Origin of the sequence: Streptomyces xanthophaeus, from assembly GCF_000725805.1 — a bacterium.
Taxonomy (GTDB): domain Bacteria; phylum Actinomycetota; class Actinomycetes; order Streptomycetales; family Streptomycetaceae; genus Streptomyces; species Streptomyces xanthophaeus.
This window is the reverse complement of record NZ_JOFT01000031.1, coordinates 1-86,644: the sequence shown is the minus strand read 5'-3', so window position 1 is coordinate 86,644 and position 86,644 is coordinate 1. Positions and strand designations below refer to the sequence as shown.

The window sequence follows — 86,644 nt, the reverse complement described above, 5'->3', positions numbered from 1 at the left end:
CAAGGCCGAGCCCGTCGGTCTGTTCGTCGAGACCTTCGGCACGCACAAGGTGGACGTGCAGAAGATCGAGGACGCCATCGGCGAGGTCTTCGACCTGCGTCCGGCCGCGATCATCCGCGACCTCGACCTGCTGCGCCCGATCTACGCCCAGACCGCCGCCTACGGCCACTTCGGCCGCGAGCTGCCCGACTTCACCTGGGAGCGCACCGACCGCGTCGACGCCCTGCGCGCCGCCGCCGGTCTGTAAGCAGCACCGCTTCGCCGAACGGCCCCGGACCAGCTGGTCCGGGGCCGTTCGCACGCCCGGGGCCGTCCCCGCGGCACGGGGGAAGGGCCCGCTGTCAGCGGGGTTTGGTAAGAATGCTGGTGTGAGCAGCGCGAACGAGTCCCCGCCGGAGCAGCTCGCGCTGATCCGGGAGATGGTCGCCGAGGCGAAGGCCAAGGCACCCAAGGCGAAGCCGCGTACCTGGCGGGGCGCCGCGCTCGCCGCCGAGCTGCCGATCGCCAAGGTCCTGGTCAACAAGGGCGTCCTGCACCTCGACCAGACCTGGGACTACGCCGTCCCCGAGAGCCTCTCCGAGGAAGCCCAGCCCGGTGTCCGCGTCCGGGTCCGCTTCGGCGCGGGCGAGGGACGGGTCCGGGACGGGCGCCGCGAGGGCGGCGGCCTGATCGACGGCTACCTCATCGAGCGGGTGGCCGAGACGGACTACGAGGGCCCGCTGGCGGCCCTGGCCCAGGTGGTGTCCCCGGAGCGGGTGCTCAGCCCCCGGATCGAGCAGCTCGCCCGGGCCGTCGCCCGCCGCTACGGCGGAAGCCTGGCCGACGTCCTGCAACTGGCGATCCCGCCCCGGCACGGACAGGCCGAGAGCCGGCCCTCGCCCGACCCGCTGGCGCCGCCGGCCGCGCCCGAGCCCGGCGGCTGGGAGCGCTACCCGGCCGGGCCCGGCTTCCTGCGCGAACTGGCCTCCGGAGCGAACCCGCGTGCCGTGTGGACCGCGCTGCCCGGACCGGGCTGGCCCGAGGAGCTCGCCCGGGCCATGGCGGCCACCCTCGCCTCCGGCCGGGGCGCGCTGGCCGTGCTCCCCGACGGCCGCGCCGCCGCGCGGCTGGACGAGGCGCTGACCGCCCTCGTCGGCAAGGGACTGCACGCCCTTCTCACGGCCGAGTCCGGCCCCCAGAAGCGCTACTCCCAGTGGCTCTCGGTGCACCGCGGGTCGGTACGCGCCGTCATCGGGACCAGAGCGGCGATGTTCGCGCCCGTGCACGACCTCGGCCTGGTGGCGATCTGGGACGACGGCGACGCCAGCCACAGCGACACCAACGTGCCCCACCCGCACGTGCGGGAAGTGCTCCAGCTGCGCTCGCTCACCGAAGGCTGCGGCTTCCTGCTCGGCAGCACCAGCTGCACCGTGGAGGCCGCCCAGCTCGTGGAGTCCGGCTGGGCCCGGCCGCTGGTCGCCGACCGCGAGACGGTCCGCGCCACCGCGCCCCGGATCCGGACCGTCGGCGACGAGCTCCTGGCCCGGGACGGCGCCGCCCGTGCGGCCCGGCTGCCGAGCCTGGCGTGGGAGACCGTACGGGAGGGCCTGAAGACCGGCCCCGTGCTCGTCCAGGTGCCGCGGCGCGGATACGTGCCCCGGCTGGCCTGCGAGCGCTGCCGGACCCCGGCGCGCTGCCGGACCTGCGCCGGACCGCTGGAAGCGCCCGACGAGCGGGAACTGCACTGTGGGTGGTGCGGGCTCCAGGAGACCTCCTGGCACTGCGAGGAGTGCGGCTCGTTCAGGCTGCGGGCCCAGGTCGTCGGTGCCCGGCGGACCGCCGAGGAGCTCGGCCGGGCCTTCCCCGCGGTGCCGGTGCGCACCTCGGGGCGCGACCACGTCCTGGAACGCGTGCCCGACGCCCCGGCGCTCGTCGTGTCGACCCCGGGGGCCGAGCCGGTGGCCGAGGGCGCCGGATACGCGGCGGCCCTGCTGCTGGACGGCTGGGCCATGCTCGGCTTCCCCGACCTGCGGGCCGGGGAGGAGGCGCTGCGGCGCTGGATCGCGGCGGCCTGCCTGGTCAGGGGCGAGGGCCAGGTGGTCGTCGTGGCCGAGCCGACGCTGCGGCCCGTCCAGGCTCTGGTGCGCTGGGACCCGGTCGGCCACGCACTGCGCGAGCTGGCGGAACGGGCCGAACTGCGGTTCCCGCCCGTGTCCCGGATGGCGTCCGTCATCGGCCGCGGCGCCGCCGCCGTGGAGGACTTCCTGGCCGCCGCCGAACTCCCGCCGGACGCCGAGGTCCTGGGCCCGGTACCGCTGCCCGGGCGGCGCGGAGAGGCGTCCGCGGGCGAGCGTGCGCTGGTACGGGTGCCCCCGGGCAGCGGGGCCGCGCTCGCCGCGGCCCTGAAGTCGGCGCAGGCGGCCCGTCTGGCACGGGGCGTCCCGGCGGCGGAGGCGGTGCGGGTCCGGATCGACCCGCTGGACATCGGCTGATGGGGCAGGGAACGCGGGGCGCCCCCGGCGCGGCGACCACGAGGATCGTTTTACCGGGGGCGCGCGTGCGGTGCGGGCCGTGGAGCTGGGCCGTGGTGCGGGGGCTGGGCGCCCGGCCGTCGAGGGTCGGCGTCCCGGCGGTGGGCGGGGCGGTGGACCCGTCAGCCGTTGCGGGGGCCGGGGAAGGCCGAGGCGGACTGGCGGGGGGCGCCCGCCGCGGCCTGGGTCTCCTCGCGCACCGGCTGCGGCGGCACCGAGCGGGCCGCCGGGACCGTGGGCAGCGGTCCCAGGGTCCGGGTGGTCGTGCCCTCGGCCAGGGGCTCGGCGGACTCGGCGGTGCTCTGCGCCCGCCGGGCACCGTAGCGCCGGTGCACGGCCTGCTTGGTGACGCCGAGCGCCGAGCCGACCGCGTCCCACGAGAAGCCGAGCGAACGGTCGAAGTCGACCGCGGCGGTGACCAGCGTCTCTACGCTGTCCCGCAGCTCCTGGGCGAGGCGGACGGTGGGCGCGGGCGCCCGCCCGTAGACGACGAAGCCCGTGGAGGGACCTGAGCGGCGCGGGCGGTACACATTGCCGAGCTGGGCGGTCAGCGTACGCAGGGCATCCACCTGCCGCCTGACCCGCTCGATGTCCCGCACCAGCAGGTGCAGGCTGGCCCGGGCTTGGGCGTCGTGGGTGGCGTGGTCGGCCATGAAGAAGCCTCTCGAACCGGTGCTGAAGGGCGGAGCGGGCCGCGTACACCGTTCAAACGCGGCCCGTTTTGGTCAATCTCTCTTGACCAACGCGCCACCTGGCGGGCAGGTCACGCTCTGGGGGCGTGTCGGCATATGCGAGAGGCGCGTGTGTGTGCGTACGCCCCCTGGTGGCGGCGCCCCGGACCCAGGCGGTGCCGGGGGTCCAGGCCCCATAGACTGGTGTGCTGCTGACAGCCGAGATAGCGAGGTAGGACCCCAGTGAAGCTCGTCTTCGCAGGCACCCCCGAGGTCGCCGTGCCCGCCCTGGACGCCCTGATCGCCTCCGGGCGGCACGAGGTGGCGGCCGTCATCACCCGGCCCGACGCCCCGGCCGGCCGCGGCCGCAGGCTCGTCGCCAGCCCGGTCGCCGAGCGGGCCGAGGAGGCGGGGATCGAGGTCCTCAAGCCCGTCCGGCCCCGCGACCCGGACTTCCAGGCCCGGCTGCGCGAGATCGGCCCGGACTGCTGCCCGGTCGTCGCCTACGGCGCGCTGATCCCCAAGAGCGCGCTCGACATCCCCCGGCACGGATGGGTCAACCTGCACTTCTCCCTGCTGCCCGCATGGCGCGGGGCGGCGCCCGTCCAGCACTCGATCATGGCGGGGGACGAGTTCACCGGCGCCTCCACCTTCCAGATCGAGGAAGGCCTGGACTCCGGCCCGGTCTACGGCATCCTCACCGAGGCGATCCGGCCCACCGACACCAGCGGCGACCTGCTGACCCGGCTGGCCTTCGCGGGCTCCGGGCTGCTGGCCGCCACCATGGACGGCATCGAGGACGGCACCCTGCGCGCCGTCGCACAGCCCGTGGACGGCATCTCCCCGGCCCCCAAGATCACCGTCGAGGACGCCCGCATCGACTGGGCCGCCCCGGCGATGCGCGCCGACCGCGTGGTCCGCGGCTGCACCCCCGCGCCCGGCGCGTGGACCGTCTTCCGCGGCGAGCGGCTCAAGCTGATCTCGGTCGGCCTGGTGCCCGACCGCACGGACCTGGCTCCCGGCGTGCTGGCCCCCGCCAAGAACAACGTCCACGTCGGCACCGGTTCGCACGCCGTCGAGCTGCTCTGGGTCCAGCCCCAGGGCAAGAAGCCGATGCGCGCCGCCGACTGGGCGCGCGGGGTGCGGATCGCACCCGGCGAGCGGCTCGGCGGCACGGACGTAGGCTGATCCCAGCCCCGTCGGCGGCCCCGCAGTCCTTCCCGTCACACACCAGAGTTACGTAAACCCCGGAGCACCTTTCACGTGAGCGATCAGTCCCGTCCCCGTCGCAGTCCCGCAGGCGCGGGCGGCAAGCAGGCGGCCAAGCCGTACCGCCGTCCCCAGAAGGACCCCGTACGGATGCTGGCCTTCGAGGTGCTGCGGGCGGTGGACGAGCGCGACGCCTACGCGAACCTCGTCCTGCCGCCGCTGCTGCGCAAGGCCCGCCAGGACGAGAGCTTCCAGGCGCGGGACGCGGCCCTGGCCACCGAGCTGGTCTACGGGACGCTGCGCCGCCAGGGCACCTACGACGCGGTGATCAAGGCGTGCATCGACCGGCCGCTGCGCGAGGTGGACCCGCCGGTGCTGGACGTGCTCTCGCTCGGCGCGCACCAGCTGCTGGGCACCCGGATCCCCACCCACGCGGCCGTCTCGGCGAGCGTGGAGCTGGCCCGGGTGGTGCTCGGGGACGGGCGCGCGAAGTTCGTGAACGCCGTGCTCCGCAAGATCGCCGCGCACGACCTCGACGGCTGGCTGGAGCGGGTCGCCCCGCCCTACGAGGACGACGCCGAGGAACACCTCGCCGTCTACCACTCCCACCCGCGGTGGGTCGTCAGCGCCCTGTGGGACGCGCTGGGCGGCGGCCGGGCCGGGATCGAGGACCTGCTGGAGGCCGACAACGAGCGGCCCGAGGTCACGCTGGTCGCGCGGCCGGGCCGGTCCACGCCCGAGGAGCTGCTGGAGGCCGTCGGCGAGGACTCGGCGCTGCCCGGGCGCTGGTCCCCGTACGCCGTGCGGATGTCCGAGGGCGGCGAGCCGGGCGCGCTGGAGGCCGTGCGCGACGGACGCGCCGGAGTCCAGGACGAGGGCAGCCAGCTGGTGGCGATGGCCCTGGCGGCAGTCCCCGTCGAGGGCCGCGACGAGCGCTGGCTGGACGGCTGCGCGGGCCCCGGCGGCAAGGCCGCCCTGCTCGCGGCGCTGGCGGCGCAGCGCGGGGCGTTCCTGCTGGCCTCGGAGAAGCAGCCGCACCGGGCGCGCCTGGTGGAGCACGCGCTGGCGGGCAACCCCGGGCCCTACCAGGTCATCGCGGCGGACGGCACCAGGCCGCCGTGGCTGCCGGGCTCCTTCGACCGCGTCCTGATGGACGTGCCCTGCTCGGGCCTGGGCGCACTGCGCCGGCGGCCCGAGGCCCGCTGGCGCCGGCGCCCCGAGGACCTGGAGGGCTTCGCGCCGCTCCAGCGGGGACTGCTGCGGCAGGCGCTGGCGGCGGTCCGGGTGGGCGGTGTCGTGGGCTACGCGACCTGCTCGCCGCACCTGGCGGAAACCCGGGTGGTCGTGGAGGACGTCCTCAAGGGCCGCGGCGCCGGGAACGCCCCGGTGTCGGCCGAACTGGTCGACGCCCGGCCGTACATGGGCGGCGTACCGGCTCTGGGCGACGGCCCGGACGTGCAGCTCTGGCCGCACCTGCACGGGACGGACGCGATGTACCTGGCGCTGCTGCGGCGCACCGCGTAACCGCGGACCGGGCGGGGCGGGCGCCCCGTACGGGGGCGGGGGAGCGCTCCAGTGGTCGCCCCCCGTCACCGAGTTCCGGGGTCGTGGCCGGAAGTGGCCGGGGGCATGGCAGGCTTGGGGCATGGCCGCCCAGATCTTTCCCAGCATCCTGTCCGCAGACTTCGCCCGGCTCGCCGAGGAGGCGAAGGCCGTCGAGGGAGCCGACTGGCTGCACGTCGACGTGATGGACAACCATTTCGTCCCCAACCTGACCCTCGGAATGCCGGTCGTGGAGTCGCTCAGCCGGGCCACGGACATCCCGCTGGACCTGCACCTGATGATCGAGGACCCGGACCGCTGGGCCCCGCAGTACGTGGAGGCGGGTGCGGGTTCGGTCACCTTCCACGCGGAGGCGGCCGCGGCGCCCGTGCGCCTCGCGCGGGAGATCCGGGCCAAGGGGGCGCGCGCCTCCATGGCGCTGAAGCCGGCGACGCCGATCGAGCCGTACGAGGACATCCTCCCCGAGCTCGACATGCTGCTGATCATGACGGTCGAGCCCGGCTTCGGCGGCCAGCCGTTCCTGGACATCATGCTGCCCAAGATCCGCCGTACCCGTGAGCTGATCTCGAAGCACGGCCTGGAGCTGTGGCTCCAGATCGACGGCGGGGTCTCGGCCTCGACGATCGAGCGCTGCGCCGAGGCCGGGGCCGACGTGTTCGTGGCCGGCAGCGCGGTCTACGGGGCGGTCGATCCGGCGGCCGCCGTGCGCACGCTGCGTGAGCAGGCGGACGCGGCGATCGCCGTGGCGCCGTGGGCTTGCGACCACTGAGCCAAGCGTTGGTGAACAGCTCGGTGAACGGGAGCTGTCCGGGCTGATCAACTGCCGTCGTATCTGACAGGATGAACAGCGAGTCGAGAGTGTGAACACGAGAGTGTGAGCAGTGAGGAGAACGCGGTGTCTGCAATGTCGGCGGGACGGTCAGCCCTGCGGATGGGACCCGCGGAGCTGGTGCAGGCGGCGGCCATGGCGCGCCGCTTCTACCTGGAGGGCAAGTCCAAGATCCAGATCGCCGAGGAGTTCGGCGTGAGCCGCTTCAAGGTGGCCCGGGTCCTGGAGACCGCCCTCGAACGGGACCTCGTACGGATCGAGATCCGGGTGCCCGCCGAGCTGGACGCGGAGCGCTCGGACGCGCTGCGGGCCCGCTACGGGCTCCGGCACGCCGTCGTGGTGGAGTCGCCGGCCGACGCCACCGAGGACGCTCCCGACCCGGAGAACCTCGGGGCGGTCGCCGCCGACCTGCTGGGCGAGCTGGTCAACGAGGGCGACGTGCTGGGCCTGGCCTGGGGCCGTTCGACCATCCACATGGCCGCCTCACTGCACCGGCTGCCGCCGTGCACCGTGGTGCAGCTGACCGGCGTGTACGACGCGGGCACCGCCGAGCGCGGATCCGTGGAGGCCGTACGGCGGGCCGCGCAGGTCTCCGGCGGGGACGCGCACCCCATCTACGCCCCGATGCTGCTGCCCGATCCGGCGACCGCGGCCGCGCTGCGGAGCCAGACCGGGATCGCGCGCGCGTTCGAGTACTTCGACAAGGTGACCGTGGCGGCCGTCTCCATCGGCTCGTGGGAGCCGGGCATCTCGACCGTGCACGACATGCTGACGGACGAGGAGCGGGCCCACTACGCCTCGCTGGGCGTCGCGGCCGAGATGTCCGCGCACCTCTTCGACTCCGAGGGGCGCAGGGTCGGCCGGGACCTCGGCGAGCGGTGCATCACCGTCGAGGCGGACCGGCTGCGGCGGATCCCCGAGGTCGTGGCGATCGCGGGCGGGCTGCGCAAGGCCTCCGCGATCGGGGCGGTGCTCCGCTCGGGCCTGGTGACCAGCCTGGTCACGGACACCGCGGTGGCCGATTACCTGCTGACCGAGTCCGCCCCGGGGCTGCGCCCGGCGCTGGAGCGGGCCGACCCCGACAGCGACGCCGCGTAGGGCCCCTCAGGGCCGCTGTAATCACCCGGACGGGCCCGTGGCGGGCCTCCGGGGTATGGCACGGGTGACACGCCCGCACGGGGGCTGACGCGCGCCCGGGGGCGGCCCCGCGCGGTGCGCGGCGGTCCCCGCGGGGACCAATGGGGTCTGACGAGGACCGACCGGACGGATCGGGCCTCCGGGCGGCCGGACGGGCCGCCCGGAGTGCGGATGGTGCCGGAATTGAGATCCGAACGGCGGACCGCGCGGCGCCCGGTGGGGCGCATACTGGTTCCAATGACAAAGTCAGCAGTACCTCGCCGCCATTTGCCGTCCAGCCCGTTCAAGGCCCCCGTGGAACCGCCGCTCCGGCAGTTCAGCGTCGGCGACCGGGTCACTCACGATGAGCACGGTCTCGGCCGTGTCGTCGGAATCGAGGAGGGGATCGCTGTTCTCGTCGACTTCGGGTCGGTCCAGAAACGAATCCTGAGTCCCTACACCAAGATGGCCGCCCTCTGAGGCCACCGGGCGATTCGCGAGCGAATCGGATATTTGGCACGATCGGTGCATGATCTTCCGGAACGTGCCCCGATCGTTGCTGCGTTTGCTGGGGGCCCTGTTCCTCTGTGCCGCGTTGGTCGGTGCGGTGGGCTGCGGCGGGAAGACACCCGCGCCCGCCGCCAGCGCCAGTGCCGGCCTCACCGCGAGTGCGGGCGCCGCTGATCCCGAGGGCACGGGCGGGCCGACCGCGCCCGGGTGGGCGAAGGGGATGGCCGCCGTACGGGCGGGGGAGCTGCCCCGGCAGGCCCAGGACGTGATCGCGCTGATCGACAAGGGCGGCCCGTATCCGTACCGGCAGGACGGGACCGTCTTCGGGAACTTCGAGAAGGTCCTGCCGAAGCAGAAGCGTGGCTACTACCACGAGTTCACGGTGCGCACGCCGGGGGAGCGGGACCGCGGGGCCCGGCGGATCGTGACGGGTCAGGGTGGGGAGTTCTTCTACACGGACGACCACTACGAGACGTTCAAGGCGGTTCTCCGATGACCCTGGACCCGCAGCCCCTCGCCCCCGCGCTCGCAGCCGCCGAGGAGGCGGGCTGGGCGACCGTACGGCTGGACCTGGACGGGGTGCGCACCAAGGCGGAGCTGATGCGCCGGTGCGCGGACGCCCTGCGGCTGCCGGAGTGGTTCGGCGGGAACTGGGACGCCCTGGCGGACGCGCTGCGGGACCTGTCGTGGCTGCCGGAGGCGGACGGGCGGCTGGTCGCCGTGACCTCGTGGCGTGGGTACGCCGCCGCGCGGCCCGGTGACTGGGAGAACCTGCGGGAGGTCCTGGAGGAGGCGGTGGACTTCTGGCGGGAGGCCGGGGACGCGCCGCCGCTGGAGGTGCTGGTGGCCGGGCCGGAGCCCGGGCCGGCTGCCGCGGCTCCGCCCCGGACCCCGCGCGTCAGGCGCCGGCGGGACTGAAGGACACGGCCCCCCGCGACCGGTGGTCGCGGGGGGCCGTGGTTCTCCTCGGTGCCGGTCAGCCGGTGGCGTCCTTCGGGATCCACGGCGGGGTCTGGCCCCAGGACCAGACCGGGATCTTGGCCGCGTCGACCGGCGGCGGGTTGGGGCCCGAGTAGATCAGGGCCATCCGGGTGCCCCACTCGATGTAGTACGCGAAGACCCCCCGGAACTCGGGGTCCGACGGCAGGCCGACCTCGTCGGCCGTGTCCATGAGCAGGTCCACCCAGCGGCGGCGCTGCTTCTCGGTGATCGCGCGGCCCAGGTGCTTGGTGGCCATGTGCTGGTGGCCGCCGTGGTGGGCGGAGTAGTCGGACGGGCCACCGAAGACCTCGGAGAGCCAGACGGCCACGTGCTGCGGGTGCTCGGAGTCCATGCCCGCGAAGACCGGGGCCAGGACCTCGTCCTGGAGGGCGTGGGAGTAGAAGGCGTCGGTGAGGCGGTTCATCGCCTCCTCACCGCCCATCCACTCGTAGATGGTGGGTGTCGTGCTCATCGTCAGCCGGCAGCCTTTCCGGTGCCCACGACCTCGGTCACCGTGTAGTGCTGCATCTCCTCGATGGCCGTCACGTACGGGCGGATCGCGCTGAAGAACGCCGGGAAGTGCTCTCCCTTGCGGAATCCGTTGAGGTGCGCGTCCACCGAGGTCCAGCGGATCCGGAGGATGTAGCGCTCCTTCTCCTCCTCGCAGCGGGCCAGTTCGTAGTCGATGCACTCGGGTGAAGCGGCCAGGGCCTCGGCCGCCCGGATGTACGCGTCCTCGAAGGCGGGCTGTTCGTCCAATGCGATCCGGTAGCGGATGTATTCGACGGTCGTGGTCATGGTGCGTGCCTCTCCCTGGGTGGTGGTCCCGGCCAGCCTTACGCGATCATGCGCGGCCGTGGGGCGGATTCCTCATTCGGACGCTGACTTCCTGGAGTCGGTCCCCCCGGACACGTCCGGACCCTGCGCCCGGACCTGCTGCACCTTGTCCAGGGAGTCGCGCAGGTCGGTCAGCCAGGTGTCGGTGTTGCGCCCGACCAGGCGCACGCACCAGGCCAGGGCGTCGGCCCGGCTGCGGGCGACGCCGCCCGCGACCAGGGTGTCGAGCACCTGGCGCTCGGACTGGCGCAGCCGGGTCATCACGGGGACAGCGAGGTGGGTGAAGAGCGTCGTCTCCTCACCCGAGCGCACCCCCCAGGCGACCTTGCGGCGGTAGAGCGCCTCGGCCTCGCGGGCCACCTCGATGCGCTGTTCACGGGTGCGTTCGCGGAACTCCTTGACCGACTCGGCCGCCGGGAGGGTGCCGACGACCGTGATCTCCTCGCGGTCGGCGGTGACCGAGACGAGGGACTCGTAGACGTCCACCGGCAGGCGCTCGGCGAACCACGCGCGGAGTTGTTCGCTCTGTTCGGCTGTAATCATGTAATCAACGTTGCATCCGTCGCCGCCTTGATCGCAAGGGAGCCGCGCCGGTTACGCTCTCAGCCCATCGAGCGGTACCGGTGGATCAGCGAGACCGCCATCGCACCCTCGCCGACGCCCGAGGCGACCCGCTTCACCGAGTGCGCCCGCACGTCGCCCGCCGCGAACACGCCGGGGACGCTCGTCTCCAGCGGGTACGGGGCCCGCTCCAGACTCCACTCGGCCGGGAGCTCGCCCCCGTTCGCGATCAGGTCCGAGCCGGTGAGGACGAAGTCGTGGTCGTCGCGTTCCACCACGCCCGCGAGCCAGTCGGTGTGCGGGCGGGCACCGATGAAGGTGAACATGAAACGGGCCGCGATCTCCCGGTCCTCGCCCGTGTCCGCGTCGTGCAGGGTGATGCGCTCCAGGTGCTCGTCACCGGCCAGGGAGACGACCGTGGTGCGGACCTTCACCTCGATGTTCGGGGTGCGGTCGATCTCGTCGATCAGGTAGCGGGACATGCTCGCGTCCAGGGACTGCGCGCGCACCAGGATCGTCACCCGGGCCGCGTACTTGGCGAAGTGCACGGCCGCCTGGCCCGCCGAGTTGGCCCCGCCGACGATGAACACGTGCTGCGAGATGCAGGCCGAGCTCTCCGTGGTCGCGGCGCCGTAGTACAGGCCGGCCCCCTCGAACCGGTCGGCGCCGGGGGCGTCCAGGCGGTTGTACGAGACCCCGGTCGCCAGCAGCACCGTCTCCGCGCTGATCTCCGTACCGTCCGCCAGCGTCAGGATCTTCGCCGGGTCGTCCCGGGTCAGCGAGACCACCTCCACCGGATGCAGGATCTCGGCCCCGAACCGGGAGGCCTGGATCGTGGCCCGGCGGGTCAGGTCGCCGCCCGAGAGGCCCGAGGGGAAGCCGAGGTAGTTCTCGATCAGGCTGGAGGTGCCGGCCTGGCCACCGGGGGCGCGCGAGTCCAGCATCAGCGTGGACAGGCCTTCGGAGGCGGCGTACACCCCGGCCGCCAGGCCCGCCGGGCCCGCGCCGACGATGACGCACTCGTAGTGCGGGCGGGACGCGGTGGTGGCCAGGCCGAGGCGCTGGGCGAGCTCGGTGTCGGTCGGGGCGGAGAGGACCGCCCCGTCGGGGAAGCGGACCAGGGGGAGCGCCGCCTCCGGCTGGGCGGCGGCGATCACGGTCAGCGCCTCGGGGTCCCGCTCCACGTTCAGGAAGCGGAACGGCTGGCCGTTGCGGGTGAAGAAGTCCCGGACGGCGTGGGTGCCGGGGGAGACCAGGTGGCCGGCGACGATGATCCCGTCGTAGGCCGGACGGTAGGTGGCCAGCCAGTCCGACAGCAGGTCGTCCAGGACCGGGAAGAGCCGCTCGTGCGGCGGGTCCCAGGGCTTGAGCAGGTAGTAGTCCAGCCGGACCCGGTTGATCGCGGTGATGGCCGCGTCCGTCTCCGCGTAGGCCGTCAGCAGTACGCGGCGGGCGTCCGGGAAACGGCTGACCGCCTCCAGCAGGAACTCCACTCCGGTCACGTCCGGCATCCGCTGGTCCACCAGGAACAGGGCCGGGTCGTGGCCGCGTTCGTCGAGGGAGTCCAGGATCTTCAGGGCGTCGGCCGCCGAGGAGGCCCCGAGCACCCGGTAGCGGTCGCCGTAGGCGCTGCGCAGGTCGCGGCGCACGGCCCGGAGCACCTGCGGGTCGTCGTCCACGGCCAGGATCACGGGCTTGCGGTTCTCCGCGCGCTCGGCCTCGGCCCGGGCCGAGGGGCCGGTGGCGGGGGCGGCGGCGCGGTCCGCGGGCGCGCTCACGCGGGGTCCAGCATCAGCTGGTCGGCGTAGCACCAGGCCCAGTCCTCACCGGGCTCGTAGGAGGCCGCGATGGGGTGCTCGGTGCTGCGGTAGTGCCGGGTGGCGTGACGGTTCTTCGAGGAGTCGCAGCAGCCGACGTGCCCGCAGCTGAGGCACATCCGCAGATGCACCCAGCCGTCCCCGGCGGCCAGGCACTCCTCACAGCCCTCGGTGCCGGGTTTCACCGGACGTATCTGATCGATGTGTGTGCACAACAGGTCCATCGTCATCGTCCCCGTCCCTCTCCTCGTGCTCGTTCCCTGCGCCTGCCGCCCCGCGATTCCTGACCCGTCAGACCATAGGTCGGAGCTCCTGTAATGGTTCAGTGATTCGGCCGAAGTCAGGTAGTCCTGGGGCTACTTCATGACGTCCGCGGACGACTACCTGAGGTGATGCCATGACCTTGGCCGCTACCTCACCAAGTCGCACACCGGCGCTTTGACGCAGGCACCGGGCACGGCCAGTGTGGGGGACGCCAACGACAACAGGCGGCGCCTGGAGGAATTCGTGAGCAGAAAGATTCTGGTCATTGTCTCCGAACACGGTTACTGGGCCGAAGAACTGATAGGGCCCGTATCCAAGTTCGATGAGCGGGGCTACGAGGTCATATTCGCCACGCCGACCGGAAAGCGGGCGCACGCTCTCCCGCCGAGCCTCGACGCGACCTACATCGACCCTCCGCTGGGACGCTCGGTCACCACGGAGGAGAACGCCCGGCTGGGCCGGGAGTTCGAGCAGTCGAGCCGGCTGGACTCGCCGCTCGACATCGAGGCCTGGGTGCCCGAGCGCCCGTACACGAGCGACGAGGGCTACCTCCGCAAACTGGAGCAGTACCACCGCGACCTGGACAAGCTCGACGCCGACATCGACGGCTACGACGCGATCCTGATCGTCGGCGGAAGCGGACCGATCGCCGACCTCGCCAACAACGAGCGGGTGCACGCCCTGATCCTGGCCTTCGAGAAGGCCGGCAAGGTCGTCGCCGCGGAGTGCTACGGGGTCGCCTGCCTGGCGTTCGCCCGGGACTGGAGCGACCGCAAGAGCATCATCTGGGGCAAGCACGTGACCGGCCACTGCAAGGAGTACGACTACAAGGACGGCACCGGATTCCTCGGTACCGACTTCAACATGGGGCCGCCACCGTACCCGCTGGAATACATCCTGCGCGATGCCACGGGCCCGCGCGGCGCGTACCACGGGAATTTCGGCAAGCCGGTCTCGGTCATCGTCGACTTCCCCTTCGTCACCGGACGTTCCACCCCCGATTCCTATCTCACGGGGCAGAAGATCGTGGAAGTCCTGGAGGACGGTCTCACCCGATACGGCTGGTAATTCCGGCGGGTGCAGGGTCGACGGAGAGACTGAGGGGGAGTTCGATGAATACCGGAGCCACTCCCGGACGGGAAAGGCTGATCGAGCAGTTCAAGGCCGACGGCCTGAATGTGATGTTCGGAAATCCGGGGACGGTGGAACAGGGATTCCTCGACGCCGTGGACGCGGCGGAGGACTTCCAGTACGTCCTCGCCCTCCAGGAGACCGTGGCCGCCGGCATCGCCGACGGCTACGCCCGGGCCACCGGCGGCGCGGCCCTGCTCCAACTGCACTCCGGGGTGGGGCTGGGCAACGGCATAGGGATGCTCTACCAGTCGCTGCGCGGCCACACCCCGCTCGTCGTGGTCGCCGGTGACGCCGGGGTGCGCTACGACGCCATGGACGCGCAGATGGCGTCCGACCTGGTGGCCATGGCCAAGCCGGTGACCAAGTACGCGACCCGGGTCACCGACCGGCACTCGGTGCTGCGCACCATCCGGCGGGCCGTGAAGATCGCGCTCACCCCGCCCCGCGGACCGGTGTTCGTGGCGCTTCCGATGGACGTGCTGGACGAGCTCAACTCCGAGCCCGTCCTGCCCACCACGGTGCCGCTCACGGACGTGGCGCCCTCCCCGGCCTCGGTGGGGCGGGCGGCCGAGCTGCTCGCCCCCGCCCGGAAGCCGGTCCTCCTCATCGGGGACGGGGTCTCGCTCTCCGGGGCACAGGCCGAACTCGCCGCCGTCGCCGAGCTGCTGGGCGCCGACGTGTACGAGGTCGACTCCTCCGAGGTGAACATCGCGGCGTCGCACCCGCTGCGGCGCGGCCAGAGCGGCCACATGTTCGGCCCGCACAGCAAGGAGCTGATCGGGGAGGCCGACGGGGTGCTGATCGTCGGCACCTACGTCTTCCCGGAGGTGTTCCCCGAGTTGGAGAGCCCCTTCCGGCCGGGCGCGAAGGTCGTCCACATCGACCTCAACGCCTACGAGATCGCCAAGAACCACCCCGTGGACCTCGGCCTCGCCGCGGATCCCCGGCAGGCGCTGCGCGCGCTGGCCGGCGTACTGGAGCAGCGGCTCACCCCGCAGCAGCGGGCCGCCGCGGCCGCCCGGCTCGACGTACGGACCCGGGAGCGGGCCCGCGAGGAACGGGCGGCCGCGGACGACGGCACGCCGATGGCCGTCTTCCTGCGGACCCTGGCGGAGCGCACGGGCAAGGACCTCATCGTCTTCGACGAGGCGCTGACCACCTCCCCGCTGGTCACCAGGTACCTGCCGCCGGAGCGGCCGGGCGACTACCACCTCACCCGCGGCGGCTCGCTGGGCGTGGGCTTCCCGGGCGCGGTCGGGGCGAAGCTCGCCCGGCCGGACCGGCTGGTCGTCGGCTTCGCCGGGGACGGCGGGTCGATGTACACGTACCAGGCGCTGTGGACCGCTGCCCGGCACGGCATCGACGCCAAGTTCGTGGTCTGCAACAACCGCAAGTACCGGCTGCTGGACGACAACATCGCCCAGTACTGGCGGGAGCGGGACATCCCCGAGCACGGCTTCCCGGGCTCCTTCGACCTCTCGCACCCGGAGATCGACTTCGCCGGGCTGGCCCGCTCGCTGGGCGCCGGCGGGATGCGGGTGGAGAAGCCGGACGAGGCGGTCGCCGCCGTGGGCCGGATGCTGGCGCACCCCGGGCCGTTCCTCGTCGACGTCCAGATCTGAACCGGAGCACGCACGCAGCACGCAACACACGGAAGCAGGAGGAGAGCGCATGCCCGCCGAGCGGCAGTTGACCGAGGACGCGATCCGCAGTTTCGCCGAGGACTGGTACGTCGCACTGGACCGGCACGTGGGGCTGGACGAGGTGCTCGCCCTGATCACCGAGGACCTGGAGTTCAAGGTCCCCGAGGACACCTTCCTCGGACACGAGGGCTTCGGCCGCTGGTACGAGGCCGTCACCAACCGGTTCTTCGACGAGGTGCACACGGTCACCAAGGTCGAGCCCGTCATCGAGGGCGACCGCGCGGTCGTGCGGGTCCTCGTCAACTGGCAGGCCAAGATCTGGGACCCGCCGGGCGCGCGCAGTCAGTGGCTCGGCTTCGACGCCGACCAGACCTGGACCGTCGTCGCGGGCCCGGACGGGCCGCTGATCAAGCAGTACACCGTCAACGACCTGGCGCCGATGCCCGGTTCCGGTTCGCTCTGAGCGCCGGCGAAGGAGAAGCGACGATGACCGAAGTGACAGCGGACCGGGTCCGGGCGGCCTACGCCGCCCTCGGTTCCGGTGACCGCGCGCGCATCCTGGAGTACTACTCCGAGGACCTGCGCTGGCTGGTGCCCGGCAACCACCCGCTCGCCGGCTGGTACGAGAGCCTGGACGCCTTCCTGGAGCTGATGGGGCAGACCCACAAGCTCACGGGCGGCACCTTCCGGATGGACCTGGAAGCCGTCCTCGTCGGCGAGGACTGCAGCGCCGACGTGTGCCGCAACGTCGCCGTGCGGGACGGCGCGGAGCCGGGGAGCGGGTCCCCGTACGAGCGGATGGACTACCCGGTCTTCCACTACATGCGGTGGCAGGACGGCCGGATCGTCGAGGGCCGCGACGGCCTCTTCGGCGACACCGCCTCCGCCTTCAGCCAGTTCTGGGCGCCGTTCGCGCCCGACGGAACCCGCAGGGACCGATAGGGGGATGAGCGCGATGGACGCCGAGCAGATCCTTGAGAAGTACTACGAGTACGCCAACGCCGGGGACTGGGACCGCTGGTGCGACCTGTTCGCCGACGACCAGGTCATGGACGAGCAGCTGGCCGGCCACATCGAGGGCCTGGAGGTGCTGCGTTCGATGATGAAGGGCATGGGCACCATGTACCGGGTGTTCCGGAACGAGCCCGTGCACTTCCTCGTCGACGGGGAGAAGGCCGCGGCCGTCTCCCACCTGAGCGCCGTGAGCGCCTCCGGCGAGGCCATCGAGGCCGAGGTCATGAACTTCTTCCGGATCGTGGACGGAAAGATCGCCTACATGGCGAACTACCACGACACCGTCCCCTTCCAGGTGCTGAGCCAGGGCTGAGGGGGCGGCATCGTGGGCGTCTCAGAAACCGAAGAGTACGACTACATCGTCGTGGGATCCGGCACCGCGGGCAGTGTCCTGGCCCGACGCCTCTCCGAGGACCCGGACGTCTCCGTCCTGGTCCTGGAGGCGGGCGGCTCCCGCATCCCGCCCGAGGTGGACGACCCGTCCTCCTGGTACAAGCTGCTCGGCGGGCCCGTGGACTGGGGCTACACCAGCGTCCCGCAGCCCGGCCTGGACGGCCGCCGCACCTACGAACCGCGCGGCAAGGCCCCCGGCGGCAGCAGCAACCTCTACATCATGATGCACATCCGGGGCCACGCCTCGGACTTCGACAACTGGGCCTACCAGGGCGCCGCCGGCTGGGCCCACGAGGACGTGCTCCCGTACTTCGCCCTGCTGGAGGGCCAGGAGGACGCCACCGGACCCGCCACCGGGACCCGAGGGCCGCAGCGGATCACCAACGCCGGTCAGCACGGTCCCAACCCGGTCTCCCGCGCCTTCATCGACGCCTCCGTCGAACTGGGCCACCAGGAGATCGCCGACTTCAACACCGACGGACCCCGGCGCGGCCTCTTCGGCACCGGCTGGCACCACATCGACGTGGCCGACGGCCGCCGCCAGGGCGTTCTCGCCGCCTATCTGGAGCCGGCGCTGGAACGGCCCAACCTGACCCTGCGCACCAATGCGCAGAGCAGCCGCCTGCTCTTCGACGGGGACACCTGCACGGGCGTCGAGTACGTCCAGCTCCAGCCCCCCGCCGACTTCCCGGGCCGCACCGTCCGGGACGGCCACAGCAGCGCGGCGGCGCCCGGGCAGCACACCGTACGGGCCCGCCGGGAGGTGATCGTGGCGGCGGGGGCGATCGAGTCCCCGAAGCTGCTGCTGCTCTCCGGCATCGGCCACCCCGAGCAGCTGCGCGAGCACGGCATCGCGGTCACCGCCGCCCTGCCCGGCGTCGGCGAGAACTTCCACAACCACGTCCTGACCGGGCTGATGGCCGAGGTCACCCAGGAGCTCCCGCCGCCGGCGCAGAACCTGTCCGAGAGCGCTCTGTTCCTGTCCTCGCAGCCCGGTCTGCCCGCGCCGGACCTGCAGATCGCCTTCGTCCACGTGCCCTTCGACGTGATCGTCGGCCAGGACCACCCGAACACGGTGTCCATCCTGCCCGGAGTCGTACGGCCGGTCTCGCGCGGCTGGATCAGGCTGGCGAGCGCCGACCCGCTGGCCCACCCGCTGATCAACCCGAACTACCTGGGCGACCGCTGGGACCTGGAGCGGATGGTGCAGGGCGTGAAGATCGCCCGGGACATCTTCGCGACCTCGGCCTTCTCGCCCTGGTACAAGCAGGAGCTCCAGCCGGGACCCGGTTACGTCTCCGACGAGGACCTGCGGACCTTCGTGAAGCAGAAGTCCGAGAGCTACCACCACCAGGCCGGGTCCTGCCGCATGGGCATCGACGACCTCTCGGTCGTCGACCCCGAGCTGCGGGTGCACGGCGTACGGAACCTGCGCGTCGTCGACGCCAGCGTGATGCCCGCCGTCCCGTCGGGCAACTGCCACACCGCCATCGCGATGATCGCCGAGCGCGCGGCGGACTTCCTGAAGGGGGTGTCCCGTGCCTGATGCGGTCCTGCGCGAGGGCGCGCTGTCCGGGACCCGGATCGCGGTCCTGATCGAGAGCGACTTCTACGAGCCCGAGGTCTTCTACTACCAGCACCGGTTCGCGGAGGAGGGCGCCGAGGTCGACTTCCTGACCCGGCTGTGGGGCAACGAGTCCATCACCTTCGCCGGCCACGAGTACCGGGCGCCCTTCACCGCCAGCCTGTCCCTGGAGGGGCTGAGCGACGAGGACCTGCGCCGGTACGCGGCGATCATCGTGCCCTCGGGCATGGTGGCCGACCGGCTGCGCTACACCGAGGACGTGGACCGGCTGGCCCCGGCGACGGAGCTGCTGCGCCGGGCCTTCGAGGAGCGATCAGTCCTCAAGGGGATCATCTGCCACGGCATGTGGCTGGCCTCCTCCATCCCGGACAAGATCCGGGGCCGCAAGGTGGTGTGCCACAACAACCTCATCGGTGACGTGCGGAACATGGGCGCGCAGTACGTGGACGAGGACGTGGTCGTCGACGGGGACCTGGTCACCGGCCGCACCGGCGCCCACCACCACCTCTTCGCCCGCCGGATCATCGAGCTGGTCTCCGCCGGACGGGGCCGGGGGGCCGTCCCCCGGCCACCGCTGGGAGGTGCCCCCTGATGCCGGGCTCCATGGTCTGGTCGCACGTGGGCCTGAACTGCACCGACCAGAAGACGACCGAGGAGTTCTACACCCGCCACTTCGGCTTCGCCCGGGCCAGGGTGGTCGATCTCGGGGAGTCGCAGATCGTGTTCCTGCGCAAGGGGGACGCCTACCTGGAGCTCTTCGCGGCCGACACCGAACCGGCCCGCGAGGCGCACGAGGACGGGCCGCAGGCCCCGGGCCGGATGCGCCACCTGGCCTTCCAGACCGACGACGTGGACGCGTTCCTGGCGACGCTGGGGGACGCGGCCGAAGTGACCCTGGGTCCGCTGGACTTCGACGACTTCATCTGCGGGTGGCGGACCGTGTGGGTCCGCGATCCCGACGGGGTGATCGTCGAGGTCAGCCAGGGGTTCGAGGACGACCGCTCTCACAAGGGCTCTCACGACAAGGACGGTGCATGACATGGCGGACGCCGTGAGCTTCTCCTTCTCCGACACGATCGCCGGGTACGTCGACCACTTCGACTCCGGGACCCGCCTGCTGCGGCTGAAGACCTCCGACGGCCGGACCTTCGAGGTCTCGCTGGCCGGCGGCCCGAGCGCGGAGCTCGTCCGCAACCTGGAGGAGCCGTACATCGACGCCTCCGGGCACATCGACGAGATGCTCTCCCCGGGCCGGTTCCTCTACGTCTACGGCGTCCACTACCCGGAGCGGGGCGGAGGCTTCGACGCCAAGCGCCTGGTGTTCCTGGGCCGCGGCGCCGAGGACTACCGCTTCGAGGAGCCGAGCTGGTGGATCAAGCAGATCGAGTCGCTGGCCGACTTCTACAAGCGGGCCCAGTTCGGCGACGGGCCGGTGGACTTCACCGAGTACCGCACCGAGATCCGGCTCGGCGGTGACAAGACCGCCAGCCACGTCCAGGAGACCGACACGATCTCCCGCCTGGTCTACGGCATGGCCTCGGCCTACCTGCTGACGGGCAAGGACGAGTACCTGGAGGTCGCCGAGCGCGGCACCGAGTACCTGCGCAAGCACATGCGGGTGGTGGACAGCGAGGAGGACGTGGTCTTCTGGTACCACGGCATCAGCGTGGACGGGGACTCCGAGCGCAAGCTGTTCACCTCGGAGTTCTCCGACGACTACGACGCGATCCCGATGTACGAGCAGATCTACGCCCTGGCCGGTCCGATCCAGACCTACCGGGTCACCGGCGACGTCCGGATCAAGAACGACGCGGACGCCACCATCCGGCTGTTCGACAAGTTCTTCTTCGACCCGGAGCAGGGCGGCTACTACTCGCACATCGACCCGATCCTCTTCAGCGCGGACCACGAGTCCCTCGGCGAGAACGCCGAGCGCAAGAACTGGAACTCGGTCGGCGACCACGCCCCCGCGTACCTGATCAACCTGTACCTGGCGACCGGCGAGCAGAAGTACGCCGACTTCCTCGAGTACACCTTCGACACCATCGCGGACAAGTTCCCGGACTACAAGAACAGCCCCTTCGTCCAGGAGCGCTTCTTCCGCGACTGGTCCCACGACACCGCGCACAGCTGGCAGCAGAACCGCGCGGTGGTCGGTCACAACCTGAAGATCGCCTGGAACCTGATGCGGATGAACTCGCTGAAGGCCAAGCCCGCCTACGAGCAGCTCGCCAAGAAGATCGGCGAGATCATGCCCGCGGTCGGCAGCGACGTGCAGCGCGGCGGCTGGTACGACGTCGTCGAGCGCATCAAGTCCGGCGACGAGGAGACGTATCGTTTCGCCTGGCACGACCGCAAGGCCTGGTGGCAGCAGGAGCAGGCGATCCTCGCCTACCTCATCCTGAACGGCACCGTCGGCGGCGACGCGAACCTGCGCGAGGCCCGGCAGGCGGAAGCCTTCTACAACACCTTCTTCCTCGACCACGACGAGGGCGCCGTCTACTTCAACGTCCTCGCGAGCGGTACCCCGTACCTGCTCGGCACCGAGCGGCTCAAGGGCAGCCACTCGATGTCCATGTACCACTCGGCGGAGCTCTGCTACCTGGCCGCCGTCTACAACAACCTGCTCATCAACGGCCGGGAGATGGACTTCCACTTCCAGCCCGACCCGGCCGACCTGCCCGACCGCGTCCTGCGCGTCTCGCCCGACCTGCTTCCCGCCGGCTCGGTGCAGATCGCATCCGTGGAGATCGACGAGAAGCCGTACGAGGAGTTCGACGCGGACCAGCTCACCGTCCACCTGCCCGACGTCCAGGGACGGGTCAAGGTCAAGGTGCGGCTGCGTCCAGTGGCCAAGTAGCGCTCAACGGGGGGCGCCCCAACCAGAGGGGAAAGCTATGACTCTCAACGTCAAGGAACGCCGGAACAAGACGGGCACCGTGCTCGTCGCCACCGGCGAGATCAACAGCGAGACATCCGGCTCACTGCTCCAGGCACTCCTGCCGCTGGTCCGCGAGGGCAAGCCGCTGAAGATCGACCTCACGGCGGTCACCTACGTCTCCAGCGCGGGACTGCGGACCCTGCTCGTCGTCTACCGCGAGGCCCAGCACGAGGGCGTCGCCGTCACCCTCTACGGGGTGAGCGAGGAAGTCCGGTTCGTCATGTCGGCCACCGGGTTCCTCGACTTCTTCGAGACCGGCGAGGCCGCGGCCGCGGCCGCCAAGGCCAGGGCGAAGGCCGCGCGATGAGCGAGGGCCGGTCCGAGCAGGTCCTGCGCGTCGACGCGTACCCGACCCACGAGGTGGGCGGGTACCGCGTCCGCGCCGGCAAGCCCTTCCCCTTCGGGGCCAACGTGGTCCCCGGCGGGGTCAGTTTCTCCGTCTACTCCGACCAGGCCACCTCCATGACCCTGGTCATCTACAAGCGCGGAGAGCCCGAGCCGACGGCCGAGCTGGAATTCCCCGAGGAGTTCCGCACCGGCAGCGTCTTCGCCATGACGGTCTTCGGCCTCGACCACGAGAACATGGAGTACGGGTACCGGGCCGACGGCCCCTACGACCCGGTCTCCGGCCACCGCTTCGACGCCCGGCAGGTGCTCTCCGACCCGTACGCACGGCTGATCGCCGGCCGTGACGTGTGGGGCGTGGAACCCGACTACAGCCGCGGCTACCAGTACCGCTCCCGCGTCTGCCTCCAGGACTTCGACTGGGCCGACGACACACCGCTGGGCATCCCGGCCGAGGACCTCGTCGTGTACGAGGCCCACGTCCGCGGCTTCACCCGGCACCCCTCCTCGCAGGTCACCGCCCCCGGCACCTTCGCGGGGCTGCGGGAGAAGATCCCGTACCTGAAGGAACTCGGGGTGAACTGCATCGAACTGCTCCCCGTGTTCGAGTTCGACGAGAGCGACAACCCGCGCTCCAACCCGGAGACCGGCGAGAAGCTCTACGACTACTGGGGCTACAACACCGTCTCCTTCTTCGCGCCCAAGGCCGGCTACGCGGCCACCGGGCGGTACGGGATGCAGGGCGACGAGTTCCGCACCCTGATCAAGGACCTGCACGCGGCCGGCATCGAGGTCATCCTCGACGTCGTCTTCAACCACACCGCCGAGGGCAACGAGCAGGGGCCGACGATCTCCTTCAAGGGGCTCGACAACGCCACCTACTACATGCTCACGCCGGAGGGGTACTACTTCAACTTCAGCGGCACGGGCAACACGGTCAACTGCAACCACCCCGTCGTGCGCAACTTCGTGCTCGACTGCCTGCGCCACTGGGTCGCCGACTACCACATCGACGGCTTCCGGTTCGACCTCGCGGCCATCCTCGGACGGTCCCCGGACGGCACACCGCTGCCCAACCCGCCGCTGCTGGAGCTGCTCGCCTACGACCCCGTCCTGCGCCACACCAAGCTCATCGCCGAGGCCTGGGACGCGGGCGGACTGTACGAGGTCGGCAACTTCCCGGCGTACGGCCGCTGGGCGGAGTGGAACGGGAAGTACCGCGACACCGTGCGCAGCTTCCTCAAGGGCGACCCCGGCATCACCGGCGAACTCGCCACCCGCATCGCCGGCTCGCCCGACCTGTACTCGACCCGGGGCACCGCCGCCTCCGTCAACTTCCTCACCGCGCACGACGGCTTCACGCTGGCCGACCTCGTCTCGTACAACGACAAGCACAACGAGGCGAACGGCGAGGGCAACAACGACGGCGGCAACGACAACGCCAGCTGGAACTGCGGAGCCGAGGGGCCGACCGACGACCCCGAGGTCAACGCACTGCGCCTGCGCCAGATGAAGAACGCCCTGGCCATCCTCTTCACCAGCCAGGGCATCCCGATGCTGCTGTCCGGGGACGAGGTCGCGCGCACCCAGCAGGGCAACAACAACACGTACTGCCAGGACAACGAACTGTCGTGGTTCGACTGGGACCAGGTCGACGACAACGCCGAACTGCTGCGGTTCACGCGGGAGATGATCGCCTTCCGCAAGCGCCACCGCGAGCTGCGCTCCACCGCCCACCCCACCGGTCAGGTCCGCGAGAACCTCGGCCTGCCGGACATCAGCTGGCACGGGGAGCGGGCCTGGCAGCCCGACTGGTCGGCGGAGAGCCGGCTGCTGGCGGTGGCCCGCTGCGGCACCGGCGACGACGACGTGGTGTACGTGGCCATGAACGCGCACTGGGAGTCGCACGACCTGGAGCTGCCCGCCCTCCCCGGCGGGCGCAGCTGGCACCTGTTCGCCGACACCGGGGCCGAAGGGCCGTACGACATCCGCACCCCCGGCACCGAGCAGGAGCTGGACAACGCCGGGAAGTACCTGATCGGCCCGCGTTCGGTCGTGATCCTGGTGGGCCGCACGAACGAAGAGACCGACACGCCCTGACCGAAGGAGACCTGACATGCCGCTTTCCGTGTCCCTGAGCATCGAGGGCGACACCACCGTGATCGAACTGACGGGCGAGCTGGACGCCAAGACCGCCCCGGAGTTCCACCAGACCATCGAGAAGGCCGCCGGACACGGCACCACCACCGTCGAGATCCGGATGGCCGGAGTCGGCTACATGGCCAGCGCCGGACTGCGCTCCCTGGTCTTCGCCCGGCAGAAGGTGGCGAACGACGTCGCCATCAAGGTGGTCGGTGCGATCGAGCCCGTCTCCCGGACCATCCGGACCGCGGGCCTCGACCGCAGCATCGTCCTCTCCGATGAGTGAAGACCGTGAGTGACATGGTGGAACTGGCGAGGACGCCCGTCGTCCTGGAGGTGCCCGCGACCGTCGGGGCACTGGGCGACATCGCCTCGTTCGTCCTGCGGCTGGCCGGACGGGCGGGCCTGACCAAGGGCGCCGCCTACCGGCTCCGGCTGGCCGTGGACGAACTCGCCACGAACATCGTGATGCACGGGTACCGGGGCGGCGACGGACGGATCACCGTCCGCGGCCGCTCCGGCCCCGGCGGGGTGCAGATCGCCATCGAGGACTCAGCACCCCCCTTCGACCCCGTCGCAGGCTGCCTGCCCCCCGCTCCCGGGGTCCCCCCCGAGGAGCGGCGGATCGGCGGCCTCGGCATCCACCTGGCGCTGACCAGCGTGGACGAGTTCAGCTACGCACACAGGGACGGCAGCAACATCAGCACGCTGACTGTGAAGGCTGAGGGGACGGACCCATGCCCTCCACGACCGTGATCATCCTCGACGCGTACCCGCCACCACCGCCGGAGCTGCTCCACGCGCTGCGGACGATGGACGCGGAACTCGTCACCCGCAGCCTGACGGAGCTGCGCGAAGGCCCGCTGGAACTGCTGCCCGTCGCGGACGTGCTGCTCGTCCCGGCCGAGTCCGACGGGGAGTCCGTACGCATGGCCGTACGGAGGCTGCGCCGCTGGGCCGGGGCGCCCATCGTCGTCGTCTGGGCCGTGACGGAGTTCGCCGCACTGGAGGAACACGTCCGGATCGGTCACGACTACCTGGTACCGCCCTTCCTGCCCGCCCTCGTCGGGGCCCGGCTGCACAGCTGCTCGGAGCGCGCCGGACTCGGCCGCACCCTGCGCGAGGCCGACGCCCGCGCCGAACTCATGGGCTACGAGAAGGAACTGGAGATCGGCCGCGAGATCCAGGCGGGCTTCCTGCCCGAATCGCTGCCGGTGCCCGCGGGCTGGGAGATCGACGTACGGTTCCGGCCCGCCCGGCAGGTCGCCGGGGACTTCTACGACGTCTTCGAGATCTCCCGCGGCCGGAGGCTCGCCTTCGTCGTCGCCGACGTCTGCGACAAGGGGGTCGGCGCCGCCCTGTTCATGGCGCTCATCCGCTCCCTGCTCCGCCACACCGCGGAGAACAGCGGCCTCCAGCACCTGGTCGCCGCCGGACGCACCGGCGGCAGCCGCCGCATCCCGGTGGTCGGAGCGACCCCGCTGCTCAACGCGGTCACCGCCACCAACGGCTACCTCACCCGCAACCACCTGCGGCAGGGGTACTTCGCCACCCTGTTCTTCGGGGTGCTGGACCCCCTGACCGGCAGCCTGGTCTACATCAACGGCGGCCACAACCCGCCCCTGCTGATGCCCGGCGACGGCCGGCCGCCGGTGGCGCTGGACATCACCGGCCCGGCCGTCGGTGTCCTGCCCGACTGCGTCTACACCCTCGGCTACGCCCAGCTGGACCCCGGGGACACCCTCTTCGTCTTCACCGACGGGGTGCCCGAGGCCCGCTGTCCGAGCGGCAGCTTCTTCGGCGACGAACGGATGCTGGAGCTGCTCGCCGCATCCCTGGTGAGCGGCAAGGAGATGGTCGACCGGATGGACGTCGCGGTGCGCGAGCACACGGGCACGGCCGAACAGCACGACGACGTCACCATGCTGGCCCTGCACCGGCCACGCGCGGCGCGGGGGCCGCACGCGGCCGGTGCCGGCCAGAGGGTGGTGGCCTAGGTGACCCGCACCGTCGTGGTGCACTCGCACCGCGGTGGCACCGGGAAGTCCTCGGTCCTGGCCAACCTCGCGCTGCTGATCGCAGCCGGGGGACGCCGGGTGGGCGTGGTGGACACCGACATCCAGTCGCCCACCCTGGACCTGCTGTTCCGGCTCGGACCGGGCCCCTCCCTGGCCGACTACCTGCTGGGCCGCTGCGAGATCGAGGCCGCGGCCCAGCAGGCGGGCGCGCCCGGGCTGTACGTGGTCCCCGCCCGGACCGGGACGGCCGCCCTGCGCGAGATCATGACGAGCGGCTACGACGTGGGGCTGCTGCCGGAGGGCTTCGACCGGCTGGCCGGGCACTTCGCGCTCGACGTCCTGCTGCTCGACACCCACGCCGGGCTCAACAACGAGTCGGTGACGGCCATGGCCAGTGCCGACGTACTGATGATCATGGCCCGGGCGGACCGGATCGACCTGTCCGGGGTCGAGGAGACCATCGCCCTGGCCGGGCGCCTGCCCTGCCGGCGGACCCTGGTCCTGAGCATGGCCCCCGAAGGGCTCGACCGGGCGGCGGCCCGGCGGCGGTCCGAGGAGGTGTACGGCGCACCCCTGGCCGGAATCCTTCCGTACTCGCCGGAAATGGCCGCTCTCTACGGAGAACGGATATTCGCCGAAGCGCATCCCGACCATCCCCTGGTCGGTGAATTCCGCACCATCATCGCGGCGTTGGACGCACGTGACGAAGTATCACGGGCCTGACGTCGTCCCCTTACGCCCCCTGCGAGGGGCGTGTTGAATCGGCAGCGAATCCAGAACAAGGAGAGAATCATGAAGATTCTCGTCGTCATGACGGCCAAGGCCACGCTCCACCTGCTGGACGGAGAACAGCACCCTTCGGGATTCTGGGCCGAGGAATTCGTCGTGCCCTATACGCTGTTCAAGGCCGCCGGCCACACGGTGGACGTGGCGACGATCGGCGGACAGGCACCCACCGTCGACCAGACCAGCATCGACCCGCAGTTCCTCCAGTGGGTCCGCCCCGAGGGCTCGCCGGACGAGGACGCGGCCAACGCCGCCGAGTACGTCCGCGTCATCGGGGAGACGCCCCAGCTGAAGAACCCGATCGCCCTGGAGTCCCTGACCGAGAAGGACGTCGCCGACTACGACGGCGTCTACGTCAGCGGCGGCCACGGCGCCATCGGCGACCTCCCCAAGTCCGACGAACTGGCCCAGGTCCTGCGCTGGACCCTCGCCCAGGACAAGCCGCTCGCCACCGTCTGCCACGGCCACACCTCGCTGCTCGCCCTGCGCGACGGCGAAGGCCGCTGGCCGTTCGAGGGCTACCGGATGACGGCCTTCTCGCACAGCGAGGAGCTGGTCACCAACATGGCCGGCCGCCTCCCGCTGATCCTGGAGGTCGAGCTCACCCGGCTCGGCGCCCGCTACGAGAAGGCCGAGGCGATCTGGGACTCGCACGTGGTCGTGGACCGCAGGCTGACCACCGGCCAGAACCCGTACTCCTCCAAGGCCCTCGCCGAGACGTTCTTACGTCAGCTCGCGAGGGGCTAGCTCCTCCGCCCCGCACTCGACACCGGAAGGCAGCAGCCATGACCAGGCGCGAGCTCAGCGACCAGCCCTTGGCCAACCCCGGAAAACTGTTCATCGGCGGCAAATGGGTCCCGGCCCAGGACGGCCGTACCGAGCCGGACATCAGCCCCGTGGACGGCCAGGAGATCGTGCCGGTGGCCCAGGCCACCGCAGCCGACGCGGACGCGGCGGTCGCCGCCGCACGCAAGGCGTACGAAGAAGGTCCGTGGAGCAGACTCTCCGCCCAGGAACGCGCGCTGCGGCTGAACCGGGTCGGTGAGCTCATCGAGCGCGACCTGGAGGAGATCGCCCTGCTGGAGACCGTGGACATGGGCAAGCCGTTCGCCTTCTCCAGCACGGTCGACGCGCCCATGGCCGCCCAGCTCATGCACTACTACGCCGGGGCCGTGACCCGTGTCGACGGATCCTCGCGGGCCCCGGCCGGCGGACAGCTGGCCTACACCCTGCGCGAACCGCTGGGCGTGGTCTGCGCCATCACCCCGTTCAACTTCCCGCTGCTGCTGTCGATGACGAAGATCGCACCGGCACTGGCGGCGGGGAACACGGTGGTCCACAAGCCCTCCCCGGCGACCCCGCTCACCGCCCTGAAGATCGCCGAGCTCTTCCAGGAGGCGGAGATCCCGGACGGGGTGCTGAACGTCATCACCGGTCCCGGCGTGGAACTGGGGGAGACCCTCACCGACCACCCGGACATCGACAAGATCGCCTTCACCGGCTCCACCTCCGTCGGCCAGTCCATCATCCGCAAGGCGGCCGGCACCCTGAAGAAGGTGACGATGGAACTGGGCGGCAAGTCCGCCAACATCGTCTTCGCCGACGCGGACCTCGACGCCGCCGAGGAACTGGCCTTCTTCGGCATCTACTACAACAAGGGCGAGATCTGCACCGCCGGCTCCCGGCTGCTGCTGCACCGGCCCATCCACGACGAGATGGTCGAACGGCTGGTGCGCCGGGCCGCCGCCCTCAAGCCCGGCGACCCGCGCGACCCGGCCACCCTGTTCGGGCCGCTCGCCCACCAGGGCCAGTTCGACAAGGTCAGCTCCTACATCGAGGTCGGCGAGAAGGAAGGCGCGACCCTGCGCACCGGCGGCACCGGCTGGACCCCCGAGGGCGCCTCCAGCCAGGGCCTCTACTTCCTGCCGACCGTCTTCACCGGCGTCGACAACGGCATGCGGATCGCCCAGGAGGAGATCTTCGGGCCGGTCCTGTCGATCATCCCCTTCGACACCGAGGAGGACGCCGTGCGCATCGCGAACGACAGCGCGTACGGCCTCGCCGCGGGCGTCCACACCAAGGACCTGCGGCGGGCCCACCGGGTCGCCTCGCAGATCAAGGCCGGCACCGTCTGGGTCAACTGCTACAACCAGTACGACCCGGCCGTGCCCTACGGCGGCTACAAGGCCTCCGGCTACGGCCGCGAGTGCGGCCCCGAGTCCCTGGAGAGCTACACCCAGACCAAGTCGGTCTGGATCGGCATGGACTGACGGCCGCAGGGGCCCCGCCCCCGGCCGCACCGGACCACTCGTTCAGGAGAGCCAATGCAGACAGGCATCATCGGCACCGGGCGGATCGGCACGGTCCTCGCCCGCATCCTCGTGGCGGCGGGACACCAGGTCGTCCTCGCCAACGCCCGCGGCCCGCAGACCCTCGGCCCGCTCGTGGCCGAACTGGGACCGGCGGCCTCGGCGGCGCACCCCGCCGAGGCCGCCGGCCGGGCCGAACTCCTGGTGCTGATGCTGCCCTTCGACAGCGTCCGCGGCCTCCTGCCGCAGGAGGCCGTCCGCGACACCCTGCTCGTGGACGCCACCAACGCCTTCAGCGGCCCCGGCGCACCCCGGGACCTCGGCACCCGCGGATCCAGCGAACTCGTCGCCGACTGGTATCCCGGCGCACGGCTGGTCAAATCCCTGAACACCATGCATTTCGAGACCCTCGCCGTGGCCGGCACCGCGCCGGAACGCAAAGGGTCGGAGCGCCTCGCCCATTTCGTGGCGGGCGACGACGCAAAAGCGAAGGAAATCGTCGCGGGAATCATCACGGATCTCGGATTCGCGCCCGTCGACACCGGCCCGCTGCACTCCGGAGGAATTCTCCAGCAGCCCGGCGGGCCCCTTTTCAACCGGCCGCTCACGGAAGCGCAGGCGCTGGCATGGATATCGAACTGAAGGTGAACGGAAGACCCGAGCAGTTCTCGGCGGAGCCGAACGAACTGCTCGTGGAACGGCTGCGCGACGGCCTCGGCCTGACCGGCACCAAGGTCGGCTGCGACACCGGCCAGTGCGGCACCTGCGTCGTCCGGCTCGACGGCCGCTCCGTCAAGAGCTGCCTGGTCCTCACCGCCTCGGCGGCCGGCTCCGAGGTGGCCACCATCGAAGGGGTCACCACCCCCGGCGGTGAACTGTCCGGCCTCCAGGAGGCACTGCGCCAGGAACACGGCACCCAGTGCGGCTTCTGCACCCCGGGCATGGTCATGTCCCTCGGCGAACTCGTCGACTCCACCGCGGACGGCGAGGCGCCCACCGAACCCGAGATCCGCGAATGGCTGACCGGCAACCTGTGCCGCTGCACCGGCTACCACAGCGTGGTCCGCGGAGTGCAGCGCGCCTGCGCCGCCGACCGCGCCGAGGTGCCCGCGGCCGCCGCGGCCACCGCAGCCGGAACGGAGGTGTGAGGGAGATGACCGCAGTGACGGGGGAGCAGACGGCTCAGCCGCAGGAGACCGCATCCATCGGGAACGGCCTGCTCGGACAGCCGCTGGACAGCCGCGAGGACCCGCAGCTGCTGCGCGGCGAGGCGAAGTACGTGGCGGACATCGATCTGCCCGGCACCGCCCACATGGCGATCCTGGGTAGCACCGTGGCCCACGCCAGGATCCTCTCCATCGAGACCAAGGCGGCCGAACAGCTGCCCGGCGTGCTGAAGGTGGCCACCGCCGCCGACTTCACCGACGTGATGCCGCTGCCCTGCATCTGGATACCCGGCGGGGTCGAGAGCCACTTCCCGCCCCACCCCTACGGACTTCCCGGCGCCCGCCCCGTGCTCACCGCGGACGCCGTGCGCCACGTGGGCGACCCCATCGCCGTGGTCGTCGCCGAGACCCCGCGCCAGGCCGCCGCCGCACTGGCCGCGATCGCCGTCGAGTACGAGCCCCTGCCCGTGGTCACCCGGGCCGACGAGGCCCTCGCCGAAGGCGCGCCCCAGCTGCACGAGGCCGTCCCCGGCAACCTGAACGCGTACTGGACCTGCGGCGACAAGGACCGCACCGACGCGGCCATCGCCTCGGCCGAGGTCACCGTGGAACTCGACCTCGTCAACCAGCGCACCATCAACAGCCCCATCGAACCGCGCGGCGCGGTGGGCGACTACGACCCCGTCACCGGCGAGTACACCCTGTACGCCACCACCCAGGGGCCGCACAACCACCGCTTCCTGCTCTCCGCGCTGGTCCTCGGCATCCCCTTCAACAAGCTCCGGGTGATCGCCCCGACCGTCGGCGGCAGCTTCGGCACCAAGGGGTACCTGTACCCCGACATGCCGCTGGTCCTGCTCCTGTCCAAGGCGCTCGGACGGCCCGTGAAATGGGTGGACACCCGCACCGGGCTGATGAGCTCCACCGTCCAGGGCCGCGACCACCGCCAGCACGTCACCCTCGCAGGCACCCGCGACGGCCGCATCACCGCCGTGCGCTGCACCAGCTACGCCAACCTCGGCGCCTACCCCTCGACGATCGGCCCCGGTGTCGCCACCGCCCTGATGGGACGCTCCATCAGCGGGATGTACGACATCGACGCGGCCTTCTGCGAGGTCTACGCCGCCTTCACCAACACCGTTTCGCTCGGCGCCCAGCGCGGCAGCGGGCGCGCCGAGGCCGCGTTCCTGATGGAGCGCCTCGTCGACCGCTACGCCGCCGAGATCGGCATGGACCCGGCGGCCGTCCGGCGCAAGAACCTGGTCCCGAAGGAGAAGTTCCCCTACGACAACGGTCTGGGCTGGACCTACGACTCCGGGAACTACCAGCTGAACTTCGACCGGGCGATCGAGCTGTCCGGCTACGCCGACATGCCGGCCCGCAAGGCCGAGGCCCGCGCCCGCGGCAAACGGCTCGGCGTCGGCCTCGCCACGTACGTCGCGATCTGCGGCGTCGGCCCCTCCACCCGGATGTCCCAGGAGGGCATGCTCGGCGGCACCTGGGAGAGCGCCAACATCCGGGTCCACCCGACCGGCGAGGTCACCGTCACCGTCGGCTCCGCCTCCACCGGCCAGAGCCACGGCACCGTCTTCGCCCAGGTCGCCGCCGACGAACTCGGCATCGACCCGGACAGCGTCCAGGTGCACGAGGGCGACACCCAGAAGGCCCCGTACGGTCAGGGCACCTACGGCTCCCGCTCCTACAGCATGGCGGCCCCGGCCGTCGCGCTCACCGCCCGGAAGATCAAGAGCAAGCTGATCCGGGCCGGAGCCGTCTTCCTGGGCGTCCCCGAGGACAAGGTCGTCTACGAGGGCGGCAAGATCTTCGAGGAGGGCAACCCCGAGAACACCAAGACCTTCGCCGAGCTCGCGATGGCCATGTGGTACGGCTGGGGCCTGCCGCCGGAGATCGAACCGGCCCTCGACGAGACCACCCACTTCGACCCGCCGGACTTCAACTACCCCTTCGGTACGCACGTCGCGGTCGTCGAGGTCGACGAACTGACCGGCGAGACCGAGGTGGTCGCCTACACGGCCGTGGACGACGCCGGACACATCGGCAACCCCAAGGTGGTCCTCGGCCAGATCGAGGGAAGCATCGCGCACGGCCTCGGCCAGGCGCTGATGGAGATCGCCGAGTACGACGAGAACGGACTGCTGATCAGCGCCGACCTCGACCACTACGCCCTGCCGCGCGCCGCGGACGTACCGCTCTTCACCCTCGACAAGACGGTCACGCCCACCCCGCACAACCCGCTCGGCGCCAAGGGCGCCGGCGAGATCGCCACCGTGCCGCCCGCCGCGGCCGTCGTCAACGCGGTCGTCGACGCCCTCTCCGACCTCGGCGTCCAGCACATCGACATGCCGCTCACCCCCGAGAAGGTCTGGCGCCGCCTGCGAGGAGAAGCCCAGTGATCCTCACCGAGTTCGACTACGTCCGCCCCGTCGGCCTCGACGAGGCCCTGACCCTCCTCGCCGGCACCCGGGGCGCCCGGGTCCTGGCAGGCGGACAGAGCCTGCTGCCCGGGCTGCGCACCGGCGAGAACGCCTTCGGCGCCGACGGGGTCCGGCTGCTCGTCGACATCCGCGGGCTCGACGAGCTGGGCGGGATCGCCCGCGGCCCCGGGGGCCTGCGGATCGGCTCCCTGACCACCCTCGCCGAACTCGCCGCGGACCCGCTGGTGCTCGCCGGGGCCCCGGAACTGGCCGCCGCGGCCCGCGCCAACGGCGACCCCCAGGTCCGCAACCTCGGCACCGTCGGCGGCAACCTCGCCGCCCCCGGACGGGCCACCGACCTGCCCGTCGCCGCCATCGCCGCGGACGCCACCGTGGAACTGGCCGGCCCCGGCGGGCGCTCGGCCGTCTCCGCCGAGGAGTTCGCGGCCGGCGGCGCACCCGCCCGCTCGGTCGTCACCGCGCTGCTGGTCCCCGACGCCGGGCGGGCCGGAGCCTTCGAGAAGACCGCCGACCGGGCCACCCGCTACCCGGTGTGCGCCGCCGCCGTACGGATCACCGCGGACGGCCCGCGCATCGCCGTCACCGGAGCCACCCCCCGCGCCCTGCGCCTGCGCGGGGTCGAGGACCGGCTGCGCGGGGGCCCGTACACGACGGAGGCCGTGCTCGCCGCCTTCCGCGGCGAACCCCGGGAGCTGTTCGTCCCCGGGCGCGGCACCTCGGCCGAGTACCTCGGCCACCTCGCGGGGGTGCTCACGGCCCGCGCACTGGCGAAGGCCGGGGCCATCGCCTGACCACCGCACGCCACGGGGCCCGGCACGGGCCCATCACGGGGGAGTTGAGTGACGCAGTGGCCGAACCGACGAGAACGACCACGGGGACGACCGGGCACCGGGCCGCGCACGCGGCCGCCCCGCCCAGAGGCTCCGGCTTCTGGGTGGTGGGCGCGGTACTCGTCCTGCTGATGCTCTCCTCCTCCGTCCCCTCCGCCCTCTACGTCCTCTACCAGCAGCAGTGGGGCCTGTCCTCCGGAACCATCACGGTGGTCTTCGCCCTCTACGCGGTCACCGTGCTGGCCGGGCTGCTGCTGTTCGGCTCGCTCTCCGACACCCTGGGCCGGCGCCCCGTCCTGAGCGCCGGGCTGGTCCTGGCGATCGTCTCCATGGCCCTGTTCGCCGCCGCCGACGGGCTCGGCCTGCTGCTCGCCGCCCGCGCCGTGCAGGGCCTCGCCGTGGGCCTGGCCACCGGGGCGATGGGCGCGGCCCTGCTCGAACTCGCCCCGGTCTCCCGGCCCGCGCTCGGCGCCCAGGTCAACAGCGCCGGGCCGACCGTGGGCATCGGGCTCGGCGGCATCGGGGCCGGACTGCTCGTGCAGTTCGCGCCCGCACCGACCGTCCTCAGCTACGTCCTGCTGATCGGGGCCTTCGCCGTCGGCCTGGCGGGCGTCTGGCGGATGCCCGAGAGCGCTCCCGGGGCCGGGGGCCGCTTCCGGGTGGTCCCGCACCGGATCCACGTACCGGCGGGGGCCCGCGGCCGCTTCACCGTCCTGATCCTGACCATCGTCGCGGTCTGGTCGGTGGGCGGCTTCTACCTCTCGCTCGGCCCGCACCTGGCGCTCTCGCTCCTGCAGTCCACCAACTACCTCGTCGGCGGGGCCACCGTGGCCCTGCTCGCGGGCGCCGCCACCGCGGCCCAGCTGCTGCTCGGCCGTACCGAGGCCCTGCGCACCGCCGTGCTCGGCCTGACGGGCCTGATCGCCGGGCTCGGACTGGTCCTGCTGGCGCTGGGCCTCGGCTCGGCCCCGGTGTTCCTGGTGGCCACGGCGGTGCTCGGCTGCGGCTGGGGGGCGGCGTTCCTCGGCTCCTTCCGGGCGCTGAGCACGCTCGCCGACCCGGCCCACCGCGGTGAACTCACCGCGGCCGTATACGTCTTCGCCTACCTGGCGATGAGCGTCCCGGCGGTGCTCGCCGGGATGCTCACCAACATCCACGGGCTGCACCGCACCTCCGTCGGCTTCATGACCGCCGTCGCCGCGGTGTGCGCGGTCGCCCTGCTGGTCACCGTACGGCTGGCCGCCCGGACCAAGGCCGAGGGGAGCGCCGCATGACCGCCGCGGACGCCGCCGGGCTGCGCCTCGCCCTGCGCGGCCTGGAGATATTCGCCGGGATCACCGAGGAACAGCTGGACTGGCTGGTCTCGGTCTCCGAGCCGCGGGTCCTCGCCGACGGTGAGGTGCTCTTCCGCGACGGCGAGGAGGCCACCGGCTTCCACGTCCTGCTCTCCGGCGGGCTGGTGGTCACCAAGGTCGTCGACGGCCGGGAGGAGGTGCTCACCCGGCACTCCACCGAGGAGGACAGCGCGGCCGCCGAGGACCACGACGGCAAGCCCTCCGCCGCCCACCGGTTCACCGGGGAGCTCCCCCTGCTCACCGAGGGCTCGTACGTGGCCACCGCGGCCGCGAGCGGACCGTCGACCACGGTCGTCGCCTACGCCCGTCCGGTCTTCTTCGAGATGCTGACCCGCTGCCACGGCGTGGCCGCCGTGCTGCTGCCGGTCCTGGCCTGGCGGATCAAGTCCTCCGAGGTGCAGGCCCGCAAACGGGCCACCGTGGAGGCGCTGGGCACCCTCGCCGCGGGTCTGGCCCACGAGCTGAACAACCCGGCTGCCGCCGTGGCCCGGGCCGCGCAGGAGCTGGCGCCCGCCCTGGAGCGGCTCACCCGCACCGCCCAGGCCTGGGGAGCGTCCGCCACCGGCGCGGAGCGCACCGTATTGGACCGGCTGGCCGAGGAGCTGGACAAGCTGCCGCCGCCCGAGGTCACCGACGCGCTGGCGCAGGCCGACGCCGAGGAGGAGATCGCCGACTGGGCCGAGGGCGCGGGCGCGGAGCGGCCCGGCCTGCTCGGCTCGGGGGTCTCGGACCTCGGCGTGGAACTGCCCTGGCTGCTGGAGCGGCTGGAGGAGGTCGGCGAAGGAGCCCTCGCCGCCGGGCTCGACCACCTGGCGGCGCTGCTGGAGATCCGCTCGCTCGCCGCGGAGCTCCGTGCGGCCGGTCCCCGTATCTCCCAACTGGTCTCCGCCACCCGGGATTACGCCAATCTGGACCGGGCCCCCGAACAGAGCTTCCCGGTGACCGACGGACTGGAGAACACGCTGGTCGTCCTGCGTGCCAAGCTCGCCGGGATCGGCATCGTGCGGGAGTACGAACCCGGCCTTCCCGAACTGACGGGCTATCCGAGCGAGTTGAACCAGGTGTGGACCAACCTGGTCGACAACGCGGCCGAGGCCATGGAGGGCGCCGGCGTACTGACGCTGCGCGCGCGGTCCGAGGGGGTCTGCATGGTCGTGGAGGTCGCCGACACCGGCCGCGGCATCCCCGAGGAGTCCCTGCCGCGGATCTTCGAACCCTTCTACACCACCAAGGACGTGGGCAAGGGTACGGGCCTGGGCCTGCACCTCAGCTACCGGATCGTCACCCAGCGCCACCGCGGTTCGATCACGGCCCGCTCGCGTCCGGGTGAGACCCGGATGGTCGTCAGGCTGCCCTTCGCCGGTACGGCGGAGTCCTGCGCCACCCCTGCCGCTTCAGCCGGCACCCCCAACTCAACTGACCAGTAAGCCAGTTCACCCACCGGTTCCACCACCAGTTGATAGAACGGAGTCGTCATGGCCAAGTACGACATCTCCAAGCTGCACCCGGTGTTCGTCCGTCAGATGGACGCCCTCGCCGCACTGGACATTGAGGCGGTGATGAAGAACTACACCGACGACGCCGTACTGCTGCGCTTCGAGGGGGTCTCGGTGGGCATCGAAGCCGTTCGCGAGACGTTCACCGGCTATCTCACCGTCAAGCCCACGCTGGTCGAGCTCCAGGAGTACATCGAGACAGAGGACACCATCTTCTACCGGGCGATCATGAGTTTGAACGGCGAACCGGAGCACGCGTTCGGGACACTTGTGGTCCGCGATGGCCGGATCTGGCGGCAGACGGCTGGGTTCGGCAGCTAAGTTCTGAAATCTGGGTAGCGTGTGCGGGGAGGGCGGGAGAAGATCGCCCTCCCCGTATGTGTGGCATACCGCGGGCGGGCAAGTTGCATTTATGCACTGAATGGCAAAGGGGAGGTCATGGAACGCGAAACCGGGCGGGTCGAGGCATTCAGTGATGGTGTATTTGCCATCATCATCACGATCCTCGTTCTGGAATTGAAGGTTCCGGAAGAAACCGGATCGGACTTCTGGCACGGGGTCCGGGAACAGTGGCCGCATTACGCTGCCTATGTGGTGAGTTTCCTCATCATCGGCGTCATGTGGGTGAACCACCACACCATCTTCAGTCACCTCAAGCGGGTCGACCGACCGCTGTTGTTCCTGAATCTCCTGGTGCTGATGGTGGTGTCGGTGATTCCCTACACCACCACCGTCCTCGCCGAACACCTCAGGGAGGAAGGCGGGTCCGCGAACGCGGCAGCCGTCCTCTACAGCGCCGTGACCGTGGCCTACGCCCTCGCCTTCATGGCCTTCTGGTGGTACGTCACCAGGGTCGGGCACCTTTTCCACGAAGAAGTGGACAAGGAAGGGGCCCGTGCCACCCGGATGCGATTCGGCCTCGGCGCGATCGCCTACCCGCTCACCGTGCTGCTCGCCTTCATCTCGGCACCGCTCACCCTCATCGCGCACTTCCTGATCGCGATCTACTATGCGGCGAACCAGATCCCCATCCCGCTCGTGGTAGAGGAAGAGCAGCTCGAAACCACGAGCGACCTCAGGAAGTAGTCGCAGGGGCCTACGGCCGTTCTCCGCGGTCAAGTAGGGTATCGGATCTAAGTGGTCGCGGGGGAGGCCCAGATGGCTCGCGTAGTCCTGCCGGAGGAATCCGAAAAGGAAATCTCCGAATTGATCGATGTACTGATCTCTCTGCTCTTCGAGTCCTTACCCCGGCGGGACCAGCGAAACTGGGCCCGCGTTTATCTGAACGGCCTCGTACAGACCACCGGCAAGAAGACCATCCGTAACATTGCCGGAACGGGCGCCAGTTCCGTGGAGCAGAGCCTCCAGCAGTTCATCAGCAAGTCCCCCTGGGACTGGACCCCGGTACGCCGCTCCCTCGCCCAGCACCTCGAACGCACCGCCCAGCGCCCGCTGGCCTGGGTGCTGCAGCCCATGGTGATAGAGAAGGCCGGGGACCGCTCCGTAGGCGTCGGCCGGCAGTTCGTCCCGCAGCTCGGCCGCACCGCCAACTGTCAGCAGGCCAGCGGGATCTGGCTCGCATCCAGCGAGGCCAGCTTCCCCGTCGAGTGGACCCTCACCCTCCCCGGTCCCTGGACCAGCGAGCTCCTGCGCAGGCGCCGGGCCGGCATCCCCGACACGGCGCGCTCGCTCACCCCCGCGCAGGACGCCGTGCACGCCGTCCAGCGGATGGCCGCGACCTGGCAACTCCAGCGCCGGCCCGTGGTGATGGAGGTCGCCAACAGCGACCTCCCGCAGAGCATCGAGTCCTTCGCCCTCCAGGACATCCCCTTCGTCTTCAAGGTCGACGGCTCCCTGCCGGTCTCCTTCGGCGGCGCGGGACGCCACAAACCCGGGCCGCACACCGCACCCGCCCGGGAACTCATCGACTCCCTGCGCTCCCAGCGCCGCGTCGTCGAGTGGACCCGGCACGGCCGCGGAGAAGGAGCGGTCACCCTGCTCACCTCCGCCTCGATCCTCGCCACCCCCAGCGAGGACCGGCCCGCGCCGACGACGCCGACCCCGCTGCTGCTCGTCGGAGCCTGGACCGAAGCCGCCCTGCTGCCCACCGAGTTCTGGGTCACGAACATAGGGGACCGGCCGCTCGCCCAGCTCTTCCTGCTGGCCAAGCTCACCGACCGGGTCTCCCTGGACTTCGCGGAAACCTGCGAACCCGCGGGCATCCGCGACTTCGAGGGCCGCTCCTTCCGCGGCTGGCACCACCACGCGACCCTGGCGAGCGTGGCCCACGCGGCCAAACTCCTCGGCTCGCGCGGACGGGAACCGGAGGCCTACGCGGGAACCCCCCGCCCGGCTGCCGTCCGGGCGGCGCCCGTCACGGCCCGCCATGGCACCGCCCGGCCCCCCGCGCCGGCGGTCCTGCCGCCGCGGCCGCTCATCCCCGGACAGTCCCCGCGCCGCGAGTACATCCGCTGATGCTCGACATAGCCGACGAGCTACGCGCGTGGTGTGCCGCGCGCCGGGAATTCGCGCTGGCCACCGTGGTGGCGGTCAGCGGGAGCGCGCCGCGCGGCCCCGGCGCCTCCCTCGCGGTCGACGACCGGGGCACCGCACTCGGCTCCGTCTCGGGCGGCTGCGTGGAATCCGCCGTGCACGAGCTCTGCCTGGACGCCCTCACCTCCGGGGAGGGCGGACTGCACCGCTTCGGCTACAGCGACGACGACGCCTTCGCCGTCGGTCTGACCTGCGGGGGAGTCCTCGACGTCCTGGTCACCCCGGTCCGCGGCGGCGACCCGGTACGGCCCGTCCTCGGCTCGGTGCTCGACGCCGCCGCGGGCGGGGCCCGGGCCGCGCTGGCCCGGGTGGTCTCCGGGCCGCCCCGCCAGCTCGGCCGGGCGCTGGCCGTGCACGCCGACGGCTCCTACGAGGGCGGGCTGGACGGCGGCGAGGCCCTGGACCGGGCCGCCGCCGGGCAGGTCCGCGGCCTGCTGCTGGCCGGCCGCACCGGCACCGCGGAACTGGGCACGGCCGGCGGCCTGTGCGGACGGCCGCTGACGCTGCTCGTCGAATCATCGGCCGACCCGCCCCGGCTGATCGTCTACGGGGCCATCGACTTTGCCGCCGCCCTGGCCCGGATCGGGGCCTTCCTCGGCTACCGGGTCACGGTGTGCGACGCCCGCCCCGTCTTCGCGACCCCGGCGCGCTTCCCGGACGCCGACGAGGTCGTCGTGGACTGGCCGCACCGCCACCTGGCCGCGCAGGCGCAGGCCGGCCTGCTGGACTCCCGTACCGCCGTCTGCGTGCTCACCCACGATGCCAAGTTCGACGTACCGCTGCTGGCGCTCGCCCTGCGGCTGCCGCTGGGATACGTGGGAGCCATGGGGTCGCGGCGCACCCACACCGACCGGACCGGACGGCTGCGGGCCGAAGGGGTGACGCCGTCCGCGCTGGCCCGGCTGCGCTCGCCCATCGGCCTCGACCTCGGCGGCGCGACCCCCGAGGAGACCGCCCTGGCCATCGCCGCCGAGTTCACCGCGGTCCGCCACGGCGGCTCGGTCACCCCGCTGACCGGCGGCCGGACACCGATCCACCGCAGGGCCGCAGGGACCAAGGTCCCGTAGGAAAGAACCAGGCGGCCCCATCCGTCTCGGACGATCAGCCCGGGGTTGGTGAACTCCAGGACGTGGGAGAATGAAGTACGTGCGTTTCCTCGGCTGCCCTGTCGAGGCACCTCCGATTGACTGGGATGTCTAGCACGTGCGTTTCCTCAATGACCTGAAGCCGCCGTACGACCTGACGTACGACGATGTGTTCATGGTGCCGAGCCGCTCCGCGGTCGGTTCCCGCCAGGGCGTGGACCTGTCCTCGCCCGACGGCACCGGCACGACCATTCCCCTCGTGGTGGCGAACATGACCGCCATCGCCGGCCGCCGGATGGCCGAGACGGTCGCCCGCCGCGGCGGAATCGTCGTCATCCCGCAGGACATCCCGATCGAGGTCGTCACCGACGTCATCTCCTGGGTGAAGACCCGCCACCTCGTGCTCGACACCCCGATCACGCTGGCGCCCACCCAGACCGTCGCCGACGCCCTGTCCCTGCTGCCCAAGCGCGCCCACGGCGCCGGCGTCGTCGTCGACGACGAGGGCCGCCCGGTCGGCGTCGTCACCGACCACGACCTGACCGGCGTGGACCGCTTCACCCAGCTCTCCGAGGTCATGTCGAAGGAGCTGCTGCTCATCGACGCCGACATCGACCCCCGCGAGGCCTTCAACAAGCTCGACGCCGGCCACCGCAAGCTGGCCCCGGCCGTCGACAAGGACGGCAAGCTCGTCGGCATCCTGACCCGCAAGGGCGCCCTGCGCGCGACCCTCTACACCCCGGCCACCGACGCGAACGGCAAGCTGCGCATCGCCGCCGCCGTCGGCATCAACGGCGACTTCGTCGCCAAGGCCAAGCAGCTGCTCGACGCGGGCGTGGACACGATCGTCATCGACACCGCGCACGGCCACCAGGAATCCATGATCAACGCGATCAAGGCCGTCCGCGCCCTGGACCCGCAGGTCCCGATCGTGGCGGGCAACATCGTGGCGGCCGAGGGCGTCAAGGACCTCATCGACGCAGGCGCCGACATCATCAAGGTCGGTGTCGGCCCCGGCGCCATGTGCACCACCCGCATGATGACCGGCGTCGGCCGCCCGCAGTTCTCCGCGGTGCTGGAGTGCGCGGCCGAGGCGAAGAAGTACGGCAAGCACGTGTGGGCCGACGGCGGCGTCCGTCACCCGCGCGACGTGGCGATGGCGCTGGCCGCCGGCGCCGCCAACGTCATGATCGGCTCCTGGTTCGCCGGTACGTACGAGTCCCCTGGCGACCTCCAGCAGTCGGCCGACGGCCGCCTGTACAAGGAGTCCTTCGGCATGGCCTCCGCCCGCGCGGTGCGCAACCGCACCTCGGAGGAGTCCGCCTACGACCGTGCCCGCAAGGCGCTGTTCGAGGAGGGCATCTCCACCTCCCGCATGTTCCTCGACCCGACCCGTCCGGGCGTCGAGGACCTGATCGACTCGATCATCGCGGGTGTCCGCTCCTCCTGCACCTACGCCGGTGCCGGCTCCCTCGCGGAGTTCGAGGAGAAGGCCGTGGTCGGCATCCAGTCCGCCGCCGGTTACGCCGAGGGCAAGCCGCTGCACGCCAGCTGGAGCTAGTCACACCCTGCGCATCCCCGTGGCCCCGGCCGTCCCCAGGACGGCCGGGGCCACGGGCGCGTCCGGCTCACGCCGTGCCGCGGGCCTCGCGCCACTCCCGTACGGCCCCGTCCACGTCGATGAGCCCGCGGCCCAGCGGCGGACCCGGCGGGGGCCTGCGCAGCGCGGCGGCGATCTTCTCGTTGACGGGTTCCAGCAGATCGCGCACCGCCCGCTCGGAGGGCGCCCCGGCCGCCGCCGCCAGCGCGTCCTCGGCCTCCTTGCGCAGGGCCAGGGCCGGCGGGAGCATCGAGGTCATGTTCTCGGTGGCCATCTTCTTGCGTATCCACCACAGCTCGTCGTAGGGCTGGTCCAGATCCGGCAGTGGCTTGCCGAAGCCCGGCAGCTCGGCGAAGGCGCCGCGCGCCTCGGCCTCGCGGATCTGCCGGTCCGTCCAGGACTCGAAGCTCACTCCCGGAGGTTTGCGCTCGGTCACGAGATCACTCCCCGCATCGCGTAGAAGGGCATGCCGCCAGCGTAGTCAACGCTCGCGCGCGGCAGGGGTGTCCGGTCGCCCGTTCGACGCGCCCGTCCGGCCCCCGCGGCCGACCGGTCGGCGCAGCGCGCCGCGGATACGCCGAGCGGCGGATAACTCGACGGGACCGATCCGTCACTCTCAGGTCATCCGACCTGGAAGGGGCACCCCGTGAGCACCCCCACCCGGCACACCGACGCGCACGCCATCGCCCGGCTGCACAGCCGGCACGGCAAGGCCCTCTACGGCTTCCTCCTCGGCCTGACTTCCGGCGACCGGCACCGGGCCGAGGACCTCCTCCAGGAGACCCTCGTCCGGGCGTGGAAGCACCCCGAGGCCCTGGAGAGCGGCCACGCCTCCATGCGGCCCTGGCTGTACACCGTCGCCCGGCGGCTCGCCATCGACGCCCGCCGGGCCCGACTGGTACGGCCCGCAGAGGTGGGCCCGGACGCCCTCCAGCACTTCCCGGCCGCCGACGACCGCACCGAGCAGGCCGTCGCCGCGCTCGACGTCCGCACGGCCCTGCGTTCCCTCAGCCCCGAGCACCGCGACGTGCTCGTGCACATCTACTTCCGGGGCGCCTCCGTCTGCGAGGCGGCCGACGCCCTCGGGGTGCCCGCCGGAACCGTGAAGTCCCGCACCCACTACGCGCTGCGGGCCCTGCGCGCCGCCATGCCCGGCTACGGGCCCGGCGCCCGCGGGGACCGGGCCGCCGCCTGAGCCGCCACCGCCGCGCGGGAGCGGACCTGGAGCTTGGCCAGGATGTGCGACACGTGCGTCTGCACCGTCCGGGGCGAGAGGAACAGGGCCGTGGCGATCTCGGGATTGGAGCGGCCCTCGGCCACCAGCAGGGCCACCTTCAGCTCGGCCGGGGTCAGCGCCTCCCAGCCGCTGGCCGGCCTGCGGCGCGCCGCCCGGCTGCCGCGGCGCACCCCCAGGCTCCGCAGCCGGGCCTCGGCCCGTGCCGTGTCCCACCCTGCGCCCAGTTCCTCGTACGCCGCCACCGCCCGGGCCAGCGCCGAGCGCGCGCCGGTGAGGTCCCCGCGCCAGGCCCGGGCCACCGCCAGGTCCTCCAGGACCTGGCCCAGCACCAGCGGCCACCCGCCCCGCTCGGCCCGCTGCACCGCCCGCGCCAGCAGCTCGGGATCCTGCGCGAACAGGCCCCGGCAGCGCAGCAGCGCCAGTTCCGGCTCCGGATACCCCGGCAGCGCCGCCGCCGTGCGCACGCACGCGGCCACCGCCGCCCGCGCCGTGACGCTGCGCCCGCTCTCCAGCGCGAGCCGGACGGTCTCCGACAGCACCCAGGGGCGCCCGTAGGTCACCGTCTCCTCGGCGACGTCCGCCAGTACGGGCTCCAGCGCCGCCAGGGCGTCGCCCGGGCGGCCGTCCCGCTCCGCCAGCAGTGCCCGGGCCAGCAGCACGTGGGAGGCGTACCGGCGGGCCGCCGGAGAGGCGAAGGCGCCGTCCGGCAGCGCCGCGAGCTCGGCCCCGGCCGCCTCACGCTCGTCGCGGTGGCCCAGGACCAGCGCCCGCAGCCCGCGCACCACCACCGGGAGCCAGCCGTCGGAGACCGGCAGCGCACCCGCCCGGGCCACCGCCTCCAGCGCGGCGTCCCAGTCGCCGAGCCGGTAGTGGAACTCGGCGAGCCGCGCCTCGGTCACCACCAGCCGGCCCGTCGAACCGGTCGCGACCGCCAGCTCCCGGGCCTCCCGCAGCGCCCGCGCCACCTGCTCGGGCTCGTCGAAGCGCAGGTGGCCCTCCGCCTGGTTCGCCAGCAGGAGCAGCCGCATGTCGTTGGCGGTGGGACTGCGCCGCGCGTGCGCGATCCCCTGTGCGGTGTGGTGCAGCGACTCCCGGCCCCGGTTCAGGTGGAACAGGGCGAAGGAGACGGCGTGATGGGCCTCGGCCCCGCACAGCGGATCACCCAGCCGCTGCGCCCGCGCCACCAGCGGCCCGGCCAGGGCGTACGCCTCGGCGGGCCGGTGCAGGTCGGCCAGGGCCAGCACCCGGCAGGCCTCCAGGCGCAGCCGCCACCGGGGAGAGGGGAACTCCTCGGCCAAGGCCCGCTCGGTGACCTCCAGGGAGCGGGCCATGTCTCCCTCGATCATCAGTGCGGAGACCAGTTTGAAGTCCACCGCAGCCCGCCGGTCCGGGTCCGTGGTCCGGGCCCGCAGCCGGTCGAGGAGGTCCACCGACTCCGGGCGGCGCAGCAGCAGCGCGGCGTCCGCGAGCTGCTCCTCCAGCTCCTCCAGCACCGCCGGGTCCCGTGGGCCGCCCTGCTCCAGGACGCGCTCCAGGAGCTCGGCCGCGACGCCGGGGGCCCCGGCGACCAGCTCCGCCGCCGAGGCGGCCAGCCAGCGCACCGCCCAGGCGTCCGGGCGGCCGCCGCGCAGCAACTGCCCGGCGGTGCGGGCCGGATCCAGCCCGGCCCCGGCGAAGGCCCGGGCGGCGTCCTGGTGCAGGGCCGTCCGCAGGGTCCCGGGGGTCTCGGCGTACAGGGCCTCGCGCAGGGCGGGGTGGCGAAAGCGCAGCAGGTCCCCGGTGTCCTCCAGCAGTCCCGCCAGGACCGGCTCCTCCAGGACCGCCATCAGCTCCCGCGCGGGCCGCCCCCGGACGAGGGCCAGCTCGCGCGCGGTGAACGACGGACCCAGCAGCGCCGCGTGCCGCAGGGCCGTACGGGCACTGCGGCGCAGGTAGCCCAGCCGCCGGGCCGGACCCGCCGGAGCGGGCGGCAACTCCGCTTCCGGCACGGTCAGTTCGGCCATGCCGCCGTCGGGCCGGATCAGTCCCGCCCAATGGTCCAGGAGCTCCCCGAGCAGCCGCGGATTGCCGCCCGCCCGCGCCGCGGCCGTCCGCAGCCGTGGCCCCGGCGGAGCCCCGAGGGCCTCCCGGAGCGCCTCTGCCGTCTCGGCCGGGGACAGCGGCTCCAGCCTGACGGCGAGGACGCCCGGCCCCGCCCCTGCCGGGTCCGCCTCCGCCGGGTCCGTCCCGGGCAGCGCACCTGCCCGCCGCGGCACCGGCCGCCGGGCCGACGCCAGGAGCAGGGGCAGCCGCCCGGTGGAGCGGGCCAGCCGCCGCCACAGCAGCAGGCTCGCCGCATCCGCCCACTGCGCGTCGTCCAGCACCAGCAGCAGCGGCCGCTCCCCGCACCACTGCTCGACCCCGGCCACCAGCAGGTCCGCCGCCGCGAGCAGCGCGCCGCCCGGCCGCTGCGCCGCCTCGGCCTCCCGCAGCAGGGCGACCACCGCCGCCCGGCCGGGGCCCGCGGGGTGCAGGCAGTCCAGTGCGGCGCGCAGCGGCAGTCCCGTTCCGGCGGCGTCCGCGGCCGCGTACCGCACCCGGCAGCCCGCCGCGGCGGCCCGGACCGACGCCTCCCGCAGCAGCGAGGTCCGGCCCGCGCCGGGCTCGCCCTCCACGGTCAGGCAGCCCCCGACGCCCTCCGCGCCCCGGCGCACCCATTCCCGTACCGCTTCACGATGTCCTTCCCGTCCGACCCACACGTCGCCCGGTCCCTCCGGTCACATCGCGCCGCTCGAAGCATGACACGCGGTCAGGGGCCGGGGAGAGGGTGTCCCGGAGGCGAACTGTGCACACCCGCACGGAATTTGGGAATCCGTACCGTGATCTTCATCCCGGCTCCGACCCCCGTTTCGATGACCAGCCCGTAGTCGTCCCCGTACGCCTGCCGGATCCGCTCGTCGACGTTGGGCAGCCCGATCCCGGAGGCGGACCCGCCGCGCTCCCCGGCCAGGATCCGGCGCAGCAGGGCCGGGTCCATCCCGATCCCGTTGTCCTCCACGGTGATCACCGCCTCGGAGCCCGCGTCCTGGGCGGAGATACTGATCCGGCAGACCTCGGTGGAGTCCTCCAGCCCGTGCTTGACGGCGTTCTCCACCAGCGGCTGGAGGCACAGGAAGGGCAGCGCCACCGGCAGCACCTCCGGCGCCACCTGCAGGGTCACCTTCAGCCGGTCCCCGAACCGGGCCCCGGCCAGCGCCAGGTACTGCTCGATGGAACGCAACTCGTCGGCGAGGGTGGCGAAGTCGCCGTGCCGGCGGAAGGAGTACCGGGTGAAGTCCGCGAACTCCAGCAGCAGGTCCCGCGCCCGCTCCGGGTCGGTCCGCACGAACGAGGCGATCGCCGCGAGGGAGTTGAAGATGAAGTGCGGGGATATCTGCGCCCGCAGTGCCTTGATCTCCGCCTCCATCAGCCGGGTCCGCGACCGGTCCAGCTCGGAAAGCTCCAGCTGTACGGAGACCCACCGCGCGACCTCCGTCGCCGCCCGCACCAGCACGGCCGACTCCCGGGAACCGTAGGCCACCAGCGCCCCCAGCACCCCGTCCTCGCCCGTAAGGGGGGCCACCACCGCCCACTTCAGCGGGCACTCGGGGCGCTGGCACTCGGTGCGCACGCTCTGGCTGCGCCCCGACTCCAGGAGCTCCTTGACCCGGGCCATCGCCCGCCGCTCGTGGTGGTCGGCGCCCGGGCCGTCCCAGGCCAGCACCGACTCCCGGTCCGTCAGGCACAGCGCTTCCGTGCCCAGCAGCGACCGCAGCCGCTTCGCCGCCTTGCGGGCGGCGTCCTCGGTCAGCCCCGCGCGCAGCGGGGGAGCGGCCAGCGAGGCCGTGTGCAGGGTGTGGAAGGTGGCCCGCTCCACCGGGGTGCCCAGGTCCAGCCCGGCCGCCCGTTCGCCGCGCCGGGCGTGCCGGTGGCCCGCCGCCCAGCCGCCGCCCGCCAGCACCGCCGCAACCGCCACCGCCAGCACGGCGAGCAGGGCCGCGCTCACCGGGCACCCGCCGTCCGGTCGACGGCCACGTCCTCCGGCAGGTGCAGCCGCGCCAGCGTGGCCGCCGTACCGGCGGGTATCCGCGACCGGGTGGCCAGGGACACCAGGATCATCGTCAGGAACCCGAGCGGCACCGACCACGCGGCGGGCCACGCCAGCAGCGTGTGCGCCCAGCCCGAGGGGGCCAGGCCGGCCCGGGTCGCCAGTACGGCGCTCAGCGCGGCCCCGCCACCGGTGACCAGACCGGCCACCGCACCGGGCGGGGTCAGCCCGCGCCACCAGATGCCCAGCACCAGCAGCGGGCAGAACGAGGAGGCCGACACGGCGAAGGCCAGGCCGACCGCGTCCGCCACCGGCACGTCCCGGGCCGCCATGCTGCCGGCGAGCGGGACGAGGACCGCCACCAGGACCGCGATCCGGAAGCTGCGCACCCCGCGGGCCGGCAGCACGTCCTGGTGCAGCACCCCGGCCACCGCCATGGTCAGTCCCGAGGCCGTCGACAGGAACGCCGCGAAGGCGCCCCCGGCCAGCAGCGCGCCCAGCAGGTCCCCGAGCATCCCGCCGAGCATGCGCTCCGGCAGCACCAGCACCGCCGCGTCCGCGTCCCCGGTGAGGGCGAGCTCGGGCGCGTAGATCCGGCCCAGCGCCCCGTACACCGGCGGCAGCAGGTAGAAGACCCCGACGAGCCCGAGCACCACCAGTGTGGTGCGCCGGGCGGCCCGCCCGTTGGGGCTGGTGTAGAAGCGCACCGCGACGTGCGGCAGGCCCATGGTGCCGAGGAACGTCGCGACGATCAGCCCGTACGTCGCGTACAGCCGGTGCTCCCGGTGGTTCCCGGACAGCGGCGAGGACCAGCTGGACACGCCGGGGCCAGCCTCCCCGAGGGGCTGCGGGACGGCGGTGTCCGGGGCGAACTCCAGGCGCGTGCGGGCCCGCACGGTGTGCTGCCCGGTGGTGAGGGTCAGCGGGGCGCCCCGGTAGGACTTCCCGTCCACCTGCCCGGTGACCGTCAGTGCCAGCGGTGCCTGCACCGTCAGCCGCACGTCCTCGGCGAGCGTGACGGAGGTGTGCTCGCGGAAGACGGCGGGGGCGTCGAAGGTGGCGCGCGGAGCGCCGTCCCCGGCCCAGGCGGCGACCAGGAAGAAGGCCGGGACCAGCAGGGCCGCCAGCTTGAGCCAGTACTGGAAGGCCTGCACGAAGGTGATGCTGCGCATCCCGCCCGCGGCGACGGCCGCGCTGACCACCGAGGCGACGACGACCCCGCCGACCCAGTGCGGGGCGCCCGTCAGGACCTCCAGGGTCAGCCCCGCGCCCTGGAGCTGGGGCACCAGGTACAGCCAGCCGACCCCGACCACGAACAGCACCGCGATCCGGCGCACGGCCTGCGACTCCATCCGCCCCTCGGCGAAGTCGGGCAGCGTGTACGCGCCCGAGCGGCGCAGCGGGGCCGCCACGAGGACGAGGAGCACCAGGTAGCCCGCGGTGTAGCCCACCGGGTACCAGAGCATCTCGGGCCCCTGGAGCAGGACCAGCCCGGCGACGCCGAGGAAGGAGGCGGCCGAGAGGTACTCCCCGCTGATCGCCGCCGCGTTGAGCCGGGGCCCGACGGTGCGCGAGGCCACGTAGAAGTCGGAGGTGGTCCGGGATATCCGGAGCCCGAGCGCGCCGACGAGCACCGTCACCAGGACGACGACGGTGACCGCGGTCAGCGCGTACGTCTGGTTCACCGTACGGTCCTTCGGCAGCGGCGGGGCGGGGGTGACCGGAGTCTATGCACGCCCCGGACCCGGCAACAGGCCCGAACCGGCCGGGCGGCCGGTTCCTGCCGGGACCGGGCGGGAACGGCTCGGGACCGGTGCGGGAACGGTGCGGGAACGGCTCGCGACCGGTGCGGGAACCAGGCGGCGGCTCGGGCCCGGCCGGGACGCGAACGGGCCCCGGCACGGCCGGACTTCCGGGCAGGGCGCCGGTTTCAGAGCGCCGGGTCGCGGTGCTCCGCGCAGTCGCGCAGGGCGATCTCCAGCTCCACGTACGACTCCTCCGCGCGCCGGAAGGCCAGGGTCAGCGCCGCCTCCGCGCGGGGCGGCACCTGCTGCCGGACCCCCTCGCCCGCCTCGTACAGGACGTCGGCCCAGCGGGCGGCCGCGCTGCGCAGGCTCGCCAGCAGCACCTCGGCCTCGGCGGGACCGGCCGGCCGGGTGCGGGGCAGTCCGGTCAGCGTGTCGAGCAGCGCATCGATCTCGGACATCGCGCTCCTCCCACGCCGGAAGATCCACGATACGCGCGGGAGCCGGGGGCGCCGGGCCGTCCGGGCGGCCCGTGCGTCCGACGGGCCCGGCGGATCGCCGTACGTCCCTCCCGGTGCGACGAACGGCCGACGGGCGCGCCGGACGGTCGGACGCCCGCTCAGCCGGTGGCCTGGCGCATCAGCAGGTCCCGCAGCTCGCGCGCGTGCCTGCGGCTCACCTGGAGCTCCGCGGACCCGACCCGGACGGTGGTGGTGCCCGCGTCCAGCCGGAGTTCGTCGATCCGGCCGAGCGCGACCAGATGGCGGCGGTGGATCCGGACGAACCCGCGGGCCGCCCAGCGCTCCTCCAGGGTGGACAGCGGGATCCGGACCAGGTGACTGCCCTCGTCGGTGTGCAGCCGGGCGTAGTCCCCCTGGGCCTCGACGTAGGCGATGTCGGCGATCGCCACGAACCGGGTCACCCCGCCGAGTTCGACGGCGATCTGGTCCGGGGTGCGGTCGGCGCCGCTCACCCCGGGAGCCGGACGGCGCGGCGCGGGTACGGGCGCGGCGGCGGGTACGGCGCCCGCGAGGGGAGCGGCGGGAGCGACGGGAGTGGTGGGCGGCAGCGGCCCGGGGCGGTCGAGCTGCGCACAGGCCCGCCGTACGGCTTCGGCCAGCCGCTCCGGGCGCACGGGCTTGAGGACGTAGTCCACGGCCTTGAGGTCGAACGCCTGCACCGCGAAGCCCTCGTGGGCGGTGACGAACACGATCAGCGGCGGCCGGGCGAACCCGGCGAGCAGCCGCGCGATGTCCAGGCCGGTCAGCCCGGCCATGTGGATGTCGAGGAAGACCACGTCGATGGCGTCGGCCCCGTCCGGGCCCGTCTCCAGCGCCCGGGTGATGCGCCGCAGCGCCCCGGTGGCGTCCGAGGCGCCTTCGGCGCTGTGTACCCAGGGGTCGGAGCGCAACAGGTAGAGGAGCTCCTCCAGGAGCGGCTTCTCGTCGTCCACGGCCAGCACACGCAGCATGCGGTCGAGTCTAGGTCGTGCCGTGGTGGTGCTGCCGTGGTGGTGCGGGTGCGCGGCCCCCGCGGGGGTGGTCGGGGGCCGCGCGGTCCGGTGCGTGGGGGGAGGGGAGGCGGCAGGGCCTACTGGACGGTGATGAGCTTGCCGTCGGGGGCGACCGCGTACCAGGTGCCGCCGACGCCCTGGCCGTTGACGTCGCCGGGCTTCTTGTCGCCCGTGAAGGTGTAGACGGGCCAGCAGTCGACGGTCTGCTGCTTCTTGCCGTCGGGCCGGTCCAGCACCAGGTAGTTCCGCTCGGTGATGCCCTTCGCATCGGCCTTGTCCACCGGCGGGACGACCGGCCACTTGGCCAGGCAGTCGCCCGTGCACTTGGAGACCATCGGCCAGGCGGTGTCGGGCTTGAACCGGTAGACGGTCATGCCCTTGCCGTCGACGATGTGGTCGCCCAGCTTGGGGTCCTTGGCCACGGACAGCCCCGCGCCCGACTCCGCCGCACCGCCGCCCGCCGGGGCGTCGGGGGCAGCAGAGGCGGCCGGCGCGGCGGGCGCGGCCTTCTTGCCGTCGGGGGCGAAGGCGAACCAGACGCCGCCGACACCCTGGCCGTTGACGTCGCCCGCCTTGGTGTCCTTGTTGAAGCGGTACGCGGGCCAGCCGGCCACGGTCAGCTGCTTGCTGCCGTCGCTGCGCACGACCTCGCCCAGCAGGGCCGGGTCCATGCCCGCGGCGGCGGTGGCGTCGCCCGCGGCGACCACCGGCCAGGTCTTGGCGCAGTCCCCGTCGCAGTTGGACTTCGGGGGCTTGGCGGTGTCCTTGTCGAAGCGGTAGAGCGTGAGCCCGGCGCTGTCGTTCAGGACCGGGCCGAGCTTGTCGTCGGCGGAGACGGCGAGCTGTCCGGCCGGCCCCGCGGCCGCCACGGCATCGGCGGCGGGAGCGTCGTAGCCCTGGGAGGAGGCGGCCCCGGCCGGCTGGGCGGTGTCGCTCGCCTTGTCCTGCGACGGACCGCAGGCGGTCGCCGCCAGGACCACCGTCATCGCAACCGCGGCAAGGGTGGTTCCGCGCTTCATGCCCATCTTGATCTCTCCCACGTGTGGTGTCCTTCGCGCCGCGGCCCGGGCCGCGGCAACTGTGCTCAGGACACGCCCCGGTGGGAGGAATCCGTTCAAGGAGCCAGGTGTGGGCTGTTTCACTCACCCCGTGCCGAACCCGGTGCGCCGCAGGGCCGTGGCCACAGCAAGGCCGAGCACCTGGTGTCCGGCGTCGTTGGGGTGCAGGCCGTCCGCGAGGTGCTCGGGGCCGAGCAGGTCCCGGCCCGGGAGCACGGCGAGCCGGTCGTCCCCGGCGGTGATCCGGTCGCGGGCGGCGCGTTCCATGGCGTCGCGCAGGGCGCCGAGGGTGGCGCCGAGCCGGTTCGGGGTGCGTTCGGCGTCGGGCCTCAGGACGGGGGAGACCAGCAGCAGCGGGGTCCGGGGGTGTCCCTGCCGGACGAGGTCGAGGAAGGAGCGCGTGGTCTCGTACAGCAGGGGCGCCGAAAACGGCACCCGGGACCAGCAGTTGGTGCCGAAGGCGAGGGTCAGGACGTCGGCGGGCAGGCCCGCGAGCTGTTCGGCGGTGGCGAGTTCACCGCGCGCCGCCCCCGCGTAGCCGAGGTTGATTGTGTCCCAGCCCAGGGCGCGCCCGGTGACGGCCGGCCAGCCGTGCGCGGGGCGGGTGGACCACCAGCCCTCGGTGATGGAATCGCCGTGCACCACCCAGCGCGGGGCGGCCGGCGCCGGGGTGACCGGGCCGCCGATCCCGCGCAGGCCCAGGATCAGCGGGGACTGGGTCTCCGGCGGGTGGACGGTGAAGGGCCCGTGGCCCCCGTTCAGCCCGATCCGCACCACGGACTCGGCGGCGGGCTCGGTGAACACCTCGCGGACCACCCCGTGCCGGTCCCACAGGGCGAATCCGTGGGCGAGGTCGCGCAGGGAGTCGGTGGGCCCGGGGACGGTCCCGCGGTAGCGGATCTCCACGGCGTGCGCGGATTCGGTGGTGAACTCCAGGCGCACCCCGATGGGCAGTGTGGCCCGCTCTCCGGTGTCCCAGGGCAGCCGCATGGTGTCCGCCGGGTCGGCCCGGACCGGGCGGCCCTTGTCCAGCCAGGCGATCCCGCGCAGGAACGGCCCGGGATCCAGCCACCGCTCGTCAGGGCCGGGTTCTCTCACTCTTCGCCTCCGCTCGTCGCATACGCCCCCCGTACCCCGTGGGGAGCCGTTCCACGTCCTGGGCGGCACGCTGAGGTAGATCTGACGAGGTGTCAATAAACGGCGAGAAAGTCGCCCGCGCACTGATCGATCATCCGCGCGCAACAAAGGACCATCCAGGACAGATCCGCGCAACGATCGTGCGGCAATGTGCAAGGATGGTGCATTACGGGCGGTATCACTCAGCTCGTAGGCTCACTCGCTGTACGTGGAGTGGCGCGGATCGCCTGCTCGGCGGTCCCCCATGCCCAGGCAGGCTCCTGCACGCCTGCTCCTGCTCCGGACCGCTGCGGTCGACGCCTGACAGTCCCCATCCGCAGTGAAGAAGGAGTCCCCTCGTGCTCGACCACGGCCAGGCGCCACCCGTCGCCACCGAGCCCCGCAGGCCCGTCCACCCGCTGCTCCGCCGCAAGCCGGTCGAGCAGCTGGTCGCAGAGGGCGGCCAGGGCGAGGGCGGTTCGCTGCGCCGCTCGCTCACCATGTGGCAGCTGACGATGATCAGCATCGGCGCGACCCTGGGCACCGGCATCTTCGTCGTCCTCGGCACGGCCGCCCCCAAGGCCGGCCCCGCCGTGACGATCTCCTTCGTCATCGCGGGCCTGACCGCGCTCTTCTCCGCCCTGTCCTACGCGGAGCTGGCCGGATCGGTCCCCGTCTCCGGGTCCTCGTACTCGTACTCCTACGCCACCATGGGTGAGTTCGTCGCCTGGATCTGCGGCTGGTGCCTGGTCCTGGAGTACGGCGTGTCCGTCGCGGCGGTCGCCGTCGGCTGGGGCGAGTACCTGAACGAACTCCTCGACGGCACGATAGGGATCACGATCCCCGACGCCGTCTCGGCCCCGCTGGGCGAGGACGGCTTCATCAACCTGCCGGCGCTGGTCGTCGTCCTGCTCGCCATGGTCTTCCTGATGCGCGGCGCCAAGGAGAGCGCCCGGATCAACACGATCATGGTCGCCGTGAAGATCGTCACCCTGCTGCTCTTCATCGGCATCGGCTTCATGGGCATCAAGGCCGGCAACTACGCCCCGCTCGCCCCCCTCGGCATCACCGGCATCAGTGCCGGCGCCGCCACGCTGTTCTTCTCCTACATCGGCTTCGACGCCGCCTCCACCGCCGGTGAAGAGGCCAAGAACCCCAAGCGCGACCTGCCCCGCGCGATCATGCTCTCCCTGCTGATCGTCACCGTGCTCTACGTCCTCGTCGCCTTCGTCGCCGTCGGCGCCATGCCCTGGCAGGACTTCGAGGGCACCGAGGCCGCGCTCGCCCAGATCATGACCGACGTCTCCGGCCACACCTTCTGGGGCGTCGTCCTCGCCGCCGGCGCCGTCGTCGCCATCGCCTCCGTCGTCTTCGCCGTCCTCTACGGCCAGACCCGCATCCTGTTCGCGATGTCCCGCGACGGCCTGGTCCCCAAGGTCTTCGCCCGGGTCGACGCGAAGACCGGTGCGCCCCGCGCCAACGTGGTGATCGTCTCCCTCTTCTGCGGGACGCTCGCGGCCTTCATCCCGCTCGGCAAGCTCGCCGACGCCACCAGCATCGGCACCCTCTTCGCCTTCGGCCTCGTCAACGTCGCCGTCGTCATCCTGCGCAGGACCCGCCCGGACATGCCGCGCACCTTCAAGGTCGCGCTCTTCCCGGTCACGCCGATCCTCGGCCTGATCGCCTGCGGCTACATGATGTTCAGCCTGGACGCCGCCACGTGGATGGTCTTCGGTGGCTGGATGCTCGTCGGCCTCGTGGTCTACTTCCAGTACGGCATCCGCCGCTCCCGACTGGCCACAGCAGAGAAGTGATCCACCCGCAGTGCGACTGAACGATCTCGACGAACGCATCGTGCACGCCCTCGCCGAGGACGCCCGCCGTTCCTACGCGGACATCGGCTCCGAGGTCGGTCTCTCCGCCCCCGCGGTCAAGCGCCGCGTGGACCGGCTCCGGGCGGAAGGCGCCATCACCGGCTTCACCGTCCGGGTGGACCCCGCCGCGATGGGCTGGGAGACCGAGGGCTTCATCGAGATCTACTGCCGCCACAACACCTCGCCGGACGACATCCGGCGAGGTCTGGAGCGGTACCCCGAGGTGGTGTCCGCGTCGACCGTCACCGGTGACGCGGACGCCCTCGTCCAGATCTTCGCCTCCGACATGCGCCACTTCGAGCGCGTACTGGAGCGGATCGCGGGCGAGCCGTTCGTGGAGCGCACCAAGTCCGTGCTGGTCCTCTCGCCGCTGCTGCGCCGCTTCACCTCCGGCGCACCGGCGTGAACGCACCCGCCTGACGGCCCCGGCCGTCAGGCGGGTGCGCCCGTACGGGGCCCCGCCCCGGTTCCGGCCGGCCCCGGCCGGACGTTCACCGCCGCGACGCCAGGGCGGCCCGCGCCGGCCCGGTCAGCGCCCGGCGCTCCTCCTCCGTCAGTCCGCCCCACACCCCGAAGGGCTCGCGGGTGCGCAGCGCGTGCTGCAGGCAGGCCGTCCGTACCGGACACCCCGCGCAGACCCGCTTGGCGGCGGCGTCCCGCTCCTCGCGGTCCTCGCCCCGCTCACCGGCGGGGTGGAAGAACCGCCCCGTCCCGAGATCCCGGCAGGCCGCCCGCGACTGCCACTCCCACGCCTCCTGCGTGGCGGGGGGCAGGTGTGCGACGTCGGTCATGACTGTTCCCTCCCGTGGGTCGTCCCTGTCCTGTCCCGCGTCTGACCGCCACCCGCCCCTTGAAACGCCCCGGTTCGCGCCACCGCCCGGAACCGGTCCCGACCGCCTTCTTGACGCCCCCCTGCGGCGCCACGAGACTGCGGGGGACGGACACGACGACGGCGCCCGCCGCGGGCAGGTTCACCACCGCGGAGCGGGCCACAGCGGACGGACGGGGGACGACCGGTGCGGACGGCCTGGACGGCGGGTACGGGGTCACGGACCCTGCGCCGCTGGTGGCTGACCCGGCGCCTGCACATCGACCTCCTGCGCGTGTGCAGCGCATTCGGCCCGCGCGGCTGATCCGCGTACGCATCCTCGTACGCCGGCCTCCCCGTACGCACGCCGTACGGACGGACGAGTGACCGCAACCGGCGCACCACCGCGCCGCCGGTCACCGCGACCTGCCCGCGCCCCGTCACGCACCGCGCCCGCCCCTGGAGAGTCATGTCCCAGACCGTCCTGCCCCGCACGTGTCCGGCCCCCGCCCTGCGCGGCCGCATCGGCACCGGCTTCTCCCCGGTCCCCTACCGCTACCACCTGTACCTCGCGGCCGACTGTCCGCGCTCCCTGCGCGCCCTCACCGCCCGCACCCTGCTCGGCCTCGGCGGCACCGTCACCACCACGGTCCTCGGCCCCGGCACCGACGCACCCGGGCACACCGCACTGCGCCGGGCCTACGAGGCCGCCGGGCACCACTTCGACGGCGCACTGACCGCGCCCGCCCTGGTCGACACCTGGAGCGGCCGCGTCGTCTCCAACCACACCCCCGACATACTCGAGGACCTGCGGCTCCTCGCCGCGCACCCGGCCTTCCGTGCGGCGGCCCAGATCGCCTCCCAGACCTCCTGACGGCCCCCTGACAGACCCCTTCCGGGACCGCCCGGAACGGCAGGAAACGGGGTTCCGCGGCGTGCGCGCAACGAATCGCCGCCCACGCCGCGGAACACGCAACGATTCGATGCGCTGAGCGCAACGCTCACGGCTTGTCCGGGTCGAACGCGCGAACGTACCGTTTTAGGACACCCTCACCCCTCCTGCCACAGAGGTACGCCCATGCCCCCGCTGCGCACCGCCCTCCTCCAGAGTTCCGGACGGCTCGGCGACACCGCCGACAACCTGAAGGCGCTCGACGAGGCCGCGGCGCGCGCCGCACAGGGCGGGGCCGGGCTCCTCGTGACCTCGGAGATGTTCCTCACCGGCTACGCGCTGGACGTCCAGGACATCGCCGCCCTCGCCGAACCGGCCGACGGCATGTCCGCCCGGGCCATCGGCGAGATCGCCCGCCGCCACGGAGTCGCCGTCCTGTACGGCTACCCCGAGCGGTCCGGCGCCGACGTCTTCAACGCGGCGCAGCTCATCGCCGCGGACGGGACCCCGCTCGCGAACTACCGCAAGACCCACCTCTTCGGCAGCTTCGAGCAGGAGGCCTTCACCCCCGGCGACACCCCCGTCGTCCAGGCGGACCTGAACGGCCTGAGGGTCGGCGTCATGATCTGCTACGACGTGGAGTTCCCCGAGAACGTCCGGGCGCACGCGCTCGCCGGCACCGACCTCCTCCTGGTGCCGACCGCGCAGATGCACCCCTTCCAGTTCGTGGCCGAGCAGCTCGTTCCCGTACGGGCCTTCGAGAACCAGATGTACATCGCCTACGTCAACCGCACCGGCCCGGAAGGCGAGTTCGAGTTCGTCGGACTCAGCTGCCTGGCGAGCCCCGACGGGACCACCCGGACCCGGGCCGGCCGCGGCGAGGAGCTGGTGTTCGGCGAGGCCGACCCCGAGCTGCTGGCGGCGTCCCGCGAGACGAACCCGTACCTGCGCGACCGCCGCCCCGGGCTCTACGCCTCCCTCGTCTGAGACCCCTCTTCCCCCGCCCCGCCTGCTCTGCCGCAAGGAGACGTACCCCCATGACGTCCACGGTGCCCACCACCGCCGTCCCGCACAGCGACGGACAGCCGCCGATCACCATGTTCGGCCCGGACTTCCCGTACGCGTACGACGACTTCCTCGCCCACCCGGCGGGCCTGGGGCAGATCCCCGCGACCGAGCACGGCACCGAGGTCGCCGTCATCGGCGGCGGTCTGTCCGGCATCATCTCGGCCTACGAGCTGATGAAGATGGGCCTGAAGCCCGTCGTCTACGAGGCCGACCAGATCGGCGGCCGGCTGCGCACCGTCGGCTTCGAGGGCGCCGGTACCGAGGAGCTGACCGCGGAGATGGGCGCCATGCGCTTCCCGCCCTCCTCCACGGCCCTCCAGCACTACATCGACCTCGTCGGCCTGGTCACCGAGCCCTTCCCGAACCCGCTCGCCGAGGCCACCCCCTCGACGGTCGTGGACCTCAAGGGCGAGACCCACTACGCCGAGACGATCGCCGACCTCCCGCAGGTCTACCGCGACGTCGCCGCCGCGTGGAACGCCTGCCTGGACGAGGGCGCCGACTTCTCCGACATGAACACCGCGATGCGCGAGCGGGACGTCCCGCGCATCCGCGAGATATGGGCGAAGCTCGTCGAGAAGCTCGACGACGAGACCTTCTACGGGTTCCTCTGCAAGTCCGAGGCCTTCCAGTCCTTCCGCAAGCGCGAGATCTTCGGCCAGGTCGGCTTCGGCACCGGCGGCTGGGACACCGACTTCCCGAACTCCATCCTGGAGATCCTGCGCGTCGTCTACACCGAGGCCGACGACCACCACCGCGGCATCGTGGGCGGCTCGCAGCAGCTCCCGCTGCGCCTGTGGGAGCGCGAGCCCGAGAAGATCCTGCACTGGGCGCAGGGCACCTCGCTGTCCACCCTGCACGACGGCACCCCGCGCCCGGCGGTCACCCGCCTGCACCGTACGGCGGGCAACCGGATCACGGTCACCGACGCCTCCGGCGACATCCGCACCTACCGGGCCGCGATCTTCACCGCCCAGTCCTGGATGCTGCTGTCGAAGATCGAATGCGACGACACGCTCTTCCCGATCGACCACTGGACGGCGATCGAGCGCACCCACTACATGGAGTCGTCGAAGCTCTTCGTCCCCGTGGACCGGCCGTTCTGGCTGGACAAGGACGAAGAGACCGGCCGCGACGTCATGTCGATGACGCTGACCGACCGGATGACCCGCGGCACCTACCTGCTGGACAACGGCCCGGACAAGCCCGCCGTCATCTGCCTCTCGTACACCTGGTGCGACGACAGCCTGAAGTGGCTGCCGCTGTCCGCGAACGAGCGGATGGAGGTCATGCTGAAGTCCCTCGGCGAGATCTACCCCAAGGTCGACATCCGCCGCCACGTCATCGGCAACCCGGTCACCGTCTCCTGGGAGAACGAGCCCTACTTCATGGGCGCGTTCAAGGCCAACCTGCCGGGTCACTACCGCTACCAGCGCCGCCTGTTCACGCACTTCATGCAGGACCGCCTGCCCGAGGACAAGCGCGGCATCTTCCTCGCGGGCGACGACATCTCCTGGACGGCCGGCTGGGCCGAGGGCGCCGTGCAGACCGCCCTGAACGCGGTGTGGGGCGTCATGCACCACCTCGGCGGCTCCACGGACGCCGGCAACCCGGGCCCGGGCGACCTCTACGACGACATCGCCCCGGTGGAGCTCCCGGAGGACTGAGTTCCGCACCCCCCTGACCACGGGCCGTCCCCGCGCGAACAGCGCGGCGGCGGCCCGTTCTCATGCCCGGCTCAGGCCCGGCTCATGCCCGGACGGCGGCCCGGCCCGGCCCCGTCCGGCAGGAGCCCGCCACCGGGACCGGGGTCAGCAGGCAGCGGCCGACCAGGCCCACGCCCGCGTCCAGGGACTCGCGGAACTCGTCGGCCAGTTCGGGGGAGCGGCGCAGCGTCCACAGCAGCCGGGCGGCGGCCCAGGCGCCCGAGCGGGCCCGGTCCAGGCTCCACGAGCCGAGCAGGTGGGTCAGCGGGTCGGCGATCTCCAGGAGGTCCGGCCCGGGCATCAGGTCCTCGCGGATGTGCTCCTCCAGGGCCACCAGGGTGTCGCCGACCCGGTCGAAGTCCGCTTCCAGGGCGCGCGGTTCGCAGTCCAGGGCGCGGCAGGTCGACACCACCGCCAGCGCCAGGTCGTGGCCGATGTGCGCGTTGATCCCGGCCAGGGCGTGCTGGAGGGGACGGACGCCCGGGTGGCGCCGGTACTGGAGCAGGGGGCGCCAGCAGGCCGGGGCCCGGTCGGCCTCGACCGCCGTCAGGTACCGCTCCGCGAACCGCACGCTGAGCGTCTGCGCCGCCCGTGGCGCCGGGAAGTCCCCGCGCTCGATCCGGCGGTGCAGGGTCCGGGTCACCGTCAGGTACACCCGGTTGAAGACGGCGACGCCGTCCTGCGGCGGCAGCCGCTCGTCCAGGGCGCGCATCCGCGCCAGCACCGCTTCCATGGGAGGCAGGGTCGCAGGCCGCGGCGGGGATCCGGGGAACTTGGCCGTACGCTTCGCCGGTTCGGGCGAAACCCCGTCAACGCTGCTTGTCCTCGGGGTCCTGGCCGTCGTCGTAGGAGGAGGTGCCCTCGTCGAGCAGCGGCTCCGCCTTCAGGTGCGCGGGGGCGAGGAAGCGCAGCGCGTGGTAGCCCGTGATCACCACGATCGTGCCCAGGGCGATGCCCCCGAGCTCGAAGCTGTCGGTGATCTGGAGCTTGACCCCGCCGACGCCGATGATGATGCCCGCCGCGGCCGGCACCAGGTTCAGCGGATTGCGCAGGTCCACCCCGCCGTTGATCCAGATCTGGGCGCCGAGCAGGCCGATCATGCCGTAGAGGATCACCGTGATGCCGCCGAGTACCCCGCCCGGGATGGCGGCGACCACCGCGCCGAACTTGGGGCACAGGCCGAAGAGCAGCGCGAACCCGGCCGCCGCCCAGTAGGCCGCGGTGGAGTAGACGCGGGTGGCGGCCATGACGCCGATGTTCTCGGAGTACGTGGTGTTGGGCGGGCCGCCGACCGCGGTGGAGAGCATCGACGCGGCGCCGTCGGCCGCGATCGCGGTGCCGAGCTTGTCGTCGAGGGAGCCCCCGGTCATCTCGCCGACGGCCTTGATGTGCCCGGCGTTCTCGGCGATGAGCGCGATCACGACCGGCAGCGCGATCAGGATCGCCGACCACTCGAAGGCCGGGGCGTGGAAGGAGGGCAGGCCGATCCACTCGGCCTTGCCCACCCCCGACAGGTCCAGCCGCCAGTGGTCCACGGCCTCGGGTCCGCCCGCGGGGGAGTGGATCATGCCGAAGACCAGGTCGAAGATCCAGGAGATCCCGTACCCGAAGAGCAGGCCCAGGAAGATCGCGATGCGGGACCAGAACCCGCGCAGGCAGACCACGGCGAACCCGGTGAAGAGCATCGTCAGCAGCGCCGTCCACTGGTCCTGCGGCCAGTACGTGGACGCGGTCACCGGCGCGAGGTTGAAGCCGATCAGCATGACCACCGCGCCCGTCACCACCGGAGGCATCGCCGCGTGGATGATCCGGGCACCGAAGCGCTGGACGGCGAGGCCGGACAGGAACAGGGCCGCGCCGACCACGAAGACGGAGCCGGTCACCACGGCGCTGTCGCCGCCCGAGGCCCGGATCGCGGCCGCCACGCCCACGAAGGACAGCGAGCAGCCCAGGTACGAGGGGATCCGGCCGCGCGTGGCGAGGAGGAAGATCACCGTCGCGACGCCCGACATCATGATCGCCAGGTTCGGGTCCAGGCCCATCAGGACCGGGGCGACGAAACTCGCGCCGAACATGGCCACCACGTGCTGGGCGCCCAGCCCCGCGGTCCGCGGCCACGAGAGCCGCTCCTCCGGCCGGACCACCGCGCCGGGGGCGGGCGTCCGCCCGTCTCCGTGCAGGGTCCAGCCCACGCCGAGGCCCATGTTCCACTCCGCTTCTCCGGCCGGTCGCATCGAGGCCGCGGCGCAGGGGATGCCGCCGCGGCCAGCGATATATTACGGCTGGATTCCGGCAGGTTCGTCCCGATTGGCCGGACCGGCCTCCCCCGAAGCCTGCCTCACCGCGGGCTTCGGCCGCAGCACCGCGGCGCCGACGACCAGCGCGAAGGCCAGCAGGGTGACCAGGCCGAAGGACACCACCAGCGAGGTCGCGTCCGCCACCGCACCGATCGCCGACGGGGCGATCAGCCCCGAGGTGTAGGTGATCGTCGCGACACCGGCGATGGCCTGGGCCGGGGCCGGACCGCTGCGTCCCGCCGCCGCGAAGGCCAGCGGGACCACCACCGCGATCCCCAGCCCGATCAGCGCGAACCCCGCGAGGGCCGCGACCGGCTCCCGGGCGGTGACCACGAGCAGCCCGCCCCCGGTGGCCAGGACGCCGCCCACCCGGACCGTGCGCACCGCACCGAACCGGTCCACCACCCGGTCCCCGGCCAGTCGCGCTGCGGCCATCGTGAGCGCGAACGCGGTGGTGGACGCGGCCGCCAGGCCCGCATCGGTGTGCAGGACGTCCCTGAGGTACACCGCCGACCAGTCCAGGCTCGCCCCCTCCGCGAAGACCGCCGCGAAGCCTATGGCGCCGATCAGCAGCGCCGACTTCGGAGGCAGCGCGAAATGCGGCGGAGCCTGCGCGTCCGCGGCGCTCCTGAGGTCCAGCACCCCCTGTACGGCGACCAGTCCGGCCACGGTCAGGAAGAGCGCGGCCACCAGATGGTGCAGCCGCGCGTCCGCCCCGGCGTGCGCGGCGACCGTACCGGCGGCCGAGCCGAGCAGCGCGCCCACGCTCCACATGCCGTGCAGCGAGGACATGACCGAGCGGCCGAGCCGGTTCTCGGTCTCCACCCCGAGCGCGTTCATCGCCACGTCCGACATGCCGGAGGTGGCCCCGTAGACGAACAGCGCGCCGCACAGGACGGGAAGGCTCGGGGAGAGGCTCGGCAGGACCAGGGACAGGGTCCACATCACCAGCAGTGCCCGCAGGGCGCTGCGGGCGCCGAAGCGGTGGTTGATCCGCCCGGCCAGCGGCATCGCGAGCGCCGCGCCGAGCGCGGGGAAGGCGAGGGCGAGCCCCAGCGTGCCCGCGCTGAGCTGGGCGTGCTCCTGGATCCAGGGGATCCGGGTGGCGAAGGAGCCGGTGACCGCGCCGTGGGTGCAGAACACGGCGGCGATCGCGAAGCGGGCATGGCGCAGTCGCGCCGGGCTGAGGTCGGTTTCCCCGGTCATGGACATAAATTATCAGGAACCCTGCCTGATGTTTAGTGGGGCGGCTCTCCCTAAGATGGGCGGCGTGACTCCAGCCAAGGCCCTCACCGCCACCACCGTCGCTCCGACCCCCGCCTCACCGAGCACGGCCCGGGCCATCAACGACCGCCTCGCCCTGCGACTCCTGCAGGAATCGGGTCCCCTGACGGCCACCCAGCTCAAGACGATGACCGGCCTTTCCCGCCCCTCGGTCGCCGACCTCGTCGAGCGGCTGGCCGGAGCCGGACTGATCGAGGTCGTCGGAGAATCCGGCGAGCAGCGCCGCGGCCCCAACGCCCGCCTCTACGGGATCGTCGCCCGCCGGGCCCACCTGGCCGCCCTGGACGTGCGCACGGACAGCGTCACCGCCGTGGTCACCGACCTGCTCGGCCATCCCCTGGCCGAGGCCGCCCTGCCCGTCGGCGCCCCCGCGGACGCCGTCGAGGCCCTCCTGCGCACCGCCCGCGAGGCCGGCGCGACCGCCCTGCACACCGTGGTCGTCGGCGCCCCCGGCCTCGTCGCACCGGCCACCGGCGAACTGCGCGACACCACGGGCCTGCCCGCCTGGCACCGGGACCTGGTCACCGCGCTCCAGCGGAGCCTGCCCGCCGTGGTCGTCGTCGAGAACGAGACCAACCTCGCGGCCCTCGCCGAGCAGCGCGCGGGCATCGCCCGCGACCTCGACTCCTTCGTGCTGCTGTGGCTCGGCGCCGGGGTGGGCGCCGCCGTGGTCCTGGACGGGCGACTGCGCCGGGGCGCCTCCGGCGGGGCGGGCGAGATCGGCTTCCTCCCCGTACCCGGCACCGGCGGGCTGCCCTCCGCCACCGACTGCGGGGGCGGGTTCCACGCCCTGGCGGGCCGGGACGCCGTGACCGCGCTGGCCGGGCAGCACGGCTTCCACGGACCGGCGGAGGAAGCCGTCGCCGGAGCCGCGGGCGAGGCCTTCCTCGACGCCCTGGCCGAACGCCTCGCCCTGGGCGCCGCGGCCGTCGCGGCGGTCCTGGACCCGGGCTGCGTGGTGCTGGGCGGCGAACTCGGCCTCGCCGGCGGCCCCGGCCTCGCCGCCCGGGTCGCCCGCCGCCTGACCACCCTGACCCCCGTCCCGACCGAGGTCCGCGCCACCGCCCTCGGCGGCCCGGCGGTCCTGACGGGAGCCCGCCTGGCGGCCCGGGAGGCCGCCCAGGACGCACTGTTCGGCGGCTAGGCCCTCTAGGCCACGTCGTGGTGCCGGCCGGATCCGCCGTGCTCCTGCAGGTACTGCGCGAAGGTCTCCCGGCCGACCGCGTGCGAGGGCGTCAGGTGCCGGCCCCGGCGGAACGCCGCGTAGGCCTTCCCCGCGAGGGGCAGCTGGACGACCCGGCGCCGGCGGCCCGTCGCCGCAAGGCGGGCGCGGGCCAGGTCGGGCAGGCTGCGGATCTCCGGGCCGCCCATGTCGGTGACCCGGCCCGACGGTGTGGGGACGGCCAGCTCCGCCAGCCGGTCCGCCACGTCTTCGACCGCCACCGGCTGCACCCGTACCCCGGCGGGCAGGACGACCACCGGCAGCTTCGCGGCCGCGTCCGTCACGTGGGCCACCAGGTCGTGGAACTGCGTCGCGCGCAGGATGGTCACACCCAGCCCCGACGCCTCCAGCATCTGCTCCACCGCCAGCTTCGCCTTGTAGTAGCCGAACGGCACCTCGTCCACCCCGACGATCGAGATGTAGACGATGTTGGTGACCGTCCCCGCCCGCCGGGCCGCGTCGATCAGGTGCCGGGCGGCCGCCTCGTCCCCGCGCGGGGTGCTCGCGCAGTGCACGACCACCTCCGCGCCCGCCATCGCCGCGTCCAGCCCGCTCCCGTCGCGCAGGTCGACGGGGAACTGCGGGGAGTGCCGGCTCAGTACGCGGACGTCGTGCCCCGCCGCCTGCAGGCGGGTGACGAGCGGCGCCCCAAGGGTTCCGGTACCACCGGTGACGAGGATGGTGCTCATGGTGTCGGTCCTTTCCGGAGGAACTGCGTCACCAGTACAGACCGGACGGGGATCAGGAATGTGACAACTGACGCCGGAGAAATTCCAGTTTCCCCGGATTGGCCACCGCGCGCATGTCGCTGACCAGCCCGCCCTCGAACTCGATCAGCAGCACTCCCGCGTCGCCGAAGATCAGCGCGGGCTCTCCGTTGACCTCCGCCACACGGACCGGAAGGCTCGCCGCGAAGTTCTTCAGCACGTCCGCCGCCACCCGGGCCACCCTCTCCGGTCCCAGGACCGGGTGGCGCACCGAGCCGACCACGCCGCCGCCGTCCGACACGAACCGCACGTCCGCCGCGAGCAGTCCCTCCAGCCGGTCCAGGTCCCCGCCGCGCGCCGCCGCCAGGAAGGTCTCCACCAGGTCCCGCCACTGCGCGGGGTCGGCCGAGAACCGCGAGGCCGGCGCCGTCACCCGGGCCGTGGCCCGCCGGTAGAGCTGACGGCAGTTGGCCTCCGACATCTCCAGCAGACCGGCGATCTCCCGGTGGCTGTAGTCGAAGGCCTCGCGCAGCACGTACACGGCCCGCTCCACGGGGCTGAGCCGCTCCAGCAGGACCAGCAGGGCCATCGACACGCTGTCGCGCTGCTCCGCCGACTCCAGCGGGCCGAGCGTGCCGTCCCCGGTGAGCACCGGTTCGGGGAGCCAGGGGCCCACGTACGCCTCGCGTCTGACCCGGGCCGAGCTCAGCCGGTTCAGGCACAAGCGGGTGACCACGGTGGTGAGCCAGGCCCCCGGGCTGCGGAGGTCATCGCGTTCCGCGGTGCTCCAGCGCAGGTAGGCGTCCTGGACGATGTCCTCGGCCTCCGCTGCGGAGCCCAGCATGCGGTAGGCGATGCCGAACATCCGGGGCCGGTTTTCCTCGAATTCCGCGACGGGCGCGGTGACAACAGTGCTCACCACAGCAGGGTACGAGCAGGGCGCACACGCGCGAGGACCCGGTGGCCGCCGGGCCACCGGGTCCTCACAGTCAGTCACCTACCGTCGTCAGCAGGCTCCTTGGTCCTTCCAGACGCCCCAGTCACCGGTGGTGCCGGGCTCTTCGTTCTGCGTCCACCACTGGGCCTTCCAGTTGCGGCCCTTGTGGGAGACGAGGTTGCCGCTGTTGTAGACCGTGCCGTGCACGTACGCCGGGTTCGTGCACGTCCCGCCCGGAGGGGTGGTGGGCGGCGTGGTCGGGGGAGTGGTCGGCGGGGTGGTGGGGGGAGTGGTGGGCGGGGTGGTCGGCGGCTGCGTGGTGCCCGGCTCCACCACCGTGGTGCCGCGCGCCAGGTCGCCGGCGAGGGCGTACGTGGTGCCGCTGACGTTCACCGTCCAGTTGGAGGGGGTGGACACCGGCAGGTAGTAGTTGAAGGCCAGGTCGACCGAGGCGCCCGGGGCCAGCGACTGCCAGGCCGGGAGCTTGAGCGAGACCCGGTGGAAGTCGCCCTTGAGACCGCCGACGTTGCTGCCGGTGTGGTCGCTCTTGATCACCTTCGTGCCGAAGCCGGACTGGTCCGAGGCGTTGGACGGGGCCGAGGTGCCGTAGTCGAACTGGAACTCGGTGCCGCCGGGCAGCGCGGTCCGCGTGTTGTTGGTGATCTTGATCTTCGGCGTGATCGGGTAGTTGGAGTCGCCGAGCTTGAATTCGGTGAACTCCGTCTTGATGTCCAGGGCCTGCGCGGGCAGCGCGGTGTTGGACTTCTTCGCGCCGTACGGGGCGGCGGCCTTGAACTTGTCGTACATCAGCGAGGTGAGCGTGTCGCCCATCTCGTACTGGCCCTTGGCGGCGTTCCAGCCGTAGTCACCGGCCATCTCCCAGACCATGGTGCCGCCGATGCCGCGGTCGACCACGTAGTCGGCCTTGGCCGCCACCGACTGCTCGTCCTCGGTGGAGAGGAAGACCTTCTTCTGCGCGTTCCACAGCCACGGCGCCACCAGGGTGGAGTCGTACTTGCGGGCGTAGGTGCCGGTCAGGGTGGTGTTCGCCGGGAAGCCGTACTTGGTGACGTAGTCGCCGACGATCCCCTTCTCCAGGTTCTTGGCGTGCCACATCGGGTTGGAGCCGGCGGGGGACTCGACCCCGTTGGTGTCCTTGTCGTGCCACAGGTTGTCGATGCCGACGGCGCCGTCACCGCACTTGGTCAGGCCCGCCCCGGCCGGGCAGGTGGTCGCGGAGGCCTTGCCCCACAGGCCGTCCGTTCCGCCCTGCACGTTCTTGTGGCCGCGGGTGTAGTACGGCAGGCCGATGTTGATGCGGCCGGCCGGCATGGAGCCGCGGAAGTAGTGGTAGGCCCAGTCGGTGTTGAGGTAGCCGATGTTGCCGTACTGGGCGCTGCCGTAGACGTTCGCGGCGGCCAGCTCGGCGTCCTTGCCGTCGTCGAAGAGCGAGGCGTTCGGCCCGACGTACTCGTTCCAGGCGCCGTGCAGGTCGTAGGACATGATGTTGACGTAGTCCAGGTACTTCTGCATCTGGAACGTCTCCATGCCCCGCAGCAGGTAGCCGGAGGAGGGGGCGGCGACGGTGAGCAGGTAGTGCTTGCCGTCGGCGGCGCCCGCGCGGTCGAGCTTCTCGCGCAGGGACTTCATCAGGGCGTCGTAGCCCTTGACGAGCCCGGCCCGGCGGGCGTTGGACAGCTGCCAGTCCAGCGGGTTGCCCGCGTCCTTCATGGTGGTCGGGTACTCGTAGTCGATGTCGACGCCGTTGAACCCGTACTTGCGGATGAACTCGACCGACGAGTCCGCGAAGGTGTCGATGCCGGCCTGGTTGACCGAGCCGTCGGCGTGGGTGGCCATCGAGTAGAAGCCGCCGGAGGCGACCCGGTTGCCGTCGTCACCGAAGTAGCCGCCGGTCTCCGCCCAGCCGCCGACCGAGATCAGCGTCTTGACGTCCGGGTACTGCTTCTTGAACTTGGTCAGCTGGTTGAAGTGGCCCTTGTAAGGGAGCGAGGGGTCCATCTCGGCACCCGCGACGCCCGGCCAGGTCATCCCGGTGGCGGCGTTGTTCGCGTTGTCGGCGCCGACGGAGATCTTGTTGTCGCCTCCCACGTGGGCGAACGCGTAGTTCAGGTGGGTGACCTTGGACCAGGGGATGTTGTTGGCGAGGTAGGCGGGCGTGCCGTCCTTGCCCGTGCGCCAGCCCGTGAAGTAGCCGATGACGCGGCGCTGGTGGTCCGCGCCCATCTTCTCGCGGCCCTCGGTGTCGTAGACCGAGCAGTAGGGGACGTCGACGCCGGCCGTTTTGTACAGCCCGTCGGGGCGACAGGACTCGTTGTCGGCGGCGTGCGAGACGCCCGCCGAGAGCCCGCCCACCAGCAGTCCGGCGATTGCGGCGCCGGATGCCAGGAGCATCGCTCTCGTACGCGTGGGGGACAGCATGGTGCCTCCTGGGGAGGGGAGGATGGCAGGACACAACAGGACACAACGTGGTGCAACAGCAAAAGGACTGACGCGTGTTGGCCCGTGACGTGCGCACATCTGACGGGCTGTTCCCGGGAAGATGAAGGGAACGTTAAGAGGACTAGACCAGCTCGTCAATAGGTCTGGACCAAAGCCGGGCTCCGGGGTCCGCACCCGCTGCGGACGACCGGCGGAGGTCCGTCCGTGACCGCCCCCATGTGAGCCAGGCCACATCCCCTCACTCGCGTGGCCCCCGATCACCCGTGGCAGACTGGCTTCAGTACCAGTAAGCAGCGCACTCCGGGGTCGGTGTAATTCCGAACCGGCGGTTATAGTCCGCGACCCGTCCGCAGCCAGCGGCCGGTTGACCAGGTGAGATTCCTGGACCGACGGTTAAAGTCCGGATGGGAGGCAGTGCGCGGCGGGCCAGTGACCGGTACGCCGCCGTCGGCGATCCGTCGGCGCATCCCCAGCGGATGCGTCTGACCGGACCGTTCTTCCGGCCTCGGCGTCCCCGTGTGCGCTTTCCCGCTTCATCTGTCGTATCCCGACAGGCCCCGGAGTCCGTGCCCGATGAGGCAGGAGGACCCGGTGGCGACACACGCCGCGCACGCAGCACCCGACACGGACATCCGTGCCATGCGCCGAGCCGTCGAGCTCGCCGCCCGCGGACTCGGCTCCACCAGCCCCAACCCCGTCGTCGGCTGCGTCATCACCGACGCCGCGGGCACCGTCGTGGGCGAGGGCTGGCACCAGCGGGCCGGCGGCCCGCACGCCGAGGTCCACGCCCTGCGCGCCGCAGGCGCCGCCGCCCGCGGCGCCACCGCCTACGTCACCCTCGAACCCTGCAACCACACCGGCCGTACGGGACCCTGCGCACAGGCCCTCCTCGACGCCGGGATCAGCCGCGTCGTCTACGCCGTGGCCGACCCGAACCAGCAGGCCAGCGGCGGGGCGGCCACCCTGCGCGCCGCCGGGGTCGACACCACGGGCGGGCTGCTCGCCGCCGAGGCCGAGCAGGGCAACGCCGCCTGGCTGACCTCCGTACGCCGCGGCCGCCCCCACGTCACCTGGAAGTACGCCGCCACCCTCGACGGCCGCAGCGCCGCCGCGGACGGCACCAGCCGCTGGATCAGCTCCCCCGAGTCCCGGGCCGACGTCCACCGGCTGCGCGCCGAGAGCGACGCCGTCCTGGTGGGCGGCGGCACCCTGCGCGACGACGACCCGCACCTCGCCGTACGCGGCATCGAAGGCGCCACGCAGCCGCTGCGGATCGCCCTCGACACCCGCGCCACGCTCCCCGCGAGCGCCCGCATCCTCGACGACGCCGCCCCCACCCTGCTCGTCGTCGGACAGGACGCCGACACCCGGCACCTGCCCGGCGTCGACCTGCTCCGGCTGCCCCTGCACGACGGCCGCGTCGCCGTCCACGACCTGCTCGCCGCACTGCACGCCCGCGGCACGCGCTCCGTCCTGCTGGAAGGCGGACCCGTCCTCGCCGGGGCCTTCCTCGAAGCCGGAGCCGTCGACCGCGTGATCGGCTACCTCGCCCCCGCCCTGCTCGGTGCGGGCCCCGCGGCCCTCGCCGACGCGGGAGTGAGCACCATCGCCGGTGCCCTGCGCCTCGACCTCACCGAGGCGGTCCGCATCGGCCCCGATCTCCGCATCACCGCAGTTCCCGCCCCCGCCACCGGGTCCGCCCCCGCCACCAAGGAGCACTGAGTGTTCACCGGAATCGTCGAAGAACTGGGCGAGGTCGCCGCCGTCGAGCAGCTCGCGGAAGCCTCCCGCTTCCGCCTGCGCGGCCCCCTCGTCACCGACGGCGCCAAGCACGGCGACTCCATCGCCGTCAACGGCGTCTGCCTGACCGTCGTGGACACCGCCGACGGCGAGTTCACCGCCGACGTCATGCAGGAGACCCTGAACCGCTCCAGCCTCGGCGCCCTCGCACCCGGCTCCCGGGTCAACCTGGAGCGGCCCATGGCCCTCGGCGGACGCCTCGGCGGCCACCTGGTCCAGGGACACGTCGACGGCACCGGCGCGATCCTCTCCAGGACCCCGTCCGAACACTGGGAGATCGTCAAGGTCGCCCTCCCGGAGAACCTCTCGCGCTACGTCGTCGAGAAGGGCTCCATCACGGTCGACGGCGTCAGCCTCACCGTGGTCGAGGCCGCCGCCGACTGGTTCACGATCAGCCTGATCCCCACCACCCTCGCGCTGACCACCCTCGGCCTCAAGCAGCCCGGCGACCCCGTCAACCTCGAGGTCGACGTCCTCGCCAAGTACGTCGAGCGCCTGCTGGCCGCCGGAGTCGACCCCCTGCACGCCGAAGGAGGAGACCGGTGAGCGCCCTGACCTGGCTCAACGCCGAGGCCTTCACGGTCTTCGACCAGAAGGTCATCTGGTCCGACATGATCGGCAACCTGATGGGCCTGGCCGCCCTCGCCCTCGGGTGGCGGCGCTCCATATGGACCTGGCCCGCCCAGTTCCTCTCCGGCCTGATCCTCATCGCCGCCTACGCCTCCGCCCACCTCGCCGGCGGCGTCGGCAAGCAGCTCCTGGTCATCGGCGTGGCCCTGTTCGGCTGGCGCGCCTGGCAGCGCGGCAAGCAGCAGGCCCAGGACGGCTCCATCGCGGTCCGCACCGCCACCTGGAAGGAGCGCGGGCTCCTCCTCGCCGGAGCGGCGCTGGGCACCCTCGCCGTCGGCGGCCTGTTCACGGCCTTCCCGCACCTGTCCTGGAGCCCGTGGGCCGACGCCTACATCTTCGTCGGCACCATCGTCGCGATGATCGCCCAGGCCCGCGGCCTGGTCGAGTTCTGGTTCGCCTGGCTCCTCGTCGACCTCGTCGGCGTCCCCCTCGCCTTCAACAACGGCCTGGCCTTCTCCGGCCTCGTCTACGTCGTCTACTTCGCCCTGGTCCTGTGGGGCGCGTACGACTGGTACCAGCGCTCGCGCACCACCTCCGCCGCCCCGGCCCTGGAAGGAGCAACGGCATGACCGCCGCCCTCAAGCCCGTCCCCGACGTCATCGACGTCCCCGAGGAGACCTTCCGCCTCGACCCCGTCGAGCAGGCCATCCGCGACATCGCAGCAGGCCGCCCGATCGTCGTCGTCGACGACGAGGACCGCGAGAACGAGGGCGACCTCGTCATCGCCGCCGAGAAGGCCACCCCCGAGATCATCGCGTTCATGATGAGCGAGTGCCGCGGCCTGATCTGCGCCCCCATGGAGGGCCCGGAGCTCGACCGGCTGGAGCTCCCCCAGATGGTCCAGCACAACACCGAGTCGATGCAGACCGCCTTCACCGTCTCCGTCGACGCGAGCGCCGCCCACGGGGTCTCCACCGGCATCTCCGCCGCCGACCGCGCCACCACCCTGCGCCTCCTGGCGAACGGGACCTCCGGCCCCGGCGACTTCGTCCGCCCCGGCCACATCTTCCCGCTGCGCGCCAAGCCCGGCGGCGTCCTGGTCCGGGGCGGCCACACCGAGGCCGCCGTCGACCTCGCCCGCCTCGCGGGCCTGCGCCCGGCCGGCGCCATCGTGGAGATCGCCGGCGAGGACGGCGTCATGCTGCGCCTGCCCGAGCTGATCCCCTTCGCCCGCAAGCACGGCCTGACGATCATCTCCATCGAGGACCTGATCGCCTACCGCCGCTCCGCCGAGCCCACCGTGCGCCGCGAGGCCGAGGTCAGCCTGCCGACCGCCTTCGGCGACTTCACCGCCTACGGCTACCGCTCCACCGTCGACGGCGTCGAGCACGTCGCCCTCGTCCACGGCGAGATCGGCGACGGCGCCGACGTCCTGGTCCGCATGCACTCCGAGTGCCTGACCGGCGACATCTTCCAGTCCCAGCGCTGCGACTGCGGCCCCCAGCTGCACGCCTCCATGGAACGCATCCAGGCCGAGGGCCGCGGCGTCGTCGTCTACCTCCGCGGCCACGAGGGCCGCGGCATCGGACTGCTGTCCAAGCTGCGCGCGTACGAACTCCAGGAGCGCGGCCGCGACACCCTCGACGCCAACCTCGAACTGGGCCTGCCCGCCGACGCCCGGGACTACGCGGCGGGCGCGCAGATCCTCGCCGACCTCGGCGTGCACAGCGTCCGCCTGCTGACCAACAACCCCGACAAGTCCGCCGCCCTCGTCCGGAACGGCATCACGGTCACCGGCCGCGAGGCCATGCCCATCGAGGCGGGCGAGCACAACCTGCGGTACCTGCGCACCAAGCGGGACCGGATGGGGCACGACCTGCCCTGGCTGGAGGGGGCCGTGCCCACCTCCGCCTGCGGCAACCAGTGATCACACACACCACCGCACCACCACACCGGCACACGAACCACCGAGGAGCAGAGCTGTGAGCGGCAAGGGCGCACCCGAACTGAGCGTGAAGAACTGCGGAGACCTCCGGGTCGCCGTGATCGCTGCCCAGTGGCACGAGAAGGTCATGGACGGACTGGTCGACGGCGCCCTGCGGGCCCTGCACGAGCTGGGCATCGACGAGCCCACCCTCCTGCGGGTCCCCGGCAGCTTCGAGCTCCCCGTCGTGGCGAAGGTACTGGCCGGTCGCGGTTACGATGCCATCGTCGCCCTCGGAGTGGTCATCCGCGGCGGCACCCCGCACTTCGACTACGTCTGCCAGGGCGTCACCCAGGGCCTGGTACAGGTGTCGATCGACACCGGAGTCCCCGTCGGCTTCGGCGTCCTGACCTGCGACAACGACGAGCAGGCGCTGGACCGCGCCGGACTCGAGGGGTCGAACGAGGACAAGGGGCACGAAGCGGTCACCGCCGCCGTCTCCACCGCCATGACCCTGCGGACCGTCAGCGAACCCTGGCGCTGAGTGGCGTGGGGGAACCCCGTATTCTGAGGACCATCATGGCGAACAAACCCCCCAAGAGCTTCGAAGAGCTCTTCACCGAGCTCCAGCTCAAGGCCGCCAACGGCGACCCCAGCACCTCCCGCACCGCCGAGCTGGTCAGCAAGGGCGTCCATGCCATCGGCAAGAAGGTCGTCGAAGAGGCCGCCGAGGTCTGGATGGCCGCCGAGTACGAGGGCAAGGAAGCCGCCGCCGAGGAGATCTCCCAGCTGCTCTACCACGTCCAGGTGATGATGGTGGCGCGCGGGATCTCCCTCGACGACGTCTACGCGCACCTCTAGGCCGGAGCTCCCCGGCGCGGCCCCCGCGCCCGCCCACGCACACCCTTACGCACCTACGCACCAAAGGAAGCCCCATGCTGCGCATCGCCGTCCCCAACAAGGGTTCACTCTCCGGACCGGCGTCGGCGATGCTCCATGAGGCCGGCTACCGCCAGCGCAAGGAGTCCAAGGAACTCGTCACGGTCGACCCCGACAACGAGGTCGAGTTCTTCTACCTCCGCCCGAAGGACATCGCGATCTACGTCGCCTCGGGCAAGCTCGACATCGGCATCACCGGCCGTGACCTGCTCCTGGACTCCGGCGCCAACGCCGAGGAGATCCTGCCGCTGAACTTCGGCAGGTCCACCTTCCGCTACGCCACCAAGCCCGGCACCGCGAAGGGCCCCGAGGACTTCGGCGGCATGACCATCGCGACCTCGTACGAGGGAATCGTCGGCAAGCACCTCGCCGAACTCGGCATCGACGCCTCCGTCGTGCACCTGGACGGCGCGGTCGAGACCGCCATCGAACTCGGCGTCGCCCAGATCATCGCGGACGTCGTCGAAACCGGCACCAGCCTGCGCAACGCCGGCCTCGAAGTCATCGGCGAGCCCATCCTCAAGTCCGAGGCGACCGTCATCCGCCGCACCGGCGCCGCCACCGACGACCCCAAGGTCGCGCAGTTCCTGCGCCGCCTCCAGGGCGTCCTGGTCGCCCGCAGCTACGTGATGATGGACTACGACTGCCGCGCCGAGCACCTGGAACGCGCCGTCGCCCTCACCCCGGGCCTGGAGTCGCCGACCATCTCCCCGCTGCACAACGAGGGCTGGGTCGCGGTCCGTGCCATGGTCCCGGCCAAGGAGGCCCAGCGGATCATGGACGACCTGTACGAACTCGGCGCCCGCGCGATCCTCACCACCTCGATCCACGCCTGCCGGCTCTGACCGGCACGCCCGCGCCGCACCGCACGCCACCTCCAGAAGGCACCCGAACACCCATGGCCGAGCCCGCCGCCCCGCCCGCACCGCCCGCCCTGCCGGTCACCTTCCGGCCGACCCGTACCCGGGCCGTCCTGCTGGGCGTCGGGCTCGTCATGTTCGTCACCATCACCACGGTCGCCTTCCTCCTGGAGAACCTCGCCCCGGGGGAGCGGATCAGCTTCGTCTTCACGGCGGCGCTCCTCACCTCCGTCCTCGTCCTGCTCAGCCGCCCCAAGGTGGTCGCGGACGAGAACGGCGTCACCGTCGTCAACCTGACGACCACGCGCCGCCTCGAATGGGCCCAGATCCTGCGCGTCAACCTGCGCCCCGGGGACCCGTGGGTCTTCCTCGACCTCAGCGACGGCACCAGCCTGCCCGCCCTCGGCATCCAGCCCGGGGTGGCCCGGCAGCAGGCCGTCAGCGACGCCCGCGCCCTGCGCGCCCTCGCCGAGACCCGCGGAACCGGCGCGCACGACCACTGAGCCGAGCCCGGGCCGCCGTCGGGACACGACGGAGAGCGACCCGAGCGGCCGACTCCGACCGCTGCGTCCCATTGCGGCCGGGACCTCAGTGACTACCCTGGTGGCGGGGCGCGGCTGCGCGCCCTCCCACCGGCCCCGGGACCCCGTGGCCCGTGGGCACCTGCGACTCGAGGAGTGACTCCCTCCAGCAATGGACGGATCGTCCGGTAATACCCGCGCCGCCCTCCCCACGGAGGCGGCGGCATGACCATCCCGCTACTCCTGCTCGTGGCGGCCTTCGTTCTCATCCTCGCCAACGGCTTCTTCGTGGCGGCCGAATTCGGCCTCGTCACCGTCGAGAAGCCCGAGGCCGAACGCGCCGCCGCCGACGGCGACCGCCGTGCCCGCACGGTGGTCGAAGCCCTTCGGGAACTGTCCTTCCAGCTCTCGGGCACCCAGCTCGGCATCACCATCACCTCCCTCGTGGTCGGCATGCTCGCCGAGCCCGCCCTCGCCGCACTGCTGGCCGGGCCGCTCACCGCGACCGGCCTGCCGCGAGGAGCCACCGCCGGCATCGCCGTCGTCATCGGCATGCTGCTCGCCTCCGCCGTCCAGATGGTCGTCGGCGAGCTCGTCCCGAAGAACTGGGCGGTCTCCAGGCCGCTGCAGGTGGCCCGCTTCGTCGCCGGCCCCCAGCAGACCTTCTCCCGCGCCTTCCGGCCCGTCATCGCCGGCCTCAACGCCGTCGCCAACCGGCTGGTGCGGATGCTGGGCGTCGAGCCCACCGAGGAGATGGCCTCCGCCCGCACCCCCGGCGAACTGGTCTCCCTGGTCCGCCATTCGGCCCAGGCCGGCGCCCTCGAACAGGACACCGCCGACCTCTTCGTCCGGACCCTGTCGCTGGGCGAGCTCACCGCCCAGCACGTCATGACCCCCCGCGTGAAGGTCAGCACCCTTCAGTACACGGCCACCGCCGCCGACGTGCTCAACCTGACCCGCGCCACCGGCCTGTCCCGCTTCCCCGTCTACCGCGAACGGATCGACGAGATCACCGGCGTGGTCTCCCTCAAGGACGCCCTCGCCGTACCCGAGGCGGAACGTGCCCGCACCACCGTCGGCCGGATCTGCGTCGCCCCGCTCCTGGTACCGGGCTCCCTGCCGGTACAGCCCCTGCTCGAGCGCCTGCGCTCCGAACAGCCGATGGCCGTGGTCGTCGACGAGTACGGCGGCACCGCGGGCGTCGTCACCCTGGAGGACATCGTGGAGGAACTCGTCGGCGAGGTCCGCGACGAGCACGACCACGCGGAGGACGGCCGCCCCGAGCTGGCCGCCGTGACCGCCGAGGACGGCCGCCCCTCCTGGGAGGCCGACGGCAGCTGCCGGGTCCAGACCCTGCGCAGGATAGGCCTGGAGGTGCCCGAAGGCCCCTACGAGACCGTCGCCGGCCTCGTCGCCGACCTGCTCGGCCGTATCCCCGCACCCGGGGACCGGGCCGAACTCCCCGGATGGAAGCTCTCCGTCCGTCAAGTCGGCCGCTACCGGGCCGAACGGGTCCGGCTGGTGCGCACGGCCGCCGTCCCCGCCCACGCCGAACTGGAAGCGGTGGGCCGGTGAACGCCCTCCAGCTCCTGTTCGCCCTGCTCCTGGTCCTGGCCAACGGCTTCTTCGTCGGCGCCGAGTTCGCGCTGGTCTCCGTACGCCGCAGCCAGATCGAGCCCCTCGCCGCCGCCTCCAAGCGGGCCCGCCAGGTCCTGTACGGCCTGGAGAACCTGCCCCGCATGATGGCCGCGGCGCAGTTCGGCATCACCATGTGCTCCCTCACCCTCGGAGCCGTCGCCGAACCCACCGTCGCCCGGCTCCTGGAGCCGGTCTTCCACGCCCTGCACGTCCCGCAGGGCCTGATCCACCCCCTCGGCTACGCCCTCGCGCTCGCCGCCGTGGTCTTCCTGCACCTGGTCATCGGCGAGATGGTCCCCAAGAACCTCGCCATGGCCGCCCCCGAGAAGACCGCCCTGTGGTTCAGCCCCGGCCTGGTCGCCTTCGCCCGCGTGTGCGGGCCGGTCACGACCGCGCTCGGCGCCTGCTCCACGCTCGTCCTGCGGCTCTTCAAGGTCGAGCCCAAGGACGAGGTCGAAGCCGTCTACACCCGCGCCCAGCTCGGCCGCCTCGTCGAGGACTCCCGGCAGGCCGGTCTCCTGGAACCGGGGGAGCAGGAGCGGCTGGAGGACGCCCTCGAACTGGGCAGCCGCCCGGTCACCGACGTCCTCCTCGCCCGGGACCGCATCGTCACCGTCGGCCCCTCGGCCACCCCGCGCCAGATCGAGCAGCTGACGGTGCGCACCGGGTACTCCCGCTTCCCCGTCCGCTCCGACAGCGGCGCCTTCATGGGCTACCTGCACGTCAAGGACGTCCTGGACCTGGAGGACCGGGAACGGGCCGTGCCCCAGCGGGTCTGGCGGCGGATGACCACCCTGTCCGCCACCCTCCCGCTCGACGACGCGCTCAGCGTCATGCGCCGCGACGCCACCCATCTGGCGCAGGTCGCGGACGCGGCCGGGCGCGTGCTGGGCCTCGTCGCCATGGAGGACGTCCTGGAGATGCTGGTGGGCGAGGTCCGCGACCCCGCGCACCGCTGCGCCCCCGCGGCCCGGCGGCCGGAGCCGAGCCGGGAGCCCGGCCGGGAACCGATTCCGGAGCCGAGCCCCGGGCCGAGCCCGGAGCACCGCCCACAGGGCGCAATGGCCGGCTGACCCCACCGCGGACGGACAGCCCCGCAGGAGCGCCCCCGGCGCCGCCGCTCACAACGGCGGCGCCTCCGGACGGTCCTGCGGGCCCCGCCCCGACAGGACCTCCCCGTAGGCCTGCATCAGGTCCGCGAGCCGCAGCGTCGCCAGGTCGTCCCGGGACGGCTCGCCCGCGAAGCCCGCCAGCCGCAGGTCCCGGTAGGCACAGCTCTTCTCGTACAGGGTGCGCAGGAAACGCCCGTTGCCGAGCTCGTCGATCCAGCCCTGGTCCACCACGTGGCCGCTGATGCTGCGCAGCTCGTCCAGCGCCTCCTCGTCCCAGCGGTCCCCGTTCGCCTCCGCCACCACCCCGCCGATCGCCGTCAGCTCCAGCGGCCGGTAGCTGGGGAAGTCCACCCGGGTGGTGAACCGCGAGGACAGACCCGGATTGGCGGCCAGCAGCCGGTCCATCCCGGCCGGGTACCCCGCCAGGATCACCACCAGGTGGTCCCGGTTGTCCTCGGCCCGCTTCAGCAGCACCTGCAGGGCCTCGTCCCCGTACGCATCGCCCTTGCTGTAACCCGAGTTGGAGAGGCTGTACGCCTCGTCGACGAACAGCACCCCGCCGATCGCCGAATCGATCAGCTCGTTCGCCTTCACCGCCGTCTGCCCCAGGAACTCGCCCACCAGATCGGCCCGCTGGGCCTCCACCAGGTGGTCGCCCCCCAGCAGCCCCAGGGCGTAGAAGACCCGGCCCAGGATCCGGGCCACCGTGGTCTTGCCCGTGCCGGACGGCCCGGAGAAGACGAAGTGCCGTTTCGGCGGCTGCACCGGCAGCCCCTGCCCCGCCCGCAGCCGCGCCATGTGCAACTGCGCCGACAGGGCCTTCACCTGCCGCTTGACGGGCTCCAGGCCCACCATCCGCTCCAGCTCCGCCAGCGCCTCGGCCAGCGCCGCCGGATCCGCCGGACCGGCCGGCAGCCCCGAGGGCGCACTCTGCGGAGGGACGGACACCTTGCGCCGCGCGCCCTCGCCCCGGCCGGGCGGAGGCACCCCCGGCGCACCCGGCCCGTAGCGCGGATCCGGCGGCTCCGCCGCCGCCAGCGGATCGGACTCCGCCTGGCCGTCCGCCGCGATGTCCTGGACCGGCCCGCCGCCCAGGGCCACGGCCGCGAAGTCCCCGCCCGCCGGGGACGGACCGTGCCCGCCCCAGGCCCCGTACCCCGCGTACCCCGCCGGACCGGCCGGGTCGGCCAGACCGGCCATGCCGTCGGTGTCGTCGCCGTCCTCGATGGCCGTCAGCCGGGCCGCCGTGTCCATGAACGAGGGATCCACCCGGTGCACCGCGCGGTACAGCGGCAGCGCCGCCGCACTGCGTCCCGTGCCCTCGTGCGCCCGCGCCAGCCAGTACCGCAGCTCCTTGCGCTGCGGCTGCTCGCTGCGGCACCGCATCAGCGCCGCCGACAGCAAGGGCTCCGCCTGCCCGTACATCTCCAGGCGGACCCGGGCCATCCCGCCGAACAGACCCGCCTCGATCCCCAGCAGCGGATCGTCCACCAGCGGCTCGGTGTGCCGCACCAACTGCTCCCAGTCCTTGACCAGGTACGCCCGGCAGGCGTGCAGGAAACGCACCTGCGCATCGGTGTCCACCGGCGGCAGCGCCGCCAGCGCCTGGTCCAGCTCGGGCACGTGCCGCCCGTCCAGCCAGTGCGAGGCGTGGGCCAGCAGCAGGTCCCGCCGGCTCTCCAGCACCGGCTGCACCCACCAGCCCAGCCAGTACCAGGAGTTCAGGGTCCGGCGGTGCCGGGCGCGCTGTTCGCCGAAGCGGTCCCGGTGCGCGTACATGCGCAATAACGCGTTGGCGGTGTCCACCCGCAGGGCGTGCAGGCCCAGCCAGGCGTCGGCCATCGAGGGATCGAGCCGTACGGCCGCCCGGAACTCCTCCTCGGCCTGCGGATAGGCGCCCATGGTGCAGGCGTCGACCCCGCGAAGCCAGGCGAGTTCGGCCGGGGCGTGCATGCTGCCCGGCGTGCCGAAATCCATCACGTCCCCCACAAGCCTGCCCCCGTGGTGCGCGGCAACCCCCGCGACGATCCCGCGAGTTGCCCACTGCGCCGATGAAATCAGGGCTGCATCGTACCTGCGGTTTCGCACCTTACGTAGGGCGCGACCGCCCCGGTTCGGGCGGGGACCCCGGGAGCCTGTGGTGACTCAGTGTGAGGCCGAGGGGGTGACGAAGCCCTCGGGACGGCGCCGCGCAAGGGGTTCGGGGACGGAACGAAGCCCCCGATCACGGGGGAACAACCGGGGGCTTCGCGTCCGCGGAAGCCCGTGAAGGCCCCGCATTGAGAACGTAAGGCCGCCGCGGGCCCCCGGTCAAGCACGCCGACGGAGGCCCGCTGGGGCTCGGGTCCAGGGCCGCTCAGGCCCGGGGGAGGTCGTCACCCTCGGTGACAGAAGCGGCGGTTCCAGCCGTCGCAGCGGCCCCGGAAGACCACTCGTATCCCGTACCGCACTGACGCACCAAGGTGTCGGCGAAGGGGCGCGAAGGGTCATCCGCGAAGTGCGCGCGCTCCGCGCGCTCCCACCCGTCCCAGAAATCGGACAGTTCCCGCCCGTCCCGCCTCCGCCCGCGCCCCCAGGACTCCTCGCGCGGGGTCTCCATCCACAGCAGCCGGGCCAGATGCGGGCGCAGCGCCCGCCGCCCGGCCCCGACCCCCTCGACGAGCAGCACCGCCGCCGGCTCCAGCACCCGCTCCGCACCGAAGCGGCGCTCCACCCAGTCGTACGGGGCCCAGTGCGCGGGGCGCCCCGCGGCCAGCGGCTCCAGCACCTGCACGCGCAGCCGCTCCTGCCAGCCGAACAGCTCCTCGTGGGTGGCCACGTCGTCCAGGTGCAGCACCGGCGCCCCGCCCAGCGCCTCGCCGAGCCGCCCCGCGAAGGTGCTCTTGCCCGACCCGGCGTGCCCGTCGACACCGATCAGCCGGACCGGGCCGAGGGACGGGGGCAGGGCGGCGAGCTCGCGCGCGAGTGAGTCGAGTGAGTCGAGTGACCGGTGTGGCTCCACCCCGCCACCCTACGGCTGGACCGGTCGTCCCCCACGACACGAGCCCGCGGCTTCGGTCCCCGGCAGCCGGGAACTGGAAGGGTGAAGCCACCGATGCACCGACCCACCCCTGGGGGAACCTCGCGATGACCGCACCCACACCGCGCAGGGCCGTACTCGTCGCCGCACTCGCGGTCGCCACCGCCACCGCCGCCTCCGCGGTCCCGGGCGGCAGCGCCTCCGCCGCACCCCCGCCCGCCCGCCGGGGCCCGGGCCGCACCGTCGACAACCGCTTCTGGTTCTCCTACGAGCACTGGCTGGCCGGCCACCACCAGGGCACCACCGCCGTCGCCGGCGCCCGCCCCGGCCTCGGGATCGCCGCACCGGCCGGCCGCACCGAGTACGCCGACCCGCACACCGGCCGCAAGAGCACCTGGGAGTACGCCACCTGGACCTCCCCCCTGCACCGCTCCAGCGTCCCCGCCACCGAGGCCATCGCCTCCTGGAACGCCCGCACCCCCGCGGGCACCTGGATCCAGACCGAACTGCGCGGCACCTACACCGACGGCACCACCACCCCCTGGTACGTCATGGCCCGCTGGGCCTCCGGCGACGGCGACATCCGCCGCACCTCCGTGGACGGCCAGACCGACGGCCGCTCCACCGTCTGGACCGACACCCTCGCCGTCGACGCCCCCGCGAGCGGCCTGCGCCTCACCGGCTGGCAGCTGCGCCTCACCCTCCACCGCAGGCCGGGAGCCACCGGCGGGCCCACCGTCCGGCTGGCCGGAGCCATGGTCTCCGACGTCCCCGACCGCTTCACCGTCCCCGCGACCTCCCTCTCGGGCCAGGCCCGCGAGCTGGCCGTCCCGCGCTACTCGCAGGAGGTCCACACCGGGCGCTACCCCCAGTACGACAACGGCGGCGAGGCCTGGTGCAGCCCCACCTCCTCGCAGATGGTCATCGAGTACTGGGGCGGTCGCGCCAGTGCCGGCGCCGTGGCCTGGGTCGACCCGAAGTACTCCGACCCGCAGGTGTGCCACGCCGCCCGCTCCACCTACGACGCCGCCTACAAGGGCTGCGGGAACTGGCCCTTCAACGCCGCCTACGCCGCCACCTACAGCCGTCTCGCGGGCGTGGTCACCCGCCTGAACTCCCTCACCGACCTCGAAGTCCTCGTCCGGGCCGGGATCCCCGTGATCACCTCGCAGTCCTTCCTCGCCGGTGAGCTCACGGGAGCGGGCTACGGCACCGCGGGCCACCTGATGACCGTCATCGGCTTCACCGCCTCCGGCGACGTGATCGTCAACGACCCCAACTCGCCCGACAACAACGCCGTCCGGCGCGTCTACCGGCGCCGCGAGTTCGAGAACGTCTGGCTGCGCACCAAGCGGCACAACGCCGCCGGCAAGGCCGTCTCGGGCAGCGGAGGCGTCTGCTACCTCTACGCACCGGCCGTGCCGACCCCGGGTCAGATCGCGGCGCTGGGTGCGGTCGGCGTGCTGTGAAATCTCCCGTTGACCTGGAGGCCCGGATAAGCGGAACATAATGGGGTAAATGGGAGATAAAGGCTTCAGGCTTCTCGTAGGAGGCGGCCCGCCATGACCACCCACCCCAACATCGAGCACCACCCCGACCTCGCCGAGATGCGCACGCGGTTCGAGCGGGTGACCAGCACCCCCGCCGCACAGACGGTGGAGGCCCTGGCCCTGATCACAGGCCTGTACCTGGCGGCCTCCCCTTGGATCGCCGGGTTCAGCGTGCTGACCCCCCTGGCCATCAACAACCTGATCACCGGACTGGCCTTCTGTCTGTGCATGGGAGGCCTGGGCTCGGCGTACGAGCGCACCCACGCGATGGCCTGGACGGCCGTCGCCCTCGGTGCCTGGACGATCGTCGCCCCGTGGGTCATCGCCGGTGAGATGGACACGACCCGCACGGTGGTCAACAACCTCATCACGGGAGCCGTCGCCCTGTGCCTCGGCCTCGCGATGGCGATGATGGCCGGCCGCAACGCCCGGGACACCCGCGTCTGACGCCCTCCCGAGCCGTATCCGCGCAACCACCGGGCCCCGGCCGCACAGGCCGGGGCCCGGCCGCGTGACCCTCGCCACCCGTGACGATCGTCTCTACCGCGAAGGCCGCGAACGCTGGCACATTGGACACCATGACTGCCACCAGCGCCGCCCCGACCGACCGAGCCCGCAGCCGCGCCCGTACCGGGGGCCCCGATGAGGGTTCCTCCTGGCTGGAACACGTCCTGGGCTGGACCCTCGTGGTCGTCGTCGCCATGTTCGTCACCCAGGTCGGCTGGCTGTAAGCCGCAGCCCGTCCGTGACGATCACGTCCGAGGTGACGAGCGCCTGCTCCGCCCGGACCTGCGTCATGAAGACGAACGGCGGGATGACCGGGGGCGCGGGCAGCCCCTCGGGGCTGAAGGTGACGCACAACAGCCCTTCGATGCACCCGCTGAACCTCGTCAGGTACAAGGTCACACCGCCCCGTAGTTCCAGGGTCCGAGCCGCGAGTCCGTACTCCTCGCCGCCGTCCCGGGTGTGCAGCCGGTAGTCCCGGAGCGAAGCCGCGTCCATCCTGAGCACCAGCACCCGCAGCGGCCCGGCCGCCGTGGGCACCTCGGTGACGCCCGCGAAGGCGAAGCCCCGGGGAGCGAAGAGCGAGGTCGTCACCGTCGGGGGAGTGCGCCCGGCCACCGGCGGCCCCGCGTCCGCGGCGGCCCGCGGCTGCTGCGGCGCAGGCCCGCTCGTCACCAGGGCCGCCAGCAGCACCACCGGCAGCGCGGCCGCCAGCGTCCGCGGCCCGCCGCTGTCAGGCCGCCGGACGTACGGCCCCTCGTCCACGCCGACCGCGCCGCCCCCGTTCCCGCCCCCGTTCCCGCCCCCGCCTTCGCCCCCGGGCCCGGGCAGCGGGGTCCAGCCGAAGGCCAGTGCGCTCCCCGCGATCCCGAGGGCCATGCCCACCAGGAACCCGCCCAGGTTGGTCGCGACGAACGACAGCACCGACAGCAGCAGGGCGTGCAGTGACACGTACGTCCGCGCCTGTGGCAGCACCCACAGGCACACCCCGGCCAGCATCAGAGCCACCCCGATCCCCATCGCGGCGATCCCGCCGAGGCCCAGGCTGACCAGCACCGGCACCGGGGAGAGCGGCACCAGCAGCAGCTCGGCCCCGCCCAGGACCAGCAGGAGCCCGCCCCAGAACGGCCGGGTCCGCCGCCAGGCGCGCAGCCGCCGCCGCGGCCCGGGCAGCGGGAGCCCCGGCCTCAGAAGCACTTCTCGCCGTCCAGGGCGACGCTCACCTTCATGCCCTTGAGCTTGAAGTTGCCGCCCGTCGCGGACCAGGCGTGCGACCGAACCCCCGCCACCTCGATGTTCCCCGCCTGGAGGCCGAACTTCCCCGGCTCGCCCCTGACCCCGTCCACCTGGTCCAGGGTCGAGGCGTCCCGGCCGATCTGGGCCGTGCCGAAGGTGGCGTCGCCTTCGAGGTCCTCGCCGTCGATCACCAGACTGCTGGCCGTGACCTCTCCGGCCGGGCCCCCGGCGGTCAGCTTGAAGACCACCTTGCCCAGCGGGGTGCCCACCTCCGCGGACTGGCAGATGTCGCTGAGGGTGGCCTCGCCGATGCCCAGCAGTGCGACCGGATGCCCCGCGCCGTCCACCGATCGGTCGGTGTGCACGTACGAGGCCAGGCCCTTGCTGCTCAGCTTGGAGGAGGAGACCTGGAAGCTGGTCCCCGAGACCGCGAAGGAGGCGGCGAGCGCGCCCTGCGCCATCACCAGGGCCAGCGCGCCGACCGCGAGGACCGCGGGCACCGCCGCGACCGCCGTCCGCCGCCAGTCGACCCGGCCCTCGACCCGGCCCTCGGCCGGGCCCTCGGCCGGGCCCTCGGCCGGGCCCTCGCCTGTGTTGCCGTCACCCATGACTTGCCTCCCGTACGTCGTCCGTGCGCAGGGGAAGTGCGAATCGTGCTCGGCTCACAGGTGTGCCTGGTCTGCCATACTTCGGGCATCCTGTGGCAGTTCGAGGCTAGGGCTGAATTTGAATAATAGTCAACAGCGCGGTGTGACCGGCCGTTCGCAGGTTCGACGGGCCGAACTCATAGCCACCGGCCGGAAATTGTTCGCCGACACCTCGTACGACGCCCTCTCCATGGACGACATCGCCAAGCACGCGGGCGTCGCCAAGGGGCTGATCTACTACTACTTCAAGAGCAAACGCGGCTACTACCTCGCCATCGTCGAGGACTCCGTGGCCGGACTCGTCGCCCGCGCCGGGCGGGACACCGACCTGCCGAGCGCCGAACGCGTGCGCCGCACCGTCGACGGCTACCTCCACTACGCCGAGCACCACCACGCCGCCTACCGGACCATCGTCACCGGGGGCGTCGGCTCCGACGCCGAGGTCCTCGCCATCCGCGACGCCGTCCGCGAAGAGCTCGTCGCCACCATCGCCGAGGGCGCGTACGGCCGCCGCACCGTCCCGCCGATCGCCCGGCTCGCGCTCGTGGGCTGGCTCTCCTCGGTCGAGGGGATCACCCTGGAGTGGATCGGCACCTCCGGCGAGGGCGCCGACGGCGCTGTAGGCAGGGACGCAGTCGGTACGGACGACGCAGCCGGCGAGGGCGCCGACGGCCGTCCCGGCCGGGCCCGCCTCGGAGCCCTGCTCGTACGCCAGCTGCGTGCCACCTTGACGGTCATCGAGGAGTTCGTCCCGGAGTGCCCGGCTCCGCCCGTACCCGAGGATGTCTCCCGGCCATAACGATGATCTTGCACCGGTGACGGGACGCCGCTGATCAGGCATACTCAACCCGCCGCAGCCGCTGAACCGCCCCTTCCGTGACCCGGGAGGGCACCATCGGCTGTAAGAGCACCGAGACCCGGCGGCGCGTCCCACACCTCACGCGTCGCCGCCGTGCCCGACGAGGGAGGAGAGCGCCGCCATGACTGACCGCGCCCCGCAGCCGGTGGACCGACAGCTGCCCACCGAGGAGTCCCGGGACCTCCTCGCGCTCGTACGCGAGATCGCCCAGCGGGAGATCCGCCCCCGGGCCGCCGAGGAGGAGGACTCCGGCCGGTTCCCGCGCGAGATCTTCACCCTGCTGTCCGAGGCCGGGCTGCTCGGACTCCCCTACGACGGCGACTTCGGCGGCGGCGAGCAGCCGTACGAGGTGTACCTCCAGGTCCTCGAAGAGCTCGCCGCGGCCCGCCTGACCGTCGGCCTCGGCGTCAGCGTCCACTCGCTGGCCTGCCACGGACTGGCCGGATACGGCACCAAGGAGCAGCAGGGCGCCCACCTGCCCGCCATGCTCGGCGGGGGCCTGCTCGGCGCCTACTGCCTCTCCGAGCCGGCCGCCGGCTCCGACGCCGCCTCGCTGACCACCAAGGCGGTGCGCGATGGCGACGACTGGGTCATCACCGGCACCAAGGCCTGGATCACCCACGGTGGCGTCGCCGACTTCTACACCGTCCTCGCACGCACCGGCGCCGCGGGCCCCAAGGGCATCACCGCCTTCCTCGTCCCCGGGGACGCGCCGGGCCTCACCGCCGCCGTGCCCGAGAAGAAGATGGGCATGAAGGGCTCGCCCACCGCCCAGCTGCACTTCGACGGCGTACGCGTCTCCGACGCGCGCCGCATCGGCGAGGAGGGCCAGGGCTTCACCATCGCCCTCGCCGCCCTCGACGCGGGCCGCCTCGGTATCGCCGCCTGCGCCATCGGCGTCGCCCAGGCCGCGCTCGACGAGGCCGTGACGTACGCCCTGGACCGCAAGCAGTTCGGGCACCCGATCGCGGACTTCCAGGGGCTGCGCTTCATGCTGGCCGACATGGCCACCAAGATCGAGGCGGGCCGCGCCCTGTACCTCGCCGCGGCGCGCCTGCGCGACGCGGGCAAGCCGTTCTCCCGCCAGGCGGCCATGGCCAAGCTGTTCTGCACCGACGCGGCGATGGCCGTCACGACGGACGCGGTCCAGATCCTCGGCGGCTACGGGTACACCGCGGACTTCCCCGTCGAGCGGCTCATGCGCGAGGCGAAGGTGCTGCAGATCGTGGAGGGCACCAACCAGATCCAGCGCATGGTCATCGCCCGCCACCTGGCGGGCCCGGAGACGCGCTGACGCTAGTAGAGCCCGCTGCTGCCGGCGGGCCACACCGGGGAACTGGTGAGGCGGGACCACTCCGGGTCCCGCCGGCCCGGCAGCGTACGCCCGTCATCGGCCCAGCGGGCCAGCAGCGCACGGTAGATGGGCGGATCGGGGGCCTGGCCCTGCTGGACAGGATCACGCTGAACCGATTCTTCGTAACCCGGCGGCATCGGGCGGCGCCTTCGGCCCGTTGAAGACTGAAGCATGGTCATGCACGGCCAACGCCCCACCGGAGTACCGGGTAATCCCCCTCAGGGCACGCCCATCCGTTCGACCCTTCCCCGTGGGGCGGGGGCGGGGGCTTCGGGGGGCTTGTGCCTGCTGGGCGGTATCAGGGATGTCTTGGGGGATTCCCGTCAGTCCCAGGGTCCTTCCGTGCCGGGCCGGGCCCTCAAGGGCGCTCCTTCGTCGCGTCGCTTCGCGATGGCCTTCGGC

General features: G+C 72.4%; 84 protein-coding genes and 1 riboswitch. Of the genes, 59 read left to right on the top strand and 25 right to left on the bottom strand.

Features of this window, described 5'->3' with window-relative positions:
• Together IO30_RS0120630 and IO30_RS0120625 are read left to right on the top strand one after the other, a co-directional pair.
• A partial coding sequence (locus tag IO30_RS0120630) for a methionine adenosyltransferase domain-containing protein (protein ID WP_031145014.1) occupies window positions 1–247 on the top strand: 247 nt, incomplete at its 5' end.
• 121 nt (window positions 248–368) lie between these two features.
• The gene (locus IO30_RS0120625) at window positions 369–2,471 is read left to right on the top strand and encodes a primosomal protein N' (RefSeq protein WP_031145013.1); all 2,103 of its coding nucleotides are present in this window, start codon (window positions 369–371) and stop codon (window positions 2,469–2,471) included.
• Window positions 2,472–2,632: 161 nt separating this feature from the next.
• Here IO30_RS0120625 and IO30_RS0120620 read toward each other — a convergent pair whose 3' ends face one another.
• Window positions 2,633–3,163 carry a hypothetical protein gene (locus IO30_RS0120620; RefSeq protein WP_031145012.1) on the bottom strand — a complete coding sequence of 177 codons (531 nt, stop codon included), beginning with the start codon at window positions 3,161–3,163 and terminating at the stop codon, window positions 2,633–2,635.
• A 261-nt stretch (window positions 3,164–3,424) separates the two neighbouring features.
• Here IO30_RS0120620 and fmt point away from each other — a divergent pair, with 261 nt between their 5' ends.
• The 7 genes from fmt (at window position 3,425) to IO30_RS0120585 (ending at window position 9,326) form a co-directional block, all read left to right on the top strand.
• Window positions 3,425–4,369: a methionyl-tRNA formyltransferase gene (fmt, locus tag IO30_RS0120615; RefSeq protein WP_031145011.1), complete on the top strand. Its 945-nt coding sequence runs from the start codon at window positions 3,425–3,427 to the stop codon at window positions 4,367–4,369.
• A 75-nt stretch (window positions 4,370–4,444) separates the two neighbouring features.
• Window positions 4,445–5,914, top strand: a complete 1,470-nt coding sequence (locus IO30_RS0120610) for an RsmB/NOP family class I SAM-dependent RNA methyltransferase (RefSeq protein ID WP_031145010.1) — start codon at window positions 4,445–4,447, stop codon at window positions 5,912–5,914.
• Between the two features lie 121 nt (window positions 5,915–6,035).
• The gene (gene rpe, locus IO30_RS0120605; RefSeq protein ID WP_031145009.1) at window positions 6,036–6,722 is read left to right on the top strand and encodes a ribulose-phosphate 3-epimerase; all 687 of its coding nucleotides are present in this window, start codon (window positions 6,036–6,038) and stop codon (window positions 6,720–6,722) included.
• 135 nt (window positions 6,723–6,857) lie between these two features.
• Entirely contained in the window at window positions 6,858–7,880 is a 1,023-nt protein-coding gene (locus tag IO30_RS0120600; RefSeq protein WP_031145008.1) for a sugar-binding transcriptional regulator, read from the top strand.
• Between the two features lie 276 nt (window positions 7,881–8,156).
• The gene (locus IO30_RS0120595) at window positions 8,157–8,378 is read left to right on the top strand and encodes a CarD family transcriptional regulator (protein ID WP_031145007.1); all 222 of its coding nucleotides are present in this window, start codon (window positions 8,157–8,159) and stop codon (window positions 8,376–8,378) included.
• Window positions 8,379–8,427: 49 nt separating this feature from the next.
• Window positions 8,428–8,904 carry a guanyl-specific ribonuclease gene (locus IO30_RS0120590; RefSeq protein ID WP_031145006.1) on the top strand — a complete coding sequence of 159 codons (477 nt, stop codon included), beginning with the start codon at window positions 8,428–8,430 and terminating at the stop codon, window positions 8,902–8,904.
• Window positions 8,901–9,326 carry a barstar family protein gene (locus IO30_RS0120585; protein ID WP_051859838.1) on the top strand — a complete coding sequence of 142 codons (426 nt, stop codon included), beginning with the start codon at window positions 8,901–8,903 and terminating at the stop codon, window positions 9,324–9,326. The genes IO30_RS0120590 and IO30_RS0120585 overlap by 4 nt, the downstream gene beginning before the upstream one ends.
• 58 nt (window positions 9,327–9,384) lie before the next feature.
• Here the strand turns inward: IO30_RS0120585 and IO30_RS47885 are convergent, their stop codons facing one another.
• From IO30_RS47885 to IO30_RS0120560, 5 genes are all read right to left on the bottom strand, one after another.
• Window positions 9,385–9,861: a group II truncated hemoglobin gene (locus tag IO30_RS47885; RefSeq protein WP_031145005.1), complete on the bottom strand. Its 477-nt coding sequence runs from the start codon at window positions 9,859–9,861 to the stop codon at window positions 9,385–9,387.
• 2 nt (window positions 9,862–9,863) lie between these two features.
• Window positions 9,864–10,187, bottom strand: a complete 324-nt coding sequence (locus IO30_RS47880; protein ID WP_031145004.1) for a putative quinol monooxygenase — start codon at window positions 10,185–10,187, stop codon at window positions 9,864–9,866.
• Window positions 10,188–10,259: 72 nt separating this feature from the next.
• Complete coding sequence (locus IO30_RS0120570; protein ID WP_031157197.1) at window positions 10,260–10,769, bottom strand: hypothetical protein; 510 nt, start codon at window positions 10,767–10,769, stop codon at window positions 10,260–10,262.
• A 59-nt stretch (window positions 10,770–10,828) separates the two neighbouring features.
• The gene (locus IO30_RS0120565; RefSeq protein ID WP_031145002.1) at window positions 10,829–12,565 is read right to left on the bottom strand and encodes an FAD-dependent oxidoreductase; all 1,737 of its coding nucleotides are present in this window, start codon (window positions 12,563–12,565) and stop codon (window positions 10,829–10,831) included.
• Window positions 12,562–12,834: a UBP-type zinc finger domain-containing protein gene (locus tag IO30_RS0120560; RefSeq protein WP_031145001.1), complete on the bottom strand. Its 273-nt coding sequence runs from the start codon at window positions 12,832–12,834 to the stop codon at window positions 12,562–12,564. Before IO30_RS0120560 ends, IO30_RS0120565 begins: the two co-directional genes overlap by 4 nt.
• 277 nt (window positions 12,835–13,111) lie before the next feature.
• Here IO30_RS0120560 and IO30_RS0120555 point away from each other — a divergent pair, with 277 nt between their 5' ends.
• The 28 genes from IO30_RS0120555 to IO30_RS0120420 all read left to right on the top strand — a co-directional run bounded on the left by IO30_RS0120555 (window position 13,112) and on the right by IO30_RS0120420 (window position 41,680).
• Window positions 13,112–13,936 carry a type 1 glutamine amidotransferase domain-containing protein gene (locus tag IO30_RS0120555; protein ID WP_031145000.1) on the top strand — a complete coding sequence of 275 codons (825 nt, stop codon included), beginning with the start codon at window positions 13,112–13,114 and terminating at the stop codon, window positions 13,934–13,936.
• A 44-nt stretch (window positions 13,937–13,980) separates the two neighbouring features.
• Window positions 13,981–15,624: a thiamine pyrophosphate-binding protein gene (locus IO30_RS0120550; RefSeq protein WP_031144999.1), complete on the top strand. Its 1,644-nt coding sequence runs from the start codon at window positions 13,981–13,983 to the stop codon at window positions 15,622–15,624.
• 49 nt (window positions 15,625–15,673) lie between these two features.
• Window positions 15,674–16,108 (top strand): nuclear transport factor 2 family protein, encoded by a 435-nt coding sequence (locus IO30_RS0120545; protein ID WP_031144998.1) that lies wholly within the window; start codon window positions 15,674–15,676, stop codon window positions 16,106–16,108.
• Between the two features lie 23 nt (window positions 16,109–16,131).
• Window positions 16,132–16,587, top strand: a complete 456-nt coding sequence (locus tag IO30_RS0120540) for a nuclear transport factor 2 family protein (RefSeq protein WP_031144997.1) — start codon at window positions 16,132–16,134, stop codon at window positions 16,585–16,587.
• A 4-nt stretch (window positions 16,588–16,591) separates the two neighbouring features.
• On the top strand, window positions 16,592–16,972 hold the full coding sequence (locus IO30_RS0120535) for a nuclear transport factor 2 family protein (RefSeq protein WP_078904400.1): 381 nt from the start codon (window positions 16,592–16,594) through the stop codon (window positions 16,970–16,972).
• 12 nt (window positions 16,973–16,984) lie between these two features.
• Window positions 16,985–18,598 carry a GMC family oxidoreductase gene (locus IO30_RS0120530; protein ID WP_031144995.1) on the top strand — a complete coding sequence of 538 codons (1,614 nt, stop codon included), beginning with the start codon at window positions 16,985–16,987 and terminating at the stop codon, window positions 18,596–18,598.
• The gene (locus tag IO30_RS0120525) at window positions 18,591–19,229 is read left to right on the top strand and encodes a DJ-1/PfpI family protein (protein WP_031144994.1); all 639 of its coding nucleotides are present in this window, start codon (window positions 18,591–18,593) and stop codon (window positions 19,227–19,229) included. The genes IO30_RS0120530 and IO30_RS0120525 overlap by 8 nt, the downstream gene beginning before the upstream one ends.
• Window positions 19,229–19,675, top strand: coding sequence for a VOC family protein (locus IO30_RS0120520; protein WP_031144993.1), 447 nt, complete (start codon window positions 19,229–19,231; stop codon window positions 19,673–19,675). The genes IO30_RS0120525 and IO30_RS0120520 overlap by 1 nt, the downstream gene beginning before the upstream one ends.
• 1 nt (window position 19,676) lies before the next feature.
• Window positions 19,677–21,497: an AGE family epimerase/isomerase gene (locus IO30_RS0120515; RefSeq protein ID WP_031144992.1), complete on the top strand. Its 1,821-nt coding sequence runs from the start codon at window positions 19,677–19,679 to the stop codon at window positions 21,495–21,497.
• A gap of 37 nt (window positions 21,498–21,534) precedes the next feature.
• A complete protein-coding gene (locus IO30_RS0120510) occupies window positions 21,535–21,885 on the top strand; it encodes an STAS domain-containing protein (protein ID WP_031144991.1) in 351 nt (116 codons plus the stop codon).
• Window positions 21,882–24,023: a glycogen debranching protein GlgX gene (gene glgX, locus IO30_RS0120505; protein WP_031144990.1), complete on the top strand. Its 2,142-nt coding sequence runs from the start codon at window positions 21,882–21,884 to the stop codon at window positions 24,021–24,023. Before IO30_RS0120510 ends, glgX begins: the two co-directional genes overlap by 4 nt.
• A gap of 16 nt (window positions 24,024–24,039) precedes the next feature.
• Entirely contained in the window at window positions 24,040–24,351 is a 312-nt protein-coding gene (locus IO30_RS0120500; RefSeq protein ID WP_031144989.1) for an STAS domain-containing protein, read from the top strand.
• A 14-nt stretch (window positions 24,352–24,365) separates the two neighbouring features.
• A complete protein-coding gene (locus IO30_RS0120495; RefSeq protein WP_031144988.1) occupies window positions 24,366–24,821 on the top strand; it encodes an ATP-binding protein in 456 nt (151 codons plus the stop codon).
• On the top strand, window positions 24,803–26,062 hold the full coding sequence (locus IO30_RS0120490) for a PP2C family protein-serine/threonine phosphatase (protein WP_051859839.1): 1,260 nt from the start codon (window positions 24,803–24,805) through the stop codon (window positions 26,060–26,062). The genes IO30_RS0120495 and IO30_RS0120490 overlap by 19 nt, the downstream gene beginning before the upstream one ends.
• Entirely contained in the window at window positions 26,063–26,806 is a 744-nt protein-coding gene (locus IO30_RS0120485) for a MinD/ParA family ATP-binding protein (protein ID WP_031144986.1), read from the top strand. It abuts the gene before it with no gap.
• Window positions 26,807–26,875: 69 nt separating this feature from the next.
• The gene (locus IO30_RS0120480) at window positions 26,876–27,616 is read left to right on the top strand and encodes a type 1 glutamine amidotransferase domain-containing protein (RefSeq protein ID WP_031144985.1); all 741 of its coding nucleotides are present in this window, start codon (window positions 26,876–26,878) and stop codon (window positions 27,614–27,616) included.
• 38 nt (window positions 27,617–27,654) lie between these two features.
• A complete protein-coding gene (locus IO30_RS0120475; RefSeq protein ID WP_031144984.1) occupies window positions 27,655–29,139 on the top strand; it encodes an aldehyde dehydrogenase family protein in 1,485 nt (494 codons plus the stop codon).
• Window positions 29,140–29,193: 54 nt separating this feature from the next.
• Window positions 29,194–29,820 (top strand): NADPH-dependent F420 reductase, encoded by a 627-nt coding sequence (locus IO30_RS0120470; RefSeq protein ID WP_031144983.1) that lies wholly within the window; start codon window positions 29,194–29,196, stop codon window positions 29,818–29,820.
• On the top strand, window positions 29,805–30,326 hold the full coding sequence (locus IO30_RS0120465; RefSeq protein ID WP_031144982.1) for a (2Fe-2S)-binding protein: 522 nt from the start codon (window positions 29,805–29,807) through the stop codon (window positions 30,324–30,326). Before IO30_RS0120470 ends, IO30_RS0120465 begins: the two co-directional genes overlap by 16 nt.
• 5 nt (window positions 30,327–30,331) lie before the next feature.
• Window positions 30,332–32,758 (top strand): xanthine dehydrogenase family protein molybdopterin-binding subunit, encoded by a 2,427-nt coding sequence (locus IO30_RS0120460; protein ID WP_237403313.1) that lies wholly within the window; start codon window positions 30,332–30,334, stop codon window positions 32,756–32,758.
• Window positions 32,755–33,591, top strand: coding sequence for an FAD binding domain-containing protein (locus IO30_RS46010; protein ID WP_051859840.1), 837 nt, complete (start codon window positions 32,755–32,757; stop codon window positions 33,589–33,591). The genes IO30_RS0120460 and IO30_RS46010 overlap by 4 nt, the downstream gene beginning before the upstream one ends.
• A gap of 44 nt (window positions 33,592–33,635) precedes the next feature.
• Window positions 33,636–34,904, top strand: a complete 1,269-nt coding sequence (locus IO30_RS0120450; protein WP_157853343.1) for an MFS transporter — start codon at window positions 33,636–33,638, stop codon at window positions 34,902–34,904.
• On the top strand, window positions 34,901–36,412 hold the full coding sequence (locus IO30_RS0120445; protein WP_031144978.1) for an ATP-binding protein: 1,512 nt from the start codon (window positions 34,901–34,903) through the stop codon (window positions 36,410–36,412). Before IO30_RS0120450 ends, IO30_RS0120445 begins: the two co-directional genes overlap by 4 nt.
• A 48-nt stretch (window positions 36,413–36,460) precedes the next feature.
• The gene (locus tag IO30_RS0120440; protein WP_031144977.1) at window positions 36,461–36,802 is read left to right on the top strand and encodes a nuclear transport factor 2 family protein; all 342 of its coding nucleotides are present in this window, start codon (window positions 36,461–36,463) and stop codon (window positions 36,800–36,802) included.
• Window positions 36,803–36,919: 117 nt separating this feature from the next.
• Window positions 36,920–37,567, top strand: a complete 648-nt coding sequence (locus IO30_RS0120435) for a TMEM175 family protein (protein WP_031144976.1) — start codon at window positions 36,920–36,922, stop codon at window positions 37,565–37,567.
• Between the two features lie 72 nt (window positions 37,568–37,639).
• Window positions 37,640–38,956, top strand: coding sequence for an IS701 family transposase (locus tag IO30_RS0120430; RefSeq protein ID WP_425338111.1), 1,317 nt, complete (start codon window positions 37,640–37,642; stop codon window positions 38,954–38,956).
• Window positions 38,956–40,101 carry an XdhC family protein gene (locus IO30_RS0120425; protein ID WP_031144974.1) on the top strand — a complete coding sequence of 382 codons (1,146 nt, stop codon included), beginning with the start codon at window positions 38,956–38,958 and terminating at the stop codon, window positions 40,099–40,101. Before IO30_RS0120430 ends, IO30_RS0120425 begins: the two co-directional genes overlap by 1 nt.
• 136 nt (window positions 40,102–40,237) lie before the next feature.
• A complete protein-coding gene (locus IO30_RS0120420) occupies window positions 40,238–41,680 on the top strand; it encodes a GuaB1 family IMP dehydrogenase-related protein (RefSeq protein WP_031144973.1) in 1,443 nt (480 codons plus the stop codon).
• A 67-nt stretch (window positions 41,681–41,747) separates the two neighbouring features.
• Here IO30_RS0120420 and IO30_RS0120415 read toward each other — a convergent pair whose 3' ends face one another.
• The gene (locus IO30_RS0120415) at window positions 41,748–42,155 is read right to left on the bottom strand and encodes a DnaJ family domain-containing protein (RefSeq protein ID WP_031144972.1); all 408 of its coding nucleotides are present in this window, start codon (window positions 42,153–42,155) and stop codon (window positions 41,748–41,750) included.
• A 210-nt stretch (window positions 42,156–42,365) separates the two neighbouring features.
• Here IO30_RS0120415 and IO30_RS0120410 point away from each other — a divergent pair, with 210 nt between their 5' ends.
• Window positions 42,366–42,914, top strand: a complete 549-nt coding sequence (locus IO30_RS0120410) for a sigma-70 family RNA polymerase sigma factor (RefSeq protein ID WP_031144971.1) — start codon at window positions 42,366–42,368, stop codon at window positions 42,912–42,914.
• Here IO30_RS0120410 and IO30_RS47645 read toward each other — a convergent pair.
• The 7 genes from IO30_RS47645 to IO30_RS0120375 all read right to left on the bottom strand — a co-directional run bounded on the left by IO30_RS47645 (window position 42,875) and on the right by IO30_RS0120375 (window position 52,436).
• The gene (locus tag IO30_RS47645) at window positions 42,875–45,694 is read right to left on the bottom strand and encodes an ATP-binding protein (protein WP_078904772.1); all 2,820 of its coding nucleotides are present in this window, start codon (window positions 45,692–45,694) and stop codon (window positions 42,875–42,877) included. The two genes, IO30_RS0120410 and IO30_RS47645, sit on opposite strands and share 40 nt — an antisense overlap.
• Before the next feature lie 50 nt (window positions 45,695–45,744).
• Window positions 45,745–46,980, bottom strand: a complete 1,236-nt coding sequence (locus IO30_RS0120400) for a histidine kinase (RefSeq protein ID WP_031144969.1) — start codon at window positions 46,978–46,980, stop codon at window positions 45,745–45,747.
• Window positions 46,977–48,707 carry a sodium/solute symporter gene (locus tag IO30_RS0120395; protein WP_031144968.1) on the bottom strand — a complete coding sequence of 577 codons (1,731 nt, stop codon included), beginning with the start codon at window positions 48,705–48,707 and terminating at the stop codon, window positions 46,977–46,979. Before IO30_RS0120395 ends, IO30_RS0120400 begins: the two co-directional genes overlap by 4 nt.
• 245 nt (window positions 48,708–48,952) lie before the next feature.
• The gene (locus IO30_RS0120390; RefSeq protein WP_031144967.1) at window positions 48,953–49,228 is read right to left on the bottom strand and encodes a hypothetical protein; all 276 of its coding nucleotides are present in this window, start codon (window positions 49,226–49,228) and stop codon (window positions 48,953–48,955) included.
• Window positions 49,229–49,386: 158 nt separating this feature from the next.
• Window positions 49,387–50,238, bottom strand: coding sequence for a LytR/AlgR family response regulator transcription factor (locus IO30_RS0120385; RefSeq protein ID WP_031144966.1), 852 nt, complete (start codon window positions 50,236–50,238; stop codon window positions 49,387–49,389).
• Between the two features lie 119 nt (window positions 50,239–50,357).
• Window positions 50,358–51,305 (bottom strand): SCO0930 family lipoprotein, encoded by a 948-nt coding sequence (locus IO30_RS0120380; protein WP_031144965.1) that lies wholly within the window; start codon window positions 51,303–51,305, stop codon window positions 50,358–50,360.
• 117 nt (window positions 51,306–51,422) lie between these two features.
• Window positions 51,423–52,436 (bottom strand): GDSL-type esterase/lipase family protein, encoded by a 1,014-nt coding sequence (locus tag IO30_RS0120375; protein WP_031144964.1) that lies wholly within the window; start codon window positions 52,434–52,436, stop codon window positions 51,423–51,425.
• Between the two features lie 377 nt (window positions 52,437–52,813).
• Here IO30_RS0120375 and IO30_RS0120370 point away from each other — a divergent pair, with 377 nt between their 5' ends.
• Together IO30_RS0120370 and IO30_RS0120365 are read left to right on the top strand one after the other, a co-directional pair.
• The gene (locus tag IO30_RS0120370; RefSeq protein ID WP_031144963.1) at window positions 52,814–54,268 is read left to right on the top strand and encodes an amino acid transporter; all 1,455 of its coding nucleotides are present in this window, start codon (window positions 52,814–52,816) and stop codon (window positions 54,266–54,268) included.
• Window positions 54,269–54,278: 10 nt separating this feature from the next.
• On the top strand, window positions 54,279–54,734 hold the full coding sequence (locus tag IO30_RS0120365; protein WP_030027017.1) for an Lrp/AsnC family transcriptional regulator: 456 nt from the start codon (window positions 54,279–54,281) through the stop codon (window positions 54,732–54,734).
• Window positions 54,735–54,819: 85 nt separating this feature from the next.
• Here IO30_RS0120365 and IO30_RS0120360 read toward each other — a convergent pair whose 3' ends face one another.
• Window positions 54,820–55,119 (bottom strand): WhiB family transcriptional regulator, encoded by a 300-nt coding sequence (locus tag IO30_RS0120360; RefSeq protein WP_031144962.1) that lies wholly within the window; start codon window positions 55,117–55,119, stop codon window positions 54,820–54,822.
• Window positions 55,120–55,605: 486 nt separating this feature from the next.
• Here IO30_RS0120360 and IO30_RS0120355 point away from each other — a divergent pair, with 486 nt between their 5' ends.
• The 3 genes from IO30_RS0120355 to IO30_RS0120345 all read left to right on the top strand — a co-directional run bounded on the left by IO30_RS0120355 (window position 55,606) and on the right by IO30_RS0120345 (window position 58,763).
• Window positions 55,606–56,010 (top strand): hypothetical protein, encoded by a 405-nt coding sequence (locus IO30_RS0120355; protein ID WP_051859843.1) that lies wholly within the window; start codon window positions 55,606–55,608, stop codon window positions 56,008–56,010.
• A gap of 204 nt (window positions 56,011–56,214) precedes the next feature.
• Window positions 56,215–57,015, top strand: coding sequence for a carbon-nitrogen hydrolase family protein (locus tag IO30_RS0120350; RefSeq protein WP_031144960.1), 801 nt, complete (start codon window positions 56,215–56,217; stop codon window positions 57,013–57,015).
• Between the two features lie 50 nt (window positions 57,016–57,065).
• Window positions 57,066–58,763, top strand: coding sequence for a flavin monoamine oxidase family protein (locus IO30_RS0120345; RefSeq protein ID WP_031144959.1), 1,698 nt, complete (start codon window positions 57,066–57,068; stop codon window positions 58,761–58,763).
• An 82-nt stretch (window positions 58,764–58,845) separates the two neighbouring features.
• Here IO30_RS0120345 and IO30_RS0120340 read toward each other — a convergent pair whose 3' ends face one another.
• From IO30_RS0120340 to IO30_RS0120330, 3 genes are all read right to left on the bottom strand, one after another.
• The gene (locus IO30_RS0120340) at window positions 58,846–59,535 is read right to left on the bottom strand and encodes a DUF5995 family protein (RefSeq protein ID WP_051859844.1); all 690 of its coding nucleotides are present in this window, start codon (window positions 59,533–59,535) and stop codon (window positions 58,846–58,848) included.
• Window positions 59,536–59,611: 76 nt separating this feature from the next.
• Window positions 59,612–61,006, bottom strand: coding sequence for a uracil-xanthine permease family protein (locus tag IO30_RS0120335; RefSeq protein WP_031144957.1), 1,395 nt, complete (start codon window positions 61,004–61,006; stop codon window positions 59,612–59,614).
• Between the two features lie 72 nt (window positions 61,007–61,078).
• Window positions 61,079–62,305, bottom strand: coding sequence for an MFS transporter (locus tag IO30_RS0120330; protein WP_051902443.1), 1,227 nt, complete (start codon window positions 62,303–62,305; stop codon window positions 61,079–61,081).
• Window positions 62,306–62,360: 55 nt separating this feature from the next.
• Here IO30_RS0120330 and IO30_RS0120325 point away from each other — a divergent pair, with 55 nt between their 5' ends.
• Window positions 62,361–63,527: an ROK family transcriptional regulator gene (locus IO30_RS0120325; RefSeq protein ID WP_051902437.1), complete on the top strand. Its 1,167-nt coding sequence runs from the start codon at window positions 62,361–62,363 to the stop codon at window positions 63,525–63,527.
• 5 nt (window positions 63,528–63,532) lie between these two features.
• Here IO30_RS0120325 and IO30_RS0120320 read toward each other — a convergent pair whose 3' ends face one another.
• The 3 genes from IO30_RS0120320 to IO30_RS0120310 form a co-directional block, all read right to left on the bottom strand.
• Window positions 63,533–64,294, bottom strand: a complete 762-nt coding sequence (locus IO30_RS0120320; RefSeq protein WP_031144954.1) for an SDR family oxidoreductase — start codon at window positions 64,292–64,294, stop codon at window positions 63,533–63,535.
• Window positions 64,295–64,346: 52 nt separating this feature from the next.
• On the bottom strand, window positions 64,347–65,231 hold the full coding sequence (locus IO30_RS0120315; protein WP_031144953.1) for an RNA polymerase sigma-70 factor: 885 nt from the start codon (window positions 65,229–65,231) through the stop codon (window positions 64,347–64,349).
• 87 nt (window positions 65,232–65,318) lie between these two features.
• On the bottom strand, window positions 65,319–67,688 hold the full coding sequence (locus IO30_RS0120310; RefSeq protein WP_031144952.1) for a chitinase C-terminal domain-containing protein: 2,370 nt from the start codon (window positions 67,686–67,688) through the stop codon (window positions 65,319–65,321).
• 312 nt (window positions 67,689–68,000) lie between these two features.
• Window positions 68,001–68,131, top strand: a riboswitch (FMN riboswitch).
• Window positions 68,132–68,282: 151 nt separating this feature from the next.
• Here IO30_RS0120310 and ribD point away from each other — a divergent pair.
• The 10 genes from ribD to IO30_RS0120260 all read left to right on the top strand — a co-directional run bounded on the left by ribD (window position 68,283) and on the right by IO30_RS0120260 (window position 77,034).
• Window positions 68,283–69,431, top strand: coding sequence for a bifunctional diaminohydroxyphosphoribosylaminopyrimidine deaminase/5-amino-6-(5-phosphoribosylamino)uracil reductase RibD (gene ribD, locus IO30_RS0120305; RefSeq protein ID WP_051902435.1), 1,149 nt, complete (start codon window positions 68,283–68,285; stop codon window positions 69,429–69,431).
• On the top strand, window positions 69,432–70,055 hold the full coding sequence (locus tag IO30_RS0120300; RefSeq protein ID WP_031144950.1) for a riboflavin synthase: 624 nt from the start codon (window positions 69,432–69,434) through the stop codon (window positions 70,053–70,055).
• Window positions 70,052–70,708 (top strand): nicotinamide riboside transporter PnuC, encoded by a 657-nt coding sequence (gene pnuC, locus IO30_RS0120295; RefSeq protein ID WP_031144949.1) that lies wholly within the window; start codon window positions 70,052–70,054, stop codon window positions 70,706–70,708. The genes IO30_RS0120300 and pnuC overlap by 4 nt, the downstream gene beginning before the upstream one ends.
• On the top strand, window positions 70,705–72,006 hold the full coding sequence (locus IO30_RS0120290) for a bifunctional 3,4-dihydroxy-2-butanone-4-phosphate synthase/GTP cyclohydrolase II (RefSeq protein ID WP_031144948.1): 1,302 nt from the start codon (window positions 70,705–70,707) through the stop codon (window positions 72,004–72,006). The genes pnuC and IO30_RS0120290 overlap by 4 nt, the downstream gene beginning before the upstream one ends.
• 55 nt (window positions 72,007–72,061) lie before the next feature.
• The gene (gene ribH / locus IO30_RS0120285; protein WP_007262951.1) at window positions 72,062–72,547 is read left to right on the top strand and encodes a 6,7-dimethyl-8-ribityllumazine synthase; all 486 of its coding nucleotides are present in this window, start codon (window positions 72,062–72,064) and stop codon (window positions 72,545–72,547) included.
• Between the two features lie 35 nt (window positions 72,548–72,582).
• Entirely contained in the window at window positions 72,583–72,864 is a 282-nt protein-coding gene (locus tag IO30_RS0120280; RefSeq protein WP_031144947.1) for a phosphoribosyl-ATP diphosphatase, read from the top strand.
• 74 nt (window positions 72,865–72,938) lie between these two features.
• Window positions 72,939–73,787: an ATP phosphoribosyltransferase gene (gene hisG, locus IO30_RS0120275; protein WP_031144946.1), complete on the top strand. Its 849-nt coding sequence runs from the start codon at window positions 72,939–72,941 to the stop codon at window positions 73,785–73,787.
• 53 nt (window positions 73,788–73,840) lie between these two features.
• Entirely contained in the window at window positions 73,841–74,305 is a 465-nt protein-coding gene (locus IO30_RS0120270) for a PH domain-containing protein (protein ID WP_031144945.1), read from the top strand.
• A 243-nt stretch (window positions 74,306–74,548) separates the two neighbouring features.
• A complete protein-coding gene (locus IO30_RS0120265; RefSeq protein ID WP_031144944.1) occupies window positions 74,549–75,898 on the top strand; it encodes a hemolysin family protein in 1,350 nt (449 codons plus the stop codon).
• Window positions 75,895–77,034, top strand: coding sequence for a hemolysin family protein (locus IO30_RS0120260; protein WP_031144943.1), 1,140 nt, complete (start codon window positions 75,895–75,897; stop codon window positions 77,032–77,034). Before IO30_RS0120265 ends, IO30_RS0120260 begins: the two co-directional genes overlap by 4 nt.
• Before the next feature lie 48 nt (window positions 77,035–77,082).
• Here IO30_RS0120260 and IO30_RS0120255 read toward each other — a convergent pair whose 3' ends face one another.
• The gene (locus tag IO30_RS0120255) at window positions 77,083–79,050 is read right to left on the bottom strand and encodes an AAA family ATPase (protein ID WP_031144942.1); all 1,968 of its coding nucleotides are present in this window, start codon (window positions 79,048–79,050) and stop codon (window positions 77,083–77,085) included.
• Between the two features lie 379 nt (window positions 79,051–79,429).
• Window positions 79,430–80,074 (bottom strand): uridine kinase family protein, encoded by a 645-nt coding sequence (locus tag IO30_RS0120250; RefSeq protein WP_031144941.1) that lies wholly within the window; start codon window positions 80,072–80,074, stop codon window positions 79,430–79,432.
• A gap of 125 nt (window positions 80,075–80,199) precedes the next feature.
• Here IO30_RS0120250 and IO30_RS0120245 point away from each other — a divergent pair, with 125 nt between their 5' ends.
• The 3 genes from IO30_RS0120245 (at window position 80,200) to IO30_RS44745 (ending at window position 82,373) form a co-directional block, all read left to right on the top strand.
• The gene (locus tag IO30_RS0120245; protein WP_031144940.1) at window positions 80,200–81,561 is read left to right on the top strand and encodes a peptidase C39 family protein; all 1,362 of its coding nucleotides are present in this window, start codon (window positions 80,200–80,202) and stop codon (window positions 81,559–81,561) included.
• 93 nt (window positions 81,562–81,654) lie between these two features.
• A complete protein-coding gene (locus IO30_RS0120240) occupies window positions 81,655–82,089 on the top strand; it encodes an SPW repeat protein (RefSeq protein WP_031144939.1) in 435 nt (144 codons plus the stop codon).
• A gap of 131 nt (window positions 82,090–82,220) precedes the next feature.
• Window positions 82,221–82,373, top strand: coding sequence for an SCO1431 family membrane protein (locus IO30_RS44745; RefSeq protein WP_107065236.1), 153 nt, complete (start codon window positions 82,221–82,223; stop codon window positions 82,371–82,373).
• On the opposite strand, the gene IO30_RS0120230 is transcribed toward IO30_RS44745, so the two are convergent.
• Window positions 82,351–83,343, bottom strand: coding sequence for a DUF6114 domain-containing protein (locus tag IO30_RS0120230; protein WP_031144938.1), 993 nt, complete (start codon window positions 83,341–83,343; stop codon window positions 82,351–82,353). The two genes, IO30_RS44745 and IO30_RS0120230, sit on opposite strands and share 23 nt — an antisense overlap.
• Window positions 83,334–83,990, bottom strand: a complete 657-nt coding sequence (locus IO30_RS0120225; RefSeq protein ID WP_031144937.1) for a DUF6230 family protein — start codon at window positions 83,988–83,990, stop codon at window positions 83,334–83,336. Before IO30_RS0120225 ends, IO30_RS0120230 begins: the two co-directional genes overlap by 10 nt.
• Before the next feature lie 118 nt (window positions 83,991–84,108).
• Between IO30_RS0120225 and IO30_RS0120220 the strand changes: the two genes are divergently transcribed.
• Together IO30_RS0120220 and IO30_RS0120215 are read left to right on the top strand one after the other, a co-directional pair.
• Window positions 84,109–84,828, top strand: a complete 720-nt coding sequence (locus tag IO30_RS0120220) for a TetR/AcrR family transcriptional regulator (protein WP_031144936.1) — start codon at window positions 84,109–84,111, stop codon at window positions 84,826–84,828.
• Window positions 84,829–85,009: 181 nt separating this feature from the next.
• The gene (locus IO30_RS0120215) at window positions 85,010–86,182 is read left to right on the top strand and encodes an acyl-CoA dehydrogenase family protein (RefSeq protein WP_031144935.1); all 1,173 of its coding nucleotides are present in this window, start codon (window positions 85,010–85,012) and stop codon (window positions 86,180–86,182) included.
• Window positions 86,183–86,644 lie beyond the last annotated feature (462 nt).

Excerpts from the sequence above, each read along its gene's own strand:
- IO30_RS0120620 (WP_031145012.1), bottom strand. The coding sequence starts at position 3,163 with ATGGCCGACCACGCCACCCACGACGCCCAAGCCCGGGCCAGCCTGCAC.
- rpe (WP_031145009.1), top strand. The coding sequence starts at position 6,036 with ATGGCCGCCCAGATCTTTCCCAGCATCCTGTCCGCAGACTTCGCCCGG.
- IO30_RS0120600 (WP_031145008.1), top strand. The coding sequence starts at position 6,858 with ATGTCGGCGGGACGGTCAGCCCTGCGGATGGGACCCGCGGAGCTGGTG.
- IO30_RS0120595 (WP_031145007.1), top strand. The coding sequence starts at position 8,157 with ATGACAAAGTCAGCAGTACCTCGCCGCCATTTGCCGTCCAGCCCGTTC.
- IO30_RS0120590 (WP_031145006.1), top strand. The coding sequence starts at position 8,428 with ATGATCTTCCGGAACGTGCCCCGATCGTTGCTGCGTTTGCTGGGGGCC.
- IO30_RS0120585 (WP_051859838.1), top strand. The coding sequence starts at position 8,901 with ATGACCCTGGACCCGCAGCCCCTCGCCCCCGCGCTCGCAGCCGCCGAG.
- IO30_RS47885 (WP_031145005.1), bottom strand. The coding sequence starts at position 9,861 with ATGAGCACGACACCCACCATCTACGAGTGGATGGGCGGTGAGGAGGCG.
- IO30_RS47880 (WP_031145004.1), bottom strand. The coding sequence starts at position 10,187 with ATGACCACGACCGTCGAATACATCCGCTACCGGATCGCATTGGACGAA.
- IO30_RS0120570 (WP_031157197.1), bottom strand. The coding sequence starts at position 10,769 with ATGATTACAGCCGAACAGAGCGAACAACTCCGCGCGTGGTTCGCCGAG.
- IO30_RS0120560 (WP_031145001.1), bottom strand. The coding sequence starts at position 12,834 with ATGACGATGGACCTGTTGTGCACACACATCGATCAGATACGTCCGGTG.
- IO30_RS0120550 (WP_031144999.1), top strand. The coding sequence starts at position 13,981 with ATGAATACCGGAGCCACTCCCGGACGGGAAAGGCTGATCGAGCAGTTC.
- IO30_RS0120545 (WP_031144998.1), top strand. The coding sequence starts at position 15,674 with ATGCCCGCCGAGCGGCAGTTGACCGAGGACGCGATCCGCAGTTTCGCC.
- IO30_RS0120540 (WP_031144997.1), top strand. The coding sequence starts at position 16,132 with ATGACCGAAGTGACAGCGGACCGGGTCCGGGCGGCCTACGCCGCCCTC.
- IO30_RS0120535 (WP_078904400.1), top strand. The coding sequence starts at position 16,592 with ATGAGCGCGATGGACGCCGAGCAGATCCTTGAGAAGTACTACGAGTAC.
- IO30_RS0120520 (WP_031144993.1), top strand. The coding sequence starts at position 19,229 with ATGCCGGGCTCCATGGTCTGGTCGCACGTGGGCCTGAACTGCACCGAC.
- IO30_RS0120515 (WP_031144992.1), top strand. The coding sequence starts at position 19,677 with ATGGCGGACGCCGTGAGCTTCTCCTTCTCCGACACGATCGCCGGGTAC.
- IO30_RS0120510 (WP_031144991.1), top strand. The coding sequence starts at position 21,535 with ATGACTCTCAACGTCAAGGAACGCCGGAACAAGACGGGCACCGTGCTC.
- glgX (WP_031144990.1), top strand. The coding sequence starts at position 21,882 with ATGAGCGAGGGCCGGTCCGAGCAGGTCCTGCGCGTCGACGCGTACCCG.
- IO30_RS0120500 (WP_031144989.1), top strand. The coding sequence starts at position 24,040 with ATGCCGCTTTCCGTGTCCCTGAGCATCGAGGGCGACACCACCGTGATC.
- IO30_RS0120495 (WP_031144988.1), top strand. The coding sequence starts at position 24,366 with ATGGTGGAACTGGCGAGGACGCCCGTCGTCCTGGAGGTGCCCGCGACC.
- IO30_RS0120490 (WP_051859839.1), top strand. The coding sequence starts at position 24,803 with ATGCCCTCCACGACCGTGATCATCCTCGACGCGTACCCGCCACCACCG.
- IO30_RS0120480 (WP_031144985.1), top strand. The coding sequence starts at position 26,876 with ATGAAGATTCTCGTCGTCATGACGGCCAAGGCCACGCTCCACCTGCTG.
- IO30_RS0120475 (WP_031144984.1), top strand. The coding sequence starts at position 27,655 with ATGACCAGGCGCGAGCTCAGCGACCAGCCCTTGGCCAACCCCGGAAAA.
- IO30_RS0120470 (WP_031144983.1), top strand. The coding sequence starts at position 29,194 with ATGCAGACAGGCATCATCGGCACCGGGCGGATCGGCACGGTCCTCGCC.
- IO30_RS0120465 (WP_031144982.1), top strand. The coding sequence starts at position 29,805 with ATGGATATCGAACTGAAGGTGAACGGAAGACCCGAGCAGTTCTCGGCG.
- IO30_RS0120460 (WP_237403313.1), top strand. The coding sequence starts at position 30,332 with ATGACCGCAGTGACGGGGGAGCAGACGGCTCAGCCGCAGGAGACCGCA.
- IO30_RS0120445 (WP_031144978.1), top strand. The coding sequence starts at position 34,901 with ATGACCGCCGCGGACGCCGCCGGGCTGCGCCTCGCCCTGCGCGGCCTG.
- IO30_RS0120440 (WP_031144977.1), top strand. The coding sequence starts at position 36,461 with ATGGCCAAGTACGACATCTCCAAGCTGCACCCGGTGTTCGTCCGTCAG.
- IO30_RS0120435 (WP_031144976.1), top strand. The coding sequence starts at position 36,920 with ATGGAACGCGAAACCGGGCGGGTCGAGGCATTCAGTGATGGTGTATTT.
- IO30_RS0120430 (WP_425338111.1), top strand. The coding sequence starts at position 37,640 with ATGGCTCGCGTAGTCCTGCCGGAGGAATCCGAAAAGGAAATCTCCGAA.
- IO30_RS0120425 (WP_031144974.1), top strand. The coding sequence starts at position 38,956 with ATGCTCGACATAGCCGACGAGCTACGCGCGTGGTGTGCCGCGCGCCGG.
- IO30_RS0120390 (WP_031144967.1), bottom strand. The coding sequence starts at position 49,228 with ATGTCCGAGATCGATGCGCTGCTCGACACGCTGACCGGACTGCCCCGC.
- IO30_RS0120385 (WP_031144966.1), bottom strand. The coding sequence starts at position 50,238 with ATGCTGCGTGTGCTGGCCGTGGACGACGAGAAGCCGCTCCTGGAGGAG.
- IO30_RS0120380 (WP_031144965.1), bottom strand. The coding sequence starts at position 51,305 with ATGGGCATGAAGCGCGGAACCACCCTTGCCGCGGTTGCGATGACGGTG.
- IO30_RS0120360 (WP_031144962.1), bottom strand. The coding sequence starts at position 55,119 with ATGACCGACGTCGCACACCTGCCCCCCGCCACGCAGGAGGCGTGGGAG.
- IO30_RS0120355 (WP_051859843.1), top strand. The coding sequence starts at position 55,606 with ATGTCCCAGACCGTCCTGCCCCGCACGTGTCCGGCCCCCGCCCTGCGC.
- IO30_RS0120350 (WP_031144960.1), top strand. The coding sequence starts at position 56,215 with ATGCCCCCGCTGCGCACCGCCCTCCTCCAGAGTTCCGGACGGCTCGGC.
- IO30_RS0120345 (WP_031144959.1), top strand. The coding sequence starts at position 57,066 with ATGACGTCCACGGTGCCCACCACCGCCGTCCCGCACAGCGACGGACAG.
- IO30_RS0120340 (WP_051859844.1), bottom strand. The coding sequence starts at position 59,535 with ATGGAAGCGGTGCTGGCGCGGATGCGCGCCCTGGACGAGCGGCTGCCG.
- IO30_RS0120335 (WP_031144957.1), bottom strand. The coding sequence starts at position 61,006 with ATGGGCCTCGGCGTGGGCTGGACCCTGCACGGAGACGGGCGGACGCCC.
- IO30_RS0120330 (WP_051902443.1), bottom strand. The coding sequence starts at position 62,305 with ATGACCGGGGAAACCGACCTCAGCCCGGCGCGACTGCGCCATGCCCGC.
- IO30_RS0120325 (WP_051902437.1), top strand. The coding sequence starts at position 62,361 with ATGGGCGGCGTGACTCCAGCCAAGGCCCTCACCGCCACCACCGTCGCT.
- IO30_RS0120320 (WP_031144954.1), bottom strand. The coding sequence starts at position 64,294 with ATGAGCACCATCCTCGTCACCGGTGGTACCGGAACCCTTGGGGCGCCG.
- IO30_RS0120310 (WP_031144952.1), bottom strand. The coding sequence starts at position 67,688 with ATGCTGTCCCCCACGCGTACGAGAGCGATGCTCCTGGCATCCGGCGCC.
- ribD (WP_051902435.1), top strand. The coding sequence starts at position 68,283 with ATGAGGCAGGAGGACCCGGTGGCGACACACGCCGCGCACGCAGCACCC.
- IO30_RS0120290 (WP_031144948.1), top strand. The coding sequence starts at position 70,705 with ATGACCGCCGCCCTCAAGCCCGTCCCCGACGTCATCGACGTCCCCGAG.
- IO30_RS0120280 (WP_031144947.1), top strand. The coding sequence starts at position 72,583 with ATGGCGAACAAACCCCCCAAGAGCTTCGAAGAGCTCTTCACCGAGCTC.
- hisG (WP_031144946.1), top strand. The coding sequence starts at position 72,939 with ATGCTGCGCATCGCCGTCCCCAACAAGGGTTCACTCTCCGGACCGGCG.
- IO30_RS0120270 (WP_031144945.1), top strand. The coding sequence starts at position 73,841 with ATGGCCGAGCCCGCCGCCCCGCCCGCACCGCCCGCCCTGCCGGTCACC.
- IO30_RS0120265 (WP_031144944.1), top strand. The coding sequence starts at position 74,549 with ATGACCATCCCGCTACTCCTGCTCGTGGCGGCCTTCGTTCTCATCCTC.
- IO30_RS0120255 (WP_031144942.1), bottom strand. The coding sequence starts at position 79,050 with ATGGATTTCGGCACGCCGGGCAGCATGCACGCCCCGGCCGAACTCGCC.
- IO30_RS0120245 (WP_031144940.1), top strand. The coding sequence starts at position 80,200 with ATGACCGCACCCACACCGCGCAGGGCCGTACTCGTCGCCGCACTCGCG.
- IO30_RS0120240 (WP_031144939.1), top strand. The coding sequence starts at position 81,655 with ATGACCACCCACCCCAACATCGAGCACCACCCCGACCTCGCCGAGATG.
- IO30_RS44745 (WP_107065236.1), top strand. The coding sequence starts at position 82,221 with ATGACTGCCACCAGCGCCGCCCCGACCGACCGAGCCCGCAGCCGCGCC.
- IO30_RS0120225 (WP_031144937.1), bottom strand. The coding sequence starts at position 83,990 with ATGGGTGACGGCAACACAGGCGAGGGCCCGGCCGAGGGCCCGGCCGAG.
- IO30_RS0120215 (WP_031144935.1), top strand. The coding sequence starts at position 85,010 with ATGACTGACCGCGCCCCGCAGCCGGTGGACCGACAGCTGCCCACCGAG.